The sequence below is a fragment of the Curtobacterium sp. MCBD17_019 genome, assembly GCF_003234555.1.
Lineage (GTDB): Bacteria > Actinomycetota > Actinomycetes > Actinomycetales > Microbacteriaceae > Curtobacterium.
Window position 1 is genome coordinate 281686 of record NZ_QKTT01000001.1, and the last position, 111328, is coordinate 393013.

109 protein-coding genes and 2 tRNA genes (1 of these 111 cut by a window edge) are annotated in these 111328 nt (G+C 72.0%); 71 read left to right on the forward strand and 40 right to left on the reverse strand.

All coding sequences use genetic code 11. From position 1 onward, the window contains the following. Positions 1-17, reverse strand: partial view of a TetR/AcrR family transcriptional regulator gene (locus DEI82_RS01350; RefSeq protein ID WP_111010059.1) — the start only. 592 nt of this gene lie to the left of the window's left edge; only the first 17 of its 609 coding nucleotides appear in the window; its start codon is at positions 15-17; its stop codon lies beyond the left edge, outside the window. A 131-nt stretch (positions 18-148) separates the two neighbouring features. Between DEI82_RS01350 and DEI82_RS01355 the strand changes: the two genes are divergently transcribed. Then, positions 149-1654 carry an MFS transporter gene (locus DEI82_RS01355; protein WP_111035545.1) on the forward strand — a complete coding sequence of 502 codons (1506 nt, stop codon included), beginning with the start codon at positions 149-151 and terminating at the stop codon, positions 1652-1654. A gap of 228 nt (positions 1655-1882) precedes the next feature. Here the strand turns inward: DEI82_RS01355 and DEI82_RS01360 are convergent, their stop codons facing one another. Continuing rightward, positions 1883-3703, reverse strand: coding sequence for a thiamine pyrophosphate-requiring protein (locus DEI82_RS01360; RefSeq protein ID WP_111013852.1), 1821 nt, complete (start codon positions 3701-3703; stop codon positions 1883-1885). A 164-nt stretch (positions 3704-3867) separates the two neighbouring features. On the opposite strand from DEI82_RS01360, the gene DEI82_RS01365 reads away from it, so the two are divergent. Both DEI82_RS01365 and DEI82_RS01370 read left to right on the forward strand, forming a co-directional pair. Next, entirely contained in the window at positions 3868-4641 is a 774-nt protein-coding gene (locus DEI82_RS01365; RefSeq protein WP_111035546.1) for a LamB/YcsF family protein, read from the forward strand. Between the two features lie 50 nt (positions 4642-4691). After that, positions 4692-6410, forward strand: a complete 1719-nt coding sequence (locus DEI82_RS01370) for a 5-oxoprolinase/urea amidolyase family protein (protein ID WP_111035616.1) — start codon at positions 4692-4694, stop codon at positions 6408-6410. On the opposite strand, the gene DEI82_RS01375 is transcribed toward DEI82_RS01370, so the two are convergent. Together DEI82_RS01375 and DEI82_RS01380 are read right to left on the reverse strand one after the other, a co-directional pair. Then, complete coding sequence (locus DEI82_RS01375) at positions 6379-7317, reverse strand: sugar phosphate isomerase/epimerase (protein ID WP_111035547.1); 939 nt, start codon at positions 7315-7317, stop codon at positions 6379-6381. The two genes, DEI82_RS01370 and DEI82_RS01375, sit on opposite strands and share 32 nt — an antisense overlap. Beyond that, a complete protein-coding gene (locus DEI82_RS01380) occupies positions 7314-8480 on the reverse strand; it encodes a Gfo/Idh/MocA family protein (RefSeq protein WP_111013849.1) in 1167 nt (388 codons plus the stop codon). Before DEI82_RS01380 ends, DEI82_RS01375 begins: the two co-directional genes overlap by 4 nt. Before the next feature lie 156 nt (positions 8481-8636). Between DEI82_RS01380 and DEI82_RS01385 the strand changes: the two genes are divergently transcribed. The 10 genes from DEI82_RS01385 to DEI82_RS16355 all read left to right on the forward strand — a co-directional run bounded on the left by DEI82_RS01385 (position 8637) and on the right by DEI82_RS16355 (position 18877). After that, entirely contained in the window at positions 8637-9419 is a 783-nt protein-coding gene (locus DEI82_RS01385) for an SDR family NAD(P)-dependent oxidoreductase (protein ID WP_111035548.1), read from the forward strand. Positions 9420-9530: 111 nt separating this feature from the next. After that, positions 9531-10907, forward strand: a complete 1377-nt coding sequence (locus DEI82_RS01390) for a glucose-6-phosphate dehydrogenase (RefSeq protein ID WP_111035549.1) — start codon at positions 9531-9533, stop codon at positions 10905-10907. A gap of 22 nt (positions 10908-10929) precedes the next feature. Next, positions 10930-11715 (forward strand): dienelactone hydrolase family protein, encoded by a 786-nt coding sequence (locus DEI82_RS01395; RefSeq protein WP_111035550.1) that lies wholly within the window; start codon positions 10930-10932, stop codon positions 11713-11715. Between the two features lie 161 nt (positions 11716-11876). Further along, positions 11877-11949: transfer RNA gene (locus DEI82_RS01400), tRNA-Arg, on the forward strand. A 354-nt stretch (positions 11950-12303) separates the two neighbouring features. Then, entirely contained in the window at positions 12304-13404 is a 1101-nt protein-coding gene (locus DEI82_RS01405; RefSeq protein WP_111035551.1) for an Lrp/AsnC family transcriptional regulator, read from the forward strand. A gap of 66 nt (positions 13405-13470) precedes the next feature. After that, the gene (locus DEI82_RS01410; RefSeq protein ID WP_111035552.1) at positions 13471-14385 is read left to right on the forward strand and encodes a polysaccharide deacetylase; all 915 of its coding nucleotides are present in this window, start codon (positions 13471-13473) and stop codon (positions 14383-14385) included. Positions 14386-14473: 88 nt separating this feature from the next. Next, complete coding sequence (locus DEI82_RS01415; protein ID WP_220037214.1) at positions 14474-15835, forward strand: MFS transporter; 1362 nt, start codon at positions 14474-14476, stop codon at positions 15833-15835. Next, entirely contained in the window at positions 15832-16665 is an 834-nt protein-coding gene (locus DEI82_RS01420; protein ID WP_111013843.1) for an SDR family NAD(P)-dependent oxidoreductase, read from the forward strand. Before DEI82_RS01415 ends, DEI82_RS01420 begins: the two co-directional genes overlap by 4 nt. Next, positions 16662-17690, forward strand: coding sequence for a ketopantoate reductase family protein (locus tag DEI82_RS16350; RefSeq protein WP_220037215.1), 1029 nt, complete (start codon positions 16662-16664; stop codon positions 17688-17690). Before DEI82_RS01420 ends, DEI82_RS16350 begins: the two co-directional genes overlap by 4 nt. Beyond that, positions 17687-18877 (forward strand): M20 family metallopeptidase, encoded by a 1191-nt coding sequence (locus DEI82_RS16355; RefSeq protein WP_220037216.1) that lies wholly within the window; start codon positions 17687-17689, stop codon positions 18875-18877. Before DEI82_RS16350 ends, DEI82_RS16355 begins: the two co-directional genes overlap by 4 nt. A 51-nt stretch (positions 18878-18928) precedes the next feature. Here DEI82_RS16355 and DEI82_RS01430 read toward each other — a convergent pair whose 3' ends face one another. After that, the gene (locus DEI82_RS01430) at positions 18929-19594 is read right to left on the reverse strand and encodes a DUF4232 domain-containing protein (RefSeq protein WP_146242795.1); all 666 of its coding nucleotides are present in this window, start codon (positions 19592-19594) and stop codon (positions 18929-18931) included. Between the two features lie 71 nt (positions 19595-19665). After that, positions 19666-21162, reverse strand: a complete 1497-nt coding sequence (locus DEI82_RS01435; protein ID WP_181435063.1) for a glycoside hydrolase family 6 protein — start codon at positions 21160-21162, stop codon at positions 19666-19668. A 501-nt stretch (positions 21163-21663) separates the two neighbouring features. Here DEI82_RS01435 and DEI82_RS01440 point away from each other — a divergent pair. Then, positions 21664-23049, forward strand: a complete 1386-nt coding sequence (locus tag DEI82_RS01440) for a sugar porter family MFS transporter (RefSeq protein WP_220035646.1) — start codon at positions 21664-21666, stop codon at positions 23047-23049. A 328-nt stretch (positions 23050-23377) separates the two neighbouring features. Here the strand turns inward: DEI82_RS01440 and DEI82_RS01445 are convergent, their stop codons facing one another. Continuing rightward, entirely contained in the window at positions 23378-24685 is a 1308-nt protein-coding gene (locus DEI82_RS01445) for a GNAT family N-acetyltransferase (RefSeq protein ID WP_111035555.1), read from the reverse strand. Positions 24686-24795: 110 nt separating this feature from the next. After that, positions 24796-25461, reverse strand: a complete 666-nt coding sequence (gene pnuC / locus DEI82_RS01450) for a nicotinamide riboside transporter PnuC (RefSeq protein ID WP_111010218.1) — start codon at positions 25459-25461, stop codon at positions 24796-24798. 116 nt (positions 25462-25577) lie between these two features. Between pnuC and DEI82_RS01455 the strand changes: the two genes are divergently transcribed. Together DEI82_RS01455 and DEI82_RS01460 are read left to right on the forward strand one after the other, a co-directional pair. Beyond that, on the forward strand, positions 25578-26111 hold the full coding sequence (locus DEI82_RS01455) for a hypothetical protein (protein ID WP_111010030.1): 534 nt from the start codon (positions 25578-25580) through the stop codon (positions 26109-26111). 173 nt (positions 26112-26284) lie between these two features. Beyond that, complete coding sequence (locus DEI82_RS01460) at positions 26285-27940, forward strand: catalase (protein WP_111035556.1); 1656 nt, start codon at positions 26285-26287, stop codon at positions 27938-27940. Between the two features lie 112 nt (positions 27941-28052). Here DEI82_RS01460 and DEI82_RS01465 read toward each other — a convergent pair whose 3' ends face one another. The 3 genes from DEI82_RS01465 to DEI82_RS01475 form a co-directional block, all read right to left on the reverse strand. Further along, on the reverse strand, positions 28053-28805 hold the full coding sequence (locus DEI82_RS01465; protein WP_111035557.1) for an SDR family NAD(P)-dependent oxidoreductase: 753 nt from the start codon (positions 28803-28805) through the stop codon (positions 28053-28055). A 134-nt stretch (positions 28806-28939) separates the two neighbouring features. Continuing rightward, entirely contained in the window at positions 28940-29941 is a 1002-nt protein-coding gene (locus DEI82_RS01470) for a low specificity L-threonine aldolase (RefSeq protein WP_111035558.1), read from the reverse strand. A 199-nt stretch (positions 29942-30140) separates the two neighbouring features. Next, positions 30141-31286 carry an NAD(P)/FAD-dependent oxidoreductase gene (locus DEI82_RS01475; protein ID WP_111035559.1) on the reverse strand — a complete coding sequence of 382 codons (1146 nt, stop codon included), beginning with the start codon at positions 31284-31286 and terminating at the stop codon, positions 30141-30143. A 323-nt stretch (positions 31287-31609) separates the two neighbouring features. Here DEI82_RS01475 and DEI82_RS01480 point away from each other — a divergent pair, with 323 nt between their 5' ends. From DEI82_RS01480 to DEI82_RS01510, 7 genes are all read left to right on the forward strand, one after another. Next, positions 31610-32107, forward strand: coding sequence for a MarR family winged helix-turn-helix transcriptional regulator (locus DEI82_RS01480; RefSeq protein ID WP_111013835.1), 498 nt, complete (start codon positions 31610-31612; stop codon positions 32105-32107). 343 nt (positions 32108-32450) lie between these two features. Beyond that, complete coding sequence (locus tag DEI82_RS01485; RefSeq protein WP_111035560.1) at positions 32451-33212, forward strand: SDR family NAD(P)-dependent oxidoreductase; 762 nt, start codon at positions 32451-32453, stop codon at positions 33210-33212. A gap of 341 nt (positions 33213-33553) precedes the next feature. After that, positions 33554-33859 (forward strand): hypothetical protein, encoded by a 306-nt coding sequence (locus tag DEI82_RS01490; protein WP_111013833.1) that lies wholly within the window; start codon positions 33554-33556, stop codon positions 33857-33859. 17 nt (positions 33860-33876) lie between these two features. Continuing rightward, positions 33877-34083 carry a hypothetical protein gene (locus DEI82_RS01495; RefSeq protein WP_146242796.1) on the forward strand — a complete coding sequence of 69 codons (207 nt, stop codon included), beginning with the start codon at positions 33877-33879 and terminating at the stop codon, positions 34081-34083. 3 nt (positions 34084-34086) lie between these two features. Further along, the gene (locus DEI82_RS01500; RefSeq protein WP_111035562.1) at positions 34087-35265 is read left to right on the forward strand and encodes a hypothetical protein; all 1179 of its coding nucleotides are present in this window, start codon (positions 34087-34089) and stop codon (positions 35263-35265) included. A gap of 5 nt (positions 35266-35270) precedes the next feature. Further along, positions 35271-35735 (forward strand): hypothetical protein, encoded by a 465-nt coding sequence (locus tag DEI82_RS01505; RefSeq protein WP_111035563.1) that lies wholly within the window; start codon positions 35271-35273, stop codon positions 35733-35735. Between the two features lie 139 nt (positions 35736-35874). Continuing rightward, positions 35875-36336 (forward strand): hypothetical protein, encoded by a 462-nt coding sequence (locus tag DEI82_RS01510; protein ID WP_146242797.1) that lies wholly within the window; start codon positions 35875-35877, stop codon positions 36334-36336. Between the two features lie 78 nt (positions 36337-36414). On the opposite strand, the gene DEI82_RS01515 is transcribed toward DEI82_RS01510, so the two are convergent. Beyond that, on the reverse strand, positions 36415-36774 hold the full coding sequence (locus DEI82_RS01515; RefSeq protein WP_111035618.1) for a hypothetical protein: 360 nt from the start codon (positions 36772-36774) through the stop codon (positions 36415-36417). A 706-nt stretch (positions 36775-37480) separates the two neighbouring features. On the opposite strand from DEI82_RS01515, the gene DEI82_RS01520 reads away from it, so the two are divergent. The 3 genes from DEI82_RS01520 to DEI82_RS01535 all read left to right on the forward strand — a co-directional run bounded on the left by DEI82_RS01520 (position 37481) and on the right by DEI82_RS01535 (position 39913). Next, on the forward strand, positions 37481-37717 hold the full coding sequence (locus tag DEI82_RS01520) for a hypothetical protein (protein ID WP_111035565.1): 237 nt from the start codon (positions 37481-37483) through the stop codon (positions 37715-37717). Between the two features lie 80 nt (positions 37718-37797). Beyond that, on the forward strand, positions 37798-38712 hold the full coding sequence (locus tag DEI82_RS01525) for a metallophosphoesterase (RefSeq protein ID WP_111035566.1): 915 nt from the start codon (positions 37798-37800) through the stop codon (positions 38710-38712). 208 nt (positions 38713-38920) lie between these two features. Further along, the gene (locus DEI82_RS01535) at positions 38921-39913 is read left to right on the forward strand and encodes an NADP-dependent oxidoreductase (RefSeq protein ID WP_111035567.1); all 993 of its coding nucleotides are present in this window, start codon (positions 38921-38923) and stop codon (positions 39911-39913) included. A 100-nt stretch (positions 39914-40013) separates the two neighbouring features. Here the strand turns inward: DEI82_RS01535 and DEI82_RS01540 are convergent, their stop codons facing one another. The 4 genes from DEI82_RS01540 to DEI82_RS01555 all read right to left on the reverse strand — a co-directional run bounded on the left by DEI82_RS01540 (position 40014) and on the right by DEI82_RS01555 (position 43592). Further along, the gene (locus DEI82_RS01540; RefSeq protein ID WP_111010003.1) at positions 40014-40940 is read right to left on the reverse strand and encodes an ABC transporter permease; all 927 of its coding nucleotides are present in this window, start codon (positions 40938-40940) and stop codon (positions 40014-40016) included. Then, the gene (locus DEI82_RS01545; RefSeq protein ID WP_111035568.1) at positions 40927-41871 is read right to left on the reverse strand and encodes an ABC transporter ATP-binding protein; all 945 of its coding nucleotides are present in this window, start codon (positions 41869-41871) and stop codon (positions 40927-40929) included. Before DEI82_RS01545 ends, DEI82_RS01540 begins: the two co-directional genes overlap by 14 nt. Then, a complete protein-coding gene (locus DEI82_RS01550) occupies positions 41868-42992 on the reverse strand; it encodes an outer membrane lipoprotein carrier protein LolA (protein WP_111035569.1) in 1125 nt (374 codons plus the stop codon). Before DEI82_RS01550 ends, DEI82_RS01545 begins: the two co-directional genes overlap by 4 nt. Before the next feature lie 72 nt (positions 42993-43064). After that, on the reverse strand, positions 43065-43592 hold the full coding sequence (locus DEI82_RS01555; protein WP_111035570.1) for a DinB family protein: 528 nt from the start codon (positions 43590-43592) through the stop codon (positions 43065-43067). A gap of 57 nt (positions 43593-43649) precedes the next feature. On the opposite strand from DEI82_RS01555, the gene DEI82_RS01560 reads away from it, so the two are divergent. Beyond that, a complete protein-coding gene (locus tag DEI82_RS01560; RefSeq protein WP_111013823.1) occupies positions 43650-44339 on the forward strand; it encodes a histidine phosphatase family protein in 690 nt (229 codons plus the stop codon). Positions 44340-44376: 37 nt separating this feature from the next. Here the strand turns inward: DEI82_RS01560 and DEI82_RS01565 are convergent, their stop codons facing one another. Then, positions 44377-46122 carry a glycerol-3-phosphate dehydrogenase/oxidase gene (locus DEI82_RS01565; RefSeq protein ID WP_111035571.1) on the reverse strand — a complete coding sequence of 582 codons (1746 nt, stop codon included), beginning with the start codon at positions 46120-46122 and terminating at the stop codon, positions 44377-44379. Between the two features lie 256 nt (positions 46123-46378). Between DEI82_RS01565 and DEI82_RS01570 the strand changes: the two genes are divergently transcribed. The 4 genes from DEI82_RS01570 to DEI82_RS01585 all read left to right on the forward strand — a co-directional run bounded on the left by DEI82_RS01570 (position 46379) and on the right by DEI82_RS01585 (position 49849). Beyond that, complete coding sequence (locus DEI82_RS01570; RefSeq protein WP_111009993.1) at positions 46379-47341, forward strand: sugar-binding transcriptional regulator; 963 nt, start codon at positions 46379-46381, stop codon at positions 47339-47341. A gap of 137 nt (positions 47342-47478) precedes the next feature. Beyond that, on the forward strand, positions 47479-48564 hold the full coding sequence (locus DEI82_RS01575; protein WP_258371906.1) for an iron-containing redox enzyme family protein: 1086 nt from the start codon (positions 47479-47481) through the stop codon (positions 48562-48564). After that, positions 48561-49613 carry a glycosyltransferase family 2 protein gene (locus tag DEI82_RS01580; protein ID WP_111035572.1) on the forward strand — a complete coding sequence of 351 codons (1053 nt, stop codon included), beginning with the start codon at positions 48561-48563 and terminating at the stop codon, positions 49611-49613. Before DEI82_RS01575 ends, DEI82_RS01580 begins: the two co-directional genes overlap by 4 nt. Continuing rightward, positions 49610-49849 (forward strand): CDGSH iron-sulfur domain-containing protein, encoded by a 240-nt coding sequence (locus DEI82_RS01585; RefSeq protein WP_111035573.1) that lies wholly within the window; start codon positions 49610-49612, stop codon positions 49847-49849. Before DEI82_RS01580 ends, DEI82_RS01585 begins: the two co-directional genes overlap by 4 nt. 66 nt (positions 49850-49915) lie before the next feature. Here the strand turns inward: DEI82_RS01585 and DEI82_RS01590 are convergent, their stop codons facing one another. After that, positions 49916-50383: a DUF4383 domain-containing protein gene (locus DEI82_RS01590; RefSeq protein ID WP_111035574.1), complete on the reverse strand. Its 468-nt coding sequence runs from the start codon at positions 50381-50383 to the stop codon at positions 49916-49918. A gap of 16 nt (positions 50384-50399) precedes the next feature. Next, positions 50400-50726 (reverse strand): hypothetical protein, encoded by a 327-nt coding sequence (locus DEI82_RS01595; RefSeq protein WP_111035575.1) that lies wholly within the window; start codon positions 50724-50726, stop codon positions 50400-50402. A gap of 278 nt (positions 50727-51004) precedes the next feature. On the opposite strand from DEI82_RS01595, the gene ald reads away from it, so the two are divergent. The 3 genes from ald to DEI82_RS01610 all read left to right on the forward strand — a co-directional run bounded on the left by ald (position 51005) and on the right by DEI82_RS01610 (position 54436). Continuing rightward, positions 51005-52105: an alanine dehydrogenase gene (gene ald, locus DEI82_RS01600; RefSeq protein WP_111035576.1), complete on the forward strand. Its 1101-nt coding sequence runs from the start codon at positions 51005-51007 to the stop codon at positions 52103-52105. A gap of 64 nt (positions 52106-52169) precedes the next feature. Continuing rightward, positions 52170-53153: a magnesium and cobalt transport protein CorA gene (locus DEI82_RS01605; protein WP_111013817.1), complete on the forward strand. Its 984-nt coding sequence runs from the start codon at positions 52170-52172 to the stop codon at positions 53151-53153. Then, a complete protein-coding gene (locus tag DEI82_RS01610) occupies positions 53144-54436 on the forward strand; it encodes a chloride channel protein (RefSeq protein WP_258371907.1) in 1293 nt (430 codons plus the stop codon). The genes DEI82_RS01605 and DEI82_RS01610 overlap by 10 nt, the downstream gene beginning before the upstream one ends. 69 nt (positions 54437-54505) lie before the next feature. On the opposite strand, the gene DEI82_RS01615 is transcribed toward DEI82_RS01610, so the two are convergent. Further along, positions 54506-54811: a hypothetical protein gene (locus DEI82_RS01615; RefSeq protein WP_111009979.1), complete on the reverse strand. Its 306-nt coding sequence runs from the start codon at positions 54809-54811 to the stop codon at positions 54506-54508. 86 nt (positions 54812-54897) lie between these two features. Between DEI82_RS01615 and DEI82_RS01620 the strand changes: the two genes are divergently transcribed. The 5 genes from DEI82_RS01620 to DEI82_RS01640 all read left to right on the forward strand — a co-directional run bounded on the left by DEI82_RS01620 (position 54898) and on the right by DEI82_RS01640 (position 60104). Further along, positions 54898-55263, forward strand: a complete 366-nt coding sequence (locus tag DEI82_RS01620; RefSeq protein WP_111013816.1) for an Rv0909 family putative TA system antitoxin — start codon at positions 54898-54900, stop codon at positions 55261-55263. Positions 55264-55390: 127 nt separating this feature from the next. Beyond that, the gene (locus DEI82_RS01625) at positions 55391-56743 is read left to right on the forward strand and encodes a SufS family cysteine desulfurase (protein ID WP_181435064.1); all 1353 of its coding nucleotides are present in this window, start codon (positions 55391-55393) and stop codon (positions 56741-56743) included. Next, complete coding sequence (gene sufU / locus DEI82_RS01630; RefSeq protein ID WP_111009976.1) at positions 56740-57189, forward strand: Fe-S cluster assembly sulfur transfer protein SufU; 450 nt, start codon at positions 56740-56742, stop codon at positions 57187-57189. Before DEI82_RS01625 ends, sufU begins: the two co-directional genes overlap by 4 nt. 86 nt (positions 57190-57275) lie before the next feature. Beyond that, entirely contained in the window at positions 57276-58679 is a 1404-nt protein-coding gene (locus DEI82_RS01635; protein ID WP_258370199.1) for an LLM class flavin-dependent oxidoreductase, read from the forward strand. Between the two features lie 120 nt (positions 58680-58799). Then, positions 58800-60104, forward strand: coding sequence for an FAD/NAD(P)-binding protein (locus DEI82_RS01640; protein ID WP_181435065.1), 1305 nt, complete (start codon positions 58800-58802; stop codon positions 60102-60104). Between the two features lie 9 nt (positions 60105-60113). On the opposite strand, the gene DEI82_RS01645 is transcribed toward DEI82_RS01640, so the two are convergent. Beyond that, the gene (locus DEI82_RS01645; RefSeq protein ID WP_111035578.1) at positions 60114-61166 is read right to left on the reverse strand and encodes an LLM class flavin-dependent oxidoreductase; all 1053 of its coding nucleotides are present in this window, start codon (positions 61164-61166) and stop codon (positions 60114-60116) included. Positions 61167-61192: 26 nt separating this feature from the next. Further along, the gene (locus tag DEI82_RS01650) at positions 61193-62497 is read right to left on the reverse strand and encodes an O-acetylhomoserine aminocarboxypropyltransferase/cysteine synthase family protein (protein WP_111035579.1); all 1305 of its coding nucleotides are present in this window, start codon (positions 62495-62497) and stop codon (positions 61193-61195) included. Between the two features lie 122 nt (positions 62498-62619). Between DEI82_RS01650 and DEI82_RS01655 the strand changes: the two genes are divergently transcribed. The 8 genes from DEI82_RS01655 to DEI82_RS01690 all read left to right on the forward strand — a co-directional run bounded on the left by DEI82_RS01655 (position 62620) and on the right by DEI82_RS01690 (position 71421). Next, complete coding sequence (locus tag DEI82_RS01655) at positions 62620-63339, forward strand: alpha/beta hydrolase (protein WP_111035622.1); 720 nt, start codon at positions 62620-62622, stop codon at positions 63337-63339. 150 nt (positions 63340-63489) lie between these two features. Continuing rightward, positions 63490-64896, forward strand: coding sequence for an NtaA/DmoA family FMN-dependent monooxygenase (locus DEI82_RS01660; protein ID WP_111035580.1), 1407 nt, complete (start codon positions 63490-63492; stop codon positions 64894-64896). Between the two features lie 27 nt (positions 64897-64923). Next, positions 64924-66489 carry an ABC transporter substrate-binding protein gene (locus DEI82_RS01665; RefSeq protein ID WP_111013809.1) on the forward strand — a complete coding sequence of 522 codons (1566 nt, stop codon included), beginning with the start codon at positions 64924-64926 and terminating at the stop codon, positions 66487-66489. A 1-nt stretch (position 66490) separates the two neighbouring features. Further along, entirely contained in the window at positions 66491-67522 is a 1032-nt protein-coding gene (locus tag DEI82_RS01670) for an ABC transporter permease (protein ID WP_111035581.1), read from the forward strand. 1 nt (position 67523) lies between these two features. Continuing rightward, entirely contained in the window at positions 67524-68432 is a 909-nt protein-coding gene (locus tag DEI82_RS01675; protein WP_111013807.1) for an ABC transporter permease, read from the forward strand. Beyond that, the gene (locus DEI82_RS01680; protein WP_111035582.1) at positions 68432-69385 is read left to right on the forward strand and encodes an ABC transporter ATP-binding protein; all 954 of its coding nucleotides are present in this window, start codon (positions 68432-68434) and stop codon (positions 69383-69385) included. Before DEI82_RS01675 ends, DEI82_RS01680 begins: the two co-directional genes overlap by 1 nt. After that, positions 69382-70263 carry an ABC transporter ATP-binding protein gene (locus DEI82_RS01685; RefSeq protein WP_111035583.1) on the forward strand — a complete coding sequence of 294 codons (882 nt, stop codon included), beginning with the start codon at positions 69382-69384 and terminating at the stop codon, positions 70261-70263. The genes DEI82_RS01680 and DEI82_RS01685 overlap by 4 nt, the downstream gene beginning before the upstream one ends. A 117-nt stretch (positions 70264-70380) precedes the next feature. Then, positions 70381-71421 (forward strand): dipeptidase, encoded by a 1041-nt coding sequence (locus DEI82_RS01690; RefSeq protein WP_111035584.1) that lies wholly within the window; start codon positions 70381-70383, stop codon positions 71419-71421. Positions 71422-71481: 60 nt separating this feature from the next. Here the strand turns inward: DEI82_RS01690 and DEI82_RS01695 are convergent, their stop codons facing one another. After that, on the reverse strand, positions 71482-72564 hold the full coding sequence (locus DEI82_RS01695) for a spore photoproduct lyase family protein (protein WP_111035585.1): 1083 nt from the start codon (positions 72562-72564) through the stop codon (positions 71482-71484). 95 nt (positions 72565-72659) lie between these two features. Continuing rightward, entirely contained in the window at positions 72660-73562 is a 903-nt protein-coding gene (locus DEI82_RS01700; protein ID WP_111035586.1) for an alpha/beta hydrolase, read from the reverse strand. Positions 73563-73618: 56 nt separating this feature from the next. Here DEI82_RS01700 and DEI82_RS01705 point away from each other — a divergent pair, with 56 nt between their 5' ends. Together DEI82_RS01705 and DEI82_RS01710 are read left to right on the forward strand one after the other, a co-directional pair. Next, a complete protein-coding gene (locus DEI82_RS01705) occupies positions 73619-74089 on the forward strand; it encodes a MarR family winged helix-turn-helix transcriptional regulator (RefSeq protein WP_111035587.1) in 471 nt (156 codons plus the stop codon). Positions 74090-74136: 47 nt separating this feature from the next. Beyond that, the gene (locus tag DEI82_RS01710; RefSeq protein ID WP_111009969.1) at positions 74137-75129 is read left to right on the forward strand and encodes an amidohydrolase family protein; all 993 of its coding nucleotides are present in this window, start codon (positions 74137-74139) and stop codon (positions 75127-75129) included. 18 nt (positions 75130-75147) lie between these two features. Here the strand turns inward: DEI82_RS01710 and DEI82_RS01715 are convergent, their stop codons facing one another. Continuing rightward, positions 75148-76371, reverse strand: coding sequence for a beta-ketoacyl synthase (locus DEI82_RS01715; RefSeq protein WP_111035623.1), 1224 nt, complete (start codon positions 76369-76371; stop codon positions 75148-75150). A gap of 128 nt (positions 76372-76499) precedes the next feature. Between DEI82_RS01715 and DEI82_RS01720 the strand changes: the two genes are divergently transcribed. Both DEI82_RS01720 and DEI82_RS01725 read left to right on the forward strand, forming a co-directional pair. Next, positions 76500-77483 carry an NADPH:quinone oxidoreductase family protein gene (locus DEI82_RS01720; protein ID WP_111035588.1) on the forward strand — a complete coding sequence of 328 codons (984 nt, stop codon included), beginning with the start codon at positions 76500-76502 and terminating at the stop codon, positions 77481-77483. A gap of 104 nt (positions 77484-77587) precedes the next feature. After that, on the forward strand, positions 77588-78532 hold the full coding sequence (locus DEI82_RS01725) for an SDR family oxidoreductase (protein ID WP_111013799.1): 945 nt from the start codon (positions 77588-77590) through the stop codon (positions 78530-78532). Between the two features lie 6 nt (positions 78533-78538). Here DEI82_RS01725 and DEI82_RS01730 read toward each other — a convergent pair whose 3' ends face one another. The 5 genes from DEI82_RS01730 to DEI82_RS01750 form a co-directional block, all read right to left on the reverse strand. Continuing rightward, positions 78539-79342, reverse strand: a complete 804-nt coding sequence (locus DEI82_RS01730) for an enoyl-CoA hydratase/isomerase family protein (protein WP_111035589.1) — start codon at positions 79340-79342, stop codon at positions 78539-78541. 47 nt (positions 79343-79389) lie between these two features. Beyond that, on the reverse strand, positions 79390-80454 hold the full coding sequence (locus tag DEI82_RS01735) for a beta-ketoacyl-ACP synthase 3 (RefSeq protein ID WP_111013797.1): 1065 nt from the start codon (positions 80452-80454) through the stop codon (positions 79390-79392). 102 nt (positions 80455-80556) lie between these two features. Then, the gene (orn, locus tag DEI82_RS01740; protein ID WP_111013796.1) at positions 80557-81192 is read right to left on the reverse strand and encodes an oligoribonuclease; all 636 of its coding nucleotides are present in this window, start codon (positions 81190-81192) and stop codon (positions 80557-80559) included. Between the two features lie 100 nt (positions 81193-81292). After that, a complete protein-coding gene (locus DEI82_RS01745) occupies positions 81293-82498 on the reverse strand; it encodes an MFS transporter (RefSeq protein WP_258368572.1) in 1206 nt (401 codons plus the stop codon). A gap of 86 nt (positions 82499-82584) precedes the next feature. After that, positions 82585-83016: a MarR family winged helix-turn-helix transcriptional regulator gene (locus DEI82_RS01750; RefSeq protein ID WP_111013794.1), complete on the reverse strand. Its 432-nt coding sequence runs from the start codon at positions 83014-83016 to the stop codon at positions 82585-82587. Positions 83017-83126: 110 nt separating this feature from the next. On the opposite strand from DEI82_RS01750, the gene DEI82_RS01755 reads away from it, so the two are divergent. From DEI82_RS01755 to DEI82_RS01765, 3 genes are all read left to right on the forward strand, one after another. Continuing rightward, positions 83127-83417: an oligoribonuclease gene (locus DEI82_RS01755; RefSeq protein WP_111035591.1), complete on the forward strand. Its 291-nt coding sequence runs from the start codon at positions 83127-83129 to the stop codon at positions 83415-83417. Positions 83418-83472: 55 nt separating this feature from the next. Further along, a complete protein-coding gene (locus DEI82_RS01760) occupies positions 83473-83736 on the forward strand; it encodes a thioredoxin family protein (RefSeq protein WP_111013793.1) in 264 nt (87 codons plus the stop codon). A gap of 66 nt (positions 83737-83802) precedes the next feature. Next, positions 83803-83874 (forward strand) — tRNA-Arg (locus DEI82_RS01765). A gap of 69 nt (positions 83875-83943) precedes the next feature. Here DEI82_RS01765 and DEI82_RS01770 read toward each other — a convergent pair. Together DEI82_RS01770 and DEI82_RS01775 are read right to left on the reverse strand one after the other, a co-directional pair. Further along, positions 83944-85248, reverse strand: coding sequence for a hypothetical protein (locus DEI82_RS01770; protein ID WP_111035592.1), 1305 nt, complete (start codon positions 85246-85248; stop codon positions 83944-83946). A gap of 85 nt (positions 85249-85333) precedes the next feature. After that, positions 85334-85597, reverse strand: coding sequence for a hypothetical protein (locus DEI82_RS01775; protein WP_111009950.1), 264 nt, complete (start codon positions 85595-85597; stop codon positions 85334-85336). 204 nt (positions 85598-85801) lie between these two features. Between DEI82_RS01775 and msrA the strand changes: the two genes are divergently transcribed. The 6 genes from msrA (at position 85802) to DEI82_RS01805 (ending at position 90194) form a co-directional block, all read left to right on the forward strand. Further along, on the forward strand, positions 85802-86329 hold the full coding sequence (gene msrA, locus DEI82_RS01780; RefSeq protein WP_111009948.1) for a peptide-methionine (S)-S-oxide reductase MsrA: 528 nt from the start codon (positions 85802-85804) through the stop codon (positions 86327-86329). A 54-nt stretch (positions 86330-86383) separates the two neighbouring features. Continuing rightward, positions 86384-86611: a methyltransferase gene (locus DEI82_RS01785; protein ID WP_111009946.1), complete on the forward strand. Its 228-nt coding sequence runs from the start codon at positions 86384-86386 to the stop codon at positions 86609-86611. A 94-nt stretch (positions 86612-86705) separates the two neighbouring features. Further along, the gene (locus DEI82_RS01790) at positions 86706-87380 is read left to right on the forward strand and encodes a single-stranded DNA-binding protein (RefSeq protein WP_111009944.1); all 675 of its coding nucleotides are present in this window, start codon (positions 86706-86708) and stop codon (positions 87378-87380) included. An 89-nt stretch (positions 87381-87469) separates the two neighbouring features. Further along, a complete protein-coding gene (locus DEI82_RS01795; protein WP_146242799.1) occupies positions 87470-87961 on the forward strand; it encodes a DUF6993 domain-containing protein in 492 nt (163 codons plus the stop codon). A gap of 62 nt (positions 87962-88023) precedes the next feature. Beyond that, positions 88024-89709, forward strand: coding sequence for an energy-dependent translational throttle protein EttA (gene ettA / locus DEI82_RS01800; protein WP_111009941.1), 1686 nt, complete (start codon positions 88024-88026; stop codon positions 89707-89709). 17 nt (positions 89710-89726) lie between these two features. After that, a complete protein-coding gene (locus DEI82_RS01805) occupies positions 89727-90194 on the forward strand; it encodes a thioesterase family protein (protein WP_258368554.1) in 468 nt (155 codons plus the stop codon). 62 nt (positions 90195-90256) lie between these two features. Here the strand turns inward: DEI82_RS01805 and DEI82_RS01810 are convergent, their stop codons facing one another. Next, entirely contained in the window at positions 90257-90997 is a 741-nt protein-coding gene (locus DEI82_RS01810) for an SDR family oxidoreductase (protein WP_111035593.1), read from the reverse strand. 101 nt (positions 90998-91098) lie between these two features. After that, positions 91099-91986 (reverse strand): acyl-CoA thioesterase II, encoded by an 888-nt coding sequence (locus DEI82_RS01815; RefSeq protein WP_181435066.1) that lies wholly within the window; start codon positions 91984-91986, stop codon positions 91099-91101. Between the two features lie 76 nt (positions 91987-92062). Between DEI82_RS01815 and DEI82_RS01820 the strand changes: the two genes are divergently transcribed. Continuing rightward, complete coding sequence (locus DEI82_RS01820) at positions 92063-92767, forward strand: hypothetical protein (protein ID WP_111009935.1); 705 nt, start codon at positions 92063-92065, stop codon at positions 92765-92767. On the opposite strand, the gene DEI82_RS01825 is transcribed toward DEI82_RS01820, so the two are convergent. The 3 genes from DEI82_RS01825 to pepN form a co-directional block, all read right to left on the reverse strand. Further along, on the reverse strand, positions 92736-93152 hold the full coding sequence (locus DEI82_RS01825) for a globin (protein WP_258368570.1): 417 nt from the start codon (positions 93150-93152) through the stop codon (positions 92736-92738). The genes DEI82_RS01820 and DEI82_RS01825 overlap by 32 nt on opposite strands. Before the next feature lie 104 nt (positions 93153-93256). Beyond that, the gene (locus tag DEI82_RS01830; RefSeq protein WP_111009932.1) at positions 93257-94294 is read right to left on the reverse strand and encodes a mechanosensitive ion channel family protein; all 1038 of its coding nucleotides are present in this window, start codon (positions 94292-94294) and stop codon (positions 93257-93259) included. A 186-nt stretch (positions 94295-94480) separates the two neighbouring features. Further along, on the reverse strand, positions 94481-97072 hold the full coding sequence (pepN, locus tag DEI82_RS01835; RefSeq protein WP_111035624.1) for an aminopeptidase N: 2592 nt from the start codon (positions 97070-97072) through the stop codon (positions 94481-94483). A 113-nt stretch (positions 97073-97185) separates the two neighbouring features. Here pepN and DEI82_RS01840 point away from each other — a divergent pair, with 113 nt between their 5' ends. Continuing rightward, a complete protein-coding gene (locus DEI82_RS01840) occupies positions 97186-97827 on the forward strand; it encodes a DsbA family protein (protein WP_111013790.1) in 642 nt (213 codons plus the stop codon). A gap of 183 nt (positions 97828-98010) precedes the next feature. Here the strand turns inward: DEI82_RS01840 and DEI82_RS01845 are convergent, their stop codons facing one another. Next, entirely contained in the window at positions 98011-98523 is a 513-nt protein-coding gene (locus DEI82_RS01845; RefSeq protein WP_111035595.1) for a GNAT family N-acetyltransferase, read from the reverse strand. Positions 98524-98598: 75 nt separating this feature from the next. On the opposite strand from DEI82_RS01845, the gene DEI82_RS01850 reads away from it, so the two are divergent. Both DEI82_RS01850 and DEI82_RS01855 read left to right on the forward strand, forming a co-directional pair. Then, on the forward strand, positions 98599-99087 hold the full coding sequence (locus tag DEI82_RS01850) for a ribose-5-phosphate isomerase (RefSeq protein WP_111009926.1): 489 nt from the start codon (positions 98599-98601) through the stop codon (positions 99085-99087). 9 nt (positions 99088-99096) lie between these two features. After that, the gene (locus DEI82_RS01855) at positions 99097-100071 is read left to right on the forward strand and encodes an Fpg/Nei family DNA glycosylase (RefSeq protein ID WP_111013788.1); all 975 of its coding nucleotides are present in this window, start codon (positions 99097-99099) and stop codon (positions 100069-100071) included. A gap of 58 nt (positions 100072-100129) precedes the next feature. On the opposite strand, the gene DEI82_RS01860 is transcribed toward DEI82_RS01855, so the two are convergent. Then, the gene (locus DEI82_RS01860) at positions 100130-101635 is read right to left on the reverse strand and encodes an amidohydrolase (protein ID WP_220037217.1); all 1506 of its coding nucleotides are present in this window, start codon (positions 101633-101635) and stop codon (positions 100130-100132) included. Next, positions 101632-102321 (reverse strand): FMN-binding negative transcriptional regulator, encoded by a 690-nt coding sequence (locus tag DEI82_RS01865; protein WP_111035596.1) that lies wholly within the window; start codon positions 102319-102321, stop codon positions 101632-101634. Before DEI82_RS01865 ends, DEI82_RS01860 begins: the two co-directional genes overlap by 4 nt. Before the next feature lie 220 nt (positions 102322-102541). On the opposite strand from DEI82_RS01865, the gene DEI82_RS01870 reads away from it, so the two are divergent. From DEI82_RS01870 to DEI82_RS01900, 7 genes are read left to right on the forward strand one after another with little or no spacing between them, the layout of a single operon-like run. Continuing rightward, positions 102542-104146, forward strand: coding sequence for an ABC transporter substrate-binding protein (locus DEI82_RS01870; protein ID WP_258368553.1), 1605 nt, complete (start codon positions 102542-102544; stop codon positions 104144-104146). Then, positions 104143-105639, forward strand: a complete 1497-nt coding sequence (locus DEI82_RS01875) for a M14 family zinc carboxypeptidase (protein ID WP_111035597.1) — start codon at positions 104143-104145, stop codon at positions 105637-105639. The genes DEI82_RS01870 and DEI82_RS01875 overlap by 4 nt, the downstream gene beginning before the upstream one ends. Further along, positions 105639-106568 (forward strand): ABC transporter permease, encoded by a 930-nt coding sequence (locus tag DEI82_RS01880; protein ID WP_111009919.1) that lies wholly within the window; start codon positions 105639-105641, stop codon positions 106566-106568. The genes DEI82_RS01875 and DEI82_RS01880 overlap by 1 nt, the downstream gene beginning before the upstream one ends. Then, positions 106565-107455 (forward strand): ABC transporter permease, encoded by an 891-nt coding sequence (locus DEI82_RS01885; protein WP_111027786.1) that lies wholly within the window; start codon positions 106565-106567, stop codon positions 107453-107455. The genes DEI82_RS01880 and DEI82_RS01885 overlap by 4 nt, the downstream gene beginning before the upstream one ends. Positions 107456-107483: 28 nt before the next feature. Then, positions 107484-108920 (forward strand): serine hydrolase, encoded by a 1437-nt coding sequence (locus DEI82_RS01890; protein WP_111035598.1) that lies wholly within the window; start codon positions 107484-107486, stop codon positions 108918-108920. 13 nt (positions 108921-108933) lie between these two features. Beyond that, positions 108934-109488 carry a GbsR/MarR family transcriptional regulator gene (locus DEI82_RS01895; protein ID WP_181434902.1) on the forward strand — a complete coding sequence of 185 codons (555 nt, stop codon included), beginning with the start codon at positions 108934-108936 and terminating at the stop codon, positions 109486-109488. Next, positions 109485-111161: an ABC transporter ATP-binding protein gene (locus DEI82_RS01900; protein ID WP_111027784.1), complete on the forward strand. Its 1677-nt coding sequence runs from the start codon at positions 109485-109487 to the stop codon at positions 111159-111161. The genes DEI82_RS01895 and DEI82_RS01900 overlap by 4 nt, the downstream gene beginning before the upstream one ends. Positions 111162-111328 lie beyond the last annotated feature (167 nt).

Consider the following 111328-nt stretch of genomic DNA (forward strand, 5'->3'; position numbering starts at 1 on the left):
TGCGACTCGAGCGTCATGACGTCCTCTCCATCTCCGCAACGGTACCCGCACCGGGAGGTGCGGTGTAAACGCGCTTTGACTTCCGCGCGCGGAGCAGTAGGCTCACGACTTGTAAGCGCTTGTTTACGTCTTTCGATCACGGAGAACGATGTCCCGAGTCACCGAGGGCCCCCGCACGGGCTCGACCCCCGTCGCGGAGCGACACAGCAGCCCGAACACCACCCTCATCGTCGTGTACCTCGCACTCGGCGGCTTGGCCTACGCGGTGCTCCAGTCGCTCGTCGCTCCGGCACTGTCCACGATCGGCAAGGACCTCGGGGCCTCGACCAGCAACGTGAGCTGGATCATCACCGCCTACCTGCTGTCGGCGTCCGTCCTCACGCCGATCTTCGGCCGCATGGGCGACATGATGGGCAAGCGGCGCATCCTCATCGTCGTGATGAGCCTCCTGCTCGTCGGCACCGTCGTCGCCGCCCTCGCGCCGAACCTCGCCACGTTGATCGTGGCCCGCTGCCTGCAGGGTGCGGCCGGCGCCGTGCTGCCGCTGTCGATCGGCATCGTGCGCGACGAACTCCCGAAGGACCGGGTGAGCGTCGTGATCGGTCTGCTGTCGGGCATCTTCGGCATCGGGGCCGGTATCGGCATCGTCGCGGCCGGACCGATCGTGCAGCACCTCGATTGGCACTGGCTGTTCTGGCTGCCGCTCGCGCTCATCGTCGTCGGGCTCGCCGGCATCGTGTTCGGGATGCCGGAATCGGACGTCCGGGAGCCCGGGCGCCTCGACCTCGCCGGGACGGCGATCCTCTCGATCTCCCTCGTGGCGCTGCTGCTCGCTGTCAGCGAGGGCGAGACCTGGGGCTGGGGTGACGTCAAGACCATCGGTCTGCTGGCGGTCGGCGTCGTCGCGCTCGTGGTCTTCGTCGTCGTCGAGCTCCGCGTGAAGGCGCCGCTGATCGACGTCCGGCTCTTCCGCATCCGTGGCGTCTGGACCGCTCACGTCGTCGCGCTCGTCTTCGGGTTCGCGATGTACGGCACGTTCGTGCTCGTCCCGACGCTGCTCCAGCTGCCGTCGTTCACCGGGTACGGCTTCGGCAAGACCGCCTCGCAGGCCGGCCTGTTCCTGCTCCCGACGGTCCTCATGATGATCGTGGTCTCACCGGTCGCGGGGGCCCTCGTCCGACGGACGGGTCCGAAGCCGCCGCTGGTCATCGGGGGTGTGCTCCTCACCGCGGCGTTCGTGCTCCCCGGGCTCGCGCACGATCAGGTCTGGCAGATCCTGGTGTCCGGCATCCTCACGGGTGCCGGGATCGGATTCGGTCTCTCGGCGGCGTCCAACGCGATCATCGAGAGCGTGCCGATCGAGCAGACGGGTGAGGCGATCAGCGCCAACACCGTCGTCCGGACGATCGGCTCGAGCGTCGGAACGGCCGTCATCGCCGCGCTGATCTCGTCGCACACGAAGGTGTTCACGTTGCCCACCGGGCACGTGGGGCTCCCTGGGGCCGCGGCGTTCACCATCGGCTTCTGGGCATGCGCTGGGGTCGGCGCCCTCGCGATCGTCGGCGCCCTCGCCGCTCCCGGCATGCGGAAGCGTCGCGCTGACGCCATCGCGGCGGGCGTCGAGGACATCGACGCTGTCGTCGACGAGCGCTGACGAGGTCAGCTCGACGCTGCCGGTGCATCCTGGCGGGGAGGAGGGGTGCCCTCCGCCGTTTCCCTGGAGACGGAGGGCACCCGCGCCGCCGGGTTCGTCGGGCGGAACCACCGCCCGGGATGAGAGGACACCGCAGCGGCGCCGTCGCCATGCGACGCCTCAGGGTACCGCCGCCGCTGCCGAAAACACAGGGTGCGGCAGACGAGCAGCCTCGTTCCACCCGCCTCGTTACTTCCGATCGCCGATGTGGAGCGCGTCCTTCACCCGCTCGATGCCCTCGGTCGCGAGCGCCGATGCCGAGTCCCGGATCACGCCGGCCTCCATCGGGTCGCCCTTGAGCAACGACTTGGCCGTGTTGAGCGCGTACTCACGGGTGATGTGCGGTGGGAGCGGCGGGACGTTGCGGCTGACGTAGGCGTCGATGAGCGTGACCCCGTCGTGCGCGAAGGCCTCGGCGACAGCGGACTCCACCTGGTCGTCACTGCGCACCTGGACGCCCCGGAACCCGAGGAGCTCGGCGTAGCCGGCGTAGTCCATCGACTCGACGTCCTGCGAGCCGCGCCACAGCGGATTGCCGTCCTCCGTGCGCATCTCCCACGAGACCTGCGCGAGGTCGTCATTGTGCATGACCACGATGATGAACTGCTTGGTCTCCCACTGCTGCATGTACTTCTTCACGGTGATCAGCTCGTTCATGCCGAGCATCTGGAACGCGCCGTCACCGATGGTGCAGACCACCGTCTTGTCGGAGTGGGCCAGCTTCGCCGCGACCGCGTAGGGCATCGCCGCGAGCATGGTCGCCAGGCGGCCCGAGAGGTCGCCGCGCATGCCCCGCTTCAGGCGGATGTGGTGCCCGAACCAGTCGGCGGTCGTCCCGGCGTCCGCGGTGACGATCGCCCCGTCGGGCAGGTTCGCGTTCACGGCCTCGGTCACGCGCCGCGGGTTGACCCCGTCGTGGTACTCCTTCTGTGCCTGCGCGTGCATCTCCTGTTCCCAGTCCTGCATCTCGGCGGCGATCCGCTCCTGCCAGGACAGGTCGGTCTTCTGCTCGAGCAGGGGGAGGAGGGCCTCGAGCGTCGACTTCACGTCGCCCCAGAGGTTCAACTCCGTCGGGTAGCGCACGCCGAGCTGTTCGGGCTTGAGGTCGACCTGGATGCCACGCGCCTGGCCCGTCGCGGGCAGGAACTCGCCGTACGGGTAGTTCGTGCCGAGCAGCACGATGGTGTCGCAGCGCTTGATCTGGTGGAGGCTCGGCAGGGACCCGAGGAGACCGACCTGCTGCGTGTGGTACGGCACGTCGGACGGGATCACGTCCTTGCCGCGGAGCGCGGTGATGATGCCCGCTCCGGCCTTCTCGGCGGCGGCGAGGACCTCGTCGGTGGCGCCCGTCGCACCCGCGCCGACCAGGAACGTGACCTTCTCGCCCGCGTTGATGATGTCCGCCGCCTGGCGGATCTGCTCCATCGGGGGCGTGATCGCCGTCGACGGGATGGCTTCGCTCGAGCGCGAGACCCAGTGGGCCGACGGCGTCGCCTTGATGGTCATCGCCTGGACGTCGTGGGGGATCACGACGACCGCGGGCTGGAGACGGAGCCGGGCCGTGCGGAAGGCGGTGTCGATGACGGCGCTGGCCTGGTCGGGCGACACGATCGTCTCGACGTAACAGGCGACGTCCGTGAACACGCGCTCGAGATTGCTCTCTTGCTGGGTGAAGGTGCCGATCGAGTCGAGACCCTGCTGCCCGACGATCGCGACGACCGGCTGATTGTCCATCTGGGCGTCGTACAGCCCGTTGAGCATGTGGAACGCGCCGGGGCTCGAGGTCGCGACGCACACGCCGACCTCGCCCGTGAACTTGGCATGCGCCGTCGCCATGAGCGCGCAGATCTCCTCGTGCGTCGGGCGGATGTACTCGATGCCCGTCCCCGCACGATCGGTCTTGCCGAGTGCTCCGTCGAACGCGCCGATGCCGTCGCCGGGGAACCCGAAGATCCGGCTGACGCCCTGGTCCTTGATCCGCTCGATCAGGAACTCGCTCACGGTGGTCATCGCGTACCTCTCTTCGGCGCCGGGGTCGGGCGCCTGGGACTCGGGTGGTGGGACGGGGCCGTCCTCGTGCCTCCAGCGTGCTCCCTCCACGGGGCCGGGTTCCCAGCCCGTCGCCCGGTGGTGGAGGATCGGGGGAGCGGACCGGATGTGGAGGAACGGGCAGCATGACCACGATCGATCTCAACGCAGACCTCGGCGAGGGCTTCGGCCGGTGGACCCTCGGGGACGACGCCGCGATGCTCGATGTCGTCACGAGCGCGAACGTGGCGTGCGGATTCCACGCGGGCGACCCGTTGTCGCTCCGGTCCGTGCTCGAGCAGGCTGCCGCACGGCAGGTGTCGGTCGGCGCGCACGTCGCGTACCGGGACCTCGCCGGGTTCGGACGGCGGTACGTGGACGCCTCCCTGGACGAACTCGCAGCGGACGTGATCTACCAGATCGGCGCGCTGGCCGCCCTCGCCCGGGCAGCCGGGACGACCGTCCGTTACGTCAAGCCGCACGGCGCCCTCTACAACACCATCGCGGAGGGCGGACCGCACGCCGAGGCGGTCGTGCAGGCGGTCCTGGCGGTCGACCCGGGCCTCCCGGTCGTCGGTCTCGCCGGGTCCGCGTTCCTCGACCTCGCTCGCGATGCCGGGCTGCCCGTCGTGGCCGAGGCGTTCGCGGACCGTGCGTATGCCGCCGACGGGTCCCTCGTGTCCCGACGCCTTCCGGGGGCCGTGCTCCACGATCCGACCGAGATCGCCCAGCGCGTCGTCGCGATGGTCACCAGCGGGGCGGTCACCGCGGTCGACGGGACCAGCGTGCCGATCGACGCCGCGTCGATCTGCCTGCACGGGGACTCGCCCGGCGCGGTCGCCGCGGCGCTCGCCGTCCGGTCCGCACTCGGATCAGCGGGCGTGGTCCTGGCGCCGTTCGCGGCGGTCCGAGCGGCGTGACGGCGACCGGCGGCGTGACCGGCCCAGAGGGCGAGAGCGGGTCCGGGCGCGTGACCGACTCCGGCGCCCGGGCGCCCCGGGTGCTGCGCCTCGGCGTCGACGGCGTGCTCGTCGAGGTCCCCGACACGGCCGCCGCGCTCGCCCTGCACGCCGCGCTCCGGACGCTCGACCTGCCCGGGGTGGCCGAACTGGTGCCCGCCGCGCGGACCGTCGCCGTCCGCTTCGCACCGGGCGCCACGACCGCCGACGCGATCGCCGCCGCGCTGGGCGGCGTACCGCTCGACGCGCCGCCGCCCGCCGCCGACGGTCTCGTCGAGGTGCCAGTGGTCTACGACGGCGAGGACCTCGACCACGTCGCCGACCGCACCGGGCTGAGCGTGGACGAGGTCGTCCGCCGGCACACCGCGCCGGAGTACTCGGTCGCGTTCACCGGGTTCGCGCCGGGGTTCGCCTACCTGGTCGGAGGCGACACGGTCCTCGACCTGCCGCGGCGCAGCAGTCCGCGCACGGCGATCCCCGCCGGTTCCGTCGCGATCGCGGGCGGCCACAGCGGCATCTACCCGCGGCCGAGCCCCGGCGGCTGGCATCTGCTCGGGCACACCGACCTGGTGATGTGGGACCCCCATCGGATCGGGGCGGAGGCCCTGCTCCGTCCGGGCATGCGCGTCCGGTTCCGCGCGGTCCACGCGGCGTCATCCGCAGCTGCGTCATCCGCCGCTGCGTCATCCGCCGCAGTGTCCCCGGCCGCACGCCCGACCGCCGTCGGTCGGGAGGCCCGACCCGCTCCGACGGAGCCGTCACGTCCGACCGCTCCCAGGCGAGGCCTCGAGGTCCTGTCGCCCGGGCTGCTCAGCACCGTGCAGGACCTCGGCAGACCGGGCCGCGCGGCCCTCGGCGTCACCCGCTCCGGTGCGCTCGATCGCGTCGCCCACCGTCGCGCGAACCGTCTCGTCGGGAACGCGGCGGGCGCCGCGGCGGTCGAGCACGTCGGGGGAGGGCTCACCGTGCGGGCTCGTGGCGAGCTCGTCCTGGCGGTCACGGGCGGCGTCGGCGCGATCGAGGTCCTGCCCGCGGCGGAAGGGACGCTCGACGAGCGATCGGTGCTGCTCCCGGGCGACGACGAGCCCGCGCGCTGGGCGGTGCCGATCGAGCCCGACCGTCCGTTCGCGCTGCACGACCGTGAGGTCCTGGTGCTCGGTGCGCCGACGACCGGGGCCGTCGCGACCCTCGCCGTCCTCGGTGGACTCGACCTGCCGCCCGTGCTCGGATCACGCGCGACCGACGTGCTGTCCGGTCTCGGGCCGGCACCGCTCCGGGCCGGCGACGTCCTGCCCATCGGGTCGGACACGGCGGCGGCGGTGGCCGACGCGGCGGAACCGGGCCCGGTCCTCCCGACCGTCGAGGACGTGGTCGACGTCCGGTTCGTGCCCGGACCCCGCGACGACTGGATCGACGGGGGTGTCGACGCCCTGCACGCGGTCGTCTGGCGGGTGACGCCACGCTCGAACCGTGTCGGGGTGCGGCTCGACGCGGGCACGCACGCACTCGCGCGGAGCGTGGGCGGCGAGCTGCCGAGCGAGGCGGCGGTACCCGGGGCGATCCAGGTGCCACCCGAGGGTCGACCGGTCGTGTTCCTCGCCGACCACCCCGTCACGGGCGGCTACCCCGTGGTCGGCGTCGTCGTGCCCGAGGACCTCGGGCTCGTCGCGCAGGTACCGGTCGGCGGCGCGATCCGGTTCACACCGACGGCGAGTGCTCTTCGGCGATGAGCGGACGTAACGTCCGGTGCGCGATCCGGAGCCCCTCGAGCACCTTGTCGTCCGTGCCACTCCACAGCGGGTCTTCGTGCTCGACCGACAGCGTGCCCGTGAACCCGGCCTCGTACAGGCGATCGACGACGTGCGACCAGTCGACCACGCCACGACCGGGCACGCGGAAGCGCCACCACCCCATGTCCCACGGGTCGTCGCCCTTGTCGACGAGCCCGAAGAAGCCGTAGCGGTCGCGCCGCGCCGGGAACAGTTCGACGTCCTTCGCCTGCGCGTGCACGATGTGCTCCGCGAACGGCAGGATCGTCTCGACCGGGTCGATGCCGATCCACGTCAGGTGCGACGGGTCCCAGTTCAGGCCGAACCCGAGGCCCGTCACCCACTCCCACAGCTCCGGGCTGTAGGCGATGTTCCCCGGGTAGCCGTCCGGGTGCCAGCCCTCCATGACGCAGTTCTCGATGATGAGCTTGACGTCGCGCTCGCCCGCGTAGTCCACGAGCTCGGGCAGCACGCGGTCGCCCTCCGCCATGTTCTCGCGCACGCTCTTGCTGTTGTCGCGGCCGATGAACGTGCCCACGTAGGGGACGCCGAGCCGCTGCGCCGCGTCGATCGCGTGCTTGAGGTGGGTCCGGACCGCGTCACGACGCTCGGGGTCCTGGTGCAGGTTGTTCTCGTAGTAGGCGAGCGCGCTGATCTCGAGTCCCGTGCGGGCCATCAGGTCCTCGGTGGCGCTGGCGTCCTCGTCGGTGAACGTCGCGACGGGCAGGTGCGAGGCCTCGAAGTCGCGGCCGCCGACGTTCGGCCACACGGCGACCTCGAGTCGCTCGTACCCCTGAGCGGCCGCGAACTCCGCGATCCGGCCGAGGTCCCATCCGGGCAGGCAGGCCGTGAGCATCCCGAGCTTCATGCGATGTCCTTCCAGGCTCCGTCACCGGCACTGGCGACGACGGCGTCGATGACGTGGGCGGCGCGCGCGCCGTCCGCGAACGTGGGCAGGCCCTCCGGCCACACGCCGCCGTCCCGTGAGGCACGGACGGCGGCGTAGGTGTCGCCGACGAACGCCGTGAACGCGTCGAGGTACCCCTGCGGGTGACCCGATGGCACGACGGCCAACCGCCGCTGGTCGGGCGACCCCTGCGAGGGGTCGCGCACGAGGATCGTGGCGCCGGTCTCGGTGCCGAACCAGGCGGACTCCGGTTGCTCCTGGTCGAACGCGGCACTCGAGCGGGTGCCGTCGACCTCGAACCACAGGCGGTTCTTGCGTCCGGCCGCGACCTGCGACACGACGACGTTCCCGATCCGGCCGTGGGTCGTGCGGAAGGTGGCCACCGCGGTGTCCTCGGTGGTGACGGGGGCCTGCGCGACGGGCACCGCGCCTCCCGGCACCGGATCGGGGTAGGGGGCGCCGGAGAAGGACGGCCCCGACGACGCCGGGCGCGTGGGGTAGACGATGTCGGCCGTGGCCGTCACGGTCGCGAATCGCTCGCCGGTGACGAACTCGACGAGGTCACACCAGTGCGACCCGATGTCGGCGAAGGCGCGCGACACACCGCCCGCTCCGGCGTCGACCCGCCAGCTCGACGAGCCCTCGTCGAGCATCCAGTCCTGCAGGTACGAGCCGTGGATCGCGAGCACGCGTCCGAGATCGCCGCCGGCGATCCGCGACCGGATCTCGCGCACGATCGGGTGGAAGCGGTAGACGAACGGGACGGTCGCGACGACACCGGCACGCTCGGCGGCGGCCGTGAGCTCGTCGGCCTGTGCGGCGTCGACCGCCAGGGGCTTCTCGCACACCACGTGGATCCCCGCCGCGATGATCGCCATCGTCTGCGGGTGGTGCTGGTCGTTCGGGGTGCACACGTGCACGACGTCGGGTGCGTCGGCGAGGAGCTCGTCGAGGTCGGCGTAGCCGCGCGGGAGCCCGAGGTGCTCGGCGACCTGTGCCGAGCGTTCGGGAGTGCGTCCGAGGACCCCGGTGACCACGGCACCGGCGGCGCGCGCCGATCGTACGTGGACGGTCGCGATCATGCCCGTGCCGATGACGGCGACGCGCAGCGGGGGTGTGTTCATGGATGCTCTGCGTTCCTCGGTTCCGGAGTGAGCGTATTGGTGACGCACGGCCACGTTCAAGGACTCGCCGCCGAGCGTAACGTCGGGCCCCAACAGGTGCCGCTGGCCGCCCCGTGTGGTGGACGGTCGTTCTCGGCGGACGAGTGTGGAGGAACGATGACGGTGTCCGGGGACTACCAGCTGCAGGGTCGGACCGTGATCGTGACGGGTGCGGGCTCCGGGATCGGGCAGGCGATCGCGCGCGCGTTCATCGGTCAGGGCTGCAACGTGGTCCTCGCCGGACGGCGCGAGGACGCACTCGCCGAGACCGCCGAGGGCGCGCCGGCCGAGCACGTCATCGCGGTGCCCACCGACGTGACCGACCGCGAGAGCGTGGCCGACCTCGTCGCGATCGCCGCCGATCGCTTCGGTCGGATCGACGTCGTGGTCAGCAACGCGGCCGCCTACACGGCGGGCGAGATCGACGAACTCGGTGAGGGCGACTACCGCGCCATGGTCGCGACGAACCTCGACGGCACCGTGCACCTCGTGCAGGAAGCGCTCCCGCACCTCGAGCGGGCGCGGGGCGTCATCCTGTTCACGACCAGCGCGTCCGGGCTCCGGGGGGACTGGCGCCAGGCCGTCTACAACGCCACGAAGGGCGCCATGACGACGCTCATGCAGTCGCTGGCGCTCGACCTCGGGGCGCGCGGCATCCGCGTCAACGCGGTGGCGCCGGCCCTGACCCGTACGGCGGCGAACGCGGAGCACTTCGCCGACCCGGACGTGGTCGTCCCACACGCCCAGCGGACCGCGCTCGGACGCATCGGCGAACCCGAGGACGTCGCGCCGGCGTTCCTCTTCCTCGCCAGCGACGACGCCCGCTACATCACGGGCGTCACGTTGCCGGTCGACGGAGGCACCACGGCGTCGACCGGCCAGGCGCACGTCGTCGGCTGACCACCGGTCGCGACCGCGTCCGGTCCTCGACAGCCGGGAGGCCCGTTCGAGGTTCCACAGTTCGGGCGGCGGTCGGAACCGGATCAGCGGTGCGTCGGTACGTTCGGAGCCATGGCGATCCAGACCACCCTCCTCATCCTCGGTGCCAGCGGCGACCTGACGAAGCGGCTCCTGCTGCCCGGCCTCGCCACACTCCTCGACGTCAAGCAGGACTGGGACATCGAGCTCATCGGCGCGGGCGTCGACGAGCTCTCGGACGAGGACTGGAAGCAGCGCGTCCGCGAGTCCTTCTCGAGCGCCGAGTGCTCCGGCGACCGCTTCGAGCAGATCATCGCGGCCAGCCACTACCGGAAGACGGACGTCACGAGCGCGGACGACCTCGGCGAGCTCCTGGCACAGTGCTCGCACGCGCCGGCGATCTACTTCGCCCTGCCGCCGGCGATCACCGAGCAGGCGTGCGAACAGCTCAAGGGCATGGACCTGCCCGACGGTGTGCGGCTCGCGATGGAGAAGCCGTTCGGCACCGACGCCGCGAGCGCCGAGAAGCTCAACGAGCTCCTCCACTCGTTCATCCCCGAGGAGCGCATCCACCGCGTCGACCACTTCCTCGGCCGCTCGACGGTGCTCAACCTCCTGGGCCTGCGGTTCTCGAACCGGATCATCGAGCCCCTGCTGTCGTCCACCCACGTCGAGAGCGTCGACATCATCTACGACGAGACCCTGGGCCTCGAGAACCGCGCGCGGTACTACGACCACGCCGGCGCGCTCACGGACATGATCCAGAGCCACCTGCTGCAGGTGCTCGCGGTCGTCGCGATGGAGGCCCCCGCCACGCTCGACGCCGACGACCTCCGCACGCAGAAGCAGCTCGTCTTCCGCGCCGTCAAGCCGTGGGGTGACGACCCGGCGACCGCCGGCAAGCGCGCCCGGTACACCGCCGGTACCGTCGGAGACCGCCAGCTGCCGTCGTACGTCGACGAGGACGGTGTCGACCCGGCGAACCAGACCGAGACCCTGGCGCAGATGACCGTCGAGGTCGCGAACTGGCGGTGGGCGGGCGTTCCGTTCACCCTCCGCTCCGGCAAGGCCCTGGGTGAACCGCGGCGCGAGATCGTCATCAACTTCCGCCCCTCGCCGCACGTGCCGGACGGCGTCGGTGGCGAGCACGAGCAGGACCGGCTCCGCATCTGGATCGCCCCCGACGAGATGAGCCTCGAACTCAACGTCAACGGTCCCGGCGACCCGTACGTCGTCGACCGCGCGAAGCTCGAGACGAAGTTCAACCCGGGCCGACTCACGGCGTACGGCGAGGTCCTCGCCGGTGTGCTCGAGGGCGACGCCACGCTCTCGGTGCGCGGTGACAGCGCGGTGCAGTGCTGGCGCATCGTCCAGCCGGTCATCGACGCCTGGCGCAACGGCGAGAGCCCGATCGACGAGTACCCGGCCGGTTCGCACGGTCCGTCGAACTGGGACAACCTGCTCCACTGATCCCGGGCGTACGGTCGGACGCGTGGCAACCATCCAAGACATCCTGAACACCGTTCCCGAGCCCGCCGGGGCCGACGTCCGCACCGGCATCGTCGAGTACGACCACGACGGCACGCCGCTCGAGGGCATCCTCGCGAAGGACGCGAACCTCACCGGTCGGCGTCCCGCCGTGATCGTCGTCCATGACTGGCACGGCGTGAACGAACATGTCGAGGCCCGCGTCACGATGCTGGCCCGCCTCGGCTACGTCGCGTTCGCGGCCGACATCTACGGCAAGGGCGTGCGCCCGACCGGAGCAGAGGCCGGAGAGGTCGCCGGCAGCTTCTACCAGGACCTCGGGCTCCTGCGTGCCCGTGCTCGTGCCGGACTCGACCGCCTGCTCGAGGACCCGCAGGTCGACCCCTCGCGCGTGGTGGTCATGGGCTACTGCTTCGGCGGCTCCACGGCCCTGGAACTCGCTCGGACCGGTGCGGACCTCGTGGGGGCGGTGTCGTTCCACGGCGGTCTGATCACCCACGATCCGTCCGACGCCGGCGACATCCGGGCGAAGCTCCTGGTGCTGACCGGTGCTGCCGATCCGATGGTCGGGGACGACAAGGTCCACGCGTGGCAGGACGAGATGCGCGCGGCGCCGCACGTCGACTGGCAGCTCGTGTCGTACGCGAACGCGATGCACGCGTTCGCCGTCCCCGGTACGGACGCGCCCGACCACGGCGCGCAGTACCAGGCGCTCGCCGACCGCCGCTCCTGGCGTGCGCTCGAGGACTTCCTGACCGAGGTGTTCGGTCCGGAGCAGCTCGCGGCCTGACCGTCCGGGCGGGAGGTGCGGCGTGCCTCCGTCCGGCGCCGCGCTGGCACCACCCGTTCGCGCCTCGATCGGCGCGCCGGGTCCCGTGCCCCGGGTCCCGTGCCCCGATTGGCGCGCCGGGTCCCGAGCCTGGTAGAGTCTTCCACGGCCGTTCGGCCACTGCGCTCGTAGCTCAATGGATAGAGCATCTGACTACGGATCAGAAGGTTGGGGGTTCGAGTCCCTTCGAGCGCACACTGTGTTGAGACAGCAGTGAACGAGAACGCCCCGGCATCGCCGGGGCGTTCTTCGTTGTCCCGGTGATCTCGGAACCGGAGCGACGTCGCGTCGAACGTCCTGGTGGCGACGCCCAGCGGCCGCCGCGTCCGCGCTGCTCGAGAGCGGCTGCCGTCCGCAGTCCGTGCGCAGCGGTCCTCGACCGGAGCCGGGACGGCCACGCGAGGAGGCCGCCCGCTGGACGACGGCCTCGCTGATCGGCGGTATCCGCGCGCATCGGTCCGGCCCTGCGCGTGAAAACTCTGTGTTACAGCCTTGCCGTGACCGATTTCAGCACTGGACGCCGCTTCCGTGACGGATTACCGTCGCCGTATGACGAGTTCGAGTGATCGCGGGTCCGTTCGGCCACCGGCCGCGGGGGACACCGATGGCACTCCGGCCGACGGCAGCGCTGGGACGCCCGATCCGATCGACCTCGCGCTCCTGACAGCGCTCGCTGCGGACGGTCGCGCTTCCTGGGCCGCCCTGGGCGAGGCATCCGGATGCTCGGCATCGACAGCACAGCGGCGGGTCGGTCGCCTGAACGTGCTGGGCTTCGTCCGGATCATCGCCGCGACCGACGTGCTCGCAGCCGGGTTCGGGGTGTCGGCGATGGTCCGGATGCGCTGTGGCGCGAGCCGGACGACCGATCTCGTCGCACGGCTGCAGAGCCGCCCCGAGGTCCGGTTCCTCGCCACGCTGACCGGCACTGCGGACTGCGTCGCCGAGCTCGTGGTCGAGCGGATCGCGGACATCGGACCCCTGCTCGCCGACATCGCGCCGGACGGTGATGTCGAGACCGAGGCGTTGCCCGTGCTCCGCACGTTCACGGCACCCTTCACGGTGTTTCCGGGGAAGTCCCTCCCGATGCCCCTGAGCGCGACGGCCAACGCGCCTGCTCCGGACCTCGGCGCCGATGACGGGGTACTCCCCACCGAGGTCGCCGCGACGCCGCTCGAGCGCGCGATGGTCGGCGCTCTCGTCCGTGATGGGCGGACGCCGCTGAACGACCTCGCGCGGCACCTCGATCGAACCGAGACCGCCACGCGTCGCGCGCTCGAGCAGCTCATCGCCTCCGGGCGGGTCCGCGTCGGACCACTGGTCGCGCCGGCGCTGCTCGGCCTGGGCACCGAGCTCATGGTCTGGATCTCGGTGGCGCCGGACCTGCTCGGTGCGGCCGCACGACAGCTCGCCCAGCACCCCGCCGTGCACTACGCGGCCGCGACCCTCGGACGGTACAACCTCATCGGCCAAGCGTTCCTCCGGGACTTCGCCGCGGTCTACACCTTCGCCACGGACGTGCTCGGAGCGCTGCCGGGTGTCCGCGAGGTCGACGTCACCGTGCAACTGACCACCAGGAAGCGCATGTGGCGCCGCATCGAGGACGGCCGGTTCGTCGACGCCGACGACGCGCAGGCCCCCGTGCTGACATGACCGGCACCGCGGCGGCCCCGACCGGGGTCGCCGCTCCGACCAACCCACCCGACGAGGAGTGACCCCATGAGCGAGATCGAGCAGCAGGAGCCCTGGCGCTGGTCCGAGGAGGTCTGGCGCGGCCACGTGGAGCGGGTGCGGGCCGGCCGCAGCCTCCTGCCCGCAGCGGGCCCCGGTCGCTGGCCGGACGGGGCACGCGTCGCGGTGGCGATCTCGTTCGATTCGGATCACGAGACCCCGGCACTCCGCGACGGCGAGACGTCACCCGGGCGCATGGCGCAAGGGGAGTACGGGGCCCGTGCAGCAGTGCCACGCATCCTCGAACTGCTCGACCGGTACGAGGCGCCCTCGTCGTTCTACATGCCGGCGGTCTGCGCGCTGCTGCGTCCGGACGAGGCCCCGACGTACGTCGAGCACGGCCACGAGGTCGCGGTGCACGGCTGGATCCACGAGCGGAACACGCTGCTGGCGCACGACGACGAGCTCGATCTGCTCGGACGTGCGATGGAGGTGCTCGAGTCGCAGACGGGTGTGCGCCCGACGGGCATCCGAACGCCGTCCTGGGACTTCTCGGACTCGACGCTCGACGTCGTCCGCGAGCTGGGATTCACGTACGACTCGTCCTTGATGGCGGACGACGACCCCTACGAGATCCTGCAGGACGGTGAGCGCACCGGCATCGTGGAGATCCCAGTGGACTGGATCCGTGACGACGCTCCGTACCTGATGATGGAGCGGTTCCAGTCCCTCCGGCCGTACACGCCGCCGCGCGAGGTGGGCCGGATCTGGCGTGACGAGTTCGACGCCGCGTACGCGGCCGGTGGTGTGTTCCAGCTGACCATGCACCCCCACTTCATCGGGCACCGATCGCGGCTGCTCGTGCTCGACGAGCTGCTCGCCCACATCCGCACGCACGACGACGTCTGGTTCGCCACACACGCCGACCTCGCCGCGCACGTGGCGCCCGGCCTGACCGACTGAGTCGCCGGCGAGCACCCCGCCCGTCGACCGCGTACCGCTCCACCCGCCCATCCACCCCGTCCCGTTCCACCGACCAGAAGGGGTCATCGTGACCCAGGACGCAACCCCCGCAGCAGCGCTGCCCAACGCACCGACGGCGACCAGCACACCCCCGCCCGTCGCGACGAGTGACACGAAGCTGTCCCGCCGTGGCCGCAAGGCGATCCTCGCCGGCGGCATCGGCAACGTCGTCGAGTGGATCGACTGGTCCGTCTACACGACGTTCTCGTCCGTCTTCTCGCACCACTTCTTCCCGTCCGGTGACGACGCCGCCGCGCTCCTGGCGACGCTCGCGGTGTTCGCGGTCGGGTTCGTGATGCGCCCGGTGGGTGCGGCGGTGCTCGGGGCCTTCGCGGACCGCCACGGGCGCAAGAAGGGCCTCATGCTCACCATCGGGTTGATGGCGGCCGCGTCCCTGGTGATCGGCGTCACGCCGAGCTACTCGGTGATCGGGATCGGCGCGCCGATCGTGCTGCTGCTGGCCCGGCTCGTCCAGGGGTTCTCGGCCGGTGGCGAGTTCGGCTCCTCCTCGGCGTTCCTGGTCGAGTCCGCGGCACCGCGCCGCCGGGCGTTCGCGGGCTCGTGGCAGCAGGTCTCCGTCGGGGCGGGGGTGCTCGTCGCATCCGGCATCGGCGCGATCATCACCTCGACGTTCTCGGCGAGCGCCCTCGACGCCTGGGGTTGGCGCGCCGCCTTCGTGTTCTGCGCCGCGATCGGGCTCGTCGGGATCTGGCTGCGCACGAGTGTCGAGGAGACCGACTCGTTCACCACCCAGCGCCGCGACGACGAGGCCGGGGAGGTCCGGCGCCGCAACCCGATCGTCGCGATGTTCCGCGACCACCCCGGTGCCACGGCACGGGTGTTCGGCGTCACGATCGCGGGCACGCTCCTGTACTACATGTGGGTCTCGTACATGCCCACCTACGCCGCCGTCACGACGGGCCTGCCGCTCAACGAGGCGCTCCTGGCCAACGTGATCGCGATGGTCGTGTTCCTGGTGCTCCTGCCGTTCGCGGGTCTCCTGTCCGACAAGATCGGACGGAAGCCGACGATGTCGATCTTCGCCGCCGGGTTCCTCGTGTTCGCCTGGCCGGCGTTCACGATGCTGAACGGATCGTTCTGGATGCTCGTCCTCGTCGAGGTGATCGGGATCGTGCTGTTGCTCGGCTACTCGGCGAACTGCGCCGTGATCATGGCGGAGCAGTTCCCGCCCGAGGTGAGAGCCACCGGGATCGGCCTGCCGTACGCGTTGGCCGTCGCGATCTTCGGCGGAACCGCGCCGTACATCACCACCTGGATGAGCGGCGCGGGTCTCGGTCACGTCGTCTGGGTCTACTGCGCGATCGCCGCGGCGATCGGACTGGTCGTCTACCTGACCATGCCCGAGACCAAGGGCAAGGTCCTCAAGTGACGCGGCACGTGCTCGTGACCGGCGCCGCGAGCGGCATCGGTCTCGCGGTCGCGACCCGGTTCGCGACCGACGGCGCGCTCGTGACCATGGTCGACCTCCGCGCCGAGCCGCTCGATGCGGCGTCCGCGTCGGTCGCGTCGGTCGCCGCACTCGGTCGGGAGGCGGTGGTCACCATCACCGCGGACCTCCGCGAACCCGACGCGCCCGCCGCGGTCGTCGACAGGGCATGGGACCGGGCGGTCGTCGACGTGCTCGTCAACGCGGCGGGCGTCTACCCGGCGACCCCGTTCCTCCAGCTCGACGCGGCCACGTGGGACGCGGTCCAGGCGGTCAACGTCCGCGCCCCGCTCCTCGCCACCGTCGCGCTCGCGCGGCGGGCCGAGACGGCGGGGACGCGGCCGTGCGTCGTGAACATCTCGTCCGGTTCTGCGCTGCGTGCGCGTCCCGGCGCGGCCCCGTACAGCACGTCGAAGGCCGCGCTGGAGATGGTGACCCGTGCCTCCGCACTCGAGCTCGGCGCCGCCGGCATCCGCGTCAACGCGGTCGCGCCCGGGTTCGTCGACGTGGACAGCGACGTCAACCGTGTCACCGACGAGTACGCCGCAGCGGTGTCCGCCAACCCGCTCGGTCGTCGAGGCCGCCCGACCGACATCGCGAACGCCGTGGTCTGGCTGGCCGACGACACGGCGGCCGAGTGGGTGACCGGCTCGATCCTCCGGGTCGACGGCGGATCGTCGACCGGAGCCCACGCACTGCCCCTGAGTTGGGACCCGGTCGACGCGCGTGCCGACACGGACGACCAGCCCATCCGAGAGGAGACATCCGCATGACCACCGACCGCACCACCACGATCGTCGGCGCCGGCGCGATCGGGGGCACCCTCGCCGTGCACCTCGACGCCGCGGGCGTCCCGGTCCAGCTCGTCGACGCCGATCCCGCCCACGTGGCAGCGATCCGTGAGCGCGGGCTCACCCTGCTCACGCCCGACGGGGCGACGACCGCGCACGTGCCCGCGTACACGCTCGAGGACGCGCCCGACGAGCTCGGCCGGGTCCTGCTCGCCGTCAAGGCGCTCGCCACCGATGCGGCTGCCGCCTGGATCGCACCGCGGCTCCGCTCGGACGGGTTCGTGGCGTCGCTCCAGAACGGACTCAACGAGGCCACCATCGCCGGGCACGTCGGTGTCGACCGGACCGTCATCGCCTTCGTCGACCTCTTCGCGGACGTGATGGAGCCGGGGGTCGTCAAGGACGGCGGCCACGGGGGCATGGCCCTCGGCGAGTTCGCCGGCGGGACGAGTGACCGCGTGCGCGACCTGGCCGCCGATCTGGCGCACTGGGGGAGCCCGGTCGTGTCCGCCAACGTCGAGGGCTTCCTCTGGTCGAAGCTCGGCTTCGGCGCGATGCTCACGGCCACCGCGCTCGCGGACGACGACATGAGCGACCTCATCGACCGCAACCGCGCCGTCATGACGACGCTGGCGCGCGAGGTGTTCGACGTCGCGGACGGCCGGGGGATCGCACTCGAGCCGTTCGACGCGTTCGACCCGCAGGCGTTCCGTTCCGGTGCCGATCCGGCGACCACCGAGCGTGCCCTCGACGACCTCGTCGCCTGGCTCGCCACGCAGTCGAAGACGCGGTCCGGCATCTGGCGGGACATCGCCGTCCGGCACCGGCGGACCGAGGTGCCGGCGCACTACCGCCCGGTCGTCGAGATGGGTGCCGCGCAGGGCGTCGCGCTGCCCGCGATCGAGGCGCTCATCACCGCGATCGTGCGCCTCGAGGAGGGCGAGAGTGCGATGGACGAGGCCGCGATCGCCGCGCTCGCGCCGTCGACGGTCGGGGAGGCGCGATGACCGCCACCGGGACGACCACCGACCTGCTCGACTGGGTCGCCGGGCACCGCGACGCGATGGTGGGCGACGTCCTGGCGTACGTCGGGATCGAGACGCCCTCGGACGCGCCGGCGCTCCTCGCGGAGGGCCTCGCGTGGGTCGAGCAGTGGCTCGGCGAGACGGTCGGCGCTCCCACTGCTCGCACCGTGCACCCGACCGACGGCCACGGTGACGTCGCGGTACTCGACCTGGAGGCGCCGCTCGGCTCCGACGTGTGGGTCACCGCGCTCTGTCACTACGACACCGTGTGGGCCGCCGGGACCATCGCTGCGCGTCCTGCCGCCGTGGACGGCGACCGGATGACCGGACCCGGGGTCTACGACATGAAGGCCGGACTGGTGCAGCTCGCCTGGGCGATCCGTGCGGTGGACGCCGCCGCACTCCCGCGTCCGAACATCCGCCTGTTGCTCAACGGCGACGAGGAGGTCGGCAGCAAGGGCTCCCGCACCGTCATCGAGGACACGGTCCGGCGCACCGACGGGCCCGTGCTGGTGTTCGAGGCGTCCGCCGGAGAGCACGGCGCACTGAAGACCGCCCGGAAGGGCGTCGGGCTGTTCGACATCGAGATCACCGGCGTCGAGGCGCACGCGGGACTCGACCCCCGCGCCGGGGCGAGCGCGGTGGACGAGCTCGCCCGGGTCGTGCTGACGCTCCACGGCGCGACGGACCTCGAGGCCGGGACGAGCTGCAACGTCGGTGTCGTCGCGGGCGGGACCCGTCCCAACGTCCGTGCGGGACACGCGTCCGCGGCGCTCGACGTCCGCGTCTCGTCGTCCGAGGAGGCGGACAGGATCGACGGCGTGCTCGCGGCGCTCACCCCGGAGGACCCACTGGCGACGATCACCGTCCACGGTGGGTGGAACCGACCGGTCATGGAGCGCACCGAGGCCAACGTCGCCCTGTTCGCACGTGCTGAGTCGGTCGCCCGCGGCATGGGGCTGACGGTCCAGGAGACGGCGGTGGGCGGCGCCAGTGACGGGAACTTCGCCTCTGCGCTCGGTCGCGCCGTGCTCGACGGACTGGGCGCCGTCGGTGACGGAGCGCACGCGCGGCACGAGTGGGCGAGCGTGCAGGGCATGGTGGAGCGGACCGCACTCGCGGCGGGCGTCCTCGTCGACCTGGCGAGTGGGACCGACCTGCGCCGCTGAGTCCCGCGAGCAGGACGGCGGACGGGAGGCCGGGCCTCCCGTCCGCCGGTGTCAGGGGTGGGCGGGCCCGACCACGACCGCGCCCGTCGTCAGCAGGTGCACGGTGCCCGATGCGCAGGCGGTGTACGCCGTGTCCTTGATGAACAGCGACGTCTTCGACCCGGGCGGGTAGACCCGGAACCCGTCGGCCGGCTGCGGCGAGCACTCGGCGGCGTCGTACGCGGCGGCCTGGGTGATCTTGAGCGCGACCTGTCCCTGCGCTCCCGGCCCGAGGGTGACGGTGTCGTGCTCGGAGGTCCGGTCGAGCTCGGCCGGCGCGCCGATCTGCTCGCCGTCCCCGCCGCCGACGAAGGACACGCCAGGCCAGCCCTGCAGGGTGCACGGCGTGGTGCCGGTGTTCGTCAGCGTCAGGACGATGCCGACGCTGCCGGCCGCACCGCCGGTGCCTTCCGCGGTCCCTCCGCTGAGCCGATCCGTGGTGCAGCGGCCGCCGGCGGCCGAGGTCGAGCCGTCCGAGTCTCCGGTGCCGCTCCCACCGGTGCCGCTCCCGCCGGCGGCGACCGACGGGCTGGCGGTCGCGGTCGTGGTCGCCGTGGCGGTCCGCGTGGCCGTGACCGTCGGTCGGTCGGAGCCGCTGCCCGAGCCGGCGCAGCCGGTCAGGGCGATCACCGCGGCCAGGGCGGTCGCGGACGTGAGCACCATCGTCGTCGTCTTCACCAGGCCGACCCTAGCGCCGGCCTGGAACGCACCACGATGCGACTCGGAGGCTCCGATGCGGAATCGATACGTCAGTACCCGGCGTTCCGCGCGAGCTCGAGCGCGATGGTGTTCCACCAGGTCCCCGCGGCCGGTCCACCGTTGCACGTGCCGTCGGAGGCCCCGACGGTCTTGATCCACAACGCGGCGTCCTCGTTGCCGTGGCTGCTCGCCGCCGGTGCCTGGCCGATCGCGCGTCCCCGGGCGTTGCACCACTCGCCGTCGGAGCCGTTGCCGTTGCGCGACGTGTCGATGACGTAGTGCGCGCCGCCGAGCAGTCGGGAGACCTCGTCGGCGTAGGCCTGGACGTCGCTCGTCGACTTGTAGTTCGACACGTTCACGGCGAACCCGCGCACGCCCTGCACGCCGGCGGCGAGGAGGCGGGACACCATCGTCGCGGTGTCGACGCCGGAGTTGCTCGTCCCGGCGTCGAGGTAGACGGTGGCGCCCGCGGCGGTCAGGGTTGTCGCCGCAGCGCGCAGGAGGCCCGTGCGGTCACCTTGCACGTCGGGGCATCGGCCGAGTTGCAGCAGCGCATCGGGTTCGAGCACGACGGCGACCCGTCGGTGCGCGATGCCCGCGGCGATCTGGGCGATCCACCTCGGGTAGTCCGTCGCCGAGAAGCCCCCGGCCGAGTAGCTCCCGCAGTCGCGGCCGGGGATCCCGTAGACCACGAGCGTCCCGGTGCGGCCCGCGGCGACGGCGGCTCCGACGTACGCGGACGTGGTGGCGGCGACGGTCGCGATCGTGTTGCCGCTCCCGAGCCACCGCGTGCCGCCGTGCGCGCTGATCCGGTCGAGCACCGCGGCGTCGGTGGTGTCGCCGCTGGCCCGGAGCGCCGCAGCGGCGGCGACGGAGGGGTAGTCGGGGTCGACGTAGGGCGCGGCGGTGGTGAAGGGGTCCGTGCCGACGCTCGGCACCGGGGGCACCATCGGCGTGGGGGAGCCCTCGGCCCGCCACTGTGCGGTCGTGATCGGTGTGCTCACCCCAGCGACCCGCTTGACCACCTGCGATGACCCGACGCTGCTCAGGTAGTACGTGTCGGCTCGGTACGTCACGGACGATGCCGGGATGCTCGCGGTCTCGGCGGCCGTGGCGTGCCGCCAGACCCCGACCGGGGTGCGCACGATGATCTCGGAGGGGTTCGACGCGTAGCTCGAGTACTCCATCGCCGGGACCCGGTCGACGATGCGTGGCGTCGGCGTGCCCTGGGCCGTCCACTGCGCCGTGGTGACGGTGCTGACGACGTCGCTCGACACCTTGTAGATCGGGCCGGTGGTCCCGACCCGGAGGAACTGTGTGTTCACCAGGTACGTGACGGCGTCCGGCGGCACGGCGGCGGCCTCGGCCGGCGTGAGCAGGCGGTAGCCCGCGGCGGTCTTGCCGATCACCTCGGCGGGCGCCGAGGCGTAGCGGACGTAGCCCGTGTAGGTGGTCGCCGCCGACGCGGCGCCCGGGCGGGCGAGTGCCGCCGCGAGGACGGCCACGACGACCGCGAGGAGGGCGACGACCGTGCGGACGTTGGACACGAGGGCGCGCCGGAGACGCGGCGCACAGGGGTTCGACACTGGTGCTCCGTGGTGGGGGGAGGGCGTGGGGAGTCGGCCGGAGCGGTGGCCGGGCCGCTCCTGATCAGCGGTCCGGCCCCTGGCCGACATCGAGGATCGCTCCTGCTCCCGGTGTCGGGGGAGCCTCCGTTCGGGGGGTGGTTCTGCCCCAGAACGGGGGTCGACCGCCACCCCCGGCGCGAGCGGCGGGGATCGACGCCGTGATGTCCCGGTGGCCGCGTACGTCCTGACCCGGCGCGCCGCCCCATGACGGACGGTTGTGGCGGCCCGGCTGAACGACCACGCAGCCGTCCCGGCGTGCTCTGGACAGAACGCTGCGTCGAACGGCCCATCGCCGGTCACGTTCGCCGTCAGCGTTCGAAACGACGAGTGAGCGCTCACTGTGAGCGCTCACCTCGACGTACACTCGACCGGGCCGCCGAGCCAACCGGACTCGGCGGATGGGATGACGACGGAGTTGTGATGACATCGACGGAGATGACCGCGCGGGACGCCCGCAGGACGACCGGGCACCACCGCAGGGGGATCGTGGTGTGGGCCTCGGTGATCGCAGGGCTCGGAGGGTTCCTGTTCGGCTACGACACGGGCATCGTGTCGGCCGCGCTGCTGTACGTGGCGCCCGAGTACCACCTCGGTGAGTTCGGACAACAGTTCTTCGTGGCGATCCTGCTCGCCGGCGCCGTGATCGGCGTCATGGGCGGTGGTCCGGTGGTCGACCGCCTCGGTCGACGCCGCACCCTGATCCTGCTCGCCGCGATCTACATCGTCGGCGCGCTCGGCAGCTCGCTCATCGGCTGGCTCCCGCTCATCTACGTGTCGCGGTTCCTGCTCGGCCTGAGCGTCGGGTCGTCCTCGCTCGTCGTGCCGATGTACATCGCCGAGATCGCCCCGGCCCGCATCCGTGGCCGCCTCGTGTCGTTCAACCAGCTGTTCGTGGCGCTCGGCATCTTCGTGTCCTACCTGGTCGGCTACGCGTTCGCCCCGATCGAGGGTTGGCGTTGGATGATCGGCCTCGCCGCCGTGCCGGCCGTCGTCATGCTGGTCGGCCTCCTGCCGCTGCCCGAGAGCCCGCGCTGGCTCGCCGCGAAGGGCCGGGTCGACGACGCCCGCGCCGTCCTCGAGCGCATCCGGTCCACCGTGGCCGAGGCCGCGGCGGAGCTCGGTGACATCACCGGCGCGATCAAGTCCGAGCACGCGGTCAGCTACCGGTCGCTGTTCCGGACCCGCGGTGTCCGTCGCGGCATCGTGATCGGCGTCGTCGTCGCGGCCACGAACCAGCTGTCCGGCGTCAACGCGATCCTCTACTACGCGCCCACCATGCTGAAGTCCGCCGGATTCGGGGACTCGTCCGCGATCCTCAGCTCGGTCGGCATCGGCGGGGCATTCCTGCTGTTCACCCTGATCGGACTGCTGCTCGTCGACTTCCTCGGCCGCCGCTGGCTCCTCATCGGCGGGACCCTGATCGTCGCCATCGCGCTCGCCGCGATCGGTGCGCTCTACCTGTTCCCGCAGTCGTCGACGGTCGGCGTGCTCCTCGTCATCGGCCTCATGATCTACGAGGGCGTGTTCGCCGCGAGCCTCGGCATCGCGATCTGGCTCGTCAACAGCGAGGTCCTGCCCAACCGGGTCCGTGGCAAGGCGCAGTCCTTCGGCACGGTCACCCACTGGGGCCTCGACCTGATCATCTCGCTCGTGGTCCTCAGCGTGATCTCGGGCCTCAGCGCCACGACCCTGTTCTGGGCGTTCGCGGTCTTCGCGATCGCGGGCACGATCACGATGTGGAAGATCCTGCCGGAGACCAAGGGTCGGAGCCTCGAGGACATCGAGCGCCAGCTCGAGGAGGCGTAGGACCGGCGACGGGAGGAGCGGTGCGGACCCGCACCGCTCCTCCCGTCCGACGCCGAGGATCGGGTGTCCTCCCGCTTCGGGTCACGGGAGGACACCCGCCGTTCGCCGCCGTGTCCTGCTGGTGGTCCAGGGACACGGGAGGCGCCGACCGGAACGGGGATGGTCGGCCTTCGCGACCCGATCGGCCGCGAGGAACGTCTGTGGTTGTCGGTGAGACGCCGACCCGGAACTGTTCGAGTTCCGCATTCACCGTCCCAACAGCGCACTGTACGTGTGTCCAGGTCCGGAGACAAGGGGTTGCGCGGAGCGTTCCCGTCCGTCGCCGGGGTCAGAAGTAGGCGATCTGGTGGGGGGTCCGGATGGGGACGAGCATGGCGCGGAGCCGCGCGGCCGACCCGGCTTCCGCACGGACGAGGCCGGCGGCGACGAGCGTGCCGACGTCCACCGCGCCGAGCACGAGTGCGCCGAGTTCCGCGACGTCGAGTTCGACGTCGGCCTCGTCCTGTCCGCCCGCGGTCCGTTCGACCGTCGCACGGCCCTGGACCACCGACAACCGCAGCGTCCCGTCCGAGAACCCGAGTGCGTCGTGGACGCCGATCGTCACCGTGCCGTCCACCGCGAACGGGCGGGACGCGAACGTCGCCACCGGGTCGAGCACGCGGAACCAGACGTGGTCCTCCTCGAACACGGTGGACAGCGCACGGTCGTCGGCGAGCACGTGGAGGACCGGGTCGTCGACGCGGGCCGTCCCGTACCGGACCACGCGCACGAGGTCGACGGCGAGCAGGTGGTGCCAGAGCGCGATGTACGCCTCGTCCGTCGCGGCGACGAGGTCGACGATCTCGAGCCGCACCGCGTGCCGCTCCGTCTGCTCCGCCTTGTACGTCACGTAGCCGTCGACGGGCTCCGACCGGGAGGGCCGGTGCACGACCGCGCGCACCGCCCGGTTCGGCTCACCGTCGCCCTGCCGACCGAGCAGCGGGTTCCAGGTGCCCTCGTTCCGGGTCATCGAGCCCGGGGTCCGCGCGTGGAACCGCTCGTACACCTGGCGGGCGAGTCCCCGGGCCAGGACGGCGGTGTCGACCGGGGCGACCTCGCCCACGGCCGGCACGAGCAGCGGGAGCGCCGCGGACCGGTCGACCTCGATCGTCCGCTCGCGGATGGCGGCGCCGAACCCGAACCGGCGGTAGATCGTGCCCTCGCTCGCGGTGAGGCTCGCGAGCGGGTACCCATCGTCCGCCGCGCGGTGCAGGGAGTCGGTCATCATGCGCCGCAGGACCCCGCGCCGGCGTTCGGACGGGCGGACCGTCACCGACGCGATCGCGAAGGTGTCGATCTCGGTGCCGTCGCCCCAGCTCAGGTGCTTCGGGAGACTGCCGAACGTGCCCACGGGCGCGTCGACGTCGAGCGAGTCGGGCATGGGGTCGCGCCGGTGGACGGCGAGCAGCTCGGCGCGGTCCTCGATGACGTGCCGGATCATCCGCCCGAGGCGCTCGGGGGCCACCTCGGGTTCGTGGAACCCGGCGTCGACGCTCGCGAAGAACGCGGTGGTCTGCGCGTCGGCCGTGCCCTCGGGCGTCAGGCCGGGCGCGAACCGGCGGATGGTGTAGCGGTCGTCGAAGCTGCTCTGGTCCACGTGCCCACGCTACCGACCGGCCTCTGCCCCCTTCCGCGGGATCGCAGTCGTTGCCGTTCTGGGATCCGTCAGAGCGGCGACGACTGCGATCTCGCCGAGGGGCGGCGCGGTCAGCCGACCGTCACCGGCGCTGCCGGCGGCTTCGTCCGGGTGCGCCGCCACACGAAGAACCCGGTGAGCGTGAACACCCCGTAGAACACGTACATGAGACCTGAGGCGTAGTAGCCGGCCGAGAACAGCAGGGGAACGCCGACGACGTCGACCGCCACCCAGATCAGCCAGAACTCGACCCAGCCCTTCGCCATGCCGTAGGTGGCCAGGAGCGACCCGACGAAGATCCACGCGTCGCTCCAGACGGGCTCGTAGGATCCCAGCGCCCGGAAGATCGGGGTGAGCACGAGCGTCCCGCCGACCATGCCGACAGCGAGCAGGGCGCGCGTCCGCCACGAGGCCCACCGCGGCTCGACGACGGCGTCGCCGGGCTCGGGACGCCGCGTCCACCGCCACCACCCGTACACGGACACCACGATGAACATGATCTGTCGCCCGGCCTGACCGAGCAGGTTGACGGGGTTCGGGGTGTCGAACACCGCGCCCATGAACACCGTGAACAGCAGCGCGTTGCCGACGATGCCGACGGGCCAGGCCCACACCCGACGGCGCATGCCGCCGAGCGCGCTGAGCAGGCCGAACACGTTGCCGACGATCTCGCGCCACAGCACGGTCTGGTCGCCGATGACGAGCTGCGCGTCGAACAGCCACCGCAGGAACGCCATGTTGCTCCACTCCGGGTCCACGGATCGGGACCGCACCGGTCCATGCAACCGCATCCAGCGTCGGCGCATTCCGGGAGGCGCGTCCCGCTCCCGCCACCCGGCCTACGCTCGTCGGCGTGGATGCGACGACGGACGACGCGGACGCGATCACCCGCGCCCGCACCGCGATCGCCGAGGCCGTGCAGCGGCTCGAGGCCGCCGGTGCGCGTGACGAGGCCGTCGGCGAGTACGTCGAACCGCGCCGCGTGCTCGGGATCCGGCGGGAGCCGACCATGCGCGACCTGGGGCGCGCGTGGCGGCTCGGGGTGCTGCTCGTCGACCGGGTCGGCACCGTCCGCGCGACGGGCCTGATCACCCGCGTGACGGAGCCGGGCCGGCCGCAGTACCAATCGACGTCGGCGGAGATCCGTCGGGCGTACCGTGCGGCGGCGGTCAAGGGTGGGTTCCGCGCGGGCGACACCGTCAACCACGGCACCGTGCCGATCCCGCTCGACGAGCACCTGCGCGGCGCCGCAGGTCCCCTGTCCGTGCGCGACGGCGAGGTCGTCGTCCGCTGGAGCCCCGCCGTCGCGGACGGCGATGCCCTGCCGCTCGCGCAGTACCTCGCCGACCGCGTCGACCTGCTCGTCCATCCGCCCGAGGGCGCCTGAAGCGCGAGATCGCGGTCGTTGCCGTTCTCACCGGAGCCAGAGCGGCAGGGACTGCGATCTCGCGGACAGGGGGACGGGCGGCCGGCTGCGGCACGCCCGGGTGCCGGCCGTGCAGGCGCCCCGGGGCCGATGGAGGACACTGGGAAGGCAGCCGTCCAGGAAAGGAACAACCCGTGACCGACGTCTCCTCCCAGCCTCCCGCCGAGGGTGACGACCGCGAGGTCCTCACCAACCGTCAGGGCCACCCGGTCTACGACAACCAGAACCAGCGCACCGTCGGCGCCCGGGGGCCCGCGACGCTCGAGAACTACCAGTTCCTCGAGAAGATCAGCCACTTCGACCGCGAGCGCATCCCGGAGCGTGTCGTCCACGCCCGCGGCTTCGTCGCCTTCGGGTACTTCGAGGCGACCGGGCAGTGGGGCGACGAGCCGATCGCGCAGTACACGCGCGCGAAGCTGTTCCAGGAGGCCGGCAAGCGCACCGACGTCGCCATCCGCTTCTCGACCGTCATCGGTGGCCGGGACTCCTCCGAGGCCGCCCGCGACCCGCGCGGCTTCGCCGTCAAGTTCTACACCGAGGACGGCAACTGGGACCTCGTCGGCAACAACCTCGGCGTCTTCTTCATCCGCGACGCCATCAAGTTCCCGGACGTCATCCACTCCCTCAAGCCGGACCCCCAGACGTTCCGCCAGGAGCCGGCCCGCATCTTCGACTTCATGTCGCAGACACCCGAGTCGATGCACATGCTCGTCAACCTGTTCAGCCCGCGCGGCATCCCGGCGAACTACCGGACGCAGCAGGGCTTCGGCGTGAACACCTACAAGTGGGTCAACGCCGAGGGCGAGACGAAGCTCGTCAAGTACCACTGGATCCCGTCGGTCGGCGTCAGCAGCATGACCGAGGCCGACGCCGCCGCGGTCCAGGCGGGCGACCTCGGCCACGCGTCGAAGGACCTCCACGAGGCGATCGAGCGCGGCGAGTACCCGGAGTGGGAGCTCCGCGTCCAGATGATGGACGACCACGACCACCCCGAGCTCGACTTCGACCCGCTCGACGACACGAAGCTCTGGCCCGAGAACGAGTTCCCGCCGAGGAAGGTCGGCACGATGGTGCTCAACCGGAACGTGTCGGACTTCTTCGCCGAGAACGAGCAGATCTCGTTCGGCACCGGTGTGCTCGTCGACGGCCTCGACTTCTCGGACGACAAGATGCTCGTCGGCCGCACGTTCTCGTACTCGGACACGCAGCGCTACCGCGTCGGGCCGAACTACCTGCAGCTCCCGGTCAACCAGCCGAAGAACGCGCGCGTGCACACGAACCAGCGCGACGGGCAGATGGCCTACCACCAGGGCGGCGGACCCAACCCGCACGTCAACTACGAGCCCTCGATCACGGACGGCAGCCTCCGCGAGGCCGAGTACCCGACGCACGACGAGCAGGGGCCGGAGATCGTCGGGCGGCTGACGCGCAAGCGGATCCCGCGCACGAACGACTACACGCAGGCCGGGCAGCGCTTCCGGCTCATGGAGGACTGGGAGCGGGACGACCTCGTCCAGAACTTCGTCACGCTCATCTCGCAGGCGGCCCGCCCGGTGCAGGAGCGCATGCTCTGGCACTTCTACATGGTCGAGGACGAGCTCGGGCAGCGCGTGGGCGAGGGCCTCGGCATCACCCTCGAGGAGGTCGCCGACCTGCCGCCGCTGCAGTCCCAGACCCTGTCCGACGACGAGCTCGCCCGCCTGGCGAACCTCGGGCACAACGGCCCGCGCGACGTCGAGGGGTTGCTCATGACGCACTGCGTGCCGGACGAGCGCGCCCTCATGGCCTGATCAGGTCGTCCGCCGTCCGGGAGGCGCGGTGCGGGTCCGTCCCGCACCGCGCCTCCCGTGCGTTCGGCGTCGTGCGACACCGCGCTGGACGCGGACAGCAGGACCGCGCACGTCAGGACGGACGCGAGCCGCCCTCGAGCAGGAGCACCTGCCCCGTGAGGTAGGCGTTCCCGAGCACGGCGAGCGTGAGCTGGGCGACCTCGTCCGGACGCCCGAGCCGTCCCACCGGCGGCGTCGGGACCGACGAGGGCATGCCGTCGATCATCGCCGTGTCCGCGATGAGTGCCGGGGCGATCGCGTTCACCGTGACCCCGTGCGCGGCGGCCCTCGCGGACAGCGCGTGCACGAGCCCGTGCAGCCCGGCCTTCGACGCGGCGTAGTGCGGGCCGACGAACCCGCCCGTGAACGCGGCGACGCTCGAGGTGAAGACGATCCGTCCCCAGCCGCGCTCGACCATGCCGGGCAGGAGTGCCTGCGCGAGGACGAACGGCGCCGTCAGGTTGACGCGGAGGGTGCGCTCCCAGTCCTCCGGGCTGATCTCGTCGAGCGCGCGGACGTCGCCGACGCCGGCGATCGGCAGCAGGACGTCGACCGGTCCGAACGGGTCCGCGGCGGCCTCCGCCACCGCGTGCAGCCGCTCGGTGTCCGTCATGTCCGCCTCGACGAGCACGAGTCGGCCCGTGCGCCCCGGGTCGAGTTCCGCCGTGGAGGCGCGGCTGCGGTCGCGTACCGTGCCCACCACCGCGTACCCCGCGTCGAGGAGGCCCCGGGTCACCGCCCGCCCGATGCCACCGGTGACGCCCGTGACGAGCGCGACCCGTCCCTCCCGGCTCGGTTCCGACGTGGGCCGTTCGTCATCTGCCATGCCACCTGCCTACTCGCCGGCGGGCCCCAGGCGCCCGGCGGCGGCGGCCTGCGTGCGCCGGTGCGGACCCCTACCGCTCGGTGTCCCTACCGCTCGGTGTCCCTACCGCTCGGTGTCCCTACCGCTCGGTGTCCCTACCGCTGGATGCCGCGGAGGACGTCGACCGCGCGGGTGATGTCGTCGCCCGTGGCGTCGAGGTGCGTCACCATGCGGATGCGCGTCCGGCCGGACTGCATCACGCGCACGCCCTGGGCCTCGGCCTCGTGCGCGAACCGCGCCGCGTCGGACACGTCCGCGAACACGATGTTCGACTCGACCGTCGCGGGGTCGACCCCGACGGCCGCGGCGAGGAGTCGGGCGTTCACGTGGTCCTCGGCGAGGCGGTCGACGTGGTTCCGGATGGCGTACCGGCCGGCCGCGGCGAGCATCCCGACCTGCCGCATGCCGCCGCCGTAACGCTTGCGCCAGATGCGGGCGGCGTCGATGCGCTCCTGTGAGGCGACGAGCACCGACCCGACCGGGGCGCCGAGGCCCTTCGACAGGCAGACCGAGACCGTGTCGAACCCGGCGGCCAGCTCGCTCAACGGCGTGCCCGAAGCGACGTGCGCGTTCCACAGCCGAGCGCCGTCGAGGTGCACCGCGAGCCCGTTCGTCCGCGCGTACTCCTGCACGGCGCGGACCTCGCTCTGGGGCTGCACGGTGCCACCGCCGAAGTTGTGGGTGTTCTCGATCGCGATCGCAGCGGTGGACACCATGTACGACCCGGCGTCCGGCTCCGCGATCTGCTCGACCGCCCGGTGGTCGAGGCGGCCGTACGGCGTCGCCCACGTCCGGGTCGTGATCCCCGAGAACACCGCGGCGGCGCCGAGTTCGGCTCGGGCCACGTGGGCCTGGACGTCGCAGACGAGCTCCTGACCGGGCGCGACGAGCATCCGCAGTCCCAACTGGTTCGCCATCGAGCCCGACGGCGCGTAGAGGCCCGCTTCGAACCCGAGGAGATCGGCGACCTCGGCCTCGAGCGCGTTCACCTCCGGGTCCTCGCCGTACACGTCGTCGCCGACCTCGGCGTCGAGCATCGCGGCGCGCATCGCGGCGGTCGGGCGGGTGACGGTGTCGGAGCGCAGGTCGATGGGCACCCGATGACGGTACTCCGACCGGTCGTGGAGCCCCGCATCCGGATCGTGGTGTGACCGGCCTTCCCCGCGGTGTATCGGCTGTGGAGACGGCGGCACGGCGGCAGCCAGCACGTCGGCGCCTGCTGCGCGACGAACGGGACCGCGGGATGTGACGCGGCCCCGTTCGTCGATGTCATTCGGTCGGTCGGCTCACTGCTGGCTACTCGTGGTACTCGCGGCCGTAGGTCTTGACGCCTTCCATCATGTTCCGGAGATTGTCGGGTGCGTTGTAGCCGAAGGTGCGCTCGAAGGACTGGTAGCCCTCCTGGGAGGATTCGGCGCTGCGGGGCAGCATCCGTTGGGCGAATGCGTCGAACGCGGCGTTGATGTCTCCTGCGTGCTCGACGATCAGCGCGCCGAGTTCGGCGCCGTCGAAGAGGGCCCAGTTCGCGCCGTCGCCGTCCGGCGGTGTCAGGTGCGCGGCGTCACCGACGAGCATCACCCCGGGCATGCGGTCCCACGTGTGACCGAGGGGGAGACCCCAGATCGGCCGGATCACGGGGTCGGTGTCGCCGGCGGTGATGAGTTCGCGCAGTTCTGGAGCCCAGCCCTCGCCGAGCTGGTCCGCGATCAGTCGGAGCGCCTCCTGACGGTTCCTGGAGTCGAGCGTGTCGGCCCAGGCGAGCGGCTTCTTCATGACGACGTAGCTGTGGATGACGTCGCCCGCTTCGCGGTGCCCGAAGATGCCCCGGCCGGGCTGCATTGCGAGCATCGCGCCTCGACCGACGAGCGCTGCACTGGCGGTGTGGCGTTCTTCGACGTCGTGGAGGAACGTCTCGGCCCAGATGGTGCCGGTGTACTCCGGCACGGCACCGTTGAGGTAGGTCCGGACTCGTGACCAGGCTCCGTCGGCGCCGATGAGCAGGTCCGCGTCGACGGAGTCGCCGTTGGCGAAGACGACTCGGTGCGCTCCGGCGTCGGCATGGACCGACGCGACCTTGTGACCCCAGTGGATGGTTCCCTCGGGCAGCGATTCGACGAGGATGCGCCGCAACTCTCCCCGGAGCACCTCCGGGTTGGTCAGTTCGCCATCGTCCGGGATCTCCCCGACGAGCTCACCGTCGGCGCCGAGGAACCGCATCGCCTCAGCGCCCATGTTGATGATCGACCGGAACTCGTCCATCAACTGGCACTGTTCGAGGGCGACCTGCCCGTTGAAGTCGTGGATGTCGAGTTGACCGCCCTGGGTCCGTGCGTTCAGGGACTCTTCCCCCTCGTACATGGCGACGGGGATGCCGTTGAGGTGGAGGACGCGAGCAAGCGTGAGCCCGGCGAGGCCGGCTCCGATGATGACGATCGGCTTCATGACTGGTTGGTCTCCCTTGTGGGCCGGAGGACGCCCGACGGGCTGTCCAATGTGATAAATGCTGCATAATCATTATGCGACAAAATAGTCAGGTTGCAAGCGGTTCCCCTGGACAGCCCCACTCGCCCTTCCGGGTTCGCCCGTCGACATGCTGTGTCTGCTCACCAGTGGGCCGTGGACCTCACTCGGCGAGGTCATCGACCACACTCAGCGGGTCGACGCGCTCGACGAGTTGCCGTTGCCCTGGACGCTCCGATGACGATGACCGGAATGTTCTGCCGCTAAACTCTGTCGTTCGGACCGGCCAGGAGATGAGTGCAGCGATGAGCGAGGTCACCCCGCAGCCGACGGGCCGCGAGCAGATCATCGCGAGCTTCCTCGGGTTCAGCGCGGCGCAGAACGAACTCATGCGGCTCTTCGCCCGCCAGAACCAGATGCACTCCACCGACGCGGCCGCTGTCGTGCAGATCATCGAACACGAAGACCGTGGCCGTCCCCTCACCCCTGCGCGCCTCGCCGAACGCATCGGTCTCTCGCCCGGAGCGACCTCGATCCTGCTCTCCCGCCTCGAGACCGCCGGATTCGTCGAGCGCACCCGTGAGGTCGCCGACCGACGCGTCGTGACCCTGCGCTCCACGAAGGCGATCAACGACGCCGCGGACGCCTACTTCCAACCCCTTGCCCGGCAACTCGATGACGCGTTCGGGGCCTTCACCCCCGATGAGATCGACGTGCTCAGCCGCGCCGCCGCCCGCCTGCAGTCCGTGCTCGAGACGTACGTGCGTGCAGCGGCAGCGGAATCCGAGACTGAACCGAGCTAGGGTGCGTCTCCTCGTCGTTTCGCCCAGGCGATGACGGCGTTGAGGACGACGGCGGCGCGGTAGACGTTCGCGAGCGTGTCGTAGGGCCGCTGGTGGGTTCAGGGCTCGTCGACGTCCCTGAACGGGCCGCGTTGCGTCTGACCGCCAAGGGCGTCGCGCGCTCCCGGTCGTCAACACGCTTCCTGGGCTGGTGAACGCCCCGGGTTCGCAGGGGATCGCAGACCCCGGAGCATCGACGACCGGTTCGCGTGCGACCGGCAGACTGGAGGCCCAGCGTGGTCAGCAGGCGGCTCACGTCCGGCTCCGGTCGCCACCACCGTTCACCGATCCGGGAGGACCCCCCATGACAACCGAACCCCTGCGCGGATCCGTCGCGCTCGTGACCGCAGCCTCCCGAGGGATCGGACGCGCGATCGCGCTCGACCTCGCCGGTCACGGCGCCGACGTCGCCCTCGGTGTGCGCGATCCGGACGCCGCCTCGCCGCTCGCCGACGAGATCCGCGCACTCGGGAGGCGCGTGGTCACCGTCGCGATGGACGTGACCGACCTCGCGGGGTGCCGCACGGCGGTCGACCAGGTCGTCGAGGAGCTCGGGACCATCGACGTCCTGGTGAACAACGCCGGCGGCAGCATCGTCGAGGACGCCTTCGACGTCACCGAGGAACACTTCGACGCCGTCTGGTCGCTCACCACCAAGTCGACGTTCTTCATCTCGCAGTACGTCGCTCGCCACATGCGGACTGTGGGCCGAGGCTCGATCGTGAACATCGCTTCGCAAGCCGGCCTCGTCGCGCTGCCTGGCGAGTCCTCCTACTGCACCAGCAAAGCCGCCGTGATCCACCTCACCAAGTGCCTGGCGGTCGAGTGGGGCCGGTACGGGATCCGTGTGAACGCCGTTGCGCCGACCTTCGTCGAGACGGACGGCACCGCCCCAGCCCTGTCCGACGAGGCGTTCCGGGACGACACGGTGGAGCGCATCGCCGCACTGCACCGCATCGGACAACCGCACGAGGTCGCCGCCGCCGTGACGTTCCTCGCCGGCGAGGGCGCCTCGCTCATCACGGGAACCGCGCTGCCGATCGACGGGGGCTGGACGGCCCGCTGACCGGAACGGAGACGCGGCGCCGGCGCGGGTCGGTCGCGCCGAGCCGATGCTGAGGCGCCAACGAGCTCTACCGCTGTAGCCCGTCGAGCGCGACGTCGGGGAGTGGAGCCCGGTGGTCCTGTGCGCCGGGGATCTTCGACCTGATCCGCAACACGCCCGCACTGACCGAGTGCGCACGTCAGCGCTGGGTCCGATGCCAGGACGTGCGCGCCAGGGCGCTCGCGGACATCGTCGGGAACGGCCCTCCGTGGTGCTCGCGTGCCCCTCGGCGAGGGTGCGGTCGTTCGCTGGCGGTCGTATGGTGGCCTCTGCGGAACGCGGTCCCGTCAAGTGGGGGTGTCATGGCCGGGGAGCTGAGGTTGGATGAGGACGGGCTGGCGTCGCTGGCCCGGGGGCTGCAGGTGCATGGCGGCAGCAGCGGCGAGCACGCTGCACAGGCGGACGCGGCGCTCGCTGCCGCGGAGGAGGCGGTGTCGTCCGCCCCGCTCGCAGGGGCGATGGGCAGGCTGGCGGCGCGGTTCAGCGGGCGCTCCGACGACATCGGAACGAGGATGACCAGCCTCGGCACGTCGTTGACCGCCGCAGGACACGCCCTCACCGCGACGGACAGCGCCCTCGCGGAGACGGCCCGGGGCATCGAACGGTGAGCGTCCTGGATGGCGCCTTGACCGCCGACGACGTCACGGACGTTCCCGACGACGCTGACGGTCTCCGCTCGGCCGCGCGCCGGTTCTCGACCGCGGCGGACGGCGTCCTCGACGCCGCCACGAACGCATCTCGGTCATGGTCGGGGCTGCCGGCGGTGTTCTCGTCCAACGCGCTGCAGCCGGCGCTGACACCGTTGATGGACCCGGCCTTGCAAAAGGCGTAGCAGATGCAGGTCGCTGCGCACGAGTTCCTCCGCGTCGCCACCCGCGCCGCGGACAGCATCGATGACCTCGCGCACGAGCACGACCGGCTCGTGCGGCAGATCGCGCAGTTCCACGCCTCCGCGCCGGGGCAGGTCGCCGCGGCGGCGGCGGAGCAGGCCGCGAGCGGTGACCTGCTCGGCGCGGTCGGTACGGTCGTGACGAACTGGCAGCAGGTGCCGGAGCTCGTCGGCGAGGAGCTCGGGCTGCGGATGAAGGTCCGAGCGCACAACGACAACGTGACTGCGACGCTCAGTGGCATCGCTACGCAGCTCGACGGCATCAGCCCTTCGACCGTGGACGCTCATCCCGTGCACACGGCTGCGCACGTCTCCGGAGCGGGTGGTGGCGGCGACCACAACTGGTTCGAGCGTGCATGGGACACCGCGAAGGCGGCGGTCGGCGTCGGCGGCGCGGTGATCGGTGCGGAGGCAGCGGCAGCGTGGCCCCACATGCAGGACGCCGCAGCGGTCGCACGGAACGTCTTCGCGTCCTTGGGCAACGCGATGGTCGATCACCCGGACGAGATGCTCGAGCTCCTCGGCGGTATCGCGACCATGGTCGGCGGTGCCGCGATGGAGGGCGGCGGTGTCGTGCTCGACATCACGGGGGTCGGCGCGATCGCCGGGGTCCCGCTGAACATCTCCGGCGCCGCGGTCATGACAGCCGGTGCCGGTCTCGCGGCGACCGGGGCGACGCAGTTGGGCGTCCACGCGATGACCGACGACCGCGTGAGCCCGAACCAGACCGACCACGTCCAGCGGTGGCGGGAGAAGAACGAGCAGTACGAAGGTCGCGACAAGAAGGGCCGCTACCGATCCGAGGACAACGACAAGGCTCGAGCGGACTCCGCGGACAAGCAGCAGCGGGGGCTGGATGACTACGAAGAGGAGACCGGCATCACGCCGAACCCGAAGGAAGTGGTCGCGCGCGTGGACAGCGTCGGACACACCCGGAAGTTCGACGGCCTGGCGGAGAAGCCCGACGGCACCTACGAAGGGGTCGAGGTGAAGAGCGGGACCGCGACCAAGTCCACGAGCCAGGAGGAGTTCGACGACGCGGTCAGCTATGACAACCCGGCAACCGCCACACTGGACGGGAAGAAGATCCTCATCACCTCGACTCGGCTCATCAACGTCAAGTAGGAACCATGTACATCACGGACTGGCCCGGACGCAGCACGACGACACTGTCGAACAGCTTCCGCCCGTACGACGAGCAGATCCGCCGCGAACTCGGGTTGCTGGACAACGACCGCAGGTTCGCGTACGTCCTCTACTACCTGCCCGACGGCCTCCGCTGGCAGGACCGGCCGAAGGACGACAACGGCGTCGAGTACGAAGACCAGTACTTGCAGGCCGGGGGCACCGCCGAGCGCATGGGGGTGGAACTCCGACGAGCGGAGGCGGACGGGCAGCTGCGGTTCTACGTCGTCGGTCGGCAGCACGACCTGTCCGAGCCGTTGACGGAGACCCTCGACGTGCAGTCGGCCCACGAACCACGGCACCCGGCGGAACTGTTCGACGCGGACGAGGCGGCACGGATCTTCCACCACTACTTCCGGCACCGGACCGTGCCCGACGAGTACACGCTCCGCCTCATCGACGACATGTGATCGCCGCCCGAGCCGGGGCACCCCTCGTCGACATCGAAGGTCCTCCGTCGGGCGGAGGAGGCCGGATCCGCCGATCGTCGGATGGACGTGCTCCTGCTGGCGGGCGACGCGGCTGTGGCCGCAGGTGGAGGCTGACGACATGTCTGGATCCAGCACCTCCCGTCTCCGTTCCATGACCGCGATCGCCATCGCCGCGTCGGTCGCACTGCTCGGTACCGGGTGCAGTTACATCCACCAGCAGATCGGTGACGCGTGGGCGGTCACGTACGAGATCCACGTCGACCGACCGACCGGCGCGGAACTCACCGAGGTCGAGGTCGAGGGTGCCAGGGAGCGTGGTGACGCCCCGGAGATCCAGCGGCTCGGGTCCGCCACGACGGACCGCACGGACGGTGACGGGTCGCGGTGGACGCACGACGCCGTGGTCCTGGCCGAGCAACGAGCGTCGGTGACCGCGACGCCCGGGGAGGGCGCGACGGCGACCTGCCGGATCCTGCTCGACGGGAAACGCGTGATCGCGACCGCGACATCCACCACGCCAGGAGCGCGTGTGCAGTGCTCAGCGACGACCCCCGAGTTCAACGAGAGCGCCCGGCACTGACACGATCGTTCGTCGCACGTGTGCCAGGACCGTCGCTCGCGCGGGTTCGAGATGGCGTGTCCTCGAGCGCGGCTCGGGCTAGGGCGCCTCGTCGACGAGGGCGACGAATCGCGTGCCCACGCCGTCCACTTCGTGCCGCACGAGCCCTGCGGCCGGTTCCGGCGCCTGGTACCCCGCGTGGTAGTCACACATCAGGTAGTCCCAGTCGGGCCACCACTTCTTGGGCCGCGCATCCTCGCTGAATCCGCAGACGACGCACTCGAGGTGCACCCAGACCTTCTTGCCCGTGCGGTTGGCCCTGGACTGCACGAGCCAGGCCGGCGGATCCTGCTCGATCGCCGCGAGGTCGGGCTCGCTGAGGCGCGAGGGGATCCCGTGATGGGTCGCCATCTCGATCGGGATGTCGAGTCGGATGGCGGCGTCACGTCGCGAGAGCATCCGCCCAGGGTAGGTTCTGCCGCTGGGTGCCGCGACGACCACGACATCGGCACCGACGGGGCCGGCATCGATCGCATCCGGCTGGCGGAGGGTCAGGAACAGCGGCTGGCGTACACATCGTTCTGCGTCGAGCAGGGTCGCACGCTCCGTGCAGGCGGTCCTGGATGTGTCGCGATCCATCGGCGTTCGGGCGCAGGGGATCGGGGACCAACGTCGTTCCCGATCCCGGTGCGTTCGAACTCGCCGCTGAGACCTTGCACACGCACGTCGTCCAGCAGGACCGTAGCCGGAGCGAGCTCGTGCAAGCAGAGCAGTGGCTTCATGACGTCTGGGCACGTGAAGCACCCGTACCCGCCCTCGCTCAGCTCGACGAAGACCTCGTTGAGCTTGCTCGCCGATAGCAGGGCAACCGGACTGGTCGCCGGTCGGTCATCGAGACGTCGACGTAGGTTCAGAGCATGACCCTGCGCGGCGTACTCGACTACATCGGCATCACACGGCCGAAGGGTGAGCGCACCTGGCTGCTCGAGCTCCTCGACCGGCGCCGCGCCCGCTGACGGATCGCCGGTCGGGTGCTGGCGGGAGGCCGAGCGCCGCGCGGATCAGCGCTCGGTCAGGCCGCACTTGTAGAGCGGGTCATCCACGACGGTTTCGAGGGGCTGGGTCGTCTCGATTCGCACCCAGCTGGTGTGTCAGCTCCGGTCGAGTGCAGCCGGCGGACGAGCGCACGCTCTTCGAGTCGGCCCGCTCCTGCCCGAGCATCGTCGTTCCGCGCGTCGAGTCGCCGCTCACGGATCGCGTGGTCGACCGTGAGGATGAAGAGCTCGTCGAAGATCTCGAAGAACGACCCGACGTTGCGCGATCCACCGCAGAAGAACCTCACCGGCTCCGACCGATCCGCCGCGATGGGTCGAACCTCTTCGACCTGCCGTACATCGTGTGATGGAAGCCGTTCCCGGTCGCGCCGGAGACCGGCGCTCTTGTCGCATCGCTGCTGTCGCCGGCGGTCGCTATCGTGACGGCATGCTGCCCGTCGCGCCCGGCGCCCTCCGCGTCCTCCACCTGTCCGACACCCACCTGACCGGTGACGGCTCGCTGCACAACGGCGTGGTGGACACCGCGGCCACACTCGGCGCGGTCCTCGCCCGGGTCGCCGACGTCCCCGGTGTCGGCCTGGTCGTCGTCTCCGGGGACTGCTCGGACGACGGCACGCCCGCCTCGTACCAGGCCCTGCTCGACCGCGTCGGGGCCTGGGCGCGTGCGCACGGTTCGGCCGTCGTCGCCGTGCCCGGGAACCACGACGGGCGCGCCGGGTTCCGTGAGGTCCTCGGGAACGGCCATGTGTTCGCCGAAGGTGGGGCACCGGTCGCGCACACGCTGCAGCACGTTGCGCCGAGCGTCCCGGTCGATGGCGTCTCGATGGTGGCCGGGCGCCGGATCATCACGCTCGACACCTCGGTCCCCGGCGCCGGCTACGGCCTGCTGCGGCCCGAGCAGCTCGAACGGCTCCGCGAGCTGCTCGCCGATCCCGCTCCGTACGGGACCGTCCTCGTGCTGCACCACTCGCCGTTGCCGGCGCCGACCGCCCTGCACGAGGCGTTACGACTGCAGAACCCGGACGAGCTGGCGGATGCGCTGCGGGGGAGCGACGTGCGCGTCGTCCTCGCGGGGCACTACCACCACCACATGGTCGGCACGATCACGGGGGTCCCCGTGCTCGTGGCGCCCGGGGTCGCGAACGACACCGACATCGCGGGCGTCTACGAGCGGGAGCGCATCCTCGCCGGCGCCGGAGCGCTCGTGGTCGACGTCCCCGCCGAGGGCACCGTGCTCTCGACGCCCGTGCACGTCCCCGTGCCGGACGAGGGGCGCGAGCTCTTCACGTTCGACGAGGCGCGGGTCGCACGCATCGCGGCGGAGTCCGGCCCGCGCCGCTGAGGAGTTCCACTGGACGCTGAGCAGCCCCACCGGGCACGGACGCCGGCACGATCAGCCGCAGCCGCAGCCGCAGCCGCAGCCGCAGCCGCAGCCGCTGCACCCGCACCCGCGGAACCGGCCGCGGACCCAGCCAGGGGAGCGCATGCTCGGCGGTACCGCATCACGGTTGCGACGGCGACGGCGACGGTGCCGACAGCAGGAGCGTGCCATGCGTGTGGGATCAGCGGTCGAGTTCGACCGGTACGGCGGGACCGACGAGCTCCACTTCGTCGACCAGGAACGACCGACCCCGGCGGACGGTGAGGTCGTCGTCGAGGTCGTGGCGGCCGGCCTCAGCCACATCGAGATCGCGACCCGCGAAGGGGCCCTGGCGGACCGGCTTCCGACAGTGTTCCCCTCGCGGCAGGGATCGTGCTTCGCGGGCATCGTCCGGGCGAAGGGGCGGTCGGTGCGCGGGGTGCACGCCGGGCAGGCCGTGATGGGCCACGCCGTCGGTGGTGGCGCCCAGGCGAGCTGGGTGTGCGTCCCGGCGGCGGCGATCGTGCGCAAGCCGGAGAACATCCCGTTCGAGGTGGCCGGCGGTCTGTACCTGGCCGGGACGACGGCCTGGCGGATCATCGACGACCTCGCGATCACCGCGGACGACGTCGTGGTGATCGCCGCCGCCGCCGGTGGGGTGGGGCACATCGAGGCGCAGCTGGCGCTCGCAGCAGGCGCCCGGGTCATCGGCACCTGCGGTGAGCGGAACCACGACTACCTCCGGCAGATCGGCGTGCTCCCGGTGACGTACGGGGATGGCATGGTCGAGCGGATCCGTCAGGCTGCCGCAGGGCACCCGGTCACCGCGTTCGTCGACAACCGGGGCGACGGTGCGGCCCTGTCGACGGCGCTCGGGGTCGACCCGGCGCGGTTCGTGTCGCTCGAGCGGCGCCGTGACGTCGAGCTGCACTTCGTACAGGCTGGCGGCGATGACACCGACCCCGCGACGATCATGCAGGACCTCGGTCGGCGCATCGAGGCGCACCAGCTCCGGGTGCTCGTGTCGGGGTTCTACCCCTTCGAGTACCTGGTCGACGCCTACGAGGACCTCGCAGCGGGCCATTCCCGCGGCAAGGTCGTCGTCGGCATGCAGCCCGTCGAGACCGGGATGCGGCAGGAGTGGTACCGCTCCGAGAAGGCGCGCACGATGGCGGAGCGCTGACGAGCGCGAGCGCGAGCGCGAGCACGAGCACGAGCACGAGCGCGAGCACCTCCGCGGAGGCGTACCCCTGCGTCAGCGCGGACGCATGCCCGCGTCCACGTCAGCTCAGGACGTCCTTCCGCACGAACCGCAGTGTGGCGAGGCCGCCGAAGACCACGACGTACGCCGCCTGCAGGAGCGCGTTGTGCCCGAACGACTCGAACGACAGCGGGTCGCGTAACAGGTCCCCGAAGCCGAGCCACAGGTGCGAGAACAGGAACGGGTGGAGCCAGTCGAGCTGGGGGAGCGCGTCGGCGATCTGCGAGGCGCCGGCGAGGACGACCGTGGCGGCCATCGCCCCGACGGGCACCGCGGTGAGCGTCGACGCGAACAGCCCGATCGCGGTGAGTCCGAGCATCGACAGCGTCACGTAGGCGACGAGCAACAGCGCCCGCACGGCGTACTGCACGCCGCCGACCTGGGTGCCGGAGAGCAGCGTCACCGGACCGATCGGGAACAGCGCCGCCCCGATCGCGACACCGACCACGACGATCGTCAGGGTCGCGGCGAGGGCGAACGCGCCGGCCCCGACGAACTTCACGAGTACGAGCCGGAGCCGGCCGGTCGGCGCGACGAGCAGGTAGCGCAGGGTGCCGAGGTTGGCCTCGCCCGCGATCGTGTCCCCGGACGCGACCCCGATCGTCAGCGGCAGGAACAGCGGGATCGACACCGTCAGCGCCGTGAACGCGACGAACAGCCCGTTGTTCGTGATGTCGGACAGGAACGCCGGGCCGCCCGACGTCCGATGCGTCGCGACCCGGACCGCGACCGCGATGAGGATCGGTACGAGTGCGAGCGCGCCGAGCATCGCCCAGGTGCGCCAGCGGCGGAACAGCACGCGCACCTCGGAGCCGAGGAGCGCGGTGGCGCGCGTGCCCCGGCGACCGGTGTCGGGCCTCCCGGTCGGCGTGACGGCGGTGCCGTCCACCGCGACCGCGCCCCCGTCAGCGGCGCGGTGGCCCGTGCCCGCTGCCTCACCCTGCGACATCGAAACCCTCCCCGGTCAGCGCGACGAACCGGTCCTCGAGCGTGCCGCCACCGACGGCGATGCCGCGCACGCGCACGCCGGCCTCGACCAGTGCGGCGGTGACGGTCTCGGCCGGCACCTCGTCCGGGAGGTCCGCCACGAGTCCGTCGGACCGGCTCGCCGCGTCGACGTGGAGGCCGAGCCGCGTGAGCACGATGTGCGCATCGCCCCGGTCCGGGGTCTGCACCGTGACCCGCGCGGTGCCCACCCGTCGGAGCTCGTCGAGCGAACCCTGGGCGACGAGGCTGCCGGCGCGCATCACACCGGCGTGCGTGCACACCTGCTCGATCTCGGCGAGCAGGTGGCTCGACACGAACACGGTGGTGCCGTCGTCGGCGAGCGACCGGATGAGGTTCCGGACCTCACGCGTGCCCTGCGGATCGAGCCCGTTCGTCGGCTCGTCGAGCACGAGGAGGTCACGCTGCGTGAGGAGCGCGTTCGCGAGGCCGAGCCGTTGCTTCATGCCGAGGGAGTAGGCGCCGGCCTTCTTGTCGGCCGCGTGCGTGAGCCCGACGCGGTCGAGGGCGGCGTCCACCCGGCGCGTGCGCGAGGTCGGGTCGGAGCGGGGATCGGCGGCGTCGAACCGGTGCAGGTTCGCCCGCCCCGACAGGAACGGGTAGGACGCCGGTCCCTCGACGAGTGCGCCGACGCGCGGCAGCACGCTGGGCAGTGCGCGGGGCATGCGTTCGCCGAGGACCTCGATCCTCCCGGCGCTCGCCGCGGTCAGGCCGAGGAGCATGCGGATCGTCGTGGTCTTGCCGGAGCCGTTCGGGCCGAGGAACCCGAACACCGAGCCGCGCGGCACCGCCAGGTCGATGCCGTCGACGGCGTGCTGCCGTCGGAAGACCTTGCGCAGACCCTGGGTGCGGATCGCGAGGTCCGCGGTGCTCACTCGGCTGCGGCCTCGAGCGCCGACACCGGCACCGCGCCGGCGAGGACGCGGCCGTCGTCCGTGATGAGGATCGACACGAGCGAGGTCTGCACCGCGCGGCCGCCGTCGACCGCCTTGGTGAGCTGCCCGAACAGCTGCGAGCCGTCGGCGTCGAGCTGGCGCTTCGGGAACGTCCCCGCGGGCAGGGTCACGATGCTCGACCAGCCGTCGCCCTGGACGCTCGGGGTCGGTGCGCCGGAGGCCCGCACGTCACCGGGGGCCACGAGGCCGGGGTGCTTGGCCGTCGAGCTGTGCTCCGCGGCATCGGAGAGGTCCTTCGTCGTCACCTTCGCATCGCTCGGCGGCGTGAAGTCGAACAGTGACGCCTTGGGTGCGCCGTACGAGAGCGCGCTGAACCGCACCGACACCGCTGCCGTGGACTGCCCGCGAGCGTCGATCCGCGCGCTCAGCGGCAGGCCGGTGGACTTGTCGATCGCGATGACGACGTCGTGCACGAGCGTCGACGAGGACTTCGGGGTCAGTCGCACCTGCCAGGCGGCGTGCCCGGCGATCGAGGTGGTCGTCGGCGTGCCGACGCGGGTGCTCGGCGTGATCCCGGCGATCGCCCGCGCGGCGATGTCGGCGGGCGACGCGGACCCCGTGTCAGTGCCGTTCGCGGCCGCGGCCGCGGCGGACGACGGGAGCGTGACGTGCACGGCCTTGTCCGCCTTGGAGTCCCAGGTCCAGACGTCGCGCCCGTTGCGGATGACGTCGCGCTCGGCGAGCTGGTCGAGCACCTGCACGCGGGCCTTGCTGCGACCGTCGACGTAGACGCGGGCCTCGTGCGACGCGGTCAGCAGATCGAGCACGTCCGATGCGCCGGACTGCGCGCTCGACGCCCCGGACGAGCCGCTCGTGGACGGCAGCGACGGCAGACCGAGGTCGCTCGTCTGGCTGATCCGCCCGGAGTACGACAGGGTGTCGCTGTGTGCGACGCTCGCGAGCACCTGCGCCGCCGTGGGGTGGCTGCCGGTGGTGGCGGGGGACGGGGTCGCGGCGCTGGCGGCGAGCGGGGCGGCGACCGCCCCGGCGACGACGACCGGCGCGACGACGGCCGGGAGCCAGGTCGACTTCTTCTTCATGACGCATCCCCTTCGACTGCAGGTCCGCTGACGGTACGTCCACAGCCCGAACGTCCGCTGTGGAGGTGCGGATCAGGCGCGCGGTCGGCGGACGTCCGCCAGGTGGTGGACCGGGTCGTGCAGGTAGTACCGGGCGAGGGACTTCACCGTGAACGCACTGCCGTCCGAGCGGAGGCCCGGGCGGTCGACCTGGTCGTCGCGCACCGCGGCGAAGGCGGCTGCGGTCCGATCGGCGGCGGCCAGGAGCTCCTCGGCGACGACGGCCGGGTCCTGCTCGCCGTACCGGTCCTCCACCGCGGTGGCGTCCTGGTCCCAGTTCGGGAACCGGGGCGCGTCCTCGGCGAGCATGAGCTCGAGCCGACCCGCCATCACGCGGTGCACGTCGCGGACGTGCGCGCCGTACTCGAGCGGTGACCACGTCGCGTCGTCGGGACGCTCGCGGACGTCGTCGCGCGCCAGCTCGGCCGGCCACGCGGCGGCGTTCGCACGGACGAGCCCCGGGACCTCGTCGAACGTCACGGTGCGACCGTCGAACCCGCACTCGGGGCACCGGTCCTCGAGCACCCAGGTCCAGTTCTTCGTGTCGGGTTCGATCGGCATGGCGGGACGCTACCGTACCGGGGCCCGCCCGTTCACCGGGGTCCGTAGGCTCGGCGCATGCGTCTCCTGCTCATCCGCCACGGTCAGACTCCCGCGAACGTCGACGGGGTGCTCGACACGCTCGTGCCCGGGCCGGGCCTCACCGCGCTCGGCCGGGAACAGGCGGCCCGGTTGCCCGAGGCGCTCGGCGACCGCGGTGTCGGCGCGGTGTTCGTCTCGGACATGGTCCGGACGCACGAGACGGCGGCACCGCTCGCCGAGGCGCTCGGACTCGAGCCGGTCGAGCTCCCGGGACTCCACGAGATCGACGCGGGCGACCTCGAGGGGAAGCGCGACCGCGCCTCCGTCCTCGAGTACATGGGCACGGTCTCCGCGTGGCTCGAGGGGGACCGCGACCGGCGCATGCCGGGCGGACCGGACGGGCACGCGTTCTTCGCGCGCTTCGACGCCGCCGTGTCGACGATCGCCGCGGGCGGCGCCGACACCGCTGCCGCGTTCAGCCACGGCGCGGCCATCCGGAGCTGGGCGGGTGGGACCGCGACGAACCTCGCGGACCACGCGCTCGCGCGCCACACACTCGAGAACACCGGCATCGTCGAGCTCGACGGCGACCCCGCCAGCGGGTGGACCGTGGTCCGCTGGGAGGGGCAGCCCGTCGGTGGCGACGAGGTCGCGGACCGCAGCGCGCCCGATCCCACGGGCGAGGCGTTCACGCCGCCGGACGGAGCGACGCCCGCCTCCCGGTGATCGGGAGACGGGCGTCGGGGGCCGGCCGGGGCGAGGGTCAGCGCGCCGCGACCGGGGTCGATCCGAGCGGGACGACGACGCCGTGCGCGACGCGGAGTTCCTCGAGCGTCGCGGCGATCTCCTCGTCGCGCTCGTCGGAGGTCCACTGCAGCGCCGTCGCGAGGACGTCGGCGAGCTCGGTGAGGAGCTCGATCGTCACGCCGCCGACGAACGCCAGGTTCGTCCGGCGGAGCACGACGTCGGACAGGTGCACGGCGTGCTCCCGCTCGGCGAAGAACGCCACCTCGGCGGTGGTCAGCTCGGGGTCGGTCTCGAGCGGCACGACGGGCTGGTCGAGGAGCACGTCGATGACCTCGGTCGCCCGGGTGCCGTACCGGGTGAGGAGCCGGTCCACGGCTGCGGGGTCGAGCCCGTCGCGGTGCGTCTGCACCCACAGGGCGCGGTCGCTGTCGGTCGTCGGGAAGTCCTTGCCGCCGCCGATCGGCATACCCGTCGTGTCGACCTTCCGGGTGACATCGAGGCGGTTCGTCACCTCGGTCGACAGGTGCGCGGACAGGGCGCGGAACGTGGTCCACTTGCCGCCGACGAGCGAGAGCACCGTGGCGGACCCGAGGCCTTCGATCGGCGTCTCGACGATGCGGTAGTCACGTGAGACGAACCCGGGGGCGGTGTCCTCGTGCCGGGGGAGCGGCCGGATGCCCGAGTAGCGGTAGACGATGTGCTCGCGGTCGAGGGCGATCTGCGGGAACACGTGCCGGACGAGGTCGAAGAAGTAGTCGACCTCCTCCTCGGTGCACACGGCGGGCTCGGCGGGGTCCGCGTCGATGTCGGTCGTGCCGATGAGCACCCGGCCCTTGAGCGGGTAGATGAGCACGATGCGGCCGTCGTCGTTCTCGAAGAAGATCTCGCGGCCCTTCGTCGCCGCGAGCAGCTCCGGGTTGTCGACGACGATGTGGGAGCCCTTCGTGCCGCCCATGTACGCCGTCTCGCCCCCGAACGCCGCGTTCGTCAGGTCGGTCCACGGCCCGGAGGCGTTGACGACGACCGGCGCGGTGACGACGAACTCGGTCCCCGACTCGACGTCGCGGAGCAGGACGCCGCCGTCGCGCGTGCCGACGGCCTCGACGTAGTTCGCCGAGCGGGCGGTCGCGGCGCTGCCGTTCCCGGTACCCGCGGCGAGCCCGTCCTTGAGGACGTCGAGCGCCAGGCGCTCGGGCTCGTGCACGGACGCGTCGTAGTAGGTGCCCGTGTACTTGAGGTCGTGGTTCAGGGCGGGCATGTCCTCGAGCGCGGCCTTCTTCGTGAGGAAGCGGTGCTTCGGCACGGATCCGCCGTCACGCGAGAACGAGTCGTAGAGCGTCATGCCGATCTTGATGAGGGCCGCGCCACGCTCCTTGGTGGACCGCTGCTTGTGCGTCAGCATCCGCAGCGGGGCGTTCATGATGCCCGAGAACGTGGAGAACACCGGCATCGTCGTCTGCAGCGGCTTCACGTAGTGCGGGGCGATCTTGATGAGGCCGTTGCGCTCCTGCACGGACTCGCGGACCAGCCGGAACTCGCCGTTCTCGAGGTAGCGGATGCCGCCGTGGATCATGTGGCTCGACGCGGCCGAGGCCCCCGACGCGTAGTCGTTCCGCTCGACGAGCACGACGTCGACGCCCTGCAGCGCGAGGTCGCGGAAGGTCGCGATGCCGTTGATGCCCCCACCGACGACGAGGACCTGGGCGGTGGGCCGGTCGGTGATGGCCGCGACGTTCGGTCGCAGCGCGGTCTTCTTCGACATGTGGTTCGTCTTCCTCCTCAGCGACGCGGCCGGATTCGCCGCGGCGACTCCTCGATGGTGCGCGCCACTGACAGGAGGGGCAACCCGCCTGCACGAACGTGCACCGGGCCTCCAGAGCGGCGACGACCGGTGGCAACGCGTGTCCGCTGGGGGCGAGAATGGAGCCAGCGGCCCTGCACGTGCGTGCAGGGCGCGCGAGCATGGTGCCGCGCGACGCTGGTGCCGCTGCACGGCACACGAACGCGGAGGACGCACGATGAGCGACGCGGCACAGGCGGTGCGGACGCAACAGGCGCTCCGCGCCGCGCACCTGTACTACATGCAGGACCTGACGATGGAGGCCATCGCCGACGAACTCGGGACGTCCCGGTCGTCCGTCTCGCGGCTGCTCAAGTACGCCCGCGACACCGGGCTCGTCGACATCCAGATCCGGTCCCCGCTCGATCAGGCCGCGGCCCTGAGCCGTGCCCTGCGCACCCGGTTCGACGTGCACGCGCACGTCGTGCCCGTGCCCGACCACACGAGCGACGTCGACCGGCTCGAACGCGTCGCGCTCTCCGCCGCCCGGATCCTGACGCAGTACATCGACTCGAACATGGTGATCGGGATCTCGTGGGGCTCGACGGTGAGTGCGATCAGCCGGTACCTCGTGCCGAAGGCGACGCACGGCTCGACGATCGTCCAGGTGAACGGTGCGGCCAACACACGCACGACCGGCATCGTCTACGCCAGCGAGATCCTCCGCCGCTTCGGCGACGCGTACGGGGCGGTCGTCCAGCAGTTCCCGGTCCCCGCGTTCTTCGACGACCCGGCGACGAAGGCCGCGCTGTTCCGCGAGCGGAGCCTTCGCCCGGTGCTCGACCTGCACCAGCGCATGGACCTCGTGCTGTTCGGGGTCGGCTCGCCCCAGGCCCTCGTCCCGAGCCACGTGTACTCGGGCGGGTACCTCGACCCGGCCGACCGCGAGGAGCTCAAGCGCGACGGCGTCGTCGGCGACGTCACGACGGTGTTCTACCGGGCCGACGGTTCCTGGCGGGACATCGGCCTGAACGCCCGCGCCGGTGCGCCGGACCTCGACACCCTGAAGCGCGCGCCGCGGCGGATCTGCGTCGTCGCGGGGCGCTCGAAGGTCACGAGCCTCGAGGGGGCGCTGGCGGCCGGGCTCGTGACGGACCTCATCGTCGACGAGAGCGCGGGACAGGCGCTGCTCGGCTCCTGAGCGACGGGGAGGCCGATCGCCGAAGCCGGGTCACGGGGGACCCGTCGGGGGACACGGGTCGGGGGACGAACCCGGACGTGTTCCCAGCTGGGCGGGCGTAGGCATGGCGAGCTGTCCGACCACGCAAGGAGCCCTCCATGGCCGTCCTCGACGCTGCCGACGTCCTCACCCAGACCCCGATGCCGTACCCGGCACCGCGCGGGCCGCTCGGCGAGGCGATCCGCGCCGTGCTCACCGAGCGTCCGGACGGCGACCGATCCGCGCTCACCGACACCGCTCGCCGCGCGATCGCCGACGCCGAGGACCTCATCCGTGACGACGACGTGCAGAGCAGCCTCTTCGTGCTCCAGGAGCTCGCCTACGGGGGCATCCAGGGTGTCGACGACCGCTTCGAGTGGGACCCGGACCTCCTCGCGGTGCGTGCCGTGCTCGAGGAGGCGTTCGAGGCCGAGCTCCGCCGCAGGGTGCCGATGCCCGAGCGACCCGAGCCGACCGCGGACGCCGTCGCGGCGGCCCTGTTCGCGATGACCTCCGCCGACTCGGGGCCGAGCCTCTCGCGCTACGTCGCGCGGAAGGCCACGCTCGAGCAGGTCCGCGACCTCCTCGTGAACCGGACGGTCTACACGCTCAAGGAGGCCGACCCGCACTCCTGGGCGATCCCGCGCCTGACCGGCCGCGCCAAGGCCGCGCTCGTCGAGATCCAGTCGGACGAGTACGGCGGGGGCCGGCCGAAGCGCATGCACTCCGCGATCTTCGCCCGCACCGTCCGTGCCGCCGGACTCGACGACTCCTACGGCGCGTACGTCGACGCCGTGTCGGCGCTGACGCTCGCGACGAACACGATGATGAGCCTGTTCGGGCAGCACCGTCGGTTGCGCGGTGCGACCGTCGGACACCTGGCGGCGTACGAGATGACCTCGTCCATCCCCAACAAGCTGTACGGGGACGGTTTCCGGCGCCTCGGCTTCGACGAGGACGCCACGTGGTACTTCGACGAGCACGTCGAGGCCGACGCGGTCCACGAGCAGATCGCCGGGCGCGACCTCGCGGGCGGCCTCGTCGAGGCCGAGCCCGCGCTCCTCGACGACGTGCTGTTCGGCGCCGCCGCGTCGCTCACCGTCGACGGCTGGGCCGCCGCCGAACTGCTCGAGGCGTACCAGGCCGGGCGGTCCTCGCTCCGCGCGCCGGTGCAGGTGGCCGCACCGTCCCTCCAGGCCGGATGACCGCACGCGGCGGGGGTCCCCGTCCCGTCGGCCACGCCGCCGACGGCGGCGCCGAGCGCCTGCCGGCCGAGTACGTCCTGCCGCTCCGGTGGGACGACGACACCGACCCGACGGAACTCGCCGCCTACCTGGCGCGCCTCGTCGAGGTCGTCGACGTCACCGTCGTCGACGGCTCGTCGACGGTCGCGGTCGAACGGCACCGCGCCGCGTTCCCGCCGGGGGTCCGGCTGCTGCCGCCACGGGACCGGGCCGGGAGGAACGGCAAGGTCCGCGGGGTCGTCACCGGTGTCGAGACGGCGCGGCACGACGCGGTCGTGGTGGCGGACGACGACGTCCGGTACGACGAGCCCGCGCTCGCCCGTGTCGTCGCGCAGCTCGCTGACGCGGACGTCGTCCGGCCGCAGAACCACTTCCACCCGTCGCCGTGGCACGCCCGCTGGGACACCGGCCGCACGCTGCTCAACCGCGCGCTCGGGTCGGACTGGCCCGGGACGCTCGGCGTCCGACGCGGGGTGCTGCTCGCGACGGGCGGGTACGACGGGGACGTCCTGTTCGAGAACTGCGAGCTCGTCCGGACCGTGCTGGCCGTCGGGGGCCGACAGGTCCGCCTCGACGACTGCTTCGTCGCGCGCCGTCCGCCGACCGTCCGGCACTTCCTGGGGCAACGCGTGCGCCAGGCGTACGACTCGTGGGCGCAACCGCTCCGGCTCGCCCTGGAACTCGCCGTCCTGCCCGCGGTGCTGTTCGCCGTGCGTCGGCCGCGGTGGCTCGTGGGCGGGGCGGTCGCCGTGGTCGGGCTCGCCGAACTCGGCCGCCGCCGCGCCGGGGGGACCGCCGTGTTCCCGCCGACCGCGGCGCTGTGGTCGCCGCTGTGGCTCGCCGAGCGCGCGGTGTGCTCCTGGCTCGCCGTCGTCGCCCGGGCCCGCGGCGGCGTGTGGTACGCGGGCGAACGGCTCCCGCGCGCGGCCAGCCCGTTGCCGCTGCTCCGCCGACGCCTCGCCGGTGTCGGCTCCGTGACCGACACCCCGACGGAGGGACCCCGCCCATGACCCACGACCCCGACATCGAGATCGTCGCGTGCCCCGACGGGCCGCTCCTCGTGCGCGGCGACGTCCGCATCACGAACCCCGACGGCGAGGACCTGCCCCGCCGCCGACGCACGGTCGCGCTCTGCCGGTGCGGCAAGTCGATGCTCAAGCCGTACTGCGACGGGACGCACAAGATCATCGGCTTCCGGACCGAGCCGGAGCTGCCCGCCTCGGACGTCGCGGCCGACCCGGTCTGACCGTCACCATGACGACAGCGGGCCCGCGACGATCGTCGCGGGCCCGCTGTCGTGCGTCCGGGGGTGTCAGCCCACGGTGCGGATGCGGTCGTCCCGGCGGCTGCGCGAGCGCGGCAGCACGAAGCCGAGCAGGATCATGCCGACGGCGAGCACGAGGTGCAGCCAGTTGTCGGCCGTGTTGAGCGGCACGAAGTTCGCCCCGCTCGTGTGGTTCGCGGTGAACAGGCCGTAGATCCAGAGGACGGCGTAGACGATGCCGCCGATGATCAGGTACGCGCGCGAAGCACCGGCACCGCGGGCGGCGAGGACACCGACGACACCGAAGGCCAGGTGCACGATGTTGTGGAGCACGGACACCTGGAACAGGCCGAGCAACATCGCCATCGAGCCTGATCCGGCACCGCTCAGCGAGCCGGTCGTGATCCCCGGGATGAACCCGGCGATCCCGACGACCAGGAAGACGATCCCGACGATCAGTGCGCCCTTCTGGACGGCGGTCGCGGCGTAGGGCGGGTGGGCGGAGGAGTCGGACATGGGAGTTCCTTCCTGATCAGCGCGGCATGGCCGGGTTGGTGGGATCGCCGTGTGACGGCGGGTTGATCGGCGGCCCGGAGGTCGCGGGGGTCACGCCGCCCCCGGGCAGGCCGGCGTGGACCTCCGGCAGGTGGTCCGGCACGGAGCCGTGGGGTTCGGCGCCGGCGTCGAGGGCCTCGAGCCGGTGGCGCAGGACCTCGACGACCGGCAGGCGGTCGCCGTGGGCCCGTTCGTGGTCGAGCAGCGCCTGCAGGTCCGAGCGATCGAGAGCGACGATCCGTTCCCGGAGCGCCCCGAGCGGCACGTGGTCGAAGTCGGGGATCGCGAGTTCCTCGTTGGTCATCACAGGTCCTTCCCCTCGACGGCTCGTCGTCGAGTGGCCTGGACGGTACCCGGACCGGACTGCCCGGTCGCGCAGTGAACGGGGGACAGTCCGGCCGGGAGGCCCGCCACCGGTCGATCCTTCGGCGCACGCCCGTGCGGGGCGCCCCGGACCGAATTGACGAGCACGATCAGCGCGTGCAACCGAACGATGTGCTGCTGTGACACGGCCGTTCGAAACGGATGCCTGAATGACTTCGACCCCGCGGGCCGCCGCGGGCACGACCACGAGGAGTCCCCATGCTGATCGGTGTCCCCACCGAGGTGAAGAACAACGAGTTCCGGGTCGCCGTGACCCCGGCGGGCGTCGCCGAGCTCACCCTGCACGGGCACCGGGTGCTCGTGCAGGGTGGCGCGGGCGCGGGCAGTGCCTTCACCGATGACGAGTACGCGGGCGCCGGTGCCGAGGTCGTCCCCGACGCCGCCGCCGTCTGGGGTGCCGCGGACATGGTGCTCAAGGTGAAGGAACCCGTCGCGAGCGAGTACCCGCTCATCCGGCCCGGCCAGGTGCTGTTCACCTACCTGCACCTCGCGGCGGACCGGCCGCTCACCGAGGCGCTCCGGGCGTCCGGCGCCACGGCGATCGCGTACGAGACGGTGCAGCTGCCCGACCGGTCGCTGCCCCTGCTCTCGCCGATGTCGGAGATCGCCGGGCGGCTCGCCGCACAGGTCGGCGCGAACCAGCTCATGCGCACCGCGGGCGGTCGCGGCCTGCTGCTCGGCGGCGTGCCCGGGACCCCGAAGGGCCGCGTCGTCGTCATCGGCGGCGGGGTCGCGGGCGAACACGCGGCGGCGATGGCCCTCGGGCTCGGCGCCGAGGTCACCGTCATCGACATCGCGCTCCCGCGCCTCCGTGCCCTCGACGCGCGGTTCGACGGCCGCGTGACCACCCTCCGTTCGAGCAGCTACGCGATCGCCGAGGCCCTGCGCGACGCGGACCTCGTGATCGGATCGGTGCTCATCCCCGGGGCCGCCGCGCCGAAGCTCGTGACCGACGCCATGGTCGCGGACATGCGCCCCGGCTCCGTGCTCGTCGACATCGCGATCGACCAGGGCGGTTGCTTCGAGGGCTCCCGGCCCACCACGCACGACGACCCGACGTTCGCGGTGCACGGCTCGATGTACTACTGCGTCGCGAACATGCCCGGGGCGGTGCCGCGGACGAGCACGATCTCGCTGACGAACGCGACCCTGCCGTATGCCGTCGCGATCGCCGACGCCGGCTGGGAGCGGGCGCTCGCCGCGGACCCGTCGCTCGCGAAGGGCCTCAACGTGCACGCCGGCGCCGTCGTCAACGCGGCCGTCGCCGCTGCGCACGGCCTCGAGGTCGCCACGGCCTGACCGCTGGGGCGTGGGTGGTCCGACCCAGCGCGAGCGGTCCCGTACGCTTCGGGGCGGAGGACCCATGCCCGTCGCGCTCAACACCGTCTTCGTCGACCAGATCGCCCCGATCTCCTCGACCTCGCTCGAGGAGACCTTCCGGATGGTGGCGGAGGACCAGGCCGCCGCGTGCCTCTGCCTCGACCACCCCACGCCCGAGGAGCTCGGGGACGTCGCCGTGGCGTTCGGGCTGCACGAACTCGCCGTCGAGGACTCCGCCCACGGGCACCAGCGGCCGAAGCTCGAACGCTACGGGGACACCCTGTTCGCGGTGCTGCGTCCCGCCCTCTACGTCGACGCCGACGAGGTCGTCCGGTTCGGCGAGATCCACGCGTTCGTCGGTCCCCGCTTCTTCGTCGCCGTCGTCAAGGAGGATCCGCGCGGGTCCGTCGCCATCACCACCGCCCTCACCCGCCTGGCACACAAGTCCGGCCTGGTCGGCGCGGGACCGCAGGCACAGCTCTGGGCCCTGTTCGACTCCATCGTCGACGGGTACCGTCCCGTCGCCGACGGGCTCGAGGAGGACATCAACCAGATCGAGGACCAGCTGTTCGCCGGCGTCGCGAACACGTCGCGACGCATCTACGAGCTGTTCGGCGAGGTCGTCGACTTCCAGCGCGCGACCCGGCCGCTCGTCGCCATGCTCGAGGCGCTGCACCGCGGCGCCGACAAGTACCACATGCCCCTCGAGCTCCAGCGGCGGTTCCGCGACGTGCTCGACCACGTCATCCGGATCACGGACCGCGCCGACACGTTCCGTGCGCTGCTCCAGAACGCGCTGACGGTCGACGCCACCCTGGCGGCGCAGAAGCAGAACGACGACACCAAGCGCATCTCGGCGTGGGCCGCGATCCTGTTCGCCCCGACGCTCATCGCCGCGATCTACGGCATGAACTTCACGAACATGCCCGAGCTGCACTGGCGGTACGGGTACCCCCTGTCGATCGTCGCGATGGTCGTGTTCGCGGTCGTCCTGTTCGTCGTCTTCAAGGTCAAGCGGTGGTTCTGACCGGAGCCGGGCCGCGCGCGCACTCCACGCCGCACTGGACCCTCCGCATCGTCGTCGTCACCGCGCTCGTCGGGGTCGCGGGCGGCGTCGCTGGCATCAGCGTGTGGGTCGCGCTGCACCTCATCCAGGTCGTCGCGTTCGGGTTCCCGTTCCACACGGGGGACGAGGCGGCGGACGAGCCGGACGCCCTGCACCGGTTCCTGGCGGTCTTCGCCGCGGGCCTCCTGGCCGGGGTCGCGTGGTGGGCGCTCCGCCGGTGGGGCCGCCCCGTCGTCGCCGTGCAGGGCGCGGTCGACGGCCGGCACATGCCGTCGCTCGTCACGGTCGCGAACGCCGGGATCCAGATCGTCATCGTCGGACTCGGAGCCTCGATCGGCAAGGAGGTCGCACCGCGTGAGATCGGGGCCTGGCTCAGCCAGCAGATCACCGACCGTGCCGGGCTGACCCGCCGCGAGACGCGGATCCTCGTCGCCTGCGGTGCCGCGGCGGGACTCGCCGCCGTGTACGACGTGCCGCTCGGCGGAGCGCTGTTCGCCGTCGAGGTCCTGCTCGGTGAGATCACCTTCGCCACCGCCTTGCCCGCGTTCGCGACGAGTGCGATCGCCGCGCTCGTCGCCCGGGCCGTCGTGCCCGTCGAGACCCTCTACACGGTGCCGACGCTCACCCTGTCGCCGTCGCTCGTCGTGTGGGCGGTGCTCGTCGGACCGGTGCTCGGCTTCGCCGGGATCGGGTTCGTCCGCCTGACGAACCGGCTGCAGACCGCACGACCGCGCGGGTGGCGCGTCATGGTCGTCATGCCCGTCGTGTTCGCCGGTGTGGGAGCGGTCGCGATCTGGTTCCCCCAGGTCCTCGGCAACGGTCGCGCCCTCGGACAGGCGGCGTTCGGCACCCACCTGCACGACGCGGCGGTGCTCGGACTGGCCCCGGTCCTCCTGGTCGGCGTCCTGTCGCTGGCGAAGACCGCGACGACGACAGCGACCATCGGTGCCGGGGCCGCCGGTGGCACGCTCACCCCGTCGATCGCGATCGGTGCGACCGCGGGGGCGTTCCTCGGCGGCGCGTGGCTGCTCGTCTGGCCGGGGTCGGGGCTCGCCGCGTTCGCGTTCATCGGCGCCGCCGCGTTCCTGGCGACGACGATGCGCGCCCCGTTCACGGCGCTCGTCCTCGTCGTCGAGTTCACCGGGCAGGGGCCGACGATCCTCATCCCGGCGCTCCTGGCGGTCGGCGGTGCCGTGGCCGTCGGGTACGTCCTCGGGCGGCGTCGCCTGGTCGGGGTGGCGTAGCGCCGGAGCGACCACGGGTGCGCCGTTCGTGACGGCGGGGTCCTCGCTGGGCGCCGGGGCCCGCGCGGCCTACTTGCCGAGCGACGCGAGCAGCGGGAGCATCAGCCCGGCCACCCAGATGAGCACGAAGAGCAGGCCACCCAGGACGGTCAGGCGCCGCCAGCGGCGGGTCGGGAGGTCCGGGGTCGAGCCCCACATCTGCGACCGGGTGACGACCCGGTTGGCCTGCGCGACGACCCGCGCGACGTCCGGATCGGACGTGTCGAGCAGCCCGTCGGCCGCGTTCGTCGAGATCCGCTCGGCCTCCTCGAGCGGCATGGTCAGCCGGGGAGGTCGCTCGCGGCGGGCGACGCGTGCGGACCGCTCGTTGCGCATGGGCGTCCTCGTTCGTTCGGGGTGTGCCCCGAGTCTGCTCCGTACGGCGGGTGTCCGTCCAGGGCATCGCGCCTAGGATCGCGCGCATGGCCGGGTTCGATGACATCAGCAAGAAGGCCCAGGAGTTCCTGGGCAACGACAAGGTGAAGAACGCCCTCCGCAGCGAGCAGGCCGAGGGCCTCAGCGACAAGGTGCTCGACGCGGTGCAGGGCGCGGTGGACAAGGCCACCGGCGGCAAGTACAGCGACCAGCTCAAGGGCGCGCGGGACCAGGCCGACAAGCACATCGGCAAGGTCGTGGGGCCAGGAGGGGACGACCGGGGGCACGACGCGCAGGCACACGGCGACCACGGCGTGGCGGGTCACGGGGGCCACGCGGCGCACGGCGCACCGGACCAGGAGCACGACGGCGGACCGCACCACGGCGACGGATCGGGCAAGCACAAGGCCTGACCGCGGCCACCGACTGGACGGGATCCGGAACAGCGGGGACCATGGACGGGTCGCCCTCGGGTGACGACGTCGCCGGCACCGTGCCGAGCGACACCGCCCACCCGGGCGCCAGGAGGACCGCACCACCGTGACGACGACCGTGACCACCGCCCCGCTCACCGACGCCGAGGTCCGCGCCATCCGCGCCGACTTCCCGATCCTCGATCAGGAGGTCGGCGGCGTCCCGCTCGTGTACCTCGACTCCGGTGCGACCGCGCAACGGCCGTCGCAGGTGCTCGACGCCGAACGGCGGTTCCTCGAGACGAGCAACAGCGCCGTCCACCGCGGAGCACACACGCTCGCCGCGCTCGCCACCGACGCGTACGAGGAGGCCCGGGCGACCGTCGCCGGGTTCATCGGCGCCGCTGCCGCGACCGAGGTCGTGTGGACCGCGAACGCCACCGACGCGCTCAACCTCGTCGCGTACGGCATGGGCAACGCGAGCCGAGGACGGGGCGGGCCCGCGGCCGAGCGCTTCCGGCTCGCCGCCGGCGACGAGATCGTCGTCACGGAGGCCGAACACCACGCCGACCTCGTGCCGTGGCAGGAGCTCGCCGCCGCGACCGGGGCGACGCTCCGCTGGGTCCCCGTCGACGACGACGGTTGCTGGACCGCCGAGGACGCCGCCGCCGTGATCGGCCCGCGGACCCGGGTCGTCGCGTTCGCGCACGTGTCGAACGTCACCGGGATGATCGCGCCCGTCGAGCAGGTCGTCGCGCTCGCTCACGGCGTCGGCGCCGTCGTCGTGCTCGACGCCTGCCAGTCCGCACCCCACCGGCCGCTCGACGTCGGCGCCCTCGGGGTCGACTTCGCCGCGTTCTCCGGGCACAAGATGCTCGGCCCGAACGGCATCGGGGTGCTCTGGGGACGCCAGGAACTCCTCGACGCGCTGCCGCCGTTCCGAACGGGCGGGTCGATGATCACGACGGTCACGATGGAGCACACCGAGTTCATGCCCGCTCCCGAGCGGTTCGAAGCCGGGACGCAGCCGGTGTCGCAGGCCGTCGCGCTCGCCGAGGCCGTCCGCTACCTGCAGGGCATCGGGATGGAGCGCGTGCGCGAGCACGAGGAGGCCCTCGCCCAGCGCCTCGTCGGAGGACTCACCGCGATCCCGGGCGTCCGCGTCGTCGGGTCCGGGGTGGGCGTCCCGCGGTCGGGACTGGCGGCGTTCGACGTCGACGGGGTCCACGCGCACGACGTGTCGCAGGTGCTCGACGCGCAGGGGTTCGCCGTCCGCGCCGGCCACCACTGCGCGCAGCCGCTGCACCGCCGACTCGGCCTCGTGGCCACGAGCCGTGCGAGCACGTACGTGTACACGACCGAGGACGAGGTCGACCGGTTCCTCGAGGCCGTCGCGGGCGTCCGCGCGTACTTCGGGCTGTCGGACGTCGACGGCCGGGCGGACGCCGGCGCGCCGGTCGAGGTCGGAGTGGACCGATGAGCGACGCGCTCGCGGGGCTCTACCAGCAGGTCATCCTCGACCACGCGAAGGCCCGCACCGGCGAGGGTCCGCTGCCCGACGCGGACGCCGAGCACCACGAGCGGAACCCCACGTGCGGAGACGAGATCACCGTGCGGATCCGGCTCGAGCCCGGTACCGACCGCATCGCCGACCTCCGCTGGCAGGGCGCCGGGTGCTCGATCTCGATGGCATCGGCGTCCGTCCTCGCCGAGATGGCGCCGGGCCGGACCGTCGCGGAGTTCACGGCGCTCGCCGACGCGTTCCGGACCATGCTGCGGTCGCGGGGCGTGGGTGAGCCCGACGAGGAACTGCTCGGCGACGCGGTCGCGTTCCAGGGGGTCGCGAAGTTCGTCATGCGGGTCAAGTGCGCGATGCTCGCCTGGGTGGCCACCGAGGCGTCCGCGGAGCTGGCCGCGGCGCGCTGACCCGACCCGTCCCTCCCGGCCGGCCGTCCCGTCACACGAGGTCACACACCCGGCAGCGGGGTCGGGGGCGGCCGTAGCGTCGGAGCGTGACCGAACCCCAGGACGTCCGACGGATCCGCTTCAACGCGTTCGACATGAACTGCGTCGCGCACCAGTCCTCCGGGCTGTGGCGCCACCCGCGTGATCGTTCCCGCCACTACAACGACCTCTCCTACTGGACCGACCTGGCACGGCTGCTCGAGTCCGGGGACTTCGACGGGATCTTCATCGCCGACGTGCTCGGCACGTACGACGTGTACGGCGGATCGAACGAGGCCGCGTTGCGGACGGGGTCGCAGGTCCCCGTGAACGACCCGATGCTCCTGGTGTCGGCGATGGCGTCCGTCACCGAGCGCCTCGGCTTCGGCATCACCGCGGGGACGGCCTACGAGCACCCGTACCCGTTCGCCCGACGCATGTCGACGCTCGACCACCTGACGAAGGGCCGGATCGGCTGGAACGTCGTGACCGGGTACCTGCCGAGTGCGGCGCGGAACATGGGACAGACGGACCAGCTCGCGCACGACGACCGCTACGACGTCGCCGACGAGTACCTCGAGGTCCTCTACAAGCTGTGGGAGGGCTCCTGGGAGGACGACGCGGTGGTCGCCGACGTCGAGACCGGCGTCTTCACCGACCCCGCGAAGGTGCACCCGATCGAGCACCACGGCCGGCACTTCGACGTGCCGGGCATCCACCTGTCCGAACCGTCGGTGCAGCGATCGCCCGTGATCTACCAGGCCGGTGCGTCCCCCAGGGGGATCCGGTTCGCGGCCGAGCACGCCGAGGCGATCTTCGTCGGCGCGCCGACGATCCCGCAGCTGGCGGCCACCGTGGGCAAGATCCGGGACGCGCTGGAGGCGGCGGGTCGCGACCGGTACGCCGCGCGCGTCTACACCCTGCTGACCGTGATCACCGACGCCACGGACGAACTCGCACGGGCGAAGTACGCGGACTACCTGTCCTACGCGTCCGAGGTCGGCGCCCTCGTGCTCAACTCCGGGTGGATGGGCGTCGACCTGGCGCAGTACGACCTCGACGAGCCGCTCGGCAACATCGAGTCGAACGCGATCCAGTCCGCGGCCGCGAACCTCTCGGCCGCGACCGGCGAGGACGGTTCGACGTGGACCGTCCGGGACATCGCGCGACGGACCGCGATCGGCGGGCTCGGCCCCGTCGAGGTGGGCAGCGGCGCGACGATCGCGGACCGCCTCCAGGAGATCGTGCGGGAGACCGACGTCGACGGCTTCAACCTCGCCTACGCGGTGACCCCCGGGACCTGGGAGGACGTCGTCGAGTTCGTCGTGCCCGAGCTCCGGGCCCGCGGGGCCTATCCGGAGGCATCCGGAGCGGGGTCGTTGCGCGACAAGCTGTTCGGCCGGGGCGACCGGCTGCCGGACGAGCACCGTGGCGCGTCCCACCGGGTGGGAGCGCGGACGGCAGCCGTGTGAGTGCGTCGACACCGCCTCGACGAGCGCCCTCCGCGTGCACGCATCGGGCTCTTGTGGTGCACCCGCTAGCGTCGAGGTGAGCACGCCGACGGACAGCGCGTGCCGGACAGGAGCGTGCTCGTGAGTGGAACAGGGACGTCGGTCGTCGTCATCGGAGGCGGTGCGAGCGCGGTGTACGTCGCCGTCGCGCTCCGCGAGCGCGCCGCAGCGCGGGACCTGCCCGCACCGGACGTCACGATCGTCGCCCGTGAGACGCCGGTCGGCCGGGGGCTGGCGTACGGGCACGCCGAGGCGCACCACCGGCTCAACAGCCCTGCGGGCAAGATGAGCGTCTCCGCGGGCGACGCTGCGCACTTCGTCCGGTGGTGCGCCGACCACGGGTACGACGTCGCGCCGGGGGACTACGTCGAGCGCCGGCTGTTCGGTGACTACCTCGTCGATGTCGCGGAGCACCTCGTCGCCGACCCGGACCACCCGGTGCACGTCGTGCAGGGCGAGGCGGTGGGCTGCACGACCGACGACGACGGCGCGCACGTGGCTCTCGCGGACGGCTCGACGATCGTCGCCGACGTCGCCGTCCTCGCGCTCGGGAACCCGCCGCCTGCCACCTGGCCGACGGGAGCGGCGGTCCAGATCGACGACCCGTGGGCGTCCGGTGCGCTCGACCGTGTGCCCGACGGCTCGAGGGTCCTGCTCGTCGGGACGGGCCTGACGATGGTGGACGTCGCGACGTCGCTCGCCCGCCGGGAGGCCGGGATCACCATGACCGCGACGAGTCGCCACCTCCTGCTCCCGGCGGAGCACCTGTCGGCTCCGGTGGCACCCGGGCCGGGCCTCGACCCGACCGTGTCGACGCTCGGCGGACTCGCCCACGAGCTCGGCGTACAGCTCCGTGCCGCCGTCGACGCCGGCACACCGTGGCAGGCGGTGATCGACGGCATGCGCCCTCGGCTCATGGAGCACTGGACGGGGATGGACGAAGCCGACCGCCGCCGGTTCGTCGAGCACCTCGCGCGCCGGTGGGACGTCCACCGGCACCGCATGGCGCCGTCGGTCCACGCCGAGCTCCAGGGCCTCGTCGACGGCGGCGTCCTCCGGTTCGTGGCCGACGCCGACCCGTCCGGGTTCGACGCCGTCGTGTTCTGCACCGGCCCCACCGCCGTGACGACACCCGGCTGGAGTCCCGTCGTCGATGCGCTGCTCGAGCGCGGGAGGATCCTGCCCGAGCCCCTCGGACTCGGACTGGACGCCGACTGGTCCGGCGCGGTCCGCGACGACCACGGCGACGTGGACGGGCGGCTCCTGGCGATCGGGCACGCGCTGCGCGGGGCGCTGTGGGAGACGACGGCGATCGGCGAGATCCGGATCATCGCGAACCGCGTCGCCGATCGGGCCCTCGACACGGTCGCGGCCGTCTCCGCCTGAGCGGGCCCGTCAGGTCAGCGCGAGCCGGGGCGACCCCGCCTGCACGAGCGGCAGGACGTCCCGCGCGATGCGGGGGAGCTCCTCGTGGAGTGGCGACGCCTGCACGAGGAGCAGGGTCACGCCCGCGTCGGCGAACGCCAGGATGCGCTCTGCGACCTGCTCGGGCGTCCCCACGAGGTCCGGACGGAGCCCCCGCGTCCCGACGGAGTACTCGCGGCGGGACAGCTCGACGTCGAGGTTCGAGTTCGCCCGGAACTCCTCGAACGAGGCGTACCCGGGTGACGCGGGATCGACGGTGGTGATGCGCTCGAGCTCGGCGCGGGCCTCCGCCTCGGTCTCGCGCACGATGACGTAGGCGGCCATGCCGATCTCGGCGAACGGGGCGCCCTGCAACCGCTCGCGACGAGCGTTGACGTCGGCGACCTTCTCGCGGAGCTCCTCGACGGTGCCGCCGTGGGTGACGTAGGCGTCCGCGAACCCGGCGATGGACTCACGGCCGGCGTCGCTCTCGCCGCCGGCGAACACCCGCGGGGGCACGGCGGGTTTCGGCGACAAGACCGCGTCGACGACGTCGTAGAACGACCCACGTCGGGTGGCCGGGAGCTCCGTCCACAGCGCCCGGAGCACGTCGACGAACTCCTCCGCCTGCTCGTACCGGCGGTCGTGCGGAGCGAACACCCCGCCGTACTGCCGGGCCTCCTCGGCCCACCACGCGGCGACGACGTTGAGCGCGAACCGATCACCGCCCGCGATGTCGGTGATCGTCGCGGCGGCCTTGGCGATGACGGTCGGCAGGTGGAACCCGGCGCGGACCGCGGTCATGACGCGGAGCCGTTCCGTCGCGGCGAGGATCGCGGTGCTGAGCGACCAGGCCTCCAACGAGGGCGCCTCCACGCCCTTCCGGTCGTTGAGGTAGAGCTCGGGCACGAGGGTGGTCGTGAACCCGAGGTCCTCTGCCTGTCGTGACACGCGACGGATGTAGTCCCAGGTCGCGGGCATGCCCTCGTCGCCGACGTTGCGGAGGAACCCGCCGTAGACGGGGGTCCAGTAGCCGAGTTCCATGTCGTTCCTCCGAGGTGCTGGTCGGTTCAGTGGGCGGCGTCGAGTGCCTGCACCAGGTCGGCGACGAGGTCGTCCGGGTCCTCGAGGCCCACCGACAGCCGGATCGTCGCGTGGGACAGGCCCGCGGCGGCGAGCTGCTCGGGCGACAGGTGCCCGTGCGTGGTCGACGCGGGCGGGATGACGAGCGAGCGGACGTCGCCGATGTTCGCGACGAGGGCGAACCGCTCGAGCGCGTCGACGACCGGCGCGACGGCGTCGGGTCCGGCGGCGAGGTCGAACGAGAACACGGCGCCCGCACCGCGGGGCAGGTACCGCCGGGCCGCGTCGTGCCCGGGTGAGCCCGCGAGGCCCGGGTGGTGCACGCGGGCGACGGCCGGGTGCTCGGCCAGGACCTCCGCGATCCGCAGCGCCGACGCCGCCTGGCGGAGGACCCGGAGCTCGAGGGTCTCGACGCCCTGCAGGATCTGGAACGCGTTCCACGGCGCGAGCGACGGGCCGAGGTCGTGCACCCACTTCGTGCGGGCGAGGACGGTGTACGCGCTGCCGTTGCCGCCCGCACCCCGACCGAAACGGTCCCACAGGACGATGCCCCCGAACCGCGGGTAGGGGCCCGTGAACTGCGGCCAGCGCGCGGGGTCGGCGCCGAAGTCGAACGACCCGATGTCGACGAGCACGCCGGCGAGTGACGTCCCGTGCCCACCGAGGAACTTCGTCGCGGAGTGCACGACGACGTCGGCGCCGTGGTCGCCGGCGCGTTGCAGGGCGGGGGTGGCGAGCGTCGCGTCGACGACGAGCGGCACACCGGCCGCGTGCGCGATGTCGGCGACCTCACGCACCTGCAGCACGTCGGCGAGCGGGTTGCCGATCGTCTCGGCGAAGAACGCCCGGGTCTCGGGGCGCACGGCGTCGCGCCACGCGTCGAGGTCGTCCTGTTCGACGAACGTCACGTCGATGCCGAAGTCGGTGAACCCGTCGGTCAACAGGTCGACCGTCCCGCCGTAGAGGCGTCGGGCGGCGACGACGTGACCACCGGCGCGGACGAGCGTGAGCAGCGCGACCGCGACGGCGGACTGCCCGGACGCGGTGGCGACCGCGGCGACCCCGCCCTCGAGCGCGGCGATCCGCCGTTCGAGCACGGCCACGGTCGGGTTGGCGTTGCGGCTGTACAGGTTGCCCGGTTCCTCGAGCGCGAACACCGCTCGCGCGTGCGCCGTCGACGCGAACTCGTACGCGGCGGTCTGGTAGATCGCCGGCGCGACGGCGTTCTGCGCCACGGGCGTCTGGACCCCGCCGTGGATCTGCGTCGTCGCGATCTGCTCGGTTGTCGTCATGCCCCCACCCTGGCCGGGAGGCGCGGCTCGGCACGACGAGGACGGTCACGGTCCGTAACACGGTGACGACGGACGCGTCACATCGGTGCGGTGGTCCGGCCCGGGGGTCCAGCATCGCGGCCATGACGACTGCTGACCCCATCGCGACCGCTCCGTTCCTGCGCTCCCCGACGACACCGGCGCGAGGTCGCCTCGTGGTCCTCACCGGCCGCGGTGAGCACCCCGACGTGTACGAACGGTTCGCCACCCGGATCGCGTTCGACGGGTACGCGGTCCTCGCCGTCCGGGCCGACGACCCGGCGGAGCTCGTGGCGGCGGGGACCTGGCTCGACGAACGGAGTGCCGGTCCCGCCGTGCTCGTGGGCGCTGACGCCGGGGCCGCGCGCGCGGTGCGTGCCGTCCTGGGCGGCGCGGTCCGCGTCGACGGTGTCGTGCTCGCCGGGGTCCTCACCGACGCGGCGGTGTCGGTGTCGGACGACGAGGACGAGGTGGCGGCACGGACGGCCTGCCCGGTGCACGGGGCACGGCTCCGCGACGGCGTGGTGCTCGTCGCCGGGCAGCTCACCCGTCCCGAGGCCGAGGACGTGGTGACTCGGGCGGAGCTCGCCGCGCTGCCCGTCGCGGTGCTCGCCTTCCACGGCACCGACGACCGCGTCAGTCCGGTCGACGCCGCACTCGACGTGCTCGCTCCGGCGGTCGGGCGCACTCCGGGCGGCGTGCGCGTCGTCGAGGGCGGTCGGCACGACGTGCTCAACGACGTCACACACCGCACGGTCGCCGCGGCGGTCGTCGAGTACGTCGAGCGGCTGCGCACGCCGGAGGCGGGGATCCGCACGATCTGAGTCCGCCGGCCCGGCCCGGGCGGCGCTGTGTTGCGGTTCATGACGTGTTCATCGCCGACCTGAGGAAATTCTTACCCATCCGCCGTACCGTCTTTGATCGAGAAGCGCGATCGGCGATCACAAGCACCGATGAGCGGGAATGGAGACACCATGACGCAGTCCACGATGAAGCTGGGGGTCGTCCTCACCGGTGCCGGCGGCCCGGGACACCCGAAGACCTGGCTCGACGAGGACCTGCCCCTCGACTCGAGCGTCGACGTCGACTGGTACACGGAGTACGCACGCCTGGCGGAGGACGCCCGGTTCGACCTCGTGTTCATCGTCGACTCGCAGTTCATCACGCCGTCGTCGCCGCCCCACTACCTCAACCGGCTCGAGCCGCTGACGCTCCTGTCGGCGCTGGCCGCCCGGACGACGCACATCGGCCTCGTCGGCACGGCCACGACGTCGTACAACGAACCGTTCACCCTCGCGCGGCAGTTCGCGTCGCTCGACCTCATCAGCCACGGCCGGGCCGGTTGGAACGTCGTCACGACGGGTGACGGCGGGACGGCCAGGAACTACGGCCGCGACGAGCACTACGACTACGACCACCGCTACGGCCGGGCGCACGAGCACGTCGGCGTCGTCCGCGGCCTGTGGGACTCCTACGAGGACGACGCGTTCCCGCGCGACCGCGCCACCGGGCAGTTCCTCGACCCGACGAAGCAGCACCGGCTCGACCACCACGGCGAGTACCTCGACGTCGAGGGCCCGCTCAACATCGTGCGATCCGAGCAAGGGCAGCCGGTGATCTTCCAGGCCGGCGACTCCGACCAGGGCCGGGACCTCGGCGCCGCGATCGGCGAGGGCGTCTTCACCCACGCGAGCTCGCTCGAGCAGGCGACGGCATTCCGCGACGACATCCGCTCCCGCGCCACGGCGAAGGGCCGTGACGCCGACGGGGTGCTCGTCCTGCCCGGGATCCAGTGGTTCATCGGCGACACCGACGAGCACGGCCGCGAGCTCGAGCGCGCCGCGCAGGCCCGCGACTGGAACTTCGACCGCGCACTCGCCGAGTTCGGCCGCTCGTTCGGCTGGCACGACTTCTCGCAGTACGACCCCGATGCGCCGTTCCCCGCCGAGACCTCCGCACTCGGCGAGACGAGTTGGAAGACCCAGACCGACCGCATCCGCGCGCTCGTCGAGGCCGAGGGACTCACTCTCCGCCAGACGGTCGAACGGGTCAGCGCGCCGAAGCCCGGGTACTTCGTCGGCAGCGCGACGACCGTCGCCGACCGACTCGAGGAGTGGTTCCGCGGCGGGGGCACCGACGGGTTCCTGCTCCACATGGCCGCCCCGTCCCAGTTCCGCCGCTTCGTCGCCGAGGTCGTGCCGATCCTCCGCGAGCGCGGGCTGTTCCGCAGCGAGTACGAGGCCTCGACCCTCCGCGGCAACCTCGGACTGCCGATCCCCGAGAACCGGTACACCGCGGCACGGAGGACGGCGGACGGAACCGCACCGTCCCTCCCGGTCGACGCCACCCAGCAGCCGGCCACCGCCGGCGCGACCGCCTGACCACCACCCCAACCCCGAAGGACGTCAGTGAGAACACACCTCCGCTCCCGACCCACCTGGGCGAGGATCCTCGGACTCGGTGCCGGGGCCGTCGTCGCCGCGACGGTCCTGGCCGGATGCTCCTCCGGGTCCTCCACCGCGACCGGCAGCTCGAGCTCCGCCTCCGGGTCCGGCGCCGCCACCGGCACGCTCAACTGGGCGTCGTCGTACGGCCCGTCGAGCTGGGACCCCGTGGTCAACGGCAGTGGCGCGTCCTTCCGGATCACCGCGCTCGCCTACGCGTCCCTGACGAACACGAACACCAAGGGCGAGGCGGTGCCCGGACTCGCCAAGAGCTGGGACTACAACGCGGACGGCACGCAGGTGACGTTCCACCTGCGGAAGGGTCTGACGTTCGACGACGGCAGCGCGCTCGACTCCACCGCCGTCGCGAAGTACCTGACCCGTGCGCAGACCCAGGAGAACTCGGCACTGGTCGGCGAGGGCATCTCGGTCATCAAGTCCATCGACACCCCGAACGCGACCGACGTCGTGCTCCACCTGAGCCAGGCCGACTACCAGCTGCCGCTGGTCCTGGCGCAGCGGGTCGGGCAGATCACGAATCCCGACAAGACCACCACCGAGCTCAACGAGAAGCCCGACGGCGCGGGTCCCTTCAAGCCGGTGAGCATCGTCGCCGGCTCCAAGGCCACGTTCGTCAAGAACCCCCGCTACTGGGACGCGAAGGACATCCACATCCAGAACGTGACGGTCTCGTTCGGCGTCGACGCCTCGAGCATCGTGTCGGGTCTGCAGAGCGGTGTGTACAACTTCGCCGACCTCGCGGCGAGCCAGGTCAAGTCCGCCAAGTCCGCCGGTCTCGACGTCGTGTTCCAGCCCGGGTTCAACGCGGCCAACGTCAGCGTGAACACGACGCAGGCGCCGTTCGACGACCCGAAGGTGCTCCAGGCGGTGAACTTCGCCATCAACCGGAACCAGATCGTCAAGCAGGTCGACTTCGGCTACGGGTCCGCGACGAGTGAGCCGTTCCCGAAGGGCTACATCGCGTACGACGCCGCGTCGGCGAACGAGTACCCGTACAACCCCACGAAGGCGAAGCAGCTCCTCGCCGAGGCTGGCTACCCGAACGGCGTCACGGTGACGATGACCGTCCTCAACAACAGCGCCGAGAACGAACTCGTGCAGGCGCAGCTCAAGAAGGTGGGCATCGACGCGACGCTGAAGGTCGACCCGAACTGGGCCACCTCGTTCTTCGCCAAGAAGCTGCCGCTGTCCACCTACAGCACCACGGGCCGCGACTCGCCCATCCAGACGCTGCAGGCGCACTTCGGTGCGCAGGGCGCGCTGAACTCGTCGGGCGTCGACGCCGGCAGTGCGTTCCAGGCGGCCGTCTCGAAGGCGCTCGCGACACCGCTCGACTCGCCCGACTACGCGGGGAACATCAAGGCGGCGACCGCCGCGGGGCTCGCCAACACGGGCCTGGTGTTCACCGACAGCGTGCCGAACATCCTCGTCAAGACGAAGGCGGTCTCGAGCATCCCGAAGATCCCGGCGTACATCACCTGGACCGGCGTGACCATCAGCGGGAGCTGACATGGCGAGCGAGATCGAGCTGCCCCGCGTCCGGAGCGTCCCCGCGCTCCGGGCGCGGTCGGCCGGCGGCCTGCGCTGGAAACGGGTCGTCCTGGCGGTGCTCCGCCCCCTCGCGGTGTTCGTGCCCGTGTTCGTGTTCGGGACGTTCATCACGTTCCTGCTCGGGGCGATCACCGGCCTGAACCCCGCGTACGTGCAACTCGGCGACGCCGCCACACCGTCGGCGGTCGCCCGGCTCAACCACCAGTGGGGCCTCGACAAGCCGTTCCTCGTCCAGTACTGGACGTGGTTCACCGACCTGCTCCACGGGTCCCTCGGCACGAGCTGGCTCGACGGCATCCCGGTCTCGACGCTCGTCGGTCAGCGGATCCTCATCAGCCTGTCCGTGGCGCTCGTCGCACTCGTGATCGGCGTGCTGGTCGGGGCGCTGCTCGGCGCGCTCGCGGCGGTCACCGCGACGAGCTGGGTGGACCGGACGATCACGGCGTTCACGTCGTTCATCTCGGTGATGCCCCCGTTCACCGTCGGCATCGTGCTCGTCGCCGTGTTCGCGGTCCAGCTGCACCTGCTGCCGTCCGCGGGGTTCATCCCGCTCAGCCAGGGCTTCGGACCCTGGCTGTCGCACGTGATCATGCCCGCGATCGCCCTGAGCCTCGACATGGTCGCCGGCATCGCACGGCAGCTCCGCGCGGGACTCGTGTCGGCGTACGACGAGAACTACGTGCTCGGCGCCACCGTGCACGGGCTCAGTCCGCGGCGGATCTTCTTCGTGCACGTCCTCCGGAACGGCGGCGGGCCGGCCCTCGCGCTCCTCGGACTGACGTTCCCGAACCTGCTCGGCGGTGCGGTGGTCACGGAGACCGTGTTCGGCCTGTCCGGGTACGGCGTCTTCGCGAGCACGTCCGCGCTGCACGGCGACGTCCCGAGCGTGCAGGGGGTGCTCGTCGTGTCGATCGTGCTCGTCGTCGGGTTCAACCTGCTCGTCAACATCGCGCTGAACCGCATCCAGCCGTCCGCCGCGAGAGGGGTCTGACATGCTCGCTCGCCTCATCCGGCTCCCGTCGTTCTGGGTCGGCACCGGGGTCCTCGCACTCGTCGTCCTGCTCGGTGTGTTCGGCCACCTGCTCGCGCCGCACGATCCCCTGCAGGGTGGGTCGCGGCTCCTGGCGGCACCGTCGGCCGCGCATCCGCTCGGCACCGACTACCTCGGTCGCGACGTCCTGAGTCGCCTGCTCGCCGGCGCCCCGGCGAGCGTCCTCAGCGCGTTCGAGGTGGCCGCCATCGCGCTCGTCGTCGGCACGGTCCCCGGCCTGCTGTCCGTGTACCTGGGGCGCGTGTTCGAGTGGCTCAGCCTCCGCGTCGTCGACACCCTCATCGCGCTGCCGTTCCTCGTGTTCGCGGTCGCCATGACGGCCCTGCTCGGCAACGGGCTCACGCAGGCGATGTTCAGCGTCGGCATCCTGCTCGCCCCGATGTTCTACCGTGTCTCGCGCGCGGCAGCGCTGTCCGTGTCGGGCTCGCAGTTCGTCGAGGCGGCGGTGCTCAGCGGCGCGTCCACGGGCTGGGTGCTCCGGAAGCACATCGCACCGAAGGTCGTCGCGCCGGTCGGGATCGCCTTCGCGAACGCGACCGGGGTCGGACTCGTCATCGTGGCGAGCCTGACGTTCCTCGGCATCGGCGTGCAGCCACCGGCACCGACCTGGGGCGGGATGCTCGCGTCCGACCTCGGGTACCTGTCGTACCAGCCGTACGCGCCGGTGTGGCCGATCGTGCTCATCATGGCGACCGTGTGGTCCCTCAACCTGCTCGCGGACGTCCTCCGCGACGCGTCGGGCGAGTCCGGCCGCGTGATGCTCCGCAGACGCGCCCTGGAGCGAGCTCGGCGTCGCGCCCGCGGCATCGCGACCCCCGTCGCCCCCGTCGCCCGGAAGGCCGGTTCCTGATGTCCGTTCCCACGCCCCGCCCCGCTCCCACGTCCGGCGCGGCGCGCGCGTCCACCGACGGCACGGCCGGGAGGCCCGACACGACCGACACCGCCGCACCGGTCGTCGTCGTGGACAGCCTGCGGATCCACGACCACCTGCAGGACGTCGTCGCGGTCGAGTCGGTCACGTTCTCGCTGCGCCCCGGGCAGGCGCTCGGCATCGTCGGTGAGTCCGGCAGCGGCAAGACGATCACGTGCCGCGCGCTGCTCGGCGTGCTCCCGGAGTTGTTCGAGGTCACGGCCGGCTCGGTCACGATCGACGGCCGCGACACCGCCACGCTGAGCCGGAAGGACTGGACGGCGCTCCGCGGCACGACGATCTCCGCGGTGTTCCAGGACCCCGCGACCTACCTCAACCCATCGATCCCGGTCGGGAAGCAGCTCGAGGAGATCCTCCGCGTCAAGAAGGGCGTGCCCCGGCGGCAGGCGGAGGACGCCGCGGTCGCCCTGCTCGAGGCCGTGCGCATCCGCGACCCGCACTTCGTGTTCCACCAGTACCCGTTCGAGCTGTCCGGCGGCATGCTCCAGCGCATCCTCATCGCCGCCGCGGTCGCCTGCGAACCCGCGGTGCTCATCGCCGATGAGGCCACCACGGCGCTCGACGTCACCGTGCAGGCGGAGATCCTCGACCTGCTCACCGACCTCAAGGACCGCCTCGGGCTCGCACTCATCGTCGTCTCGCACGACCTCGCGGTCGTCGCGCAGCTCTGCGGCGAGGTGCTCGTCATGCGGAACGGCGTCGTCGTGGAGCAGGGCCCCACCGAGCAGATCCTGTACCGGCCGGAGCACGAGTACACGCAGCTCCTGCTCGACGAGCACCACCGGTTCGGCCTCGAGCGGTTCCTCCGGGCCCCCGGAGATGACCCGGCGGCCAGCGTCGGCCGCGGTTCCCGGACGGAGGCCCCTGCATGAGCACCACGACCGACGCGACCGCGGGTGGCACCGCCACCCGCGCCGACGGAGCCGCCCCGGTCCTCCAGATCGAGGGTCTGCGGGTGTCGTACGGACGCGGTGCGCGGCGACAGCAGGTGATCCACGACGCCGACCTGACGATCGCACCTGGCGAGGTGGTCGGACTCATCGGCGAGACCGGGTCCGGCAAGTCGACGCTCGCGCGCGCGGTGCTCGGACTCGTGCCGGCGAGCGGGGGCCGGATCATCCTGGACGGACAGGACGTCACCCGCGCGAGCGCGAAGCAGCGGCAGGGGCTCCGCCGCTCCGGCCGGGTGCAGTACGTGTTCCAGGACCCGATGCGGAGCCTCGACCCCGGCTTCACCCTCGAGCAGTCGATCGCGGAACCCCTCGTGACGAGCGGCCGGTACGACCGGACGACCATCGCGGCGACGGTCCGCGAGTACCTGGCGAAGGTGCGGCTCGACGAGCGCCTGCTCGACCGGCTTCCCGGGCAGGTCTCCGGCGGGCAACGGCAGCGGATCGCGATCGCCCGAGCCCTGGTCACCCGACCCGGGCTGCTCATCCTCGACGAGCCGGTCAGCGCCCTCGACTCGGCGAACCGTGTGCAGATCCTCGAACTGCTCCAGGGGCTCGCCGGGCCGGACGTGTCACTGCTGTTCATCTCGCACGACCTCGGCTCCGTCGCCGGCATCACCGACCGCGTCGTCGTGCTGTATCGCGGTCGGGTGGTCGAGACGAACACGACGGACGCGATCATCAACGACCCGCAGCACCCGTACACGCAGTTGCTCGTGGGGTCCGCGCCGACGCTCGGCACCGAGGCGGCCACCCGCGCCTGGCGGGACGAGCTGCGCGCCCGCGTCGACGCCGGCTGACGCGCCGCAGGCGCACCCCGCCCGCCAGATCGCGGTCGGTGTCGTTCCGGAGGGTGCCAGAACGGCACCGATCGCGATCTCGCGGAGGGTCGTCGTGCCTCCAGTACCGTCGGCAGCATGACGGACCCGTTCGCGACCCTGCCGTTCCCCGTGATCGACGGCCACAACGACCTGCCGTGGGAGTGTCAGATGCGGCGCAGCTCGTCCGTCGAGGGCGTCGACGGCACCGCGCTCACGCTCCACACCGACCTGCCGAAGCTCCGTGCGGGCGGTGTCGTCGGCCAGTTCTGGTCCGTGTACGTCGACGTCGACGAGCCGGACCCCGTCCGCACGACGCTCCAGCAGATCGACCTGGTCCACCGCCTCATCACCCGCTACCCGGACGACCTCCGGCTCGCGCGCACCGCCGACGAGGTCCGCGCGGCCGTCTCGGCCGGACGCATCGCGAGCCTGCTCGGGGCCGAGGGCGGGCACGCGATCGGCGACGACCTCGCCGTGCTCCGGACGTTCGCGCGGCTCGGCGTCCGGTACATGACGCTGACGCACACCGCGGACACGGCCTGGGCGGACTCCGCGACGGGGGAGCGCGCGCACGGCGGCCTGACCGACCGCGGGCGCGAGGTCGTCGCCGAGATGGAACGGATCGGCATGCTCGTCGACCTCTCGCACACGAGCCCCGACACCATGCGCGACACGCTCGACGTCGCCACCGCCCCGGTGCTGTTCAGCCACTCGTCGACGATCGCGGTGAACGACCACCCGCGGAACGTCCCCGACGACGTGCTCGCCCGACTCACCGACAACGGCGGAGTCGTCATGATCACGTTCGTGCCGGCGTTCGTCTCCGCGGCCTGGGCCGCGTGGGAGGCCGCCGACCCGGCGAGCCGCCCGGCCGACGGCCCGATCGTCACCGTGGCCGACGTCGCGGACCACGTCGACCACGCACGCCAGATCGCGGGCATCGAGCACGTCGGGCTCGGGGGCGACTACGACGGCACGCCCGTCCTGCCCCCGGACCTCCGCGACGTCTCGCGGTACCCGGTGCTCGCCGACGAGCTCCGGCGGCGCGGCTGGTCGGACGACGACCTCCGCGCGCTGGCGGGCGGCAACGTGCTCCGGGTGCTCGCCGCGACGGACGCGGCGTTCGTCGGGGGCTGACGCAGCGTTCGTCGCGAACCGACGACGGACGGACGGACGGGAGGCGCGGGGCCGGGCCCGTCAGAACGCGTAGCGGACGCGGCAGTACGGCATGGTCGCGGCGAGCAGCGTCGTGAACCGGTCCACCGCAGCCCGCTTCAGCTCCCGCCGGTACCGCACGTTCACGGCGCCGTTCTCGGACACCTTCGTCTCCTGCAGTTCGGGGCGCCACAGGACGTCCTCGGCCTTGGGGTGCCAACCGAGGTTCACCCCATGCAGACCCTCGTTGTGGGTGAGCATGATGACCTCGCACGCCAGCTGCGCCTTGGTCCGCGGGGACAGGACGTCGTCGAGGTGCTCGAACAGCGCCTGCCAGTCCTGCTCCCACGTCGGTGTGAGGATCACCGGTGAGAAGTTGAGGTGGACCTCGTACCCGGCGTCGACGAAGTCGTCGATCGCCGCGATGCGCTCGGCCATGGGTGACGTCCGGATGTCCGTGAGCTTGGCGAGCTCGGCCGGCATGAGCGAGAACCGGACCCGCGTGCGTCCCATCGGGTCCCAGTCCAACAGGTCGCGGTTGACGTACTTCGTGGCGAACGACGCCTTGGCGGTCGGCATCATGCGGAACAGGTCGACGAGGTCGTGGACGTTCGCGCTCACCAGGGCGTCGGCCGAGCAGTCCGAGTTCTCGCCGATGTCGTAGACCCAGGCCTCCGGGTCGCACTGGTTCGGCTCGACCTTCGGCCCCTGCTTGGCGACGTGGCGGGCGATGTGCCGTTGGATCTGCTCGATGTTCACGAAGGTGGTGATCGGGTTGCTGTACCCCTTGCGCCGCGGGACGTAGCAGTACGCGCACGCCATCGCGCACCCGTTCGCCGTCGACGGGGCGATGAAGTCGGCGCTGCGCCCGTTCGGCCGCGTGACCAGGGACTTCTTGACGCCGAGCACGAGGGCCTCGGTCTTGATCCGGACCCAGCGACGCACGTTGGTCTCGTCGCCGTGGACCTCGGGGATCTGCCAGTGCGACGGGACCTCGACGACCTCGGCGTCCGGCCACTCGGCGACGATCTCGGCACCACGCGGCATCGCGAGCGCGGCCGGCTCGGCGTAGATGCGTCGGACGTCGAGGAGCTGCCGCGGGGCGGTCGTCGTGGTGCCGGTCATCGCCTCCATCGTGGCCCCGACCACCGACACCACGCGAGGTCCGATCCGCACGCGCGAGGCCCCGCGGGGCGCCGTGCCGCGCCGCTGACCGCCGGTCAGCCCCGCGCGAGGTGCTGCGTCAGGAAGAGCGCGGCTCGGTCGAGCGCCCGGTCCGACTCGTCGAGCGTCCCGACGAACGTCTGGAAGACGTGCGGCACGTCGGCGGTGACGTCGAGGACCACGTCGACCTCGGCCTCCACGGCCCGGGTGGCCAGGCGGACGGCGTCGTCGAGGAGCACCTCGTTCGTCCCGACCTGCAGGAGCATCGGCGGCAGGCCCGTCAGGTCGCCGACCACCGCCGGGGCGAGCAGTGGCTGGTACGGGTCCTGGCCCGCCAGGTAGAGCGCTCCGGTCCGGCGCATGCCGGCCGCGGTGAGGAACGGGTCGACGCCGTCCTTCGTGGTCATCGACGCACCCGTGCGGGTGTGGTCGAGTCCGGGCGAGAACGCGACGATCGCGGCGGGCGTCGGCAGGCCGGCGTCCCGGGCCGCGATGCTCGTCGTGACGCTCAGGCCGCCGCCCGCGGAGTCGCCCGCGAAGGCGATGGTCGCGGGGTCCTCGCCCTGGTCGACGAGGTCGCGGAAGGCCGCGACACCGTCCTCGATCGCGGCGGGGAACGGGTGCTCGGGCGCGAGCCGGTAGTCGAGCGAGACCGCTCGGACGCCGGTCCGCAGCACGAGCTCCGTGGTCAGGGCCATCGCCGTGTCGGGGGAGCCGAGCAGCCAGGAGCCGCCGTGGAAGTACAGGATCGTCCCCGGACCGGCCTCACCCTCGGGTTCGACGAGGACCGCCGGGCGGCCGCCGAGTTCGACCGCGCTGCGCCGGACGCCGCCGGGGACCGGGAACCGGGCCATCAGCGCGGCGAAATCGGCGCGCATCTCCTCGATCGATCTCGGCTCGTCCTCGTGTGCCGTCGCCCGCAGTGCCGTGTCCAGGGCCCGTCGTGCTGCTCGCGTCATGTCGTCCTCCTCGTTCGGAAACTGCATGCCGTGGCATGCAAGGTAGACTGTATGTCATGGCAAGTACATCGGCAACCGCCCGCCGCGCGGCGCTCTTCGACGACCTCGTGCGGTGCGAGACCCGCGTCTACAACGCCCTCACCGACCGGCTCCGCACCGACCACGGCATCGTCGCGTCCCAGTTCGAGATGCTCCGGTACCTCCGCGCGCACCCCGATGCACGGGTCGGTGACGTCGCCCGCACCATCGCCGCCGGGATCGGCGCGATCAGCAAGGGGGTCGACCGCCTGGAGGGCCGGGGCTGGGTCACGCGCGTCCCCAACCCGGTGGACGGCCGGTCCTCGCTCCTCCGGCTCACCGGGCGCGGGGCGGAGCTGGTCGCCGAGGCGGAGCGCACCTTCGACGCGCTGCTCGAGTCCCTCCTCGCACCGGTGCTCGACGACGACCAGGTCGCCGCGACGGGCGCGGCGCTCGCCGCGCTCCGGCGGTCGCTCGAGGCGGACCGCATCGGCGTCCCCGTGGGCTAGGGGCGCGCGACGAACCCGCGGCGCGCCCACGTGGCAGGCTCCGGAGCGTGACCGTCATCGCCATCGAAGAACACTGGACGACCCCCGACCTCCGCCAGGCCCTCGAACGGCTCCCCGGGGACCGTCGGGACGACAGCCTCGTCCTCAACGAGCACGGGGACACCCTCGCCCTGCTCGAGGACCTCGACGCCGCGCGCCTCGCCGTCATGGACGAGCAGGGGGTCGACCTGCAGGTCCTGTCCGTGGCCCCGCCCGCGACCGGACCACTCGACCCCGCCGACGCGGTGGCGACGAGCCGCGACCTCAACGAGGCCGCGGCCGCCGCGGTCGCACGCCGTCCCGACCGCTTCCGTGCGATGGCGACGTTGCCGATGGCGGAGCCGAGCGCGGTCGTCGCCGAGCTCGAGCGAGCCGCCGACCTCGGGTTCGTCGGGGCGATGGTCTACGGCCGCACGGGCGACGTCCCCCTCGACGACCCACGGTACGACGACCTGTTCGCCGTGGCGGCCGCCCGGGGCCTCCCGGTGTTCATCCACCCGCAGATCCCACCGCGGGCCGTGCGCGAGGCGTCCTACTCCGGCTTCGACCCGATGACCGACCTCGCGCTGTCGACCTTCGGGTGGGGCTGGCACCTCGAGGCCGCGGTGGCGGCGCTCCGTCTGATCGCCCGGGGCACGTTCGACCGGCACCCGGACCTCCAGATCGTCCTGGGGCACTGGGGCGAACTCCTGCTGTTCTGGGTCGACCGCATCCAGAGCCTCGCGCGCACCGCTGGGCTCGACCGCCCGGTGGTCGAGTACCTGCGGTCGAACGTGGTCGTGACGACGTCGGGCATGTTCAACCCCGCGCTCCTCCGGCACGCCCTGACCGTCACGTCGGTCGACCGCCTCGTGTTCTCGACCGACTACCCGTTCCAGCGGCCGACGCGCGCGGATGTCGAGCGGTTCCTCGCCGAGTTCGACTCGGACGCCGACCGCGAGGCGTTCACGAGCGGCAACGCACGGCGCGTGTTCGGGCTCGGCGACGACGTGGCGCGGTAGCTCCGCGGGAGGCCCGCCCTACGCCCGCGCGAACACGAGCGACGCGTTGTGGCCGCCGAAGCCGAACGAGTTGAGCAGGGCGACCCCGGTGTCGACCGTCCGCGGTGTCGTCGCCACGTCGACCTCGACCTCGGGGTCCACGGCGTCGACGTTCGTCGTCGGCGGGACCGTCCCGGTCCGCAGGGCCTCGACCACGGCCACCGCCCCGAGCGCGCCGGACGCCCCGAGCAGGTGCCCCGTCATGGACTTCGTCGACGTCACGACGGGGTGCGCCCCGACGGACGACAGGATCGCGCGTGACTCGTTGAGGTCCCCGAGCGGCGTCGAGGTCGCGTGGGCGTGCACGAACCCGATCTCGGACCCGGGGACACCCGCCACCCGCAGGGCGAGCGTCATGGTGCGCGCCTGGTTGTCCGGGTCGGCCTGGACGATGTCGTGGGCGTCGCTCGTCACGGCCGACCCGTCGAGCCACGCGAGCACCCGGGCGCCGCGTGCGCGGGCGTGGTCCTCGGACTCGAGCACGAGCATCGCCGCCCCCTCGCCGAGCACGAAGCCGTCGCGGTCGGCCGCGAACGGCCGGGAGGCACGGCTCGGGTCGTCCTGCCGCCGCGACAACGCGCGGGTCTGGGCGAGCGCCGCGAGCGTGAGGCCCTCGACGCAGGCCTCGGTGCCGCCGGCGAGCACGACGTCGGCCGCGCCGGACGCGATGAGCATCCGCGCCTGCCCGAGGGCCTCGGTGCTCGACGCGCACGCGGACACGGGCGCACTGGCTCCGCCGCGGGCGCCGATCGCCATCGAGAGCCAGGCCGCCGCGCCGTTCGCCATCATCATCGTGACGGTGTGGGGGAGCACCTTCCGGGATCCCGACCGCTCGAGCGCGTGCTGCTGCTCGATGGTCGAGTGCAGGCCGCCGATCGCGGTGCCCACGACCACGGCGGCGCGGTCCCGGTCGTCGTCGGTGAGGGGGCCGTCGTACCCGGCGTGGGCCCACGCCTCCCGGCCGGCGACCATGGCGATCTGCTCCGCGCGGTCCATGCGCTTCGTCTCGCGCACCGTCAGGTGCGCGCCGAGGTCCGCGTCGACGCGCGCACCGATGCGGACCGGCAGCTCCGCCGCCCAGTCGTCCTCGATCAGGGCGACACCGGAGCGACCGGCGAGGAACGCCGCCCAGGTGCTCGGGGCGTCGGCGCCGACGGGGGAGACGGCGCCGAGGCCGGTGACGGCGACGCGGGTGCTGGTCATGCGGTCCATCCTCGCAGCGGGTCCGGGGGTCGAATCGGTGGAGGTCCCACCACGGTTCGGCGACCGGACGGTGGTGATCCTCCAACGAGCGGTCCCGCCGTGTTCGGAGCCGCGGCTAGGCTCGACGGGTGCAGGCGATCGTCATCGAGCGGCTGGACGGTCCCGACGCGGCGGTCGTCCGAGACGTCCCGGAACCCGGACACCACCACCACCGTGCGGGCGGCGTCCGGGTCGTCGTCGAGGTCCGTGCGGTGGGCCTGAGCGTCATCGACGTCCTGCAGAGCCGGGGCCGCTACCAGTACGGCACGCCCACCCCCTACGTGCTCGGCAGCGAGATCGCGGGTGTCGTGGTCGAGGCGGACCCGGCGAGTGGCTTCGCGGAGGGCGACCGCGTCGGCAGCATCGTGTTCTGGGGCGGCATGGCCGAGCGGGCGGTCGTCGCGCCGGACTACACGGCGAAACTCCCCGACGACATGTCGTTCGCCCAGGGGGCGGCGGTGTACCTCAACTACTCGACCGCCTGGTTCGCGCTGCACCGGTCGGGCGTCCGTCCGGGAGGCACGGTGCTCGTCCACGGCGCGGCCGGCGGCGTCGGGACAGCCCTGCTCGACCTCGCCGACGCCTTCGGCGTCCGCGCGATCGCGGTCGTCTCGTCGGACGACAAGGCGGAGCTCGCGCGCCGGGCGGGTGCCCACGAGGTCATCCGGTCGGATGGCCCCTGGAAGGACGACGTCCTGCGCCTGACCGATGGCCACGGGGTCGACGCCGTGCTCGACCCCGTCGGCGGCGACCGCTTCACCGACTCGCTGCGGGCGCTCCGCACGGGTGGGATGCTCGTCGTCATCGGGTTCGCCGGCGGTTCGATCCCCGAGGTCCGGGTGAACCGGCTGCTCCTGCGGAACCTGTCCGTCACGGGGATCTCGATGGACACCATGGACGCCGAGTACCCCGGCACGCTGCGCATGGTCCGCGACGCCGTGCAGGACCTCATGGCGGCGGGACGGATCCACCCCGTCGTCGGGCGTGTGTTCCCGTTCGTCGAGGCCGCCGACGCGATGCGCCTCATCGAGTCCCGCGACGCCCTCGGCAAGGTGGTCGTCACCGGCCCGTGACCGGACGGGCGGGGACCGCCCTCCTGGTAGCGTGCTGAACGGCAGTGACACGGTGTCGACCCGAACGACACCGGCTGCCAGGTGGACCGGAACGGTGGTGGACCTTGGCACGTGGACCAGCGGACGGTGAGCGGCGCGATCCCTACTCGCCGACCCTCCTCGAGGGCGATCGGATCCTCGTGACCGGCGGCGGGTCCGGCCTGGGCAAGGCGATCGCGGGCGCCCTCGTCGCCCACGGGGCCGAGGTCGTGCTCTGGGGCCGCCGCCGTGCCGTGCTCGACGCCGCCGCGAGCGAGATCGCGATGCTCGGTGACCCGTCGCGGATCGTCGTCGACTCGGTCGACGTGCGTGACGCCGAGGCCGTCGACGCCGCGGTCGACCGGATGCACGCCGGGGGTCGTCCCCTCACCGGGCTCGTCAACGGCGCCGCCGCGAACTTCATCGCCCCGACCGAGTCGCTGTCCGCACGCGCGTTCGCCGCGGTGACCTCGACGGTGATCAACGGCTCGTTCCACGTCACGCACGCCGTCGGTCGCCGATGGATCCGCGAGGGCCTCCCCGGCGCCGTCGTGTCCCTCCTGACCACGTGGGTCGAGACCGGTTCGGCCTACGTCGTGCCGTCGGCGATGTCGAAGGCCGCCGTGAACGCGATGACGATGTCGCTCGCCGTCGAGTGGGCGCACTACGGGATCCGGTTGAACGCCGTGGCGCCCGGTCCGGTGCCGACGGAGTTCGCCTGGGACGTCCTCGACCCCGGGGACAGTTCCGTCATCGGGGCCACCGACGTGCGCGGTGTCCCCGCGGGCCGGTTCGGGCGCCCCGACGAGGTCGCGAACCTCGTCATGTTCCTGCTGTCCGACGCGTGTGACTACCTGACCGGCGAGACGATCGCGATGGACGGCGGGCAGCGGCTCGCCGGACCGTCGACGTTCTCGGACCTCACCCACCTCACCGCGGACGACTGGGCCGCGATCCGCGCTCGGGGCAAGGCCGCTGCGGCCGCGACGAAGGCGCAGCAGGCGGAGGGCGCCGGGGCCGACCAGCGGTAGGGGCGGTCACTGCCCGGTGAACTCGGGCGGGCGTCGGTTCAGGAAGGCGTCGAGCGCCTCGGCCATGTCCGCGGTCCGGGACAGCAGCGCCTGTCCTCGGCTCTCGTACTCGACCGCCGCGGCGTACGACCCGATCTCGAGGTTGTGCTGCAGCGCTCGCTTCGAGAACCGGACGCCCGACGGCGAGTTCCCCACGATCGCGGCCGCGGTGGCCAGCGCCTCCTCGAGCAGGGACTCCGCCGGGACGACGCGGGACACGAGTCCGATCCGCTCCGCCTCGGCGGCGTCGACCGCGCGACCGGTCAACGTGATCTCCGCGGCGCGGCCCGACCCGATCACGCGTGGGAGGAGCCAGGACAACCCGAGATCACCGGCGGACAGGCCGATCCGGACGAACGACGCGACGAAGGTGGCCGTGGGAGAGGCGAGTCGGATGTCCGCCGCGAGGGCCAGCGAGAACCCGCCACCGGCGGCCGGACCGTTCACCGCCGCGACGACGGGGATCGGCAGGGACCGGAGGCCGACGAGCGCGCGTGCCGCGGCCTCCTGGCGGGCGAGCATCCCCATGGCGGTGAGCTGCGGGAGCTCCTTCGCCTCGTCGAGGTCGTAGCCGGACGAGAACCCCCGGCCGGCGCCCGTGAGCACGAGCACGCGGACGTGCTCGTCGCGGGCGAGCGATGCGGCGAGCTCCTCGAGCTCGGCGAACATCCCGACCGTGATCGCGTTGAGCCGCTCCGGGCGGGACAGCGTCGCCAGGACGACGCCCGGCGCGGGGCGGGTCACGACGACGGTGGTCTGGTGCGCGGTCACGGTGCTCCTCGGTTCGGCAGGCGCGGCGCCCGCCGACGTCCAGGGACTCACACGGCGACCGGTTCCGCGACCGGGACGGGCGCGCCGGGTCCGGCGACGCCCACGTGCTCGGGCAGCCGCACGACCTGCGCGGCGTACGCCAGCCCGGCGCCGAACCCGAACTGCAGGGCGATCTGGCCCGGCTGCGCGAGTCCCTCACGCAGCAGCCGCTCGGTCGCGAGCGGCACCGACGCGGACGACGTGTTGCCCGTGTCGACGATATCGCGCGCGACGATGACGTCGTCGGCGAGTCCGAGCCGGTCGTGCAGTCCCTCGACGATCCGGAGGTTCGCCTGGTGCGGCACGAAGACCTCGATGTCCTTCGGGGTCAGGCCCGCGTCCGCGATCGCCTTGAGCGCGAGCTCCGGCAGCGCCGTCTGCGTCCACCGGTACACGCTCGGTCCGTCCTGGCGCGCGGTCGGCCACGGCACGCGCTCGTCGTCGGCGGCGTACTTGAAGTCGAGCCACGAGTGCGTCAGCCCGATCGCGCCGTTGAGGCGGCCGTCCGACCCCCACACGGTCGGGCCGATGCCGGGGGTGTCGCTCGGTCCGACGAGTGCGGCACCCGAGCCGTCACCCATGATGAACGACATCGTGCGGTCGGTCGGCTCGATGAAGTCGGAGATCTTCTCGGCACCGATCACCAGGACGTGCCGGGCGAGCCCCGAGCGGATCATCGCATCCGCTTGGCCGATCCCGTAGCAGTAGCCCGCACAGGCGGCGTTGGCGTCGAACGCGGCGGTGCCGGGTCCGGTGCCGAGCCGATGCGCCACGAGGGGCGCCATCGCGGGCGTGGTCTGCATCCACGAGATGCTCGCGACGATGACGACGTCGACCTGCTCGGGGTCGATCCCGGCGGCCTCGATCGCACTGCGCCCGGCCTGCTCGGCGAGGTCCTCGACCAGGACCTCCTTGCGCGCGTGCCGACGCGTGACGATCCCCGTGCGGCGGCGGATCCACTCGTCGGACGAGTCGATGGGACCGACGAGGTCGTCGTTCGGGACGACGAGGTCCCCGCGGACGCCCCCGACGCTGATGATGCGGGAGGCCGTGGTGGTGGTCGCGCTGCGCATGGTGCTGGACACGCTATGTGTTCGAGGCGGCCCGGCTCGGGGTTTGGTGACCCCAGTCCGGGGCGTCCGCGTCGAGCGGACAGTCCGGCGCCGCGCTGCCGGTCAGGCCTGCGGTGCGGCCAGCCGGGACTCCCACTTGTCGACGACCTGCTCCGCGATCCCGCGCACGTCCTCGGTGGCCGGCCCCGGCTCGGGGACGAACCCCGCGCGCCGGTAGTACTCGAGCTCCCGGATCGACTCGAGGATGTCGGCCAGGGCGCGGTGGCCGCCGTGCTTCTCCGGTGCGTTGAAGTACACGCGCGGGAACCAGCGGCGGCAGAGTTCCTTGATGCTCGACACGTCGACGCTGCGGTAGTGCAGGTGGTTGTCGACCCGGGGCATGTACCGCGCGAGGAACGACCGGTCGGTGCCGATCGTGTTGCCCGCCAGCGGTGCCGAGCCCTCGGCGGGGACGTGCCGCAGGATGTACTCGAGCACCTGGTACTCCGCGTCGGCCAGGCTCACGCCGTTCGGGATCTCGTCGATGAGGCCCGAGGTCGTGTGCATGTTCCGCACGAAGTCGTTCATGTTGTCGAGTGCCGACTGGTTCGGCTTGATGACGATGTCGAAGCCCGGGTGGACCGGCTCGAGGTCGAAGTCCGTGACGACGACCGCGACCTCGACGAGTTCGTCGGCGTCGAGGTCGAGCCCCGTCATCTCGCAGTCGATCCAGACGAGGCGGTCGTGTGACGTGGACATGTGCTCGATCCTATGCCGGTCCGGTGACGGTCCTGGGGGGCGGGGTCGGGCCTCCCGGCCGGGCCGCGTGCGGTCGGGAGGCGCGGCGGACGTCCGGTGGTCAGCTCACCTCGCCGGCGCTGACGGCCTCCGCCTCGATGCGCTGGGGCTCGGGTCCGTCGTCGACGCGGCGGAGTGCGCGCGCCGCGACGAGCGTCACGACGAAGGCGACCGTGACGGACGCGCCGGCGAAGACGTACGCGGCACTCGGGGCGATCGCGTCCGCGAGCAGCGTCGCGACCGGCGGGGCCACCGCGCCGCCGATGAACCGGACGGCCGAGTAGGCGCTCGACGCAACGGCACGGGGCAGGTCCGTGGCCTCCATGACGCTCTCGGTGAGGACGGTGTTGAGCACGCCGAGCACGAGACCGCCGATCACCACGCAGATCACCAGGCCGACCTGGCTGTGCACCACGACCGCCGCCGCGAACAGGTCGAGCGCCAGCAGCGGCAGCGCGAGCCGGAGCACCGACGTGCGCCGGAGCCGGGCCGTCAGCATCGGCGCGACCCACACCGAGGTGACCGCGAGGCCGACACCCCAACCGAAGAAGGTGAAGCCGATGCCGAGCGCGTCGAAGCCGAGCGGGTACGGCGTGTAGGCGAGGAGCACGAAGAAGCCGATGTTGTAGAACAGCGCGGTCGCGGCGAGGGCGGCCAGCGCCGGACGGCCGAGCGCGCGGAACGGGGCGGACAGCGGGGTGGGCGACGGCTTCTCCACCCCGTTGCCCCGGAGGAACACGAGGATCGCCACGAACGCGATCGCCATGAGCGTCGTCACGCCGAAGAACGGCCCGCGCCAGCTGATCGACCCGAGGAGCCCGCCGACCAGCGGACCGATCGCGATGCCGAGCCCGAGCGCCGCCTCGTACAGGATGATCGCCGAGGCCGTCCCGCCCGACGCCGCACCGACGATCGTGGCGAGCGCGGTCGAGATGAAGAGCGCGTTGCCGAGCCCCCACCCGGCGCGGAAGTCGATGATGTGCCAGACGCTGCCGGACGTGGCGGCGAGCACCGAGAACAGCACGATGAGCGCGAGCCCGATCATGAGCGTCTTCTTCGCGCCGATCCGGCTCGAGACCCAGCTCGTGAAGAACATCGCGACGCCCGTCACTGCGAGGTAACTCGTGAACAGGAGCTCGGTCTGCGTCGGCGTGGCCTTGAGGGACTGCGCGATCGCCGGGAGGATCGGGTCCACGAGCCCGATGCCCATGAACGCCACGACGCAGGCGAAGGCGATCGCCCAGACCGCCGAGGACTGCTTGAGGATGCTGCTGCTGCTGCTGCTGCTGCTGCTGCTGGTGCTGCCGTGGCCGGTGGGGCCGTGGCCGGTGCCGGTCGGTGCTGCGTGGTCCGTCACGCGGGTGTCTCCGTCCTGACCCGCGCCGTGACGAGGGTCGCTGCTCGGTGCAGGGTGTCCCACTCGTCGGGGTCGAGGTCCGCGAAGAGCGGACCGACCTCGCGCGCGAGGGTGGCGCGCCAGTCCCGGATGGCCTGGTGACCGGCGTCGGTGATCGTGATGAGGCCGGCCCGGGAGTCCTCCGGGTCGGTGGTCCGGCTCGCGAGGCCGTCCGTGACCATGCCCGCGACGAGCTTGGTCATCGTCGGCTGGCTGACCCGGCTGACCGCGGCGAGCTCGCCGAGGCGCATCGTGCCGTCGCTGTCGAGGATGCCGAGGGTCCGCCACACGGCCGACGAGGTCGTGTTGCCGCTGGCGCGGGCAGCGCGACGGATCAGTCGATTCACGGACACGAGGAGCGCCTCGATGGTGGCCTCGCGATCGTCCATGCCGACAATTCTATAGCCGAGCTATGTATCGGACAAGGGCCGTCCTCCCGACCGTCCTCGTGGTGCCCGATGCGCGGGCCGCTCGATGCCCCGACTGGTAGAAGGGACGAATGAGCGACATCACCATCCACGAGGGCGACGAGTACACCGCCATCTACCACGACGGCCCCTTCAACGGCACGACGGACACCCGCACCGCGACGACCGACACGTGGGACGACGAGGTGACGGCGTTCGCGATCGTCGACGGGCTCGAGACCGCGTTCACCTACAAGGCCGAGAACGCCAAGCAGGTCGTCGACCAGGTGCACGTCGACTACCGCTGGGACGCCGAGCACTCGGACCCCGTCGACGCACTCGAGAACCGGGGCGACCGCACCGGCGAGTTCGACCGCCCCTGACCCGCGTCCGCCGGCCTCCGGGAATGGAGGCCGGCCGGATCGCGTTCGGCCCCGCATGCACCTCGACCTGTACACGTCCGCGTTCTGCGCCCCCTGCGCCGCGGCACGACGGGTCGTCGGTGAGGCACAGCGGCTCGTCCCCGCGCTCGAGGTGCGGGAGCTCGACGTCGCGGCGCACCCGGATCGGGTCGAGGCGCTCGGCATCCGCTCCACGCCGACCATCGTCATCAGTGCGGCGGACGGCGACGAGGTGTTCCGCGCTGCAGGGGTCCCACGACCGGACCAGCTGCTGACGGCGCTCGCCCGCGCGCTGCCCTGACGCGTCCCCGCCGTCCCGGCATGCGACCCGTCGCCGTCCACGGCCACGCCGTACAATCGCTCGCAGGCCTCCGTAGCTCAGTGGAAGAGCAGATGGTTTCTACCCATCCTGTCGCGGGTTCGAATCCTGCCGGGGGCGCGCGACGACGAACGGCCGCCCCCGTCGAGGGAGCGGCCGTCCATGTGGTCCGTCTGAGCGCGCGCTCGATCAGTCGTCGTCCTGGTCGGCCCGGCGTCGGAGTTCCGCTGCGCTGACCGGCGAACCATACGGCGCCTCGTCTGTTTCGTCGGGATCGGCCGGCTCGACCGGCGCGTCGGCGATGCGGGTCGAGATCGACGTCGTGTTCGTGGTCGCGGGCCCGGCCGCGTCGACCTTCGGGTCCGTCAGCTCGCCCGCCGGTCGGCCCTGCTCGCCGGACTCATCCGCGCTCACCGGGGCGACCTGGGCCGGGGCCGCGGTCGGGGACTGGGTCGCCGGACGCTCCGACGTCGACGGTCGTGCGAGGGCCACTGCCGGCACCACGGCCGTCTGCCGGTCCGCCTCGGTCCCGCCGGTACCGGACACTGCCGTGCCGGACGGCGCCACCGCTGCCGATCCGTCGGCTCCCGCCTCGCGCTCCGGCGTCCCGACCGGCCGTGCCGAAGGGGCGCGGTCCGCCGGGGCGCTGCTGTCTGCCGAAGCACTGCGGTCGGTCAGTGTGCCGCGAGCTGCCGAAGCACTGCGGTCGGGCAGGGGGCTGCGATCCACACGGGGGAGCACCGGTGCGATCGGCGCCGGACGCGGAGCGGTCCCCGAACCGACCGTCACCCCACCGGCGGCGCCGTCGGCGGTCCCGCTCGCCGCGGTCGTGCCCGTCGCGGTCGTGCCCGTCGCGGTCGTGCCCGTCGCGTCCGAGCGCCCGGCGCGGAGGGGCGTCGTCGTGGCACCGCGCTCGGCACCGGATCCCGCCCGTACCGCGTCGGTCTGGTCCGCGTTCCACTCCTGCTGGCGCTTGACGAGGTCGGCGTCGGGGTCCGGGCTCTCGAACTTCCAGCGCTCCAGGTCCGCGCGGAACAGCTTGCGTGCCCTGGACGGCCGCGCCTGCCACTCGAGCATCCGGTCACGGAACTCGGACAGCGACTGTTCGGCCTGGAAGCTGAAGGTCGACGAGTGCTTCTTGATGTCGGCGATCTCGTGCTGCGCCCAGTTCGCCGCCACGGGTGCACCGACCACGGGCAGGAGCCGCAGCCGGATGTCGGCGTCCTCGGCCAGGTGATCCGCGTAGGAACGCTCGTCGTGGCCCAGCGCACCCCAGGTCGCCGCCTTGCGCGCGGCGGAGATCACGCCGGCGACGGCGGCGTTCTTCGCTTCGCGCTCCTGCATCGCCACGACGCGCTTGGTGGCACCGCGACCGATGAGGGCCGCGATGATGCCCGCGACGACGATCGCGACGAACGGGATGATCGCGCCCGAGATGAGTCGCCAACCATGGGCCGAACCCGACCAGTCGATGAAGCTGTTCCACCATTGCATGTGCGCACCATATCCATGGCTCACGGCGCCGTCGGCGTGCGACAGGCCATTGCGGAGAACCGCCCCGCGGAGGGTCCGATCGGTGTCACCAGCGCAGGCAGTCGACGGCGTCGTCCGGGTCCCACACCGTGGGGAGCGCCACGAAGCGACGCTCGGCGGGGACGTATCGGCGCGCTCGGTACGCCGGAGCGCCCGCGACCTCGACGCGGTCCACGTACCCGACGATCTCGCCGTTCGCGCGGGTCACCCGGCTCAGGTCCTCACGCACGTCGAGGACGCGGAGGCCGCCACGGGAACGCGCGACCGGCCGTGGCGTCCCGATCCGCCAGGGAGCTGCTGTCGTCTCCAATGTCGCCTCCTCGTCCGCCAGGCGGTTCCCGGCTCGACGACGACGCTAGGAGCACCCGCCGACAGCGCAGCGCGCGACCGCGACCGGTGTGGACGACGGGCGCCGTGCCTCCCGTGTGGAGGGCGGGCCGGGGAATGGCGAGGGGCCCGTCGTCGTTGACCACCCAGCCGGGAGTCGCCCGGCCGCGGAAGGTAGGTTGCCCCCATGACGACGTTCGTGCTCGCAGGTGGTTGTTTCTGGTGTCTCGACGCGGTGTACCGCACGCTCCAGGGCGTGCAGGACGTCGTGTCCGGTTACGTCGGCGGGACGGTCGCCGACCCCTCGTACGAGCTCGTGTGCACCGGCCGGACCGGGCACGCCGAAGCGGTCGCCGTCACCTTCGACGAGACCGTGATCCCCGCCGACGTCATCCTCGACGTCTTCTTCACGCTGCACGACCCGCGCCAGCTCAACCGTCAGGGCGCCGACGTCGGCACCCAGTACCGGTCGGCGATGTTCCCGGCCGACGACGAGCAGCGTGCCCTGTTCGAGCGCGCGATCGAGCGTGCGGCTGACATCTGGGACGGCACCATCGTCACGACGATCGAGCCGCTCACGGAGTTCTACCGGGCCGAGGAGTACCACCAGGACTTCTTCGCGAAGAACCCGGGTCAGGGCTACTGCATGGCCGTCGCGGTGCCCAAGGTGAACAAGGTGCGCCGGGCGTACGCTCAGTACATCCTGGCGTCGTAGCCGGACACCGATCCGGTCGTCGGACGGCGCGGGACCACGAGGAGGTGGTCGACGATGACGACGACGGACGAGCGTGTCACCACACGCACGACGGACACCTGGGTCGCGATCGGACCGGCCGGTGCGGTGGGCAGCATCCACCGCACCGAAGCCGGGTTCCGCGTCGCGCTGTACGGCCGGGAGGACCGACACGCGTCGTACCCGACGCTCGAGTCGGCGAAGCGTGCCGTGCACGCGGCGCTCGGGCCATTGGCCGAGCGGCCCGAGTTCCGCGCCCACTGACCGGACGTCGTCCCCAAGGGACCGGTCGGGGCGGTTGTCCACCGGTGTGGTCGACAGCGCCTCGCCGCGTCGGGCCAGGCCCGACGATCGGGGCATGAACGACACGATCACCATCCGCGGCATCGTCGCGACCGAACCACGGCACCTCGTCACGGGGACCGGCCTGGCCATCACGAGCTTCCGACTGGCGTCGCCGTCGCGGCGGTGGGACCGCGCCAACTCCGCCTGGGTGAACGGCGACACGAACTGGTTCACGGTCACCGCGTTCCGCAGCCTGGCGTCGAACTGCACCGGTTCCGTCGTCAAGGGGGACCGGGTGCTCGTCGCGGGGCGGTTGCGGGTCCGGACGTGGGAGCGCCAGGACCGGTCGGGGCTCGCGGTCGAGATCGACGCCGACGCGATCGGGCACGACCTGGCCTACGGGCGCGGTCAGTGGCGCCGCACGCCGCGGCAGACGGCCGACGAGATGGCGGCTCCGGGTGACGCGCCGTCGGCCGAGGAACGCGCGGTGGCCGGTGCCGTCGCGGTCGAGGTCGCAGCCGGCGCGCTGGGGGCGACGCCCGGTGCCGACGACGCTGGCTCCATGGACGGGAACCTGGACGACGGCGGCCCGGATGGCGACGGTCTCGCCTCGACACCGGGGATGTTCGTGGCACCGGAGTTCGCGGGCGTGGGCCCCGACGGCGTCGTGCCCGACGACGACGCCGCACCGGCCCCTGGCCCGGACCGTCACGACCCCTCGGCCCTCGCGGTGGATGCCACGGCGTGACGGGCAGTGGTCTCCCGGCCCGCCCGGGTCCTGCCCGTACACTGGTGCGGCGCCGCCGGGGGGACCGCCGTCGCAGGAAGGACGCGTCCATGCGAGGCAGGCTCCCGATGGTCCTGGCGATCACGATGCTCGCCGGGATCGGCGTGAGCGCCTGCACGGGCGGCGGTGACCACGACACGGTGTCCGCACCGCCGAGCAGCAGCGTCTCCGCGAGCACGACGGCCACGGCGATCTCGACCCCGACGGACGTCCCCGTCCCGACCGCGACGATGGACGCCGCCGCCATCGCGGCGAAGGGCCGGTTCGACGACGCCGCGCACACGCTCACCACGTCGAACGCGCACCCCGACGACGCGGCGATCGTGAACTCCCTCGTGAACGCGGGGTTCCCGAAGAAGGCGATGCAGATCACGCCGGACACGACCTCGATCGGTCGCGCCGCCGACTCGATCCAGGTGTCGGTGCTCGTCGGGTCCACCTGCCTCATCGGTCAGTTCCGCGGCGCGGCGTTCGTGAGCGAGACGGCTCCCGTGCTCAGCACGGGCAAGTGCCTGATCGGCAAGACCGAGAGCATCCAATGACGCCGGGGGTGGTGATCACCGCCCCCGCTGTCCTCCGTACCCCTCAGTAGACTGGACGAGACATGGCTGAGTACATCTACCAAATGGTCCGCGCCCGCAAGTCGGTCGGCGAGAAACTGATCCTCGACGACGTCACGATGTCGTTCCTGCCCGGCGCCAAGATCGGCGTCGTCGGCCCGAACGGCGCTGGCAAGTCGACGATCCTCAAGATCATGGCCGGCCTCGACCAGCCGTCGAACGGCGAGGCCAAGCTCACGCCGGGGTTCACGGTCGGCATCCTCATGCAGGAGCCGGAGCTCGACGAGGACAAGACGGTCCTCGAGAACGTGCAGGAAGGCGTCGGCCCGATCAAGGCCAAGCTCGACCGCTTCAACGAGATCTCCGCCCAGATGGCCGAGCCGGACGCCGACTTCGACGCGCTCCTGGCCGAGATGGGCACCCTGCAGGAAGAGATCGACGCGGCCGATGCGTGGGACCTCGACTCGCAGCTCGAGCAGGCCATGGCGGCGCTCCAGTGCCCGCCGGCGGACGAGGTCGTCTCGCACCTCTCCGGTGGCGAGAAGCGTCGCGTCGCCCTCTGCAAGCTCCTGCTGCAGAAGCCCGACCTGCTCCTGCTCGACGAGCCGACGAACCACCTCGACGCCGAGAGCGTGCTGTGGCTCGAGCAGCACCTGCAGCAGTACCCCGGCGCCGTCCTCGCCGTGACCCACGACCGGTACTTCCTCGACCACGTCGCCGAGTGGATCGCCGAGGTCGACCGCGGGCGGCTGTACCCGTACGAGGGCAACTACTCGACGTACCTCGAGAAGAAGCGTGCGCGCCTCGAGGTGCAGGGCAAGAAGGACGCCAAGCTCGCCAAGCGTCTGTCGGACGAGCTCGACTGGGTGCGGAGCAACTCGAAGGGCCGCCAGGCGAAGTCGAAGGCCCGCCTCGCCCGCTACGAGGAGATGGCGGCCGAGGCCGAGCGGACGCGCAAGCTCGACTTCGAGGAGATCGTGATCCCCGTGGGGCCCCGCCTCGGCTCGCAGGTCATCGACGCGGCCAAGCTGCACAAGCAGTTCGGCGAGCGGATCATCATCGACAACCTGTCGTTCACGCTGCCGCGCAACGGCATCGTCGGCGTCATCGGCCCGAACGGCGTGGGCAAGACGACGCTGTTCAAGACGATCGTCGGCCTCGAGCCCCTCGACGCCGGCGACCTCAAGATCGGCGAGACCGTCGACATCTCGTACGTCGACCAGACGCGCGGCGGCATCGACCCGAACAAGAACCTGTGGGAGGTCGTGTCCGATGGCCTCGACTTCATCCAGGTGGGCAAGACGGAGATCCCGTCGCGCGCGTACGTGTCGCAGTTCGGGTTCAAGGGCCCGGACCAGCAGAAGAAGGCCGGCGTGCTCTCCGGTGGGGAGCGCAACCGACTGAACCTCGCGCTGACGCTCAAGCAGGGCGGCAACCTCCTGCTCCTCGACGAGCCGACGAACGACCTCGACGTCGAGACCCTCGGCAGCCTGGAGAACGCCCTCCTCGAGTTCCCGGGCTGTGCCGTGGTCATCACCCACGACCGGTGGTTCCTCGACCGCATCGCGACGCACATCCTCGCGTGGGAGGGCGTGAACGAGGACGGCGTGCCGAACTGGTACTGGTTCGAGGGCAACTTCCAGGCGTACGAGGAGAACAAGATCCAGCGCCTCGGCGCCGATGCCGCCAAGCCGGGCCGGGCGACGTACCGCAAGCTCACGCGGGACTGACGGTGGCACGACTGCGCGTGCCCGTCCGCATCCGGTGGAGTGACATCGACGCGTACGGGCACGTCAACAACTCGGCGATGCTCCGGCTCCTGGAGGAAGCACGCATCCTCGCGTTCTGGGCGCCGGACCCCGAGGAACTCGAGGGCACGTCCGAGACGCCGCCGCCGATCATCGACGGTCGCCCCGGATCCGGGACGTTGACGGTGATCGCCGGACAGCGGCTCGAGTACCTGCAGTCGATCCCGTACCTCCGGCGGCCGCTCGACATCCAGATGTGGGTCGGGCGGATCGGCGGGGCGAGCATCGACGTCTCGTACGAGGTCTGCTCGCCCGCCGGTACCGACCCCTTCGTCGTGTTCACCCGGGCGACCACCTCGCTCGTGCTCGTCGACGCCGAGACGAACCGCCCGCGCCGCCTCACCGACGTCGAGCGTGCCGCGTGCGAGGCGTACCGCGAGGAGCCCGTGGCGTTCTCGCGCCCGTAGGACCGTCGTGGGCGACGGCCGGTGCCGCCGCCCACGACCCGCTTGCCGGGTTCGGCTGCCGGTCAGCGCCCGGGCAGGTTCGCGAGCGCTGCCGACCGTCGTGCCACGAGGTCCGCGTACGTGCCGTCACGCTCCGCCCAGCGGTGCATCTGCACGCCCTGCACCAGGATCTCGTGGGGCGTCGGGTCCTGGGTGAGCAGGTCGGTCACCTCGTCCAGGAACCCCTCCAGCGGCAGGGCCGCGGGGTTGACCGCGTCCTGGTCACCCGTGTCGACCGCGGGCGGGACGAGCTCGGTGACGGCGACCCCGGTGCCGGCGAGCTGCGCGCGGAGGGCCTCCGAGTACGCGTGCACCCCGGCCTTCGACGCCGCGTAGCTCGCCATGAGGGGGAACGGGAGGAACGCGATCCCCGACGTCACCGTGATGAGGTCACCGCCGCCACGCGCGATGAGGTGCGGCGTGAACGCGTCGATGACCCGGATCGTCCCGAGGAGGTTGACGTCGACGGTCACCGCGGTCTGCGCGAAGTGGGCCGGATCGCGGAGGTCCTCGAGGAGCATCACGCCCGACATCGTGACGACGACGTCGAGGTCCGGGTGGTCCCGCAGGACGGTGTCGCGTGCGTGGAGGACGGAGGCCAGATCGGTGACGTCGACGACGACGGTCTCGAGGTCGTCGACACGGTCGACGTTCCGCCCGCCGACGACGACGGTGCTGCCCGCCGCGGCGAACCGTCTGGCGAGTCCGAGGCCGATGCCGGAGGTCCCTCCGACGATGAAGACGCTGCGTCCGTTGATGTCCATGGTGCTCTGCTCTCTGTCTGGTGACGGGGACATGAGCATCGTGGGCGCGCCCGGAGCCGTGGGGGAGTCGTCGGGTCTTCCTGGGACCGTCAGACCCCCGCTCAGGCCCCGGGCACGCGGAGCATGCCCTCCTGCGCGACCGTGGTCAGCAGGCGGCCCGAACGGTCGAACATCCGGCCGATCGCCAGTCCACGGCCGCTCTGCGCGCTCGGTGACTCCTGCGTGTAGAGCACCCAGTCATCAGCGCGGCCGTCGCGGTGCCACCACATCGCGTGGTCGAGGCTCGCGCTCTTGACGCCCGGCGTGCCCCAGGCCAGGCCGTGCCGCCGCATGATCGGCTCGAGGATCGACAGGTCGCTCGCGTAACCGAGCACGGCACGGTGGAGGGCGGGGTCGTCGGGCAGGTGACCGGCCACCCGGAGCCAGACGGCCTGGTGGGCGACGCGCTCACCGGTCACCTCGATGAACACCGGCCCTCCGGGGTGCCGGACGTCGATCGACCGTTTCGCCCAGTGGCGGGCGACGGGGTGGTCGATCCCGGCGAGGAGCTCGGCGGCCGACGGGAGGGACTCGGGGTCGGGGACGTTCAGGGGCATCGTGTCCTGGTGCTCCACGCCGGTGTCGGGCGTCTGGAACGAGGCGATCATCGAGAAGATCGGCACACCCCGCTGGTACGCCTGGACCCGACGCGTGGCGAAGGAGCGGCCGTCGTGGATCCGCTCGACGGCGAACGTGATCGGCTCGTCGATGGCACCGGGCCGGAGGAAGTACCCGTGCATCGAGTGGATGGCCCGCCCGTCGATCGTGGTCTGCGCCGCGACGACGCACTGGGCGAGGACCTGCCCGCCGAACACCCGGCCGCCGGGTGACCAGTGGCTCGACCCGGTGAAGATGTCCTCGCCGGTGCTCGCACCCGTGTCCACGAGCCGGAGGGTGGGCATGAAGTCCGGTTCGCCCGTCGTCGGGCCTCCGTGCGCTGGGCCGTTCATCGCCCCGTAGTCTACGAGCCACCCGAGCGGGGTGCCCCAGCGGTCCGGGGGCGTGGTCCGTTATCCTCGACCGTTGATGAGCCCGTCGTTCACGCTTCCCGACACCACCTCCCTCGGCGACCTCCGCACCTACCTGGGGCGGGCCTCCCGGGTGGAGGACGGATCGGTGCGGCTCATCGCCGGTGGCGGCGTCCTCGCCGTCTACACGGCGATCCTCTACCCGGTCGGGTTGCTCGACGAGGTGCCGACGGTGCTCGGACTCCGGACGTTCGCGCTGGCCGACCCGGTCGAGTTCGACGCCGTCGTCCCGATCGCGTCGTTCGTCCACCGGCTCGACGCGCTCGTCGAGGAGCACCGCTCCGCGGAGGAACGCGGACTGGACCCGACCGCGGCGACCGCCGTCACGGCTGAGCTCCCGCTCGAGGTCCACACCGTGACCTGGGCCGCGATCTCGCCGCCCCGCGGTGGCTGGGTCGCGCAGCTCGACATCGATGCCCGCACGCTCCGCCGGGTCGCGCGCGAGGGCATGGCCGAGGTGGCAGAAGCCGTCCCGACGGCCGCCGGCGACGCCGTCGTGCGCCGCGTCCGCGCCGAGGTCTGGGGGAGGCCCGTCAACGGTGAGGAGCACCTGCCCGCTGGAGCCGCGTTCGCGGCCGAGAGCCTCGGGTTCCTGGCCGAGGGTGAACCCGTCCGTCTGTTCGAGACGGGGCCGTGGAGCCGCCTGACGACGACCCGCGGCCATGTGCTCGTCAAGCGTCGGGCGTGGAGCCTGTCCCGCTGACGTCGCCCGCGGCGTTCACCATGGCGTGCGCCGCGCGCTCGAGGTACGCCCAGAGCATCGCCTCGTCCATCGGAGCGAGGTCGAGACCGTCGACAGCGGCGCGCATGTGCCGCAACCAGCGGTCCCGCGCATCCGGGGTCACGCGGAACGGCATGTGCCGCATCCGCAGCCGCGGGTGCCCGCGCTCCTCCGAGTAGGTCGTCGGTCCGCCCCAGTACTGCTGGAGGAACAGGGAGAGCCGCGAGATCGCGCCCTCCAGGTCCTCGGCCGGGTACATCGGCCAGATGACGGGGTCGCTCTGAACACCCTCGTAGAAGGCGCGGACGAGCCGGTCGAACGTCGGGGCGCCGCCGATCCGGTGGAAGAGCTCGCCGCCCGGGGTCACGCCGCCCGAGCCGACGCGGAGCGTGATCGGCTGCGGCCCGACGCCGACGCCGACGCCGACGCCGACGCCGACGCCGACGCCAGGGCGCTCGGTGCCGTCGCCGCTCATGCCGGATCCCGGGGCGCCGTGGCCTTCTTGCGGGACGGTCGGGTGACGGGCGTCGGATGCGTGCGCGGGGGGCGAGCGCCGTTGATCGAGGTGGCGTTCTCCCACCCGGCGGGCATGATCATCGCCATGGCGGGCAGCGTCACGCCGAGGTCGTCGACCGCCTTCTTGAGGCGGACCCGGAGCTCCCGGCCGACGGCGTCGAGTTCGGCAGCGCGCGTCTTGATGACGAGCCGGAACACCATCGCACCGTCGGTGATCGTCTGGAGGCCCCAGATCTCCGGCTTCTCGACGATGCGCTGCCGCCAGCGGGTCTCCTGCGCCATCGCCACCGCCGCGCCGAGCAGTGCGTCCTCGACGGCGTCGATGTCCGTCTCGTACGGGACGGTGACGTCGACGAGGACGCGGGACCATCCCTGCGACATGTTCCCGACGCGGAGGATCTGCCCGTTCGGTACGAACCAGAGGATCCCGTTGACGTCACGGACCTGCATGACCCGCAGGCCGACGTTCTCGACCACGCCGGTGGCCTGACCCGTGTCGACGACGTCACCGACGCCGGCTTGGTCCTCGATGATCATGAAGATCCCGGACAGCAGGTCCTTGACGATGCTCTGCGCCCCGACGGCGAGGCCCGCGGCGACCACCGACGCCCCCGCGACGAGCCCCAGCAGGTTGGCGCCGAACTGGCTGGCGATGATGACGAGCGCCACGACGGCGATCACCACGGTCGCGACGTTCTCGAGCACGCTGCCGAGCGTCCGGGTGCGCTGGATCACACGCGCGGTCTGCAGGGGCGACGCGATGAGGGCCTGCGTGTCCTCGACGTTCTGCCGACGCTTCACACCGTTGACGATGCGGTCGACGAGGTTCCGGATGACCCGGCGCAGGAACAGTCGCAGGACGACAGCGAGGACCACGACGATCACGATCGTGATCGCTGTGTGCCACGTGTCGACGAACTGCGTGAAGGCGTTCGTCACGATGGTCTTCGCTTCGTCGGTGGGGGATGGGGTCGATGTCGCGGCGAGGAGCATGGTCCGAGCGATGGTAGGGGATGGACCTCGGCCGGACGTTCAGCTGCGCCCGGCCGAGGCGCGGTCACACGGTGTTCTCAGGGGTCCCGAGGCCTGTCACGAGGATGACACCCTGGAGAGGATCCCAGGAGCGGGTGGAGTACCCGAGAGAGGGGCGGCGGGGGCTCCCGCCGCCGCTCCCTTCGATCAGGCGTCGGCCGCCTGGACCGCGAGCGCCCGTTCGACACCGGCGAGGTTCTCGACGACCAGGCGGCGGAGCGCCGGGGTCTCCGGGTGGGTGTCGAGCCATGCCTGCGTGGCGTCGCGGAGTTCGACGCTCGCGAGCGGCGCCGGGTAGAGGCCCGCCACCAGGGTCTCCGCGATGTGGTAGGTCCGGTTGGCCCAGATCTCGGTCAGGGCGTCGAAGTACCGCGACACGATGCCCTCGAGCGCGACGGGCGTGAGGACGTGCTGGTACCCGACCGCGGTCTGCCGCACGATCGCGTTCGGCAGGGCGTCGGAGTCGACGAGCGACGAGAACGCGGTGAGCTTGCCCTCGGCGGTGGGGATGGTCGCCCGCGCGCGCGCCGCGGCCTGCTCACCGTTCGCCGTCGGGTCGGCGGCGAGCTCCGTGGCGATCTCGGACTCGCCCGCGGCGCCGTTGAGCACGAGCCCCTCGAGCAACTCCCAGCGCAGGTCCGTGTCGATCGTCAGGTCGTTGAGCAGGACGTCACCGCTCCGGAGCCCCTGCAGCGTGGCGACGTGCTCCGGGGTCGACGCGATCTGCGCGAAGAACTTGACGAACTGGAACTGGGCGTCGGATCCGGCCTCCGCCGTCGCCGCCAGCTGCCAGAGGGCGTCGCCGACCTCGCGGACGGTGGCCTCTCGCTTCGCGGGCGCGACGTAGCTCCGGGCGGCCAGGAGCAGCTGCGACAGCGTGGTCCGGATGGTCGTCGACTCGGTCTCGGTGGCGATGTTGCCGAGGACCAGACGGACGTAGTCGCTCGCCGGCGCTTCAGCGTCGCGGGTGGCGTCCCACACCGCACCCCAGACGATCGACCGGGCGAGCGGGTTCGCGATGGCGGCCAGGTGTTCCACCGCCGTGCGGCGCGAGTCCTCGTCGAGGCGGATCTTGGCGTACGCCAGGTCGTCGTCGTTGAGCAGCACGAGGTCCCCGCGGTGCACGCCGACGAGCTCCGGGACCTCGGTCCGCGGGCCGTCGACGTCGATCTCGATGCGGTGCGTGCGCTCGAGCTTGCCACCGGCGGACGCGGCGTTCGCGCCGAACGGGTGGACGGCCTCCTCGTGGGCGTCGCCGCCGAACGCGTACACGCCGATGGCGAGGCGATGGGGACGCAGCGTCGGGTGGTCGCTCGGGGCCTCCTGGAGCACCGCGAACGCGGTGATCACGCCGTCGTCGTCCGTCGTGAACTCGGGACGGAGCGTGTTCACCCCGGCCGTCTCGAGCCAGACGCTCGACCAGTCGGAGAGGTCTCGGCCGCTCGTGACCTCGAGCTCGGCGAGCAGGTCGCGCAGCTCGGTGTTGCCGTGCGCGTGCTTCTTGAAGTAGGCCGAGACGCCGGCGAAGAAGGCGTCGATCCCGACCCAGGCGACGAGCTGCTTGAGGACCGAGCCGCCCTTCGCGTACGTGATGCCGTCGAAGTTGACCTGGACGTCCTCGAGGTCGTTGATGGTGGCCACGACGGGGTGGGTCGACGGGAGCTGGTCCTGCCGGTAGGCCCAGGACTTCTCCATCGCCTGGAACGTCGTCCAGGCCTCGGTCCACTCGGTGGCCTCGGCGGTCGCGATCGTCGACGCCCACTCCGCGAAGGACTCGTTGAGCCACAGGTCGTTCCACCACTTCATCGTGACCAGGTCGCCGAACCACATGTGCGCGAGCTCGTGCAGGATCGTCACGACGCGGCGCTCCTTGATCGCGTCGGTCACCTTCGAGCGGAACACGTAGGTCTCGGTGAACGTCACGGCACCGGCGTTCTCCATGGCCCCCGCGTTGAACTCGGGCACGAAGAGCTGGTCGTACTTGTCGAAGGGGTAGGCGACGTCGAACTTGTCCTCGTAGTAGGCGAAGCCCTTGCGGGTCGTCTCGAAGACGTACTCGGGGTCGAGGTACTCGGCGAGCGACTGCCGGGCGAAGATCCCGAGCGGGATGGTGCGGCCGTCGCGGCTCGTCAGTTCGCTGCGGACCACGGTGTACGGGCCCGCGATGAGCGCGGTGATGTAGCTCGAGATCCGCGAGGTCGGAGCGAACGTCCACGTCGCGACGTCGCCGTCGACGCGGGGTTCGGGGGTCGGCGAGTTCGACACGACCTGCCAACGAGACGGCGCCGTGACCGTGAACGCGAACGTCGCCTTGAGGTCGGGCTGCTCGAACACGGTGAACATCCGGCGCGAGTCCGGGACCTCGAACTGGGAGTAGAGGTAGACCTCGCCGTCGACGGGGTCGACGAAGCGGTGCAGGCCCTCGCCCGTGTTGGTGTACCGCATGTCGGCGACGACGGTGAGTTCGTTCTCGGCCTGGAGGCCGTCGAGGCGGATGCGCACGCCGTCGTTGACGTCCGCCACGTCGAGCGCGGTGCCGTTCAGTGTGACCGCGTGCACGGTCGCGGTGATCGCGTCGATGAACGTCGCGGCACCCGGCGTCGCGGAGAACCGCACGGTCGTGGTGCTCCCGAAGGTCTCGTCACCCCGTGTCAGGTCGAGGTCGACCTCGTAGGCGGCGACGTCGACGACGGCCGCACGCTCCTGGGCTTCGATTCGGGTGAGGTTCTCTCCGGGCACGGGCCGCTCCATCCTTCTGCGAGCGCGCAGGCGTCGTGGGCCCGGCGCGTCGGGGGTGTCGTCGCCGTCGATGGCGACCCGTCAACCCTACCGACGCGCGTAGTGTCACCGGCATGACGGACACCGCTGTGGACAGCTCCCCGACGACCCCGACCGCTGTGGACTTCTGGTTCGACCCCACGTGTCCCTGGGCGTGGATGACGAGCCGCTGGGTGGGCGAGGTCGAGCAGCACCGCGACCTCGACGTCACGTGGCACGTCATGAGCCTGTTCGTCCTCAACGAGGGCCAGGACATCCCCGAGAACTACAAGGAGGCGCTCGACCGGAACCAGGTGTACTCGCGGCTCGTCACCGCGGCGCGCCTCCGCCACGGCCAGGACGTCGTCAAGCGCCTCTACGACGCCCTCGGCGAGCACATCCACCACCGTCAGGAGAAGGACCCGCAGCAGGTCGTCCCCACCGTCCTGGAGGAGCTCGGACTCGAGGCCGATCTCGCCGACGCCGCGTGGACCGACGAGACCGACGCCGCGATGCGCGAGAGCCACCGCGACGGCATCGAGCGGGTCGGCCAGGACGTCGGCACCCCGGTGATCGCCGTCGAGGGCACCGCGTTCTTCGGCCCCGTCATCTCGCCCGCCCCGAAGGGTCAGCAGGCGCTCGACCTGTGGGACGGCGTCGTCGCGGCGGCCCGGTACCCCGGCTTCTTCGAGCTCAAGCGCTCCCGCACCGTCGGCCCGATCTTCGACACCGTCTGACGCGGCCGCCGTCGGCCGGGAGGCGCGGGTCGGTCCCGCCCCGTCCCTCCCGGCCGCCCCGCCCGGGCTGGCGCCCGGAGTCGCCGAGATCGCAGAACACGCCGCTCACGGATGGACGTGAGCGGCGTGTTCTGCGATCTCGGCGGAAGGTCGACGCGGAGGCGGAGGGTCGGTCCCACCCCGTCAAGCCAGGGCTCGCCGCATGACGACGAGGTCGTGCCACCGGTCGAACTTGCGGCCGACCTCGCGCACGGTGGCGACGTGCTCGAACCCGAACCGTTCGTGCAGGCGGATCGACGCGGCGTTGTCCGAGGCGATGTCGGCGATCATGACGTGTCGTCCGGCCCGGACGGCATGGTCGATCGCGGCCCCGAGGAGCGTCGACGCGATGCCCCGGCCGTGGAACCGCGCGTCGAGGTAGATGCTGTCCTCGACGGTCCACCGGTAGCCCGGGTTCTCGCGCCACGGCCCGTAGGTGACGTAGCCCGCGACCACACCGTCGGCCTCGGCGACGAACACCGGGAACCCGTCGCGGCGGCGCTCCGCCAGCCAGTCGTCGAACCACGCGCGGGGGAGCGGTTCGTCGCGCCAGATCGCCGTGGAGTGCAGGACGGCCTCGCGGTGGAGCGCGTGCACGACGTCGAGGTCGTCCGGCTCGGCATGCCGCACGACGACGTCCGGCGGGGTCGTGGTCATGCCTCGATGCTAGGGGCCGGCAGCACGCCGGACCGGCCCGGAGCGGCGTCTGCGCCCGGGAATAGGATCGCAGGCATGCGCATCCACCTCGGCACGGACCACGCCGGCCTCGACTTCTCGCACACGCTCGCCCAGCACCTCACCGAGGCCGGCCACGAGGTCGTCGACCATGGTCCCGCCGAGTACGACCCGCTCGACGACTACCCCTCGTTCTGCATCAACGCCGCGTCGGCCGTCGTGCGCGACCAGCGTGCGGGGGTGCAGGCACTCGGCGTCGTGTTCGGTGGGTCGGGCAACGGCGAGCAGATCGCCGCCAACAAGGTCGAGGGTGTGCGCGCCGCGCTCGTGTGGAACGAGTCGACTGCGCTGCTGGCCCGGCAGCACAACGACGCGAACGTCATCTCGATCGGTGCCCGCCAGCACACCGAGGCCGAGGCCATCCGCTTCGTCGACCTGTTCATCGCCGAGCCGTTCTCGGGCGAGGAGCGCCACGCGCGTCGCATCGCGCAGCTCGCCGAGTACGAGACCACCGGCACGATCGCCGGCAAGCAGATCGACGCCTGAGCCGTCCTGATGCCCGAGGGTCACTCCATCCACCGCATCGCGCGGCAGTTCTCCCTGCACTTCGTGGGGCAGCGCTGCAGCGTGTCGAGCCCACAGGGGCGGTTCGCGGCCGGCGCCGCCCAGCTCGACGGCCGCGTGATGACCGGTGCGACGGCGGTGGCCAAGCAGATGTTCCTCGAGTTCGAGGGCGGCCTGTTCCTCCGCGTGCACCTCGGCCTCTACGGTGCGTGGGACTTCGCCGGCGAGATATCGACCGACGCCACGATGGCGAGCGCGAACGGCCGGATCGGGCAGACCAACCAGCGCGGGACGATCGTCGACGCCGCGGGCGAGGACTCCCTGGCCAGCATCGGGGCACCCCGCCGCTCGCGCTACCGCATGGCGGAGCAGGAGCACGAGGAGACCCCGATCGAGGCCTTCCCGCCCGAGCCGGTCGGCCAGGTGCGGGTCCGGATCCTCACGGACACCGCCGTCGCCGACCTCCGTGGGCCGACCGCGTGCGTCGTCGAGACGGCGGAGGAGATCCAGCGCGCCATCGACAAGCTCGGCCCGGACCCCATGGTCGACGACGGCCCCGAGGCCGAGCAGCGGTTCGTGGACGGCGTGCGGCGGCGGAACGTCCCGATCGGGCAGCTGCTCATGGACCAGTCGGTCGTCAGCGGCATCGGGAACGTCTACCGGGCGGAGCTCTTGTTCCGCGCCCGCCTCGACCCGTACAAGCCGGGCAAGCAGGTCACCGACGAGCAGGCACGGGCCCTCTGGCGGGACTGGTCGAAGCTCCTGCACGACGGCGTCCGCGTCGGTCAGATGATGACGATGGACGACCTGACCCCCGAGGAGTACGACGCCGCGCTCCGCAGCCGGGACGACCGCCACTGGGTGTACCACCGCGCCGGGCTGCCCTGCCGCGTGTGCGGGACGAACATCGCGATGGCGATGATGGCGGGCCGCAAGCTCTACTGGTGCCCGGTCGACCAGACCTGACCCGGTCCGCACCGCAGCGGCCCCGCTCGGCGCCGGCCCCGCTCGGCGCCGGCCCCGCTCAGCGGTCCAGGTACGTCCAGCGCCCCGCGACCGCGGTCCCCAGGACGCGCATCGACCGGAGCGCACCGGACGACGCCGCGAGCGGGTCCGATGCCACGAGCACGAGGTCCGCGACGTCGCCGACGGCGACCGTGGTGCGGCCGTCGGTCGACGCCGTCCACGCGGTCAGCTGGTCGATGCGCTGTTCCGGGTGCCACGCCTCCCGGCCGTCGCGGTCCCGACCGACCGCCGCCGCCATCGACACCCACGGATCGAGCGGCGCGACGGGGGCGTCGGACCCGAGGCGGAGGCGCGCCCCGGCCTCGCGGAGTGTGCGCAACACGAACGCGCGGTCGGTCCGGCCGGCCCAGTAGCGGTCCGCCACGTCGCGGTCGTCCATCGCGTGCTCCGGCTGCACGCTCGCGTCGACGCCGAGTCGAGCGAACCGGGCGACGTCGGCGGGGCGCAGGAGCTGCGCGTGCTCGATGGACCCGCGGACCCCGACCTGCTCGAACACGTCGAGCGCCAGGGCGTTCGCCCGGTCGCCGATGGCGTGCACCGCGGGGACGAGCCCGCCGTCGGCGGCGCGGCGCACGAGCGCGCGGACCTCGTCCGGCGTGAACGCGAGGACCCCGAGTGCGTCGTGCCCGTGCAGCCCCGCGTAGGGCTCGTCGACGGCGGCGGTGCGGGTGTTGAGCGAACCGTCGGTGATCACCTTGAACGGCCCCATGGTCACCAGGCCGAGGGTTCCCGGGACGACATCCCCCGTCCGCAGCCCGCGGTCGAGCACCGCGTCGAGCTCCTGGGGGTAGACGCCGGATCGGACCCGGATGCCGTCGATGCCGGCGCGGACGCGGCGCGTCCAGCGGTCGAGCCCGAACCGCATCTCGAGGTCGACGACCCCGACGACGCCCCGGCCGCTCGCCGCCTCGACGGCGTCGGCGACGTAGTCGTCGAGCACCGCGTCGGGCACGCGGGAGATCGCCGTGCTGACGTCGAACGCGTCCTGCTCGCGGAGCAGCCCGGTCGGATGGGTCACGAGGGGCCGGTCGAGCAGGTCGCCGTACCGCGCGAGCGCGATCCCGTTGCACCACACCGCGTGCAGGTCACCGCTGACGACGACGACCGGGAGGCCCGGTGCGGCCCGGTCGAGCAGGTCACGGTGGGCGGCGTCCGGCCAGAGCCCGTCCCGGAACCCGTAGCCGATGAGGACGTCGTCGGGCGAGGCGCTCCGCGCGGCGTCGGCGATGACCGCGGCGACGCCGGCGGCGCTCGTGCATGCCGAGACGTCGACCCGGCGCCGGACGAGCGCCCACTGGTCGAAGTGCGTGTGGTGGTCCCACAGCCCGGGGCCGAGCCAGGCACCGTCCGCGTCGACGACGTCCTCGAGGTCGGCCGTGGGCGTGGTGGACTCGATGACGCCGGCCGGTGCGACGGCGGCGATCCGGCCCTCCCGGACGAGCACGTCCGCGGACGCGCCCGCGGTCCCGATGCGCCGAACGTGGCGGATGAGGGTCCCGGTCACGTGCGGTCCGTCCCGGGGGCCGGTTCCGGCGCGGGCCGGTCCTCGGGATCCGGCGCGGCCGTGGCGCGGTCACGGACGCGACGCATCTCCGCGGCGAGCGCCGGGTGTCCGTACGGCCCGGGGGACTCGAGCCCGGCGATGACGTCGTCGACGACCTCGGGCGCCTTGTTCTGACTGAGCTTGGCGCGCGCCTCGAACCGCGTCACCCGGATCCGGATCCCCACGGTGCCCCGGGCGATGCGGCGGGCGGCGTCCTCGTCGACGTCGAGGCCGACCGGCGACGGCATGCGCCGCTCGAAGTGGTCGACGAGCTCCCCCAGCACACGGAAGTTCTCCTCGTCGGACAGGATCTCGGGCGTGCCCCACAGATGGGCGGTCACGTGGTTCCAGGTGGGCACGAACTGCTGGGCCGGGTACCAGGCGGGCGAGACGTACCCGTGCGGACCCTGCACGATGACGAGGACCTCGTGCCGTCCGAGTTCGTGGGCGACCTCGTCGGGGCGCCCGACGTGGCTGACCAGGGTGATCTCCGTGGCGTCGTCACCCGGGTCCTCGAGCAGGAACGGGTAGTGCGACGCGACCAGGCCCTCCGTCGTCGCGGACACGATCGTCGCCCACGGGTGCGCGCGGACCAGGCGGCGGACCTCCTCGGGGTCCGTCATCAGGAACGCGGGTGTGTGGCGCATGTCGGACAGCGTCCCACAGGCCCTGCGCGGCCACCACCGGGGCTGTTTCGTCGGTGTTTCGACCTCGTGAAGCTTTCAACGCGGAGTGAAAGAAGCCTTGAGTGCGCGCCGCCGTGCTCCCTACCGTGAGCAGCCAAGCCGGCTCCTGCCCGGCCCGGCCGACCGATCCGGTGGCCACAGCAGGCCCGGCGCGACGCGTCGCGGCCCCGCGAGGAGCGAGATGGACATGCGACGGAGTGGCATCGCGGCGGTGGCCGCGGCGGCGGCGTTGGCACTGGTGGCGACCGGGTGTTCGGCGGGCGGTGGGTCCTCGTCGGACGACGCGTCCGGCACGAGCCTCGTGTACGCGACCGGCGTGCCCGACCACCTGACCCCGGGCCGACAGACGGTGGCGTTCGACCAGGTGATGAGCCTGTTCGCGCCGCTCGTCCAGACCGACAGCGACGACCACCTCACGGACCTGGCCGCGAAGAGCGTCAAGAGCGACGACGCCACGACCTGGACCATCACGCTCCGCCACGGCTGGAAGTTCCAGAACGGCGAGACCGTGACGCCCGAGAGCTACGTCCGCGCCTGGAACTACACGGCGTACGCCCCGCACGCGTGGGAGAACAGCGGCGAGCTCGCCGGGATCGTCGGGTACTCCGACCTCAACCCCACCTCGGGCACGCCGACGACCGACACCATGCGCGGGCTGAAGGTCACCGGCAAGGACACGTTCACCGTCACGCTGACCCACGCTGACAGCCAGTTCCCGCTCCAGCTGAGCCAGGCGCAGACCGCGTTCTACCCGATGCCGAAGGCCGCCTACCGGGACATCAAGGCGTACGACAAGAAGCCGATCGGCAACGGCCCGTACGAGATGACCGAGGCCTGGACGAAGAACAAGGAGTTCACCGTCAGGGCCTGGAGCGGGTACCAGGGCCCGGCGCCGAAGACCGAGCGGGTCACCTACCGCAGCTACAGCGACATGGACACCGCCTACACGGACGTCCTGGCCGGCAACGCGGACGTCCTCTACCTGCCCGCCGACAAGATGACGAGCGCGAAGTCGGACTTCGGGGACCACCTGTACTCGTTCACCTCGCCGGGCATCGACTACCTCGGGTTCCCGCTCTGGGACAAGCGGTACTCCGACCCGCGGATCCGTCAGGCGATCTCGATGTCGATCAACCGCAAGCAGGTGGACAAGGCGATCTACGGCGGACTCTACGAACCCGCGACCGCGCTCACCCCGCCGGTCATGTCCGGAACCCAGGAGGGCATCTGCGGCAAGTACTGCACGTACGACCCCGCGGCCGCCAAGCAGCTCCTCGCCGCGGCGGGCGGGTTCTCCGGCGAGATGGACCTCGTCTACCCCGGCGGCCTCGGACTCGACTCCCTGTACCAGGCGTACGCGAACCAGATCCGCCAGAACCTCGGTGTCGCGAAGGTCGTGGCGAAGCCGACCACGGACTGGGCGTCGTACTACAGCACGCTGACCGCCAAGACGGTCGCCGGACCGCACTTCGGCCACTGGGGCGCCCTGTACACGAGCCAGCAGAACACGCTCCGCGCGCTGTTCACCGCGGCGGGCGGGTGCACGACCTGCGCCGGGTACTACCAGAACGACGACGTCGACCGGCTGCTCGACCAGGCCGACGCCGCATCGACGCAGTCCGCCGCCGACGCCCTGTACAACAAGGCGCAGAAGCGGGTGCTCCAGGACTTCCCGATCGTCCCGACGTTCTTCGACAAGTACTCCTACGTCACGAGCAGCACGGTGACGAAGCTCCCCGAGGTCGCCGGCAGCCCCGTGATCTCGGAGATCCAGGTCAGCAAGTGACCGGCCTCGACACCGCCACGATCGTCGAACACGCCCGCGCGGTCCCGCAGCACACCGGGTTCCCGACGGTGGACGACCTCGTCGCGCGGTTCGACCGCCTGGCGGCCGACCACCCCGACGCCGTCACGGTCACCCGCGTCGGCACCAGCCGCCTCGGCGAGCCGATCCACGCCTACCGGGTCGGCCGCGGTGCACGCTCGGCGGTCGTGGTCGGCGGGGTGCACCCGAACGAGCCGATCGGGTCGTGGACCGCGCTGCACCTGGCCCAGAGCGTGCTCACCGACCCGGTGCTCGCGGCCGCCCTCGACACGACGTGGCACATCGTCCCGACGATCGACCCGGACGGCATGCGGCTCAACGAGGCGTGGTTCGACGACCCGACGGACCGCGTGCACTACGCCCGGCACTTCTACCGGCCGGCACCCGACGCCCAGGTCGAGTGGACGTTCCCGACGAACCACAAGGGCGCGTACTTCGACCGGGTCCTGCCCGAGACGCTCGGACTCATGCTGCTCATCGACCGGGTGCGGCCGGACCTGCTCGTGAGCCTGCACAACGGCGAGATGGGCGGCGTCTACTACTACCTCTCCCGCGACGAGCCGGAGGTCATCGCCACCCTGCACGCCGTCCCGGCCGCGCTCGGGCTCCCGCTCGACACCGGCGAACCCGAGTCCCCGTACCTGCGGGAGTACGCGCGGTCGGTGTTCGCGATGGGGGAGATCGACGAGGCGTACGACTACTACGAGTCCCTCGGCATCGACCCCGCCGCGTTCATCGGTGGGTCGTCGTCGTCCTCGTGGGCGGGGCGCCACGGCACGCTCTCGCTCGTGGCCGAACTGCCGTACTGGCAGCACCCGGACGCCGACGACGACAGGGCGACGGGCGAGTCCTACGCCGACCTCGTCCGTCGGACCGCCGACGCCATGGCGGTCACCGGTTCCGTCCTCGATCAGGTGCTCGACGCCGCGTCCCCGATGCTCACCATCGCGACCCCGTTCCTCGAGGCCTCGCGCGCCTTCGTCCCGATGCTCGCGCGCATGGCCGAGACGGACCGCGCCCGGGCCGACCGCGAGCCGCCGGGGCGGATGGCCACGGTCGCCGAGCGGTTCGGCCTCGAGGACCTCGTGCGGTGCTTCCGACTCCGCTACGGCGGCATGCTCCTCCGTGCGATCGAGGCCGAGACCACCGCGGGCACGGCGCCCGTGGTGCTCCGTCGCCTCCGCGACCGCCTCGTCGAGCAGTACGCGACGTGGCAGGCCGAGGCGGGGACCGGGGCGGAGCAGCCGATCCCGCTCGCCGCGCTCGTCGGCGTCCAGTACGGCGCGGTCCTCGCTGCGGCGTCGCACCTCGCACGCACGCTCGGCCCGGCGGCGGGCGGCGGCGACGGACCGGCGGCCGGCTCTTCGGCGGAGGCAGACCCAGGGGCGGACGCCGGCGACGGGGCCGCCCGCAGCCGCGCCTCCCGACCGGTGGGCGTGCCGGGAGGCGCGTGATGCGGACCGCGCTCGTCGTCGGCCGCCGACTCGGTGGCCTGCTCATCGTGTTCCTCGGGGTGACGTTCCTCATCTACGCGATGACGTTCGCGCTCCCCGGCGACCCGATCAAGGCGCTCGGCGGCGACCGGCCGCTCAGTGACGCGGTCGTGCACGCGCTGCGGGCCGAGTACCACCTCGACGAGCCACTGTGGGAGCAGTACCTCCGCTACCTCGGCGGCCTGCTCCACGGCGACTTCGGCACGGACTTCGACGGCGAGAGCGTCGGCTCGGAGATGGCCGCGCGGTGGCCCGTGACGATCGCACTCGCGCTCACCGCCTGGCTGTTCGAGATCGTCCTCGGCATCGGACTCGGCGTCGTGTCGGCGCTCCGGCGGGGCACCGTGCTCGACCGGACGGTGCTCATCGGCACGATCGTCATCGGCGCCGTGCCGGTGTTCGTGCTCGGCGTCGGCGCACAACTCGTGTTCTCCGTGCGGCTCCGGTGGTTCCCGGTCGCCGGGGTCACCGCGGGGTGGCCGTTCGCCTACGTCCTGCCCGCCCTCGTCATCGCGGTCTTCGGTCTCGCGGCCGTCTCGCGGCTCACGCGGACCAGCGTGCTCGACACCCTCGACGCGGACTTCGTGCGCACCGCCAGGGCCAAGGGGCTCACCCCCGGACGCGTCGTGGGTGTGCACGTCATGCGCAACTCGCTCATCCCGACGGTCACGTACCTGGCGACGGACCTCGGGTACCTGATGGGCGGGACCGTCATCGTCGAGGGCATCTTCAACCTGCCCGGCGTCGGCAACCTGCTGTTCCAGGGGATCCGGTCGCACGAGGGCGCCACGGTCGTCGGGATCTCCACCGCCCTCATCCTCGTGTTCCTGGTGACGAGCGTGCTCGTCGACCTCCTCCACGCCGCCCTCGACCCGCGAGTGAGACGATGACCGACTCCGCGCTCAGCGCCACCCTCGAACCCGTCGTGGCCACGCGTCGTCGTCCGCTCGCCGCGGCCCTCCGCACGCCCGGTTTCTGGGTCCCCGCCGCGGTCCTGGCGCTCGTGCTCCTCATCGCCGTGTTCCCGGCGTTCTTCGCCGGGTTCTTCGGCCACGGCGACCCGCGTGCCTGCGACCTCGGCAGGAGCGGCCACGGCGCGTCCGCCGGGCACCCGTTCGGCTACGACCTGCAGGGCTGCGACGTGTACGCCAACGTCGTGTACGGCACCCGCTCGTCGGTCGCCGTCGGGGTCCTGACGACCGTCCTCGCGATGGTCGTCGCGGTCGTCGTCGGCACGCTCGCCGGCATGAACGGCGGTTGGGTCGACGCCGTCCTCTCCCGCCTCACCGACGTGTTCCTCGGCTTCCCGTTCCTGCTCGGCGCCGTCGTCGTGCTCAACAGCGTCGGCGACCGGAACGTCCTGACGGTGTCGCTCGTGCTCGCGCTCTTCGGCTGGCCGACCATGGCCCGGCTCGTCCGCGGGTCCGTGCGCGGCATCCGGCAGGCCGAGTTCGTGCTCGCCGCCCGCACGATGGGACTCTCGACCTGGCGCATCACGACGCGGTACGTCCTGCCGTCGTCGATCTCGCCGCTGCTCGTCCTCGCGACCATCACGGTCGGTGGGGTCATCGTGTCCGAGTCGTCGCTGACCTACCTCGGGATCGGGCTCGAGGCGCCGGCGATCTCCTGGGGCCTCCAGCTCTCGGCGGCCACCACCCAGTTCCAGCAGGCGCCACACATGCTCGTGTTCCCCGCCCTGTTCCTCGCGGTCACCGTGCTCAGCGTCATCGGGCTCGGCGATACGCTGCGGACCGCACTCGACCCGCGTCGCCGTTGACGCCGGTCACCGATCAGGAGGTACTCCCTTGACCAACGCCGAACCCTCCGCCGCCGCGCTCGACGCGTACCGCGGCGTCCTCCCGTACATCGCCGACTGGGTCGCGTACAAGGTGTGGCAGCTCCGGGTGCCGGGCGTGCAGGTCGCCGTCGGCTACCAGGGCGAGGTCGTCTGGTCGGCCGCGTACGGGTACGCCGACGTGGAGGCCGAGCGCCGGTTGACGGAGCACGACCTGTTCCGCATCGCCTCGCACTCCAAGACCTTCACCGCCACGGCGCTCATGCTGCTCGCCGAGCGCGGGCAGCTCCGTCTCGACGACACCGTGGGCACGTACGTCCCCGCGCTCGTCGACGCGGGGTCGCCGATCGCCGACGCGACCGTCCGCGAGCTCATGGAGCACGGCGCCGGGGTCCTCCGCGACGGACTCGACGGCGACTACTGGTCGCTGGCGCGGCCGTTCCCCGACGAGGACGAACTGCTGGCGCTCGTGCTCGACCAGGGGTCGAAGGTCCCGGTCGGCTCGAGCTTCAACTACTCGAACCTCGGGTACTCGCTGCTCGGCATGGTCGTCGCCGCGGTCTCCGGGCGTCCCTACAACGACTACGTGCGCGAGGAGATCATCGAACCCCTCGGCCTCCGGGACACCGGGCCGGACTGGGACCCGACCCGGGCGGACGACTTCGTCGTCGGGTACACGGGCTTCCACGTCGACCGCACCCGCTCGCGGCTCCCGCACGTGGACACGCGCGCGATGGCCTCGGCGACCGGGTTCCACGGCACGGCCGAGGACCTCGTCCGGTACTTCTCCGCGCACGTCATCGGGCAGGGCGAGCTCCTGTCCGACCACGCCAAGCGTCAGGCGCAGCGTCGGGCGTGGACCGCCGAGGACGACCCGGCGTCGCGCGGGTACGGCATGGGGTTCATCGTCGACCGCGTGGCCGGGCACGACGTCCGTGGACACTCGGGCGGGTTCCCCGGGCACATCACGCAGTCGCTGTTCGACCCGACGTCGTCGCTCGTCATCTCGGTCATGACGAACGCCGCCGCCGGACCCGCGACCCTGCTCGCCCAGGGCATCCTCCGGCTGCTCGACGCCGCCGCGGACACGGCGGCCCCGGGCGACGCGCTCTCGGACGCCCCCGACGACGTGGACGTCGACACCCTGACCGGTCGGTTCGCGAACCCGTGGGGCGTCGCGGACATCGCCCGGATCGGCGACCGCCTGCTCGAGATCGACCCCTCAGCGCCCGGACCGCTCGACAGCGTCACGCGCCTCACCGTCACCGGACCGGACACCGTGCGCATGAGTTCCGGCAACCGGTTCGGCTCCGTCGACGAGGACATCCGGTACACCCGCGACGACGACGGCACGGTGACCGCGATCCGGGCGGGCGGGGGCATGTCGATGACGCCCTGGGCCGTCCCGGGCGACGAGTCGCCCGCGGTCGCCGCCGGACTCGCCTGAGCACGGGACACGGATGAGCACGGACGAGCGGACCCCCGCCGACGCCACCGGTGTCGGCCCCGTCCTCGACCCCGCCCGCCAGGCGTTCGTCGAGGAGTTCGCGATCATGCTCCAGGGGTCGGGGTTCCCGCTCATGGACGGACGGGTGCTCGCGTACCTCATCATGACGCGCGCGCCGTACTCGTCGTCGGCGGACATCGCGGCCGGGCTCGAGGCGAGTTCCGGCGCGGTGTCGATGGCCACGCGGCACCTCGTCGTGTCGGGGTTCATCAAGCGGCACTTCGTCCCGGGCGAGCGCAGCCACTACTTCCGCGCCGAGAACGACGTGTGGGGGAGCTGGCTCGCGGGGGAGCGTCGCTACCTCGACCGCGAGCGCGACGTGATCGAGCAGGGTCTCGCGGCACTCGGCGACTCGGACGATCCCGCGGACGCACCGATCCGCGAACGCCTGGTCAACGGACGCGACTACATGACGTGGCTGCACAGCCACCACCGCAAGATGCTCGCGGAGTGGGAGGCGTTCAAGGCCGCCCGCGACGCCGGCACCGACCCCGAGGAGCGACCATGACGACACCGACCGCGTACGACACCGCGACGGACGCACCCGTCCTCGTCGTCGACGGCCTCACCGTCGCGTTCACGGTCGAGGACGAGGAGGTCGTCGCCGTCGACCACGCCTCGTTCACCGTCGGCCGCGGCGAGGTCGTCGCCGTCGTCGGGGAGTCGGGGTCGGGCAAGAGCATGACCGCCATGACGGTCATGGGCATCGCGCCCGAGGGAGCGCGGACGTCGGGAGCGGTCCGACTCGGCGATCTCGACGTCGTCGGCGCGGACGAGCCGACGCTCCGCCGGGTCCGCGGCCGGCGGGTGTCGATGATCTTCCAGGACCCGATGGCCGCGCTCAACCCGGTGTTCTCCATCGGGTTCCAGCTCGCCGAGGCGGTGCGCCGGGCCGACCCGGGCCTCCGCGACCGGGACGCCGTGCGCGTGCGGTGCGTTGAGCTGCTCCGCATGGTCGAGGTGCCGGACCCGGAGCACCGGATCCGGCAGTACCCCCACGAACTGTCCGGGGGCCAGTGCCAGCGCGTCATGATCGCGATGGCGCTCGCCGCGGACCCGGACCTCCTCATCGCGGACGAACCGACGACGGCGCTCGACGTGACGGTGCAGGCCGAGGTGCTCGACGTCCTCCGCCGGCTCCGCGCACGCACCGGGGCGAGCATCCTGCTCATCACCCACGACATGGGCGTCGTGGCGGACCTGGCCGACCGCGTCGTCGTGATGCGCAACGGGCGCGTGGTCGAGACCGGCGACGTCGCGGACGTCTTCCACCACCCCGCCGCCGAGTACACGCGTGAGCTGCTCGCCGCCGTCCCGCGCATGGGCGAGACCGGCCGGGAGGCCGTGCCCACCGCCACCACGCCCGTCCCGGACGCGGTCCTCGCGGTCCGCGGCCTCGTGGTCGAGTACGGCAGCCGCCTCCGCGGGCGGTTCCGGGCGGTCGACGACGTCACGTTCACGGTGGGGCGTGGTGAGATCGTCGGCCTGGTCGGGGAGTCCGGCAGCGGCAAGACCACGATCGGACGGGCCGCGGTGGGACTCGCACCCATCACCGCCGGCACGGTCACGGTCGTGGGGACGGACGTCGGGACGGCGCGTCGTGCCGACCGGCGTGCGATGCGTCGGCGGGTCGGCGTCGTGTTCCAGAACCCGATGCTCTCGCTGAACCCCCGGTACACGGTCGCGCAGACGATCGCCGAGCCGCTCCGCCACATCCTCGGGCTGGACCCCGCGGAGGTCGACGTGCGCGTCGACCGACTGCTCACCGACGTCGGGCTCGGCCCCGGGTGGCGACACCGGTACCCGCACGAGCTCTCGGGCGGGCAGCGGCAGCGGATCGCGATCGCCCGCGCGGTGGCGCTCGATCCGGCACTCCTCATCGCCGACGAGCCGACGAGCGCCCTCGACGTGTCCGTGCAGGCGCGGGTGCTCGACGTGTTCCGCGAACTGCAGGAGCGCCTGGGGTTCGCCTGCCTCTTCGTGACCCACGACCTCGCCGTCGTCGACTCCCTCTGCGACCGCGTCGTCGTGCTCAACCACGGGCGGCTGGTGGAGTCGGGGACCCGCGAACGCATCCTCCGCTCGCCCGAGGACGCGTACACCCGTCGGCTCATCGCGGCCGCTCCCGTCCCCGACCCGGTCGAGCAGGCCGCCCGGCGGGAGGCCCGTCTGGCCAGCTGACCGCCCCCTCCCGCGCGCCCCGCTCGTTCCCGACACTCCCGCGGTCGTCCGACGACGGCATGGTCGATCCATGCGGAAGCGCCCTGTGCGGCGGTACGTGGCGACGATCCAGGTGTCGCACGACGACGGTCACGTCGGAACCAGGCGGGAGGGGGACCGGGTGGGAC

What these genes read in the sequence shown, in the direction of transcription:
- DEI82_RS01355 (WP_111035545.1), top strand. Translation starts at nt 149, where the DNA reads ATGTCCCGAGTCACCGAGGGCCCCCGCACGGGCTCGACCCCCGTCGCG.
- DEI82_RS01360 (WP_111013852.1), bottom strand. Translation starts at nt 3,703, where the DNA reads ATGACCACCGTGAGCGAGTTCCTGATCGAGCGGATCAAGGACCAGGGC.
- DEI82_RS01365 (WP_111035546.1), top strand. Translation starts at nt 3,868, where the DNA reads ATGACCACGATCGATCTCAACGCAGACCTCGGCGAGGGCTTCGGCCGG.
- DEI82_RS01375 (WP_111035547.1), bottom strand. Translation starts at nt 7,317, where the DNA reads ATGAAGCTCGGGATGCTCACGGCCTGCCTGCCCGGATGGGACCTCGGC.
- DEI82_RS01380 (WP_111013849.1), bottom strand. Translation starts at nt 8,480, where the DNA reads ATGAACACACCCCCGCTGCGCGTCGCCGTCATCGGCACGGGCATGATC.
- DEI82_RS01385 (WP_111035548.1), top strand. Translation starts at nt 8,637, where the DNA reads ATGACGGTGTCCGGGGACTACCAGCTGCAGGGTCGGACCGTGATCGTG.
- DEI82_RS01390 (WP_111035549.1), top strand. Translation starts at nt 9,531, where the DNA reads ATGGCGATCCAGACCACCCTCCTCATCCTCGGTGCCAGCGGCGACCTG.
- DEI82_RS01405 (WP_111035551.1), top strand. Translation starts at nt 12,304, where the DNA reads ATGACGAGTTCGAGTGATCGCGGGTCCGTTCGGCCACCGGCCGCGGGG.
- DEI82_RS01410 (WP_111035552.1), top strand. Translation starts at nt 13,471, where the DNA reads ATGAGCGAGATCGAGCAGCAGGAGCCCTGGCGCTGGTCCGAGGAGGTC.
- DEI82_RS16350 (WP_220037215.1), top strand. Translation starts at nt 16,662, where the DNA reads ATGACCACCGACCGCACCACCACGATCGTCGGCGCCGGCGCGATCGGG.
- DEI82_RS16355 (WP_220037216.1), top strand. Translation starts at nt 17,687, where the DNA reads ATGACCGCCACCGGGACGACCACCGACCTGCTCGACTGGGTCGCCGGG.
- DEI82_RS01440 (WP_220035646.1), top strand. Translation starts at nt 21,664, where the DNA reads ATGACATCGACGGAGATGACCGCGCGGGACGCCCGCAGGACGACCGGG.
- pnuC (WP_111010218.1), bottom strand. Translation starts at nt 25,461, where the DNA reads ATGGCGTTCCTGCGGTGGCTGTTCGACGCGCAGCTCGTCATCGGCGAC.
- DEI82_RS01465 (WP_111035557.1), bottom strand. Translation starts at nt 28,805, where the DNA reads ATGGCAGATGACGAACGGCCCACGTCGGAACCGAGCCGGGAGGGACGG.
- DEI82_RS01475 (WP_111035559.1), bottom strand. Translation starts at nt 31,286, where the DNA reads ATGAAGCCGATCGTCATCATCGGAGCCGGCCTCGCCGGGCTCACGCTT.
- DEI82_RS01480 (WP_111013835.1), top strand. Translation starts at nt 31,610, where the DNA reads ATGAGCGAGGTCACCCCGCAGCCGACGGGCCGCGAGCAGATCATCGCG.
- DEI82_RS01485 (WP_111035560.1), top strand. Translation starts at nt 32,451, where the DNA reads ATGACAACCGAACCCCTGCGCGGATCCGTCGCGCTCGTGACCGCAGCC.
- DEI82_RS01490 (WP_111013833.1), top strand. Translation starts at nt 33,554, where the DNA reads ATGGCCGGGGAGCTGAGGTTGGATGAGGACGGGCTGGCGTCGCTGGCC.
- DEI82_RS01500 (WP_111035562.1), top strand. Translation starts at nt 34,087, where the DNA reads ATGCAGGTCGCTGCGCACGAGTTCCTCCGCGTCGCCACCCGCGCCGCG.
- DEI82_RS01505 (WP_111035563.1), top strand. Translation starts at nt 35,271, where the DNA reads ATGTACATCACGGACTGGCCCGGACGCAGCACGACGACACTGTCGAAC.
- DEI82_RS01510 (WP_146242797.1), top strand. Translation starts at nt 35,875, where the DNA reads ATGTCTGGATCCAGCACCTCCCGTCTCCGTTCCATGACCGCGATCGCC.
- DEI82_RS01515 (WP_111035618.1), bottom strand. Translation starts at nt 36,774, where the DNA reads ATGCTCTCGCGACGTGACGCCGCCATCCGACTCGACATCCCGATCGAG.
- DEI82_RS01525 (WP_111035566.1), top strand. Translation starts at nt 37,798, where the DNA reads ATGCTGCCCGTCGCGCCCGGCGCCCTCCGCGTCCTCCACCTGTCCGAC.
- DEI82_RS01535 (WP_111035567.1), top strand. Translation starts at nt 38,921, where the DNA reads ATGCGTGTGGGATCAGCGGTCGAGTTCGACCGGTACGGCGGGACCGAC.
- DEI82_RS01540 (WP_111010003.1), bottom strand. Translation starts at nt 40,940, where the DNA reads ATGTCGCAGGGTGAGGCAGCGGGCACGGGCCACCGCGCCGCTGACGGG.
- DEI82_RS01550 (WP_111035569.1), bottom strand. Translation starts at nt 42,992, where the DNA reads ATGAAGAAGAAGTCGACCTGGCTCCCGGCCGTCGTCGCGCCGGTCGTC.
- DEI82_RS01555 (WP_111035570.1), bottom strand. Translation starts at nt 43,592, where the DNA reads ATGCCGATCGAACCCGACACGAAGAACTGGACCTGGGTGCTCGAGGAC.
- DEI82_RS01560 (WP_111013823.1), top strand. Translation starts at nt 43,650, where the DNA reads ATGCGTCTCCTGCTCATCCGCCACGGTCAGACTCCCGCGAACGTCGAC.
- DEI82_RS01565 (WP_111035571.1), bottom strand. Translation starts at nt 46,122, where the DNA reads ATGTCGAAGAAGACCGCGCTGCGACCGAACGTCGCGGCCATCACCGAC.
- DEI82_RS01570 (WP_111009993.1), top strand. Translation starts at nt 46,379, where the DNA reads ATGAGCGACGCGGCACAGGCGGTGCGGACGCAACAGGCGCTCCGCGCC.
- DEI82_RS01575 (WP_258371906.1), top strand. Translation starts at nt 47,479, where the DNA reads ATGGCCGTCCTCGACGCTGCCGACGTCCTCACCCAGACCCCGATGCCG.
- DEI82_RS01580 (WP_111035572.1), top strand. Translation starts at nt 48,561, where the DNA reads ATGACCGCACGCGGCGGGGGTCCCCGTCCCGTCGGCCACGCCGCCGAC.
- DEI82_RS01585 (WP_111035573.1), top strand. Translation starts at nt 49,610, where the DNA reads ATGACCCACGACCCCGACATCGAGATCGTCGCGTGCCCCGACGGGCCG.
- DEI82_RS01590 (WP_111035574.1), bottom strand. Translation starts at nt 50,383, where the DNA reads ATGTCCGACTCCTCCGCCCACCCGCCCTACGCCGCGACCGCCGTCCAG.
- DEI82_RS01595 (WP_111035575.1), bottom strand. Translation starts at nt 50,726, where the DNA reads ATGACCAACGAGGAACTCGCGATCCCCGACTTCGACCACGTGCCGCTC.
- ald (WP_111035576.1), top strand. Translation starts at nt 51,005, where the DNA reads ATGCTGATCGGTGTCCCCACCGAGGTGAAGAACAACGAGTTCCGGGTC.
- DEI82_RS01605 (WP_111013817.1), top strand. Translation starts at nt 52,170, where the DNA reads ATGCCCGTCGCGCTCAACACCGTCTTCGTCGACCAGATCGCCCCGATC.
- DEI82_RS01615 (WP_111009979.1), bottom strand. Translation starts at nt 54,811, where the DNA reads ATGCGCAACGAGCGGTCCGCACGCGTCGCCCGCCGCGAGCGACCTCCC.
- DEI82_RS01620 (WP_111013816.1), top strand. Translation starts at nt 54,898, where the DNA reads ATGGCCGGGTTCGATGACATCAGCAAGAAGGCCCAGGAGTTCCTGGGC.
- sufU (WP_111009976.1), top strand. Translation starts at nt 56,740, where the DNA reads ATGAGCGACGCGCTCGCGGGGCTCTACCAGCAGGTCATCCTCGACCAC.
- DEI82_RS01645 (WP_111035578.1), bottom strand. Translation starts at nt 61,166, where the DNA reads ATGGAACTCGGCTACTGGACCCCCGTCTACGGCGGGTTCCTCCGCAAC.
- DEI82_RS01650 (WP_111035579.1), bottom strand. Translation starts at nt 62,497, where the DNA reads ATGACGACAACCGAGCAGATCGCGACGACGCAGATCCACGGCGGGGTC.
- DEI82_RS01655 (WP_111035622.1), top strand. Translation starts at nt 62,620, where the DNA reads ATGACGACTGCTGACCCCATCGCGACCGCTCCGTTCCTGCGCTCCCCG.
- DEI82_RS01660 (WP_111035580.1), top strand. Translation starts at nt 63,490, where the DNA reads ATGACGCAGTCCACGATGAAGCTGGGGGTCGTCCTCACCGGTGCCGGC.
- DEI82_RS01670 (WP_111035581.1), top strand. Translation starts at nt 66,491, where the DNA reads ATGGCGAGCGAGATCGAGCTGCCCCGCGTCCGGAGCGTCCCCGCGCTC.
- DEI82_RS01675 (WP_111013807.1), top strand. Translation starts at nt 67,524, where the DNA reads ATGCTCGCTCGCCTCATCCGGCTCCCGTCGTTCTGGGTCGGCACCGGG.
- DEI82_RS01680 (WP_111035582.1), top strand. Translation starts at nt 68,432, where the DNA reads ATGTCCGTTCCCACGCCCCGCCCCGCTCCCACGTCCGGCGCGGCGCGC.
- DEI82_RS01685 (WP_111035583.1), top strand. Translation starts at nt 69,382, where the DNA reads ATGAGCACCACGACCGACGCGACCGCGGGTGGCACCGCCACCCGCGCC.
- DEI82_RS01690 (WP_111035584.1), top strand. Translation starts at nt 70,381, where the DNA reads ATGACGGACCCGTTCGCGACCCTGCCGTTCCCCGTGATCGACGGCCAC.
- DEI82_RS01695 (WP_111035585.1), bottom strand. Translation starts at nt 72,564, where the DNA reads ATGACCGGCACCACGACGACCGCCCCGCGGCAGCTCCTCGACGTCCGA.
- DEI82_RS01700 (WP_111035586.1), bottom strand. Translation starts at nt 73,562, where the DNA reads ATGACGCGAGCAGCACGACGGGCCCTGGACACGGCACTGCGGGCGACG.
- DEI82_RS01705 (WP_111035587.1), top strand. Translation starts at nt 73,619, where the DNA reads ATGGCAAGTACATCGGCAACCGCCCGCCGCGCGGCGCTCTTCGACGAC.
- DEI82_RS01715 (WP_111035623.1), bottom strand. Translation starts at nt 76,371, where the DNA reads ATGACCAGCACCCGCGTCGCCGTCACCGGCCTCGGCGCCGTCTCCCCC.
- DEI82_RS01735 (WP_111013797.1), bottom strand. Translation starts at nt 80,454, where the DNA reads ATGCGCAGCGCGACCACCACCACGGCCTCCCGCATCATCAGCGTCGGG.
- orn (WP_111013796.1), bottom strand. Translation starts at nt 81,192, where the DNA reads ATGTCCACGTCACACGACCGCCTCGTCTGGATCGACTGCGAGATGACG.
- DEI82_RS01750 (WP_111013794.1), bottom strand. Translation starts at nt 83,016, where the DNA reads ATGGACGATCGCGAGGCCACCATCGAGGCGCTCCTCGTGTCCGTGAAT.
- DEI82_RS01755 (WP_111035591.1), top strand. Translation starts at nt 83,127, where the DNA reads ATGAGCGACATCACCATCCACGAGGGCGACGAGTACACCGCCATCTAC.
- DEI82_RS01760 (WP_111013793.1), top strand. Translation starts at nt 83,473, where the DNA reads ATGCACCTCGACCTGTACACGTCCGCGTTCTGCGCCCCCTGCGCCGCG.
- DEI82_RS01770 (WP_111035592.1), bottom strand. Translation starts at nt 85,248, where the DNA reads ATGCAATGGTGGAACAGCTTCATCGACTGGTCGGGTTCGGCCCATGGT.
- msrA (WP_111009948.1), top strand. Translation starts at nt 85,802, where the DNA reads ATGACGACGTTCGTGCTCGCAGGTGGTTGTTTCTGGTGTCTCGACGCG.
- DEI82_RS01785 (WP_111009946.1), top strand. Translation starts at nt 86,384, where the DNA reads ATGACGACGACGGACGAGCGTGTCACCACACGCACGACGGACACCTGG.
- DEI82_RS01790 (WP_111009944.1), top strand. Translation starts at nt 86,706, where the DNA reads ATGAACGACACGATCACCATCCGCGGCATCGTCGCGACCGAACCACGG.
- DEI82_RS01795 (WP_146242799.1), top strand. Translation starts at nt 87,470, where the DNA reads ATGCGAGGCAGGCTCCCGATGGTCCTGGCGATCACGATGCTCGCCGGG.
- ettA (WP_111009941.1), top strand. Translation starts at nt 88,024, where the DNA reads ATGGCTGAGTACATCTACCAAATGGTCCGCGCCCGCAAGTCGGTCGGC.
- DEI82_RS01810 (WP_111035593.1), bottom strand. Translation starts at nt 90,997, where the DNA reads ATGGACATCAACGGACGCAGCGTCTTCATCGTCGGAGGGACCTCCGGC.
- DEI82_RS01815 (WP_181435066.1), bottom strand. Translation starts at nt 91,986, where the DNA reads ATGAACGGCCCAGCGCACGGAGGCCCGACGACGGGCGAACCGGACTTC.
- DEI82_RS01820 (WP_111009935.1), top strand. Translation starts at nt 92,063, where the DNA reads ATGAGCCCGTCGTTCACGCTTCCCGACACCACCTCCCTCGGCGACCTC.
- DEI82_RS01830 (WP_111009932.1), bottom strand. Translation starts at nt 94,294, where the DNA reads ATGCTCCTCGCCGCGACATCGACCCCATCCCCCACCGACGAAGCGAAG.
- DEI82_RS01840 (WP_111013790.1), top strand. Translation starts at nt 97,186, where the DNA reads ATGACGGACACCGCTGTGGACAGCTCCCCGACGACCCCGACCGCTGTG.
- DEI82_RS01845 (WP_111035595.1), bottom strand. Translation starts at nt 98,523, where the DNA reads ATGACCACGACCCCGCCGGACGTCGTCGTGCGGCATGCCGAGCCGGAC.
- DEI82_RS01850 (WP_111009926.1), top strand. Translation starts at nt 98,599, where the DNA reads ATGCGCATCCACCTCGGCACGGACCACGCCGGCCTCGACTTCTCGCAC.
- DEI82_RS01855 (WP_111013788.1), top strand. Translation starts at nt 99,097, where the DNA reads ATGCCCGAGGGTCACTCCATCCACCGCATCGCGCGGCAGTTCTCCCTG.
- DEI82_RS01865 (WP_111035596.1), bottom strand. Translation starts at nt 102,321, where the DNA reads ATGCGCCACACACCCGCGTTCCTGATGACGGACCCCGAGGAGGTCCGC.
- DEI82_RS01870 (WP_258368553.1), top strand. Translation starts at nt 102,542, where the DNA reads ATGGACATGCGACGGAGTGGCATCGCGGCGGTGGCCGCGGCGGCGGCG.
- DEI82_RS01880 (WP_111009919.1), top strand. Translation starts at nt 105,639, where the DNA reads ATGCGGACCGCGCTCGTCGTCGGCCGCCGACTCGGTGGCCTGCTCATC.
- DEI82_RS01885 (WP_111027786.1), top strand. Translation starts at nt 106,565, where the DNA reads ATGACCGACTCCGCGCTCAGCGCCACCCTCGAACCCGTCGTGGCCACG.
- DEI82_RS01895 (WP_181434902.1), top strand. Translation starts at nt 108,934, where the DNA reads ATGAGCACGGACGAGCGGACCCCCGCCGACGCCACCGGTGTCGGCCCC.
- DEI82_RS01900 (WP_111027784.1), top strand. Translation starts at nt 109,485, where the DNA reads ATGACGACACCGACCGCGTACGACACCGCGACGGACGCACCCGTCCTC.